The organism is Hungatella hominis, from assembly GCF_014288005.1.
In the GTDB taxonomy this organism is placed as follows: domain Bacteria; phylum Bacillota; class Clostridia; order Lachnospirales; family Lachnospiraceae; genus Hungatella; species Hungatella effluvii.
The window spans coordinates 1-115343 of sequence record NZ_JACOPB010000014.1 but is presented as its reverse complement, the minus strand read 5'-3'; the positions used below and the strand labels follow the sequence as shown (position 1 = coordinate 115343).

Below are 115343 nucleotides of genomic sequence, written 5' to 3'. Positions count from 1 at the left end.
TCTACTTTAGTCTGTTCCATAAAATTAAATCATTCCTTTCCTTTGTTCGCGATAATATGCCTGTATGAATTATCCGCCATGCGGATCAAAAATGCCTCAGCCGAGTCGCGTTCCTCTTCTGTAAATCCCTCCAGCATAACCTCCGTCAGAGAATCCACGCTGTTTCTGGTTATATCCACGACCGTTCTCGCCTTTTCGGTCGCGTAAATATGGCGGACACGCTTGTCCTCACCATCGGTTTCCGTCCGCACGTACGCCTCTTCTTCCAGCTTCTTCACCGCCCTGGTCGCAGTCGCCTTGTCGAAGCTTCCGTTGGAAGCCAGCTCCTGCAGGCTGATTCCGGGATTTTTAAAAATCTGCAATAAAAAAAACTGTTGTCCACAGCCTATTTGATAAGAGGATAATTCATTTGCAAAATAAATGTTGCTTAACCTCTGGAGAATCGAGATATACTTCCCGATTTCCCGGTGCTTGTTCAAGTCTCCCACCCCCATATTCCGCCTGGTTCTCTTTCTGCCGGACGGAGTTATTTCGCTTTCAGCGCTGCTGTATATGGTAACATAAAATAGTTGCGTATGCAACTATTTTTTTCAGCGTTGTTTCTTCATCCTTGTTTTTAAATAACTGATGTCATTCAGCCAAATAAAAAAACAGGCGGGTACTGGCTGCCTCCGCCTGTTTTCAATGATCATAGCTGATTTTTCAACTGATAACAGCTAAGCTTCCTCAGCCATCTCCACAGAAAAATAATGCATGTTCCAAACTGCCAGGGATAAGATTAAGATCATCAGGCCCGCCTGCAATGCTTATACGCAGCAGCGTACGGCTTTGCAAAGATCCGATGTCCACAGCCCCTACTTCCGATAAAGCGTCCGTTCTCTGCAACCAGCATCCCCCTTAGATAAACCTGTTCCGGGCGCCCTGTTATTTCAAAGCCTTCAAACGTCTCATAGTCAATGCCTTCCAGATTATCCTTCTGCGTTATAATTCCGTGATAATCCGGATCATATATCACGAGATCCGCATCAAATCCGGGAGCAATCTTTCCTTTATTTACAAGTCCTGCGTTTTTTGCCGGGGTGCTGGCAATCAGATCCACAAACCGCTGTTTAGATATACGCCCTTTGGCCACTCCCTGACTCCATAGCACTGAAATCCGGTTTTGAACGCCAGGGATTCCATTTGGTATTTTTGTGAAATCCTCCAGTCCCTCTTTTTTCTTTTCAAAGCCTCCGGCCAAAGCACAGTGGTCCGAGCTGACTGCATTCAGCCAGCCTCTGTCTATTCCTTCCCACAATGCCTCCTGATGCTCTTTTGTTCTAAGGGGCGGCGCACAGACGTATTTTGCGCCTTCAAAATCCGGCAGAGCAAGATAAGAGGTATCCAGCACCAGATAATGGGTACATGTTTCCCCAAACACAGACTGTCCTCCGGCATAGGCCTCCCTGACCGCTTCCATAGCTCCTTTTGTAGATACGTGAACAATAAAAAGAGGAACATCCGCCACTTGCGCCATGGCAATTGCATGACGAACCGCATCTTCTTCCGTAACCGGCGGTCTGGAGTAGGAATGGTTGACCGGTGCAAGATGCCCTTCCGCCTTTAATCGCTCCGTATAAAATGATATCATATCCGGATTTTCCGCATGAACCATCATGGTAATTCCGTGGCGTTTACTCTCATTCATCACCTTAAGGATTGAAATGTCTTCCATGAAGAAGGGAGTTCCTTTGTATGCCATAAACATCTTCACACAGGATACACCATGTTTGGGAAGCTCTTTTATCTGATCCGGCGTATCCGGCTGCATATCCATCACCATGGAATGAAAACCAAAATCCACGCAGGATATGCCGGTGGCCTTAGCCGCATGTTTTTCAACTGCTGTTCCCAGAGAATCACCTTTCTCCTGAGGAACAAAGTCAACAATGGTTGTCGTCCCTCCGACTGCTGCCGCCTCTGTTGTTTCAAACAGTCTTCCCCCGAAAGAGCCAAAATGAGTATGCTCATCCACGCCTCCCGGGAAAATGTACTTGCCGGATGCATCAATCATATCATCGGCCAATTGATCCAGGTTCTTCCCAACGGCCACTATGGTTTCCCCATCAATCAGAATGTCTCCCTTAAATTCGGATTCCGCAGTCAAAACTGTACCATTTTTTATCAGCTTCATAGCATGTCCTTATGAAATCGAACGATTTGCTCTTTTCCTGCTTCCATGGAAGACTGAATAAGATCTTCACTGTCGTCAGAATTCATACGTCGGAAAATCAGTTCCACCAGCATTGGCACATTCGTCCCTGAAATAACATTCAGCCTCTCATCCGAAACAGCGTAAGTAACTGCCGATTTAAACGGAGAACCGCCGGTAATATCCGTCATAATTACTATTTTTTCACAGTCCTTCAGATTATCCAGCTTTTCCCTGTAGTCATCCTCCAGAGCTTCCTGTGATTCTCCCTGCAGAAAATCAATATACTCATAGTTTTCCGGTTTTCCAACTACCAGCTCCAGCATGCTGGTAATACCCGACGCGAAATTTCCGTGCCCTGCAACAATGATTCCTATCATAATTTCTCCTCATCTCTGCTGTTTTCACGCAGTTTCCGAGCTGTCTTCACACCTTCCATGAACTGTCCAGCCCGTTCCGGGTCAATTGGATTTCTCATGTTTCCATTTTTTACCCATGTTCCCACACTGACGCCATCGTAATACTGCAGAATCTCGCTGATATTATCCCCAGTTGCGCCGGAACTTAAGAAAATAGGAATTTTGCTGCCCAGACGTTTTCGTACACTCTTAATAATTTCAATACTCTCTTCGCAGCTCTGTCCCCCCAAAAAGAGCCCGTCTGCAAATGCATTCATCACTGTGTCCCATGCATTGTCAACAATGCTCTTTCCCGCCAGCTGTTCATAGTGAACTTCCTGTACATCCGCGTAAACCGGAATATGGGACCCGATTCTTTTCTTAAACTGGCAGATGTCCACGCACTGTGCTTCCAGCATACCGGCATACCCGACTTCCACTCCGGTATAGGTGTGCTCCACCCGGATAAAATCTGAGCCTGCCGCAGCTGCCACTGCCAACGAAGCTACGCCATCCCAGTTGACCAGAATCCCCTGTATCATATCCGGGTATTTTCTTCTGCACTCCATTGCCAGAGCGGTCATATAAGCAACCGTCTCCGGGAGTGCCTGCTGCCGGACAGGCGCATCGTTCCGGTTCTGAATAATATATCCGTCAAAACCATTGGCCTGAATCATCTCAATTTCTTTTAATGACACAGCGACAATCTCTTCAAACGGCATTCCATCATGCCGAAAACTTCCCGGAAACGGCTCTGGCTGTATCATGGCCAGTGCCACTGGAAATTCTTTACCACACATCATACCGCTCTCACACCTCCTCTAAAAAACGCGCATATTCCATCGCCTCATGAAAGAAGGCAGAAGACGGAATAATCCCCTTCTCGGTAATTAATGACCGGATGTACTCCGGAGCAATTTCCAATAGCTTAATCCCTCTAAAATCTACCCTTTCCTTCGCCTCCGTATCCCACGCTCCTGCCAATCGGGGACCGTAGTCAAACGGCATGGGCGACAACCTGTTATATCCATAGACAGGCCGTGTATCCACCTTAATCATCGGAGTCAGTACATAAAGAGGTATCCCGATCTGACGGCACAGAATGGCCAGTATATCCGACCCTACTGTGTTAAAAACCGTACCATCAGGATAAACGGTTTCCGCCCCCATAAATGCTGCCTGACACTTTTTTAAAGCTACCAGCATCGTTGTATCAGGAATAAAATGAACCTCGTGCCCCGCTTCTACCGCGGTTTTTACGAAAGGCCTCCCCCCATCAAGCGCCCGGCTCTCCGGTATATAGATGGTACGTTTTCTTCCCAGTTCCGCAACAAAACGATCCACTGTACTGGAATAGTCAAAAATCATAATCGTATCCAAGTTTTCCGCAATATGAACACCATAAGAGATCAGTGTGTCCATATCCTTTGCGGCCTCCGCTCCGTAAGCGTTAATCCGAGTTGCAATACGCTCCCGTATCTCCCGTTCCCCTGCGTTCTCAAGGTCATCCAGGCCTTTTATATAATAGCATATCGCGTTATAAATCGCCCGGCTCTGCTGCCCTCTTGTTTCCATAAAGAAGCGGGCTATTTCTCTCACCTTATAGAGAACGCTTTTTCCATTCTCCGACTCGTCCTCAGCAGTCAAAAGCATAATTTCCCCTATCATACGAATATGATTATTAGCACCGAGGACGCGGCTGTTTACGATATCGTCAAACAGTTTGGACGACTGGTTATTCAACAGTTGTCGCACTTCTTCTTTATTCATGATACTCCCTCTTCCCTATTTATATTGTAGCCAGCTACTCAGCCGTGCCTCCTCCTGCCTTCGAAAAACAGGAAAGCAAGCGCTCTGCGTTCTTGCAGAACATGCACTCCTTCAGTTCTTCAGGAAGCTTAAGTAAATCAAAGGTATGAACCGAACATACCGTCAGTTTATCCGGATAGTGGCTTCCAAAGAGAAAACGTTCCTTCGGTATCTGACTGAAAGCCTTTCTCAAAATAGGAAATTCGTACATACAGGAGGTTTCCACCATCAGATTCTCATATTGGGGAACCAGCTCCACGCAGCCATAGCCAAAGTCCGTGGTTCCCATATGAAGAAGAACCATCGTCATATCGGGATGGCGTTTGGCATAATACGCCCATTGCGCCGGCATGGTACGGCAGCCCCAGCCCGTGAATACATTCACAGGCATGTGGTTTGCCGCCGCTATTTCGATAATCGTGTCAAGAACCGGCATAGTCTCCGGATAGTAACAGTGTTCCATGGAATCCAGCTCGATGGTTTTAAAGTATCCGGAAGCCGCAATTCGTTCCATCTCTTCAACACAGCCGCGTTCCTTCGGATTAATCACTGCAGACCCAATGATCCGATCCGGATTGGCTTTTACCAGCTCTGCCACTGCGCTGTTCTGCTCTCTCGTGGAAAATCCGGCAAGCGCGGATACCACACGTTTATCAATCTGGTTTTCCTCCATGTCCTGAAGCAATGCAGCCGTATCATATTGATTTGTATCCCGATCCCATTTTATATGGGAATGATAATCAATAATCATCTTTTACTCCTTAACTATCCTAAAATTCCAACCGCATATCCGGCAATACCTACCAGCATGGTAACCAGCATCAGAACTACCGGATTCATTTTCTTCTTGTCCATCAGCCACAGCATCAGAAGCGTATACAAAAGCGGAAGAATGCCCGGAACGATCCCATCAAGAGTGGACTGAAGGCTTACCACCGTCTCTCCGGCTTTGTAAGTCCACGGAACGTTAATCGTTACAAACTTGTACACAAAACCACCAATAACTGCGTAAGCAGCAATTCCTGCCAGTCTCGTCATCTTGTCGATCAGACCGGAACTCTGCATGGCACCGACAAATTCAACACCCTTCTCGTAACCTTTAAAAATGCCAAAGTAACGGAGAAGCTGACCTACACCTGCCATAACAAGGACAAAGAGCAGCGGCCCCACCATACTGCTGTATCCGCTGGCAATCACCATGGATACTGCCAGGCCTGCAATAATAGGGCGCAGTGTTCCATGGTAAAGGGAGTCACCGATTCCCGCCAATGGCCCCATGAGCGCTGCCTTTATGGCGTTGATGCTGACCGGATCAATATCATGCTCATTTGCGTTGCGCTCCTCCATAGCTGCCGTTACACCGATGACGAAATGGGAAAGTCTCGCCTCTGTCAGGAAAAGCTCTGTATGACGCCTGTATGCTTCTTTCTTATCTTCTTCATTCTTATATACCTTTTCAATCACCGGCATCATGGAAAACGCAAAGCCCGGCGCCTCCTGCTTTTCGTAGTTAAAGCCGCTTACGAATGCCTGGGAATAGATATACATCTTCAGCAGATCTTTTTTGTTAAGTTTTGTTAAATCGGTATTTACAGTCTGATTTCCTGCCATTATGCTACCTCCCTGTCCATTTCGCGATAATAGGCCACAGCCACACATACAACTGCAATCAGTGTGATTCCAATCGGATTAATATTCAAAAAGCTGGAGAAGAAAAATCCAATCAGGAAATAGTACCAGATATGTTTCACATTAATACACTTCAGCAGCAATGCAAGTCCGACAGCACCAATCATTCCGCCGCCTACAGCCAGACCGTCGATAATAACCTTTGGAATTGCATTGATAATTGCCTGGACCGGTCCTGCGCCTAAATAGATTGCCAGGAAAACAGGTACAGAGAACAGTACGAAATTGAATACATTCGGCAGAATAAGGCAGTTCATGGTAATCCCCGTTCTGCTCCCCCGCTCGACAGCGGCCTCAAGCCTGTGCTGAGTCCATACACAGAGCACCATATTTCTGAAGTACATGCCCATCTGCCCTAAAATTGCAAGCGGCAGCGCGGTTGCCAGTGCGACCTCGGTACTGCCTGAAATACAGGCAAATGCAGTTGCAATAATCGTGCTGAATGTCTCCTCCGGCGGAAGCGCCGTACCGACAAATACCTGCCCCAAAAACATCAGCTCAATCGTACAGCCTACCATCAGACCCATCTTCAAATCCCCCATGATCAGTCCGATAATCGGTCCTATTACAATTGGTCTGTATGTAAAGAACTGTGTACAATACTTATCAAAAAATGTCAGCCATGTAACCAGCGCTACAAGGACAGCTTTCACTAACAAACTCATACGTTTCTCCCTTCTCCTATTTGGAAATGAGTGCAAGCCCGTCTATGGACTTATCATTTGGTACCGCCCTCACATCAAGTCTTATATTTTTTTCTGCAATCGCCGTTAAATTTGCTATATCCTCAGGCTCTACGTAAATATAAGGTAAAAGGCGTTTTCTCCCCACCGTTGAACGGGCATTGCTGATATTCCCCACATTAACACTCTCAATATAAAAGCCCCGTTCAAATAAATCTAATGCCGTTTTCGGGTTCCTTACGATCAGCAGTACTTTTGTATCCGACTGATCTGTCTTTAAAAGCTCAGCCGCTTTTTCAACTGATACAATTGTCAGTTTGATTTTCGCAGGAACTGCCAGCTTCAAAAGCATCTGCTGAGTCGGGTCCTTTGCCGCCATATCGTCGGCCACAAGGATCTCTCCAGCTTTCGAGTCCGATATCCACGCTGTCACAATCTGTCCGTGAATCAGCCGGTCATCAATTCTCATGTGTGATACAACCATGATGCTGCTCCTTCCTTTTCCATAACTTCTCGGCGTTCCTGTAAAATACTAACTCCAACTCCGATTCGTTAAGCCCCAAATGATACAACTTCTCGATTTCAATATTGGTCGGTTTATATGGCCAGTCGGTTCCAAACAGAATTCGTTCCGGTCCCAGAACCTCCACTGCTTTTCTAAGTATGTCAATTTCCATATTCGCTGACGTCTCTACCCAGAAGTTATCCAGATCCCGGATTGCCTCTATACAGCTGTATCCAAACTCCCGGCCGCAGACATGGGTAAATACAAACCGCATATCCGGCCTTCGCTTCGCATGTTCGATCCAGACAAACGGTGTACACAAAGGGCTTGCGCCTCCATGAATCTGAATATGAACTCCATATTTTCCGATCTCATCAATTACAGGACCCAGACTCGGGCAGTTCTCCACTGCGTAGCCGTGCTTCCATGACATGAACTTTACTCCGTTCATCTTCATGTCTCCCAGCGTCCGGTGAATCTCTAAAAACGCATCCGGAGCCTTGGGATCAATATCCGCGTAACCTTCAACAATACCCGGATACTGGCACATGGCTTCATAAACAAGGTCGTTCTGCGGCCTCATACCGTTTCCTGATAAAGAACAGATACCCACTTTTGTGATTCCAAACTCCCCCAGCTCCTTTACCAGCTGATCCGCGTTGTTCGCGTCTCCTGATCTGGTCTTCCCCAGATGTGAATGGAAATCATACCTTTTCACCCGTATTTCCCTCCCCTCTTACATTGGTAATATGAATATAGTATTTGTAAGAATCCGACAAGTAGGAATTCTCCGAAAATTCCACCGGTCTTCCGTTCATGTCATATGTAACCCGTTCCTTGTAGACCAGAGGCTTGCTTTCCTCCAAAAACAGCTCCCTTCGAATCTCAGAAGTCGCCATCTTTGCTTCCAGGGTCTCATCCGCGCTGCCAAGTACAATTCCATGCTGTTCTAAGTACTCATACAGCGACGTCGTAGAATCAAAGTCCTCTCCCCTGAGTGCAAATCCCAGACGGCCGCTGACATACGTCTCGTTCAGAGCAATAATACGCCCATTAAGCAGCCTGAGCCGCTTTAGGAAGTAAACCTTTTCCCCAGTTTCCACCTGAAGCATCTCTGCAATCTTAACGCTCGCCTCCACTTCCTTGCAGTGCAGAATGATAGAACCCGGTTTATCCCCCTTGACCTTAGCATCACCGCTGAAGCTGTTGAATACAGACATATCACGTTCCTTTTTCTGCGGGCATACAATCGTTCCACGCCCTTTCCGCTTAATCAGATAGCCATCATGTTCCAAATCTGATATCGCTCTGCGAACTGTAATCCTGCTCACTTCAAACATCTCCTGCATTTCTTTCTCTGACGGAATGATCTCATTCTCTTTATAAAAGCCCTCTGCTATCCTTTCTTTTATATAAGAGTACAACTGCTGGTGAATCGGTACCTTAGAATCCTTATCAAGCCTGATGGATTGTTCCATATGCTCCTCCTTGTCTGTGATGTTATAATAACATGTTATAACATGTTTGTCAACATCTTTATCTATTTCGTATATTTTTTATGATATCATTTTATCATATATGGAAAATAATTACAAATGCGTTAAACTTATCATAACAGGCAACCCACCCCACTATCTTGTTATAACGTATAAATGTTTTTTTGCAAAATAAAAAGCACCGGCCATCTCAAAGAAAACGGCCGGTGCTCCTATAAAGTTTTTCTATCTATCAGCAAGAACTTCATTAATCTGATTAACCAGTGTTTCACAGTCAATTCCATGAACCATACATGCTTCTTCTAAAGACTCACCCTGAGAAGCCGGGCAGCCAAGACAGTGCATGCCAGCGCGCATTAAAATCGGTGCAATGCAATCATCCATCTGGATCAGAGCGCCAATTAACATATCTTTACTAATCTGCATCGTGTATTCCTCCTTTAAAAATGTACATACTGTTTCTATAATATAATACTTTTCTTCCGAAATAGCAAGGGATTGTCCAGCCATTTTTGTAAAAATTTTATCATGACTAGGACTTGACGTGTATACAGTATTCAACTATAATATATTCATACAAAAGTTGTATGAATTATAACTTTTGGCAGCACTCGTTCATTATTTTTACTTATAAATAAGCAATCAACGGAGGTACAACATTATGAGACCAGAGTGGAGAGATTTTAGCGGCGGCGTCTGGGAAAGAGAAATCAATGTCAGAGACTTTATACAGAAGAACTACACCCCCTATGACGGCGATGACACCTTCCTCGCAGGTCCGACCCAGGCTACAAAGGATTTGTGGGCCCAAGTTATGGATTTGACCGCAAAAGAAAGAGAAGCTGGCGGTGTGCTGGATATGGATACGAAAATTGTTTCCACCATCACCTCCCACGGCCCAGGCTACCTGGATAAAGATAAGGAGCAAATTGTAGGTTTTCAGACAGATAAGCCATTTAAGCGTTCCTTACAGCCATACGGCGGTATCCGAATGGCTGAGAAGGCATGCGCGGACAACGGCTATACCATTGATCCGGAAATCAAGGAATTTTTTACCGTTCACAGAAAGACACATAATGCAGGCGTATTCGACGCTTATACCGACGAGATGCGCGCCTGCCGTTCCAACCACATCATCACCGGCCTTCCGGATGCGTATGGCCGCGGCCGTATCATCGGTGACTACCGCCGTATCGCTTTATACGGCATCGACCGCCTGATCGAGAACAAGGAAGAGCAGAAATCTACCACACGTACCATCATGTACTCCGACGTAATCCGTGAGCGCGAGGAGCTGTCTGAGCAGCTGCGCGCACTGGGTGAGTTAAAGAAGCTGGGCGCTATCTACGGTTTCGATATCTCCAAACCGGCGGCTAATGTTAAGGAAGCGATCCAGTGGACATACCTGGGCTATTTAGCGGCTGTCAAGGAGCAGAACGGAGCGGCGATGTCCCTGGGACGTACCTCCACCTTCATCGATATCTACGCACAGAGAGATTTGGCAGAAGGCACCTTCACAGAAGAAGAGATTCAGGAATTTGTGGATCATTTTGTTATGAAGCTTCGTCTCGTAAAATTTGCCCGTACACCGGAATACAACGAACTGTTCTCCGGAGACCCGACCTGGGTGACAGAGTCCATCGGCGGTGTCGGCATCGACGGACGCCACATGGTCACAAAAATGTCCTACCGTTATTTACACACCTTACAGAACTTAGGAACCGCTCCAGAGCCGAACTTAACGGTTCTCTGGTCCACCAGACTTCCGGAAAACTTCAAGAGATTCTGTGCCAAGACCTCCATCGAATCCTCATCCATCCAGTATGAGAACGATGACCTGATGAGAGTCACACACGGTGACGATTACGCCATCGCCTGCTGTGTTTCTTCCATGCGTGTCGGCAAGGAAATGCAGTTCTTCGGCGCCCGCGCCAACTTAGCGAAGTGCCTGTTATACGCGATTAATGGCGGTATCGATGAGGTAACGAAGAAGCAGGTAGGTCCGAAGTACCGTCCGATCACTTCCGAATATCTCGATTACGATGAGGTAATGGAGGCATACAGAGACATGATGAGATGGCTGGCCCGCGTTTACGTCAACACCTTAAATATCATTCACTATATGCATGACAAATACTCCTACGAGCGCGTACAGATGGCGCTCCATGACAAGAAGGTAACCCGCTGGTTTGCAACCGGTATCGCCGGCTTATCCGTAGTGGCCGACTCCTTATCCGCCATCAAATACGCAAAGGTCAAGACCGTGCGTGATGAAAACGGCATCGTCGTGGATTATATCGTAGAAGGTGATTTTCCGAAATACGGCAACAATGACGACCGCGTTGACCAGCTGGCCAGCGAGCTTGTACACACCTTCATGAACTACGTAAAGGGCAATCACACCTACCGCGGTGGTATCCCGACCACATCGATCTTAACCATCACCTCCAACGTCGTATACGGCAAGAACACCGGCGCGACACCGGATGGCAGAAAGGCGGGCGAGGCATTTGCGCCAGGCGCCAACCCGATGCACCACCGCGACAGCCACGGAGCCGTTGCTTCTCTGGCTTCCGTTGCAAAGCTTCCATTTAAGGATGCGCAGGATGGTATTTCCAATACCTTCTCCATCGTGCCCGGCGCGCTCGGCAAGGAAGATCAGATCTTTACCGGCGATCTGGAAGTGGATTTAGACAACATTTAACTGAAAACCTGTTAAGGAAGGAAGTGCTTTTATGGCAGCCCCTGACGAAAAAAAGATTGACGATATCGTCGCCATGCTGGATGCGTTTGTATCCGGCGGCGGCGGTCATATGAACATCCGCACGGCCTCAGACGGAACGGTCAGCGCGGATACCACCACCTCAAAGACCGTCACCACCATGAATTCCTTAGACTGTGCCGCCGGCAATCTGGCCTGTAACGTGCCCACCCTGTTCGAGGGTATGGACACCGATGAGGAGGACCCGGAAAACAGTGCGACGGATTTCTCAGACAACTATTAAATACACCATTACAGGAGGAAAAACATGGCAAATACAAACATCAGTGACTCTCAGATCGACAACTTAGTATCCCTGTTAGACGGCTATGTACAGGAAGGCGGACACCACTTAAACGTCAACGTGTTCACCCGTGAAACCTTACTGGACGCTCAGAAGCATCCGGAAAACTATCCGCAGCTGACCGTGCGTGTATCCGGCTATGCGGTTAACTTCATTAAGCTTACAAAGGAACAGCAGGACGAGGTTATCTCCCGTACGTTCCACGACGCGATTTAGAACCAGAGGACACATTACGCTCCCTGTTTCAGTTCCATCAGACTGCGATATATCTTCCATCAGAAAGGCAGGCGCTCTCCGCATGATGACAGGTCAGATACATTCTATTGAAAGCTTCGGCACCGTTGACGGGCCGGGCATCCGCATGGTAGTCTTTACGAAAGGCTGTCCCATGCGCTGCCAGTACTGTCACAACCCTGACACCTGGTCGTCAGGCGGGGGCACCTCCATGACGGTCTCTGAGATCCTGGGCCAGTATGAGGCTTCCCGCCCATTCTACCGCGGAGGAGGCATCACGGTAACCGGCGGAGAACCCCTGCTTCAGATGGAATTTGTGACGGAATTATTTGAGGAGGCACGCCGGCGGGATATCCATACGTGTCTTGACACCTCCGGCGTCACCTTCCGGGACGCAGATACGGCATTCTTAGAGCAGCTGGACCGGTTACTCGCCTCCACCTGCCTCGTTATGCTCGACTTAAAGCAGATTGACGACGAAAAGCACCGTCTGCTTACAGGCCGCCCGAACCGAAATATTCTGCATTTTGCAGAGTATCTCGATCAAAAACAGATCCCCATGTGGATTCGCCACGTAGTGGTACCGGGGATCACGGACAACGAAAAAGACTTATACCATCTGGGCCGTTTTATCGGAACACTGAAATACGTGAAGGCCCTGGATGTCCTTCCTTACCACGATATGGGCAAGGTAAAATATAAGAATCTCGGCATGATTTATCCTTTGGAGGATGTGCCGCCGATGTCAAAAGAAGGCGCCGTAGCTGCAAAGAAAATCATACTTCACGGCATTAAGGATGTGCGGACTGGAGCACCAGATCTTTTCTGCTCCTAATTTTGAACAAAAACTACATCATTTTCCACTTGAATAATTTACATTTATAGTATAGAATATAGGCAAATGTATAGAATATAAGGAGGTAATTTATTATGGCATATGTTATTAGTGATGCATGCGTAAGCTGCGGAACATGTGAAGGCGAATGTCCAGTAAACGCGATTGCTGAGGGCGACGGACAGTACGTTATCGACGCTGATACCTGTATCAGCTGCGGAACTTGTGCTGGTGTATGTCCTACAGGCGCTATTTCTGAGGAATAATTAAATACATAAAGGAGCATGATCGATACCAATCCGGTATTTGGCCATGCTCCTTTTTGTTTTGCAGATTTATATTTCGATATGCAGAGAAAATCCGCCCCGTTCCGCCGTCTCCCGGAACCATCTTCCCGATTTCTTTACCGTAAGCCGGCAATTGTCCTTTCTATCCACTCTTATCATGCCATACCGGTTCTTATATGCATTCTTCCAGGACCAGCAGTCAAAGGGCGCCCATAAGTGGTATCCGAAGCAGTTACAGCCCTCCACGATGGCCTTATGAAGCCAGATTAAATGATCCCGTATGAATTCAATTCTGTAATCGTCCTCCACGACGCCATCCACTCCAATGAACTGCTCTTCGTTCTGCACGCCCATACCATTTTCCGATAAGTACCAGGGAATATTGCCGTAATTGTCGCGCAGTTGGATAGCGATTTCATAGACGGCAGGCTCATATATCTCCCATCCTCTGGAAAAATTCATCTTCTGTCCTTTATAAGTATATTCCTCAAAATACTTTTCCGGCATGAGAGGACCAGTAAACGGACTGCTCCTTCTCGTGACCCGCCTCGGATGGTAGTAATTCACTCCGAGAAAATCTACCGTATTGGCGCGGATCACCTCTAAGTCCTCCGCCCGGGCCTCCGGACAGATTCCCTCCTTCTTTAAAAGCTCCACCAGGGCGTTTGGAAACTCTCCTTTTAAAGAAGGATCCAGAAAGGATTTGTTGAACAGCAGGTCTGTAATTTCCGCACTTCTTCTGTCTTCTGCATTCTCCGGCTCTTTGCAGTAGGTAGGCGTTAGATTCAGTACAATACCGATCTGTCCCTCCCCTCCTCTCTTCCGAAACTCCTTAACCGCCATACTGCTGGCAAGCTGAAGATGGTACGATACCAGGGCCGCCCTTTTCGCATCACAGACAGCCGGATAATGATTCTTATAAAGATAGCCGCCCTCCGTTATAACAATCGGTTCGTTAAAGGTAAGCCACCGTTTCACCCTGTCTCCGAACAATTCAAAGCATTTTGCCGCGTACGCCGCAAATGCCTCCGCCGTTTCCCTGTTCTCAAAGCCGCCCTTCTCCACCCAGTACATGGGCAGATCAAAGTGATGGAGACAGAGAATCGGCTCGATCCCGCGGCTTAACAGCTCGTCAATTACCGAATTGTAAAACTCCACGCCCGCCTCATTTATGGTTCCCTCACGATCTTTTATGAGCCGGCTCCACTGAATTGAGGTGCGGTAGGAGTTCATGCCGATCTCCTTCATAAGTCCGGCATACTCTTTATATTTGTGATAGAAATCCGAAGTCACGGCTGGTCCCACACCGTCGTAAAATAACTCCGGGGCCTGTTTAAACCAGTAATCCCATTCCATCTCCGCTTTTCCGTCTCCCGGAAAGCTGCCCTCCGACTGAGGCCCGGAACAGGCCGCGCCCCATAGAAAATCTTTACTGAACTGATACTCCATTGAAACCTCCTGCAATACTGTATTATCACCTATATAAATGGCAGTACAAAGCCCCATACAGGTTCGCCTTATTCCCAAACCGGCAGGGAACAATCTCCGGCATCAGAAATCCGAACTCCGCATCCTCCGCCAGCCGTTCCATCCGCTTATAGATTTCGGGAATGACAAAGGGCGCCTCGCTGATACCGCCGCCCAGCACGATCAGCTCTGTGTCCAGCGTAAACTGGATCTGGAACAGTCCGACAGCCATGGCCTCGTAAAATTCCTCCACCAGCCGGACCGCATCGCCGTCCCCAGCTTCGGCCAGACGGAAGAGTTCCCTGCCATCGGCACTTCTTCCCGTCAGCGCCTCGTATCTTTTTGCCTGATTCACCATCGTACAGGAACTCCACGTCCGCCTCTGTTCCCCTTCCCGGTTCACCAGATAGTTGCCAAACTCGCCTGCATTATTGGACTTTCCCCGGTATACACGTCCATCCAGAACGATGGAACCGCCGATTCCGGTGCCGCACACCACAGAGACCATATTCCGCCTGCCGGCCGCCGCCCCCTTCCACAGTTCACCGAGCGCGGCGCAGTTGCCGTCATTTTCAATAGAGACCGGAAGCCCGTTTAAGCGGCGGCTGACCGCTTCGGTAAATGGGAAACCATGGATATACGGGATCGCACTGATCCCCCCTACCACGCCCGTGCGGATGTCCACGGCTCCGGGAGAACTGACAGCAATCCCCGCAATGCGTGAATCTGCCGCTTTAAGTTCCGCCTGCACCGTCTCATACACCCGCCCCATCTCCTCAAGCATTCTCTCCATGCCTTCCTTCGGCGTCGGAAAGGAACCCGTACTGTCAAATTTCCCTTCTTTATCCGAAACGGCAAATTTGACAGAAGTCCCTCCCAGATCAAAAATCAGGTAAAGATCCATTTTATTTTCGCTCCCTCAAATAATCTCCATACCACACTATGATCTCCTGAATCCTTCCAAGCTCCGATTCCCGGCTCACACTGCGGTACAGCTCCTTATAATGGTACAGCCACACCTCCAGACGCTCTGAAAGCGCCCAGGTATCCGGCATAACGTCATACTCCGCGCCGTAATCCCATTTTGTGATTACCTTTCCCAGCTCGTTAAACAGGCCGATTCCTTCAACTGCTATGACATATTTCTTCACCATTTTCCGGCTTCTCCTGTCCATGTGGGGCAGAAGTCCGTACAGCTCTCCTGTAATTTCTTCGAGACGCCGGTTCTTTTCACCGACTCCATCCATGGATTCCATGTGTTCCTGTAAATACTGCCTGTGGTCGGCGTCATATTCCGGCGCGGCGCCTGTCTTAAGCTCCTTAAACCGGACCGCCATCTCCCATGTGAAGCCATGAAGCTCCTGGGTCTTTGCCAGCATACCCACCAACCGCCCGGTGGAATCATCGTATTCCAGGATTGAAATCTGGCGGTTCATCTCTTCCCATGCAGGGGGCTGTACATTCCAGGAGCACGCGGCCCCGTAAATCATCCCCGGTATGCTGAATTCCGGATGATTGATATGCAGGAAATCTCCCCAATCCGTATTCAGCACTCCGACCGCCTCGTATTTCCGGGCGTAATCACACATGATTTTTATATTGCAGTACGCGTTCTCATACAAAGGAATCAGATGGTTCCAGCCGCATACACCCGGGCAGAGATACTGGACCGCTCCGGCCGCATCGAGCGCCCTCGTCTCATCCTCCCTCTGGTTTTTCGCGTATCCCCAGTTTAAGCAGATGGTCTCCGCTGGAAGCTCCTTTAGAAGCTCCGGCTCTCCGGCAATGACATCGCCCCAGAACATGGGCCGCTTTCCGCAGGAAATCACGCATTCACACAAATCCTTTACGTAATTAATATAGAGCCTGTGAACTCCCAGCCTCTCTTTCAGACCGCTGCTCCTTCCTTTTCCCAGATCAAAGGTCTCATCGGCACAGATATTGAATTGACCAGAAGAGAACAGGGCCGCGAATTCTCTGATCTTTCCCTTGATGAACTCCAGGCTTTCCGGCGACGACACGTTGATCGTATGGTGATGCATCCGTCCCCTCAGCGAGAACGGCATGGATTCTGAGCCTTCCAGCTCACACAGATGGCTGTAATGCTTCGAGCCCAGGATTTTGTACAGGTGCCCGAAGGTGGACAGGGAAGGGACCAGCTCGATCCCGCGGTCGAGACAGTACCGGTCCAGCTCCAGTATATCTTCTGCGGTCAGCGGCGTGTCATCTCTCCATATTTCGCTGAAATCACGAAACAGGAATGTGTGCTCAATATAGAGCTGCATCTGGTTCAGCTTATAACGCGCCATCCGGTCGGCCAGCTTTTTCAGCCAGTCAAGCTTTGGCACTCTTCCTCTTGTGACATCGTGGTAAAAGCCGCGGTTCCTAATGTCCGGCCTGTCGTGAATACTCATTGCCGGAAGTACGGCGCCCTGCTGCCCTGCCATCTGCAGGATCGTCTGCATTCCATGCCACAGCCCTTTCTCACCGCCGGTGAGAATGATCCCTTCCGGCCGGATTTCCAGAGTATAACCCTGTCCCAGTACGTCCTCCGGCCCCAGCGCCTCCTCCCGGCGCAGAATGATATCTCCGTCTCTTCCTTTTCCCCTGGTCAGAGCTGGCCGATAGCCGGTCTCTTCCTCCAATGCATCTAAAAATAGCATTGCCTGCTTTGTCAGAAGCGGTCCGCAGGACTCATCCAGCACCAGATAGCTTCCATAGCCTATCGTAAACTCTCCATCTCTTCTTTCAGCCTTTTTTGGCTGCGGTATTAAAATCATCGGTTTCTCCCCTTATTCCTGTCCCTCAAACTCTTCCCTGTACTGTTCCTTAAGAAGCGGGATCCCGTACGCTCTCCCCGTCTCCTCCAGCCGCTTTTCATACGCTTCCAGGCGGCCTCTGCAGTGCTCCGGCCCGCCTTCCCGCATCACAGTCCACATGGGATCACGGTCTGAATCTGACTGTTTCATCATCCGCTCCGTCCAGTCTAAAAGCAGCCGTGCCCCGCGGCCGCAAAGCTCCGGACGCTCTTCCGCCAGATTATGCAGCTGATGGGGATCGCAGTCCAGATCAAACACCATCTCCTCCGGCAGGAGATGGTATCCTCCGTGGATGGTGCGGATATAGATATAGTGGTCAAACCGGACGCTTCGCTGACATACGTGGGCGCACTGAGTCAGCACCGCCGCGGTTCTCCCGCACTCATTTCCGCCCAACAGCGGTTCCTTGAAGGAGACGCCGTCGTACCGGTAGTCCCCAAAAGTCTCCGTGCCTAAAAGCGCCTTCACCGTGGGGAGCAGATCCGTATTGTCATAAAAGCCCTTGATACGTCGTCCGCCTTCGGCCCCCGGCCATTTGATGATTAGCGGAATATGGCATACCGGCTCATCGGCCATGCCGTGTTCTCCATAGACCCCGAATTCTCCCAAATCCTCTCCGTGGTCCGCGGTAATGATAATGGCCAGATCGTCTCCGTAAAGCCCGTGCTCCTTAAGCCACGCCACGATCAGTCCAATATTGTCATCAGTGAACCGCACACTGTCATCATAAAGGTCAATAAAATGCTTCGCATCGCCCCTTGTCTTCAAGCTGCCGGGATGCTTCGGCCAACGGCTGAAGGTCTCATCATTCCACATATTGATTTCATTGGCGCCGTGAGGGCCGATGTGCCGCAGATGTTCCTCAAAAATTTCATCCGTAATCCAGTCGTCCGGAAGAGGCTCATCCTGAAATCTGCTCTTCACCCCCTCCGGAGTGCGGTACGGCGTATGCGGATCCCAGTAATGGACGTGAAGAAACCAGTCCTCCATCTCCCGGTTCCTTTCTAACCAATTAAGGACTGCCGGTGTGACCATGTCAGCCGACTCCCCGCCCCGGAGTCCCGGATTATAATACTCATCCAGGCCGGAGAGAAACCACCAGGCCGAGTGGCGCTCTGCAAAGCTGGAAAATGAGACTGTGTGAAGTCCGGCCCTCTTAAACTGCATGAAAAGCCCATTCTCCGACGCCAGATCCGTAAAGCTCCGCGACTCGCCCTGAAGCCGTAAATCCGCCGCCGTACCACCGTGTCCCACAATGCCGTTATGTATTCCGTAAAGCCCGGTCACCATCGACGCTCTGGAGGGAAGGCAGGGGGCATTGGGACAGTAGTACCGGTCAAAGCACACGCCTTCTTTCGCAATCCCATCTATAACAGGCGTAGTATCCCTCCCGTAGCCATAGCAGCCCATATGATCGGCCCTGAGTGTATCAATGTCAAACAGAATTACTTTCATTGCTTAAAACACCACCTTATACGTCTTAATCTCATACGGCTTAATGACAAAGGAAAAGCCATCCTCGTCAATCATAAGGCCGCCTGCCTCTTCAACAGGTTCCTCCAGCAGGTTGCATTCCGTCACTGTCACCGGTGCACAGGAAAGGTTCACTTTCGCGTTCACCCTTTTATTCCGGCTCTCGTAGAGACGCAGGATGATGCCGTCTCCATCCTCGCTCTTCTTCACGGTCTCCAGGACCACGGAATCCCCCTTTACGCCTGCAAATCCATAGGATTCCCCGGGCATTCCTCCGTTTACCGCCGAAAGCGGCTGGTTTAAATCCGCAGCTTCCTTCTGGGTATCCGCCTCCCTCCACGTTCCCTGATGAGGATACAGCGAATACGTAAATACGTGCTCCTCGTTGTCCGTGTCAGGATTCGGTTCGATGCCCGATTTGATCAGCGTCAGCTCTATACAGCCCTCACGGACAGAATGGCCGTACTTGCAGTCATTTAACAGACTGACCCCATATCCGCTCTCCGATACGTCCATCCACTTATGGCCGCAGCTCTCAAAACGGGCTCTGTCCCAGCTCGTATTGGTATGGGTCTTTCGCACCACGTTGCCGAACTGGATGTCAAACGCCGCCTCGTCCGTATGGACATCTACCGGGAAGCCAGCCTTTAACAGGTACTGGTGCTCCTTCCAGTCCACCCAGGTGTTAAAATCAATTCTGGGGCTGTGGGCATAGAATCGGATGTCCTGTATCATGCGGGAATGCATGAAGCTTCGGTTCACTGTGATCTGCAGACACAGCGGCCCCTCTGACGTAACTGCAATCGACGCCGGCTCATCCAAATCCCAGTATTTCTCCGTATAGAACACATCGATATCCCAGTTATCATAATAAATCGGCTTATCCTCGTAAATCCTCAGACGGTTCCCCGCCTCGCCCGCCTTCCATACCTGACGGTCCTCCGAAAGGTCAAGAAGACTCGTAAAGCTTCCATCCGCCGCCATATCCACTTTTGCAAACGGCGTAGTAATCACGAAGCCATCCGCGGTCTTTAAGACGGAAAACGGCGTATCCACGACGCCCCCGGCCGCCTCACCAGCCGTACCGCCGTCCGCTTCCCACACCGCGCCATACACGGAATATCCCTTGGAGGGAATCTCCCCCGTCAGTGAATACCGAAGGCCGCCGATCTCTTGGCTGGGAAGCGGCTCCCCTTTATCTGTCAATGATGTCACCCCATCCGGAAGAACCGTCAGGCTGCTGCGTGTAAATCCCAGCGTATTGAATACGGTCACGCCGTTTCCGACACCCGCCACGGCTTCCTTCCGCTCTTTGAGCAGACGGCCGCCTTCCTCCGCAAGCTGCTCATACTCACGCTTCGTCACCTCATAGACTTCCTTAATTGATGATCCCGGGAGAATATCGTGGAACTGGTTTAGCAGCACCATTTTCCACAGCCTCTCCAAATCCTCCGCCGGATAGGCCGCCCCCCTTTTCTCTGCCAGTACGGACAACAGCTCTAAGTCCATGAGAAGCAGCTCGCTCTTTCTGTTTGACCGCTTATTCCTGGCCATGGACGTATACGTTCCCCTGTGATACTCAAAGTAAAATTCTCCGGTCCACGTGTGGAGCCGCCTGCTGTCCTTCACCCGCTCGGAAAGCTCCGTAAAGTAAGTGAGGGAACTCTCCTGGCGCACCTTCGGTATGCCGCGGATTCCCTTTTCCATCCTCCTGCCCGTCTCCAGCATCTCCCTGGTTGGGCCGCCGCCTCCGTCGCCGTAGCCGAAAGCAATCAGAATGTCATTGTTCATCTCCTTATTCTGATAGCGCTGCCAGCCGCCCATAATCGCGTCCGGATGCAGAATTCCGTTATAGGTGGTAAAGAAGCGATCCACGCTCTGCCCGACTCCCAAGGTCGAGATGAGATGGGTCAAAACCTTCGTCCCGTCGATTCCTTCCCACAAAAGCGTGTCGTCCGGCACCTTGTTAAACTGGTTCCAGGAGAGCTTCGTCGTCATAAAATAGTCGATCCCACATTTCTTCATGATCTGGGGCAGGGCGCCGGAATAACCGAATACATCCGGAAGCCACAGCACCCGGCTGTCCACGCCGAATTCCTCTTGAAAGAACCGTTTGCCGTATAAAAACTGGCGCACCAGACTCTCTCCGCTGGTTAAGTTGCAGTCGGCCTCCAGCCACATGCCGCCTTCCGGCTCCCAGCGGCCTTCTGCCGCCCTTCTCTTAATCTCCTCATAAAGCTCCGGGTACCGTTCCTTCACAAATGTATAGAGGACCGGCTGGCTCGACATGAACCGGTATTCGGGATATTCGTCCATCAGCTCCAATACCGTGGCGAAGCTGCGGGCCGCCTTCTCCCGGGACTGGGCAACTGTCCACCACCACGCCACGTCGATGTGGGTATGCCCGATGCAGGTGGCAATCACCGTATCGTCGCCCGCCAGGTCCTCATACAGCGCCTTTGCGATATAGGCCCGCGCCGCCTCCACCGAGCGGTAGAAATCGTTGGAGTAGACGTCCCGTAAGTCCAGAAGGCTGATCGTGTCATTTAACACAGTCAGGATATCAATGGCCGTCTTTCCCTCCTGATCCATCCGGTCCATGGCCCATAACGGCACCTGGATATCATAATAAAGATCCTTAACCGGTTCTGACACTTCCTCCACATCCGCCATCAAACGAAATTCCGGATGAAGGGTGCCTGAATACGCCTGCAAATCAACCGTCACGGTCTCTCCCGCCATCGCCGCACGAGAAAGCAGGACCTCCCTGTGGTTCATATCGGCTCCCTGTACCACCTCTCCGTTCAGAAACACGAGAAACTGCGGATTCTTGGCGTCATCCCACTCCTCAATCTGGGTACGGATGCGAAGCCATAAGCCCTTCCCGTCATACTCTTCCGGTATTGTAAATACGGTTCGGAACCAGTAATGGCGGTCCGGACCGTACCAGTGCATCAGGCGGCCGTCAAACGGTTCCCAGCCTTCCTCCGCCAGGTCGGCCTCCTCCGGCCGTAAAAAGAAGCCTTCCTTCACCTTCCAGTCGGACAGCTGATATTTCCGGACAACCATTAATTTTTTTAGTTTATTGGCGATTACCTCCGCCCTCTCCCTTGCAAAAATCATATGTCAATTCCTTTCTGAGCCCCGTATTCTCATCTCGGACGGGGTGGTATGGTAATATTGGTTGAATTGCTGGTAAAAATAATTCATATTCGTGTAGCCCACAGAGGCCGCGATCACCGCGATCTTCTCATCACTGTTTACGATCTGCTCCCTGGCCATACAGAGCCGGTAGCACATCAGGTATTCCGAAAACTTCATTCCTGTTTCCTTGATAAATATCTGTCCCAGATACGTGGAATTCATGCGAAACTTATCGGCTATGATCTTCAGCGAAATATGGCCGCCGTACTCAGCCGCCACCATCAGGACAATCTTATGGATCAGAGGCGACATGGCCTCATATTCTATCTTCAGGATGGGATCACCGTTCTTCTGCTCCGCTTCCGGCAGCGTGCCGTGAAGCTGTTCCATGATGACCTTGCGGATACACGCTTCCAGCTCCTCTGCTCCCACCGGCTTCAGTAAGTAATCCAGCGCTCCGCAGCGAAGGGCCTCCCTCACATAGTGAAAGTCATCGTATCCGCTCATCATGATGTAATTCGAATGAATGCCAAGGCCGCTTAAGCACTCGATCAGCTCATATCCCATGTCATTGCCGATTCTGACATCTACCAGACAAATATCCGGATTCCAGTCTATGATGTGTGACATGACCTCCAGAGATGTTTTTGCAGTCCAGATCCGCCCCACGCCTAATTTCTCCCAGTCCAGAAGGCGCTTTACGCCCTCCAGTACATTGGGCTCATCATCTACAATCAGAATCGTATACATGCGGCCTACTCCTTTCCCGGCAGCGCCGGAAGGAAAATATCGATTTTCAATCCGCCTGCCGCCTGATTTTTAATATTCATCGAGAACGCTTCCCCATAGAAATAGCTGAGCCTCATATAGACGTTGCGCAGCCCGATATCCGCCCCGGGGTCGTCCCCGCCTTCCACCATATTCTTCCTGATCTCCAAAAGGCGGTCCTCCAAAATCCCCCGGCCGTTATCCGACATGGTAACCAGGATTCCCTCCTCTTTCTTAACCGCCTCCAGCATCAACAAATTAAATTCGCTCTCCTGGTCCATACCGTGGTTGAAGAAATTTTCCGCCAGAGGCTGAAGCCAGAAGGCGATGGTATCCACGTCCTTTGCCTCCTCCTCAATATCCACCCGGTACACAAAGGTATCCGCGAAGCGGAGGGACATGAGCTTTAAATACATCTCCAGGACCTCCACTTCCTTTTGCAGAGAAATCACCTCCGGACAGCGGATCAGAGTCCGGTAGAGTCTTCCCAGTCCCTCGATAGCCTCCGCCGTCTCCCTGTCCTTTAGTACCAGCGCTCTGGCCCTTATACTTTCCAGGGTATTATATAGGAAATGCGGATTAATCTGATGGCGCAGCGCCCTCATCGCCGTCTCCTGCTGCTTCAGCTTCAGCAAATACTCCTTACGGATATATCCGTCCAGTTTGACGCTCACCTCCGACAACGCGTCGGCAATCAGCGTGTATTCATTGTAGTGGCCGCCCCGCTTCATGACCATGGTTCCCACCTCTACAAAAGAACCGTGTTCCATGGTCTTGAGCATATCCATGATATGGGAGAGAAACCGGGCCTCGCTCTGCAGATTGAAAAAGGCAACCACGACAGCACCGGCTGCCAGCACAAGGACGGTCACGGCCAGCGTCGCGGCTCCCGCCCCGTTCGCCCGCCAGAGAGAGACGATGTCCACTGCCGAAATGTACTCACTGTCCCCGGATGAGTTGACGAATTCAAAATGGAAAACCGGAAGCCTTCCTTTCCATAGAAACCAGCCCTGAAACGCCTCCTTTTCGGAAGCCGTCAGAATCCACTCCCGTTCCCGTTCTCCCTTTACATTTTCATAGGATATCATCTTTCCCTTGATCAGGGCCCAGTCATACGCCTGGCTGCTTCCCTTGTAAATATCCTTCGATGAGCCGTAAAATGTCAGTGTTCCGAGACTCTTCATGACGGAATCCGGACTCCTCACTTCAAAGGATTCCAGCACCGTATCCCTGTCCGTCCTGTCGATCAGCTGCCATTCCCCTCTCAATCCATACGTTACCCTCATATTCCCGGAGAGATTATCCAGCCATATGATTTTTAATCCCTCCGGCGACCGGACCGTAACCGCGTTTACTTTCAGCTGGCTGTTGACAAACAGCTTCCGCATGTCACCGGGCAGCCAGGCGATCTGCGTGTTGGAACGCGCGCTGTTCTCCTCCCTGAGTCTCGTATAATCCTGCTCGCTGGTGCTCTCAAACAGAGTCTTTGTATCCTCCATCAGACTCGGCTTTGCATAAATGCCGTTCACATAATTTTCTAACTGTTCCGACCTGTCTCTTTTCTGCTGCTCCAGGGTCATAAAACTGGATTGTACCTCCTGCCACCGGTTATCCGCCCATATGGTTGTAAAAAAGCAGAGCGCGAAAATCAGGCAAAACAGGGATATAAAAATAATAGAACAGACCGTGCCTGTAAAACGCCTTCTGTATACACTGATTTTCAAGAATGAACCTGATGTCTTTTTCATAAGCTTTTCCCTCTGTCCGTTCGTTTTCTTTTCTGCCAATTATTAATTATACAGTCGTTTTCTTCGATTCACAAGCAGATGCCATTAGCCGCATCCGGTCTGTTCTATATTTTGTTCTGCATTTACTTATCAGTTGTAAAACTCGTTGATCTGCTTCTGTGCCTCCTGGATGATCGTATCAAACCCTGCGGCCTTTAATTCCTGGATCACGGCCGGAACCGCTGTCTCCGGGTCGGAAGCGCCGGTTAACAAGTCGTATTTGTACTTCTGCCATACGGTCAGACAGTTGGACATCTCATTCTGGATATTGGTCAGATCGAGGGAGAAACCTAAGCAGGAAGAGGAAACCGCTTCCTCGTTCTGTTTCTTTACCTGATCCCACTGATCCGGGTCCGCATCCTCCGTAATGGACATGTTGAAGAAGGTTCCCTGCGTATAGGCGGCAAGCGGCCATGTATCCGTCTGCTTCTCAATAACGCCGTCGCCCACATATTTGAAGGTTTTATCCGGCACACCATATGCCAGCATATCGCGTAATTTGGAGTCGGTATTCACGAGCTGCAGGAATTTCAGGCACTCATCCTTATATTTGGAGTTTATGGAAACGGCGTTCATGGAGCCTTGGATGGTATCGGTAGAATAGAGCGGGCCGAATACCTTAAACGCATCATACTTCTCCACACCGTTTAATACCTGCCATGTGGCAACCGCGCTGGGCCAGCCCTGTGCGGAAGAAAATGGAAGCTTCTTCTGCGGCTCGGTCAGAACATTCGCATCCGGATTGATGATGCCATCCATATACCATTGATGAAGCAGCTTTAAATTCTCCATGATATCCGGCTGGTCCAGAGTACAGATCACGGTTCTTGTCTGGTCATCTACCTTTACGCCGAGAGGCTGCAGGCCGGAGGTCAGGCCGTCATATTCGTTAAAGAATCCATTAAAGGGGCTTCCCTGTGACATCTGAAGCGGATAGAAGCCCTTGCCCTCTCCCTCCTTCATATCGCGGAACGGCTTATCTAAGTCCTGCATCGTCTTGATCTGATCCAGATCAATGTTGTACTTCTGCACGTACTGATCATCAAAATACCAGAACTGTGCCATGGAGGAATCCTTATAGGTGGGAACGGAATAAACCTTTCCTCCAATGGTCACGCCCTTCCAGAGCTGCTCCGGAATCATTTCATAAAGCTCCGGCGCCACCGACTGGAGCTTGTCGGATATATCTTCGAACGCACCCATTTTCACAAAACGGCTGTAATTCGTATTGTTTACAAACATCATGTCAAAATACTCACCCGAGTTGATGATGGTGTTCATCTTCTTCTCGTAATCGCCCCATCCGGCCACCTTCAAATCCAGCTTTACATGGATCTTCTCCTCCAGATACTCGTTAATCGCGGCAATATCCTGATCAAAATCACTGGGCGTGGTTCCCCCCACGGTCCAATATACCAGAGTCGGAATGTCGCCCCCGGCTGGATCGGCCGCAGCCGTATCCTTCGCAGACGCACCATCTTTTTCCTCCGTGTCTCCCGCGGGAGTCCCCGTCTCTTTCGTATCTGTCTTAGCCGCGCATCCGGTTATGGTGCCGACGGCCAGCAGAGCGGCCAAACCGGCCGCAGCCGCTTTTTTCCATACATCTGTTTTCTTCATAAACAATCCTCTTCTTTCCTGATTATTCTATTATCAACGGGAAACCCGACTGATAAGCAGTTATTAAAATACGGGCGTGATCACCCTTTGACGGCTCCGACCGTCAGTCCGGAGATAAAGTATTTCTGGAAAAACGGGTATGCACATGCGATTGGCAGTACAATAATGACCACAATCGCCATACGGGCCGCTTCCTTTGGCATATTTGCAACCATATCCGCCATACTCGCGCCCATGGTTGCGGCGTTCTGCGCCAGCATGTTGATATTGGTCATGATGGCATTTAAAAGTGCCTGCAGGGAGTAGAGACGCTGGTTGTCGATGTACAGCATGGACTGATACCAGTCATTCCAGTAGGCGAAGCACAGGAACAGCCCAATGGTTGCGATAACCGGCAGGGAGATTGGAAGCACAATCTGAAAGAAAATCTTAAACTGGGTGGCCCCATCCATCTTGGCCGATTCGATCAGTTCCTCCGGTATGGTTGTCTTAAAGAACGTCCTGCATATGACGACATTAAAGGAAGATACCGACAGAGGCAGAATCAGCGCCCACAGAGTATTCTTTAAATGCAGGAACTGGGAGACAATAAAGTATGTAGAGACCAGACCTCCGTTAAATACCATGGGAATGAAGACCAGCATGGTGAGAAATCCGTTCAGCTTGTAGTCCGGCCTGGATAACACGTATCCCATCAAGGTGGTGAGAAGCGTTCCCAGGGCGGTTCCCACGATAGTAACAAACAGGGATACTCCCAACGCCCTGATGATCAGGGCACCCTGCTTCAGCAGATAGCCATAGCCATCCAGCGAAATGATCTTAGGAATCAGCCGGTAGCCGTAATCGGTGATAGACTGCTCCGCGGAGAAGGAGATTGAGACCACCAGCACCGCCGGTATTACACAAATCAGGGCCAGAATCAGAAACATGATATTTAACAAAATATTAGCCCTCGTGGATATCCTGTTGAAGCTCTGCACGTCTGCCGCTTCCTTATTTTTTTTGGACATATTCTTCCTCCTGTCTAATGAATGAGTGATAGTAGTTTTTCAGACACGTATTAGATCATGGCGCTCTCCCGGTCAACCTTGCGCACTACGGCATTGGCCAGAAGAATGGTGATGCATCCGGCAACGGACTGGACGAATGCGGCCGCCGAGGCCATTCCCGTGGTCGATGACATGAGCTGTTTGTATACAAAGACATCCAGTGTATACGTTACATTGTACAGGGAATTGGAGTCTCTGGGCACCTGATAGAACAGGCCGAAATCCGAATAAAAGATACGGCCCACCGCCATGATGAACATCATGATAATGACAGTCCGCATGAGCGGAAGCGTCACCCATTTCATCTGCTGCCATACGCTGGCCCCGTCAATACAGGCGGCCTCGTAATACGTCTTGTCAATTCCGGTAATGGTAGCCAGATACACGACCATACTGTAGCCCAGATTTTTCCAGAGATACATAAATATTAAAAAGCCCGGCCACAGCTTGGGAACCATGTACCATTGTTTGGGATCCTGGCCGAGGCCTTCCATCAGATTGTTTAACATCCCTTTGTCAAAGCTTAAGAAGGCCCATACCAGAGCGGTTACCACCACCCATGACAAGAAATACGGCAGAAACATGGCCGTCTGAAATACCTTCGCCATGCGCTGGTTGTGAATCTGCCCGATTAAAAGCGCCATGGTTACAGGAACCACAATGTTTAAGATAATGAAGGTGATATTATAGAGAATGGTGTTTCTGAGTATCATCCAGATATCGCCGGACGAAAACAGGAACTTGAAGTTGTCCAGTCCGCACCACGCGCTGGTAAGAATGCTGTGTAGAAATCCCCCGTTGATGGTATACTTTTTAAACGCAATAATAATACCAAACATGGGCAAAAACGAGAAGAGCAGGTACCAGACCGCGGTTGGAAATGCCAGTATGGTCAATTCCGTGTCATCCCTGTTCCACTTCCGCTTTTTCCCCGGCTTCTTTTTCAAATCTGCCATAAAATATGCCTCCTTTTTCTTTTTCATTGTTCTTTTTCATATCTAAAAAATATTATAATCTATGCATTTTTACTTTTCTATCTATGATTTCTTATATAGTATCCTGTAAATGTTAGGTATATCCGAAATTTTATTGTTTTGTTTTTGTGCATTATGCACAATCGTTTTCCTTCTAATTCCTCTCTGTCACAGTTTTTTATCTCACTTTTTTGCAGGTATATCTAACGTTTATGAGATAGACAACCTTCTCCGTATTTTTTATACTGAACTCAGAAATGAAACCGACGCGGTACCCAAAGAGAGAGGAAGAACCCATTATGAATGTACAGCAAGAAATACAGCAAAAAATGAAAGACAATATTCTGCTGATCACCACGGACCAGCAGCGTTTTGATACCATCAACGCCTGGGGAAACCAGAGTATCTTCACACCGCACTTAAATTATATGGCAGCCATGGGGACCAGTTTTACCGGCTGTTACGCCTCATGCCCGATCTGTGTCCCCTCCAGAACCACCATCATGACGGGCATCGAGGGATACGAAAGCGGCGTTGTATCCAACGCGGACCACAGAGCATTTATGGAAGCGCGGACAGCAAAGCGGCTGACGCTTCCCGCCATGCTTACGGACGCCGGTTATCAGACATGTGCAAAAGGAAAGATGCATTTTGAGCCGGCCAGGGCCTGCTACGGCTTCGAGCATATGACCCTGCCGCTGGACTACATGCGCGCCTGTGACAAAAGAGGCGACCGGGTAAGGCCCAAGGTCCACGGCATAGGTGAATGCCTCATGGAGCCTGTGATTTCCACGGTGGAGGTCAGGGACAGCATGACCTCCTGGATCGGGGATGAAGCCATTGATTTTATCGAGACCAGAGATCCCCTGCGCCCGTTCTTTCTGTGGACCAGCTTCACAAAGCCGCATCCACCGTTCGATCCCTGCCGTGATTTCTGGGAACTGTACCAGCAGATTTCCATGCCGGAACCGGTATACGGAGACTGGTCCCACTCCCTCGAAGGCACTCCCCAGGGCTTTCTGGCCGGTTCCTATGAAAATACGGATATGCATCTCTTCGGTCCCGAACAGATTGCGGCCAGCCGCAGGGCATACTATGCCTGCATCACCCAGGTGGATTACCAGCTTGGCCGGCTGTTCGGTGCGTTGAGAGAACACGGTCTCTTTGAAAATACCTGGATTCTCTTTACCTCCGACCACGGAGAGATGCTGGGCGACCATTACATGTCCCAGAAGAACCTCTTTTTTGAGGGCTCCGCCCATGTGCCGTTCATCCTTGTTCCTCCAGCCGGGCGCGGCATCCCCCATAACAACCAGGTGGCTGGCGTCATCACGCTGGCCGATGTATTTCCTACCATACTGGCTATGGCCGGACTCACACCTCCGGAGGATGGAAGCGGAGAAAACCTGCTGCCATTTCTCAGTGGAAGGGGACAGAAAGAAAAGAGATTCTATGGAGACAGCCTTCATACGAATTTCTGTGTGATGGAAGACCGGAATAAGCTGATCTATACGAGAATTGGCAGCAGTATGCTGCTGTTTGATTTAGAAAAGGATCCCATGGAACGCCATAATCTGGCGGACGATCCCAAATACAGGGAAGTCAGAGAGCGGTTGTGGAGCTTATTAATCAGCCACGTAAAGAAAACCGCTCCCCAGGTATTAAAACCGGGAAGCGGCACAGACAATTCCGATACTTTTATATCCATTCCCGCCCCCCGTTTTCCCGGAGACATGCCCGGACGGTGGCTGGGATTCCATTACCATGATTATACGGTAGATACGTTTCATTGAACAGGTACTGAGCAGGAGCGGTGACACCAGTTTTCCATTGCAACCGGAAATAAAATCACATATAATGTAAAGAAGATTAAAAATGCAATGAATGAAACGAGGTATGATTCATGAAAAAACCATTGATTGGTCTTACGCCCTCCCACAACACAGACAACAACGACATACAGATGCGCCCCACCTACATAAAGGCTCTGACGGCCGCCGGCGCCATTCCTGTCGTACTTCCGCTGACTTCGTCTGAGGACGACTTAAGGCAGCTTGTGGACACGCTGGATGGCTTTCTCTTCACCGGAGGCCCCGACGTCCACCCCTTCCTGTTCGGAGAAGAAACTTTAGACCGCTGCGGCAGTGTTTCCGCCGAGAGGGATCAGATGGAACTGGCTCTCCTCCCCCTGGTGATGGAGACCGGCAAGCCTGTTCTCGGCATCTGCCGCGGGATACAGCTTTTAAACATCGGCCTGGGCGGCACCATCTGGCAGGATATTCCCAGCCAGGTAAAGAGTGATTTTCCGTTGGCCCACACCCAGCCCTTCGCCTACACGCTCCCCTCCCACACCGTGACCTTGCAGCCCGACAGCCGTCTGGCCAGGATCGCGGAAGCGGAGACACTGTCCGTCAACAGCATGCATCACCAGGCAGTCAGGGATGTTGCCCCCAGCCTCGTCGCCTCGGCCCGTTCCTCCGACCAACTGGTGGAGGCAGTGGAGATGCCGGATTACCCGTTCTTCATCGGCGTCCAGTGGCATCCGGAGTATCTATGGGAGAAAAATGAAGCCGCCGCCAGACTCTTTTCCGAGTTTATCAAGGCGGCGGCTGGTACTGCATTGCGTAATTAACCGTGCTGCAGTACCGGAACTTAGCGCTTCTTCCCAGCGGCTGCGATCAGCACCACGCTGAGCAGGATACACAGGCATCCCGCGATCTTTCTCGCGGTGAACAGTTCGCCGAGGACCAGCACTCCAAGGATCACGCTGGTGATCGGCTCCAGTGTGGACAGTATGGCTGCCGTAGAAGCGCCTGTATACCGGATTCCCAGCTGGAATAAGCTGATCGCTCCCACGGAGGCACAGATGGAGACCAGGAATGCAAACAGCCACGCCTGGCCGGTTAAGTGAAGCGCCAGCTGGCCTGTCACGCCTCCGTAGATTCCCGATAAGGCGGCGCCGAACAGGCATAAGTAGAACGACAGCTTAAAATAGTGCATGTTCTTGATCCCCGACTTGTCCATAACTACCATATGAATGCTGTAAAACAGTCCTGAAAGCAGCGCCAGAAAGATTCCGGTGCCGCTTCCCGTGGCCGCAGAAAAATTTTCCAGAAACAACACGGTGCCGGCCGCTCCGCAGAGCAGAGCCAGCACCTTTTTTATCGTGATCCCCTCCCGGAAGATGAGGACGCAGCCCGCGGTAACCAGTACGGGATAGATAAAATGAAGCGTGGTGGCCATTCCCACCGGTATGTATGAGTATGACATATAGAGCGTCACCGTCGTTGCGAATGCCCCGAAGACGCCGCAGACAGCCACCGGCATTCTCCAGGCAGGTTCCACTTTAAGCGGGATGCCCTTTATTTTTAAGATCAGGAACAGGATCGGCAGGGACAGCAGACAGCGCAGAAACGTCATCGTGATCCCGTTGGCCCCGCCGTCATAAGAAATCCTGGCCAGAATGGGCGTAAATCCGAATATAACGGCAGAGGCTGCCGTAAATATAATTCCTTTATATACCTGGTTCTTCATCATAGTTTTTTTCCTTTCCGGTGCAGAGCCGTCTGACCGCAACCATTCAGACGGCAGGATAAACTTGTAAACTTACAGAATTTTTAAAAGCTGCTTTCGTCAATAACTTTAGCTGAGATTTCGGGGTTTTCGTTCTGCCGAAATCTCTCTCAACCTCATGAGGAACCACAATTCTTAGTAATTCTGTAAGTTTTCTAGAAGCAGAGCTTCAGACATTCTTCCGTAATGTCGCCGCAGAACACCTCATAGCTCTGTGTCTTTAAAAAATGTTCCACTTTTTCCGGCGATGAGGCCCAGTTGGAGACAATACGGCAGAGCAGCGACAAATTCTTGTCTCCGTCCCGCTTCGTCTTGATCATCACCAGCACTTTTATAATATCCTGTTCCCACAGAATAGGCGTTTTTAAGATGCAGACGTAACAGCCCGCGTTCTTTAAGATTCTCCCCAGATCCTGGATATGGGCGATCCCGTTGCCCACCTCGTTGGCCCGGAAAGCATTCTTCCAGTCCAGCTCCGTGGCGATCAGGCCGCGCCCGGCCAGACAACGGTACAGGTTCTCCATGACCTCATCCCGGTTCCGCCCCTCCAGTCCGAACATGCCGAATTCCGGTTTTAAATACTGCTCGATCTGTACCTGCTCCAGCTTATATTCCGCGATCGCACTGCAGACCTCGCTGGTGGAATCGCCGTCCTGTATCTCATAATACGGCAGATTCCCCGGCAGCCGGTAGTCGCTCACATAGATCAGATACTGAAGCTGGTTCAAATAGCCGTTATTGTGGTATTTATCTATCCATATCAACTCATAGCCGTCCTTCGGGAGGCTTTCCGAAAGCTCGTTATAATAGATCAGCGCCTCCGAGAGCCCTAAGTCTCCGCAGAAGCCGATCTTAAACTTCTTCCGCTTCTCATGGGTGCTGATAATCATGTTAAACGCCGGCACCAGATACGCGAACTCATTATTGTCCATCTGCACTCCAAACAGCTTTTCTATGATACCGCTGGCAGAGTGAGCCACCTTGGTGGCAAACAGATAGCGGCGCAGATTCTCAAACAGAAGTGGATTTCTGACGATCAGATGCGTTCTGAGCCTTAAGACCATGGGCTCAATGCTGGTATATAAAAAATCCAGGAACACAGGATCATCGGTAAAATCCAGTTCAAAATTGTCCTTCACCTCCCGCAGAATTTCCGCCACGCACTGCTTTAATGTGGCGTGTTCCTCGGAGCCTACAGGACCGCTGTCCGGCATTTTCTTACTCAGGATATGGAGAGCAAAATACTCCCGCTCTTTCTCAGAAATCGATATGGAATAGAGTTCTTCCAGCTGGTCCGCGACCTCCCCTGCCGCGTACCGCTCCCTCACATAATTCATCGTCATGGTACCGCAAGACAGCTCCCCGATGCCGCATCCGGCCCTCATGCGCAGCACACTGACATACATATGACTGGCCAGATCCACGGCCAGAAACGGTGACAGCCTGATCTTATTGGCCCGGCACGCCTCCCAGACGATCCGGACCAGTGTCTCTCTCTGGGCATCCCAGTCATACTTTCCGCCATCCGCCCGCCGCTGAACCATAACCTGAAGCTTGTCATCGTACCGGAAGAAATATTCCGCAATACAGAGGCGTTTATCCAGTTCATCACCGGCGACACCGATTCCCCGCCGCAGATTCACGTCGATCTCCAGACGGAACTTGGCAAGAAGGGTGCGGGCGCGGTTCAAGTCCTGGGTAAGGGTCGAACGGCTGATGTAAAACGTGTCCATCAGCTCCTCCGCCTTATAGTACGGCTTTCCGATCAGCAGCTTGTTGATGATATAGATGACTCTCTGAAAATTATACCGGAACACTTCGCCCTTATTTTTCCGCAGATTGGCCCGGAGCGCCTTCGACAGCCCATCCATGTCGGAGCAGTCTCCCACCAGCAGGCGGTAGCCGTAGGACCGTTTCGATTCGATCTCCACGCCGTACTCCTTTAAGAAGCTCTGAAGCTCCTTTAAGTCGTACTTTACCGTGCGCACAGAAACCCCGGCTGCTTCTGCGAGAGCAGCCGAGGTTACGTACGTTTTCCTGCCTAACATCGTTTTTATTATGATGACATATCTGGTTCTTGCCTCAACCATGAGCTTCTGACCTTTCCGGGTTCGCCAGGATTAAAGGATGTGAAGAAGAGAACCTATCACACCTACTGCGATTGTAATCAATAAGATTGTAGTTGATTTGCAGCCTTTTTTCAAGAGGCCAAACATCGCCAGGGTGTAAAGCAACGGAAGCAGCAATGGAAAAATCTGATCTAAGTATCCCTGAAGCTCAAACGCCGTCTCCCCGATGGTAAAGGTAAGCGGGGTTTTCATCGCAACCATGGAGGCACTCATGGCGCCGATTACCATAAGGCCAACGATTGACGCGCCCTTGGAAATCATCTTTAAGATGCCTGCGCTCTTCGAGTTGCTCATTAAGCCTGCGCCGAACTGATAGCCCAGCACTGTGCCGTAGTAGCGGATCAGGAGATGCGGAACGTTGAAAATGATTAAGAACAGAACCGCACCCAGAACGCTTCCCTGCTGTGCCAGAGATAAACCGATACCTGCGGCGATGATTCTCAGTGTGCCCCAGAAGAAGGAATCGCCGATTCCGGCTAACGGGCCCATGAGTCCTACCTTTACGTTATTGATGATATCCTTGTCAAAGTCCTTGTTCTCACTGGCTTCCTTCTCCATGGCTGCTGTAACGCCGCTGATTACGGATACCATATGAGGTGTGGTATTAAAGATCGCCATGTGGCGCTTTAAGGCTTCCGCCTGTCCCTCTTTTGTCTTATAGAAACGTTTAATCGCCGGCCACATACCCACGGAGAAGCCCAGGGCCTGCTGCCTTTCGTAGTTGTAGGAGGCCTCCAGCAGGAATGAATTCCAGAACAGGCCATTTACCATTTTTTTGTCTTCGGCAGACATTTTTTGCTTACTCATCGAACAAATCCTCCTCTTCCTCTGAACTTACGGCTGCAGCCGCTGCTGTCCCATTTCCAGACGCGCCCTTTTCATAGCAGATCACAAAGGCCAGCACGACGCCCATGATGGTAACCGCCATAATCGGCAGATTCAAATAGGATATCAGAATGAAACCAAATACGAAGTAAATTGCATTGCGTTTCTCCATCATCGGAAGAAGGAGAAGTGCGAAACCGACTGCCGGAAGGAGTCCGCCCGCTACGGAGAGACCATTTAAGATTACCTGCGGAATATTGTTTACAAACGCCTCAACCGCCGGTGAACCGAAGAGCAGAGCCACAAAACCTACTGCGAAATACATGAAACACTGAAGCAGAAGACCGCCGATGTTTAATGCGTACAACTTTTTGATGTCTCCCGCCTCCGCTAACTTCATGGCAAGATCCATAAACCAGCTTCGGATAATGAACACGATAACCTTTAATGACTGGGCCAGAATCGCGATAGGAAGTGCCAGAGCCAGAGCAATATCGGCTCCCTGTCCGGACTGGATCGCAAACGCCGTTCCAAGTCCCGCGCCGACTAATACATCCGGCGGAACCGCGGCTCCGATCTGAATAGCGCCCATAAATACCAGTTCCAGAGTGGCTCCGACCATGACACCGGTCTGTAAGTCTCCCAGCAGTGCACCGATCACCGGTGAGATCACGATCGGCCGGATCACCATAGGTGTACCGCCTAATTTTTCCAGGAACCACAATACTGCCATTGCGAGTCCAACTAAAATTGCTGCCTGCATAATTTCATTTCCCCCTTTTTAAAATTTCTTACGTAAGTCCGCATACTTTGCCATTGCCGTGGACGGTACTTCCTGAACCTCGATGGTATATCCCGCAGAAGCTATCTCATCTAAGTTCCTTAAGTCCTCCTCATCCACATAAACGGCCTTGGAAAACAGTTTCTTACCGTCCGCCATCTGAATTCCGCCTAAGTTGACGACTGGCTTCTCCTCCAGCTTCTTTAAAAGGCCGTTGGCATCGGCCGGACTACCGCAGATTGCAAATACTTTCATGTCCTTCAGTTTCGGGTTATTGATCAGCTTCGCCGCTTCCTCCACGCTTCTGGTGGCCAGCTTCACACCTTCCGGGCAGCACATCTTGATAACGCCCTTCCGAAACTCGTCTGCCGCGGCCGCGTCGCTGGCGATTACAATGGCGTTATAGCTGAGCGCCGATTTCCAGCTGTAGGCTACCTGGCCGTGCAGAAGTCTGTCATCAATTCTTAATTTTACTATCATATCGGATATCCCCCTTCTATTTAGAAATCAAAGTCATCTGATGAATCAGCGGCTTCTTCCATCTCCACAACCATAAGCTGTTCTCTGGCCAGCGCCACTGTATTCTTCAGCTGATCCGCCGTAATGGGGCTGTCCCCGTCCAGCAGAGTTACAAGTTCCAATACCAGCGGCAGATTCGCCCCAGTGACAATCAGGCTGTTCTTCAGCCGTTTTCCCATAATTTTCTGGTTCACGCTACCAAAAAATGCATCAGTGATTACCAGAACCTGATCTCCCTCTCCGAGAGATTCCGCATAGTCGTCTATCTGTTTTTCCAGAGGTGTTTCCGTGACAAATGCGTTAATACAGGTGATGTCTTCCCGCTTCCCCATAATCAGGGACAGCGCGCTTTCCAGGCCATCCGCAAATCTTGCGTGAGCCGCGATGAGCATTCGTTTCATTTCTTTTCCTCCTCGTTATGAGCACTTAGCGAGATCTTTCACGAGCTTAGTGCAGTGGCGCGTTATGAGCACTTAGTGAGGTCTTTCCCGCTTAGTGCAGTGACTTATAAAGTTTTTGTGATATACTGGCTGACTACCGCGTTGACGCCTCTGTGTAAGTCTCTTCCGCGGTCATCCGCCATCCGGTAAGCAAGCACCTGGAACACGGTCACGTACTCCAGACCGAAGAACCAGCGGCTGGCCGGGCTGATGGTTAAGTCCCGTTCTTCCAGCGGTTCCTCTCCTACCAGGGCGCAGAAACCGATCTGCTCCTTGATGAAACGGGCGATTGCCTTCGCCTTCTCGTCATCCTCTCCCCGGTGATGTAAGATAAGGAAGAGAGTCGCGTCATCAAAAGAGTTCTGAGGGCCATGGATAAACTCTTCCAGCTCGAAGCTTCTTGTCATCATGGGAACCATCTCCATAACCTTAATATCCCCTTCGTTGACGATTGGATACAGGTCTCCGGTTCCGGCCAGCATCATTTTATTTCTTCTTAACAGTGAGAATTTATTGGCCTGATACCACGTTTCCGTCGCCGCTTCCACAGCCGGCAGATTCTGGATCATCGCATCAAAGTCCTTTAAATATCCTGCTTCTGCTTCCGCCGTCACCTCTCCATTATAGACGCCTGCCGCAAGTCCCAGCAACCAGCAGACGGCGGCTGAGGTGGAAAATCCGATGGTGCGGTACATGTATTCCTCCTGTCCGCATCCCATATCCAGGTGGAAACCGGCCATCCTTGCGATGGACGCTTTTGCATCCGCGGTGATCGCCATACACGGCCTGTCCGCATTTTTAATCTTCTCCAGGGCCTGGTAAACAAGCTTTGTCTCCCCTCCCTGGGAAATTACCACATATACCGTCGAATCCGTATCTCCTGCCTCCCGGCTCAGTTCCGTATCGGCTTCATAATTTACAAATAAATTCGGATACTTGAAATCCGTCTCTATTCCGCACTGATTTTTTATAAACAGCTTCGCTGTGTGGGCACTGTTGTAAGAGGACCCGCTGGCGATAAACACGAGGCGGTGAACCTTTTTGATCCCGCTCTCAGACAGATAATCCGCAATATTTTTCGCGCGTTCCGGATAACTGTCCCTGATTCCCTTCAGACATTTTGGAATCCTTTCAATACAATCTAATACAGTTGTCATATCCTGCACCTCCCTGACAAGTCACAGTATAGTCCTTTGCAAAAAAGTTTTCAAATTGTATTTTTGCACTATATAAAGTGCAAAAACAGGCATACTTCCGAAGTACTGTTCTTTTTTCAGCCAAACTCCCTTCGCATAGTGTGCGCAAAAGCGGCCTGACCATTCGAGTCACGCCGCTTTCATACATGTATTACCATTATTCTGTTTTTCATCTCAGTATCTTCCTTATCGTAAGCTTTATCATTTTGTTGTTTACTTGTTTTATCTGTGAATCCTACACTGCCGCGTTAAAGCTTCTTTCCATTTCTTCCAAACTTCTTTTTCCGGTTGAAAAACGGAATCTTTGAAGCCGCAGCCTCGGCACGCCCTTTGTTATCTTTCTGATACGACCTGAGAATCTCGTCCAGCTGTTTGAACCGCTCTTCTTCCTTTTCATCCTTCACCCGCATTAAATATTCCAGTTCTTTTACAACCTTGTCATTTACGATACTGCTGACGTCCTGGCTCAGCTGTTCATTGTTGACCTCCAGGGCCCGTCCAATGATGTGATTCATGATTTCCTGGAATTGCTCCATCTTCTCCTGAGCAATGATTACCTGCGCTGTGCTATGTACTTCAGCAAGTCCCGTCTCTCCGTCTCCGCTGTCTGTGACTACCGCGCTCTCTTTTAACGCCCGTGTCACTGATTCCTCCAGAAGCTCGTCCGGTATCACCGGATCTTTTCCGTCTTCCATGATTTTATCAAGCGCTGTCTTGATGGCTTTTAACTGGTATCCTTTTTCCTTCAGTTCCTTGATCTGCTGGAATAAACGGATGTGTGCTTCGGTGTAATACCGGTGTCCCATTTCATTTCTTGGAATCGCAAGCTCAAGCTCGTCCTCCCAGTAGCGAAGTACGTGGGACTCTACATCCACCTTTTTAGATGCGTCCGATATTAAGTAATGTATCTCAGCCATAGCTATATCCTCTCCTTTGGTTCGTATAGTTTCATAACTTACTATTTATATCTTATGCGGCGGTGAGAGGGATTATGATATATTATGAAAAATATTTTTGAAGATCTTCATAATCTTTCTTCGTGGCTTCGACCACTTCAGACATCAGTCGATAGCCAAAACGGAGTTGACGGGCTGGACGGGGCGGAACGCCCGTCGGCGCGTGGTTAATAGTTGGGAGGAGGGGAGTCCGCAGGAGCCAGGCATACGAATCAGGAAGGTTCTCCAACTATGCTGGCATAGATACAGACTTGGCAGAACCTTCCTGATTCGTATGCCTGGGGGGCGTTCGCCCCATAGAAAAAGAGGTATGGGCTGCGCGGAAAACAAGCTCAAATTGCGAGTTTGTTTTCCGCGCAGCCCATACCTCTTTTTCTATCCTGCTCATTGCTTGGCCATGTTTGCGAATTTCGTAAACTCTGGTCTCCACACTAAATTAACCGTTCCAATGGGACCATTTCTCTGCTTCGCAATAATAACTTCTGCAATATTCGGCATATCCGTATCTTTATTATAATAATCATCTCGATAAAGAAACATAACCACATCCGCATCCTGCTCGATTGCTCCTGACTCTCGTAAGTCCGACAGCATCGGACGGTGATCCTGCCTCGTCTCACACGCTCGGCTTAACTGCGATAAGGCGATTACCGGCGCGCTTAATTCTCGCGCCAGCGCTTTTAAGGATCTTGAAATCTCTGATATCTCCTGCTGACGGTTGTCTCCGCCGCCTTTTCCACTTCCACTCATCAACTGCAGGTAGTCAATAATCACCACGCTTAATCCATATTCCAGCTTCATCTTTCGGCATCTGGAACGCAGTTCCATGATAGAAATACCCGGCGTATCATCTATGATCAGTTTGGAATTGCCGATGACACCGATTCCTTCTACTACCGCATCCCAGTCGGAGTCGGACAGCGTTCCGGTTCGAAGCTTCTGGGAATCTACGTTGGATTCCATCGCTAACATACGGTTTACCAGCTGCTCCTTTGACATCTCCAGACTGAATACCATACACGGCAGACCTTTTTTTACCGCAATATGATCAACCAGGTTTAGTACGAACGCCGTTTTTCCCATGGAAGGACGGGCCGCAATCAGAATAAAGTCGGAGGGCTGCAGGCCCGATGTCTTGTAATCCAAATCGATAAAGCCTGTCGGGATTCCCGTTACGGTTCCCTGGTTTTTGGAGGCTTCCTCGATTTTTTCGAGAACGTTCATCGCAACCTGACGGATGGGGACGAAATCACCGGAATTACGGCTCTGCAATAAGTCGAATACCGTTTTCTCCGTCGTCGCCAGGATTGTCTCCAGCGGCTCTTTTCCTGCGTAACACGTGTTGGCAATGTCTTCGTTGACCTTGATCAGTCTCCGCAGGACCGCTTTCTCACGTACAATGTTCGCATACGATTTGACGTTGGCCGATGTTGGCACCGTCGTGATGATGTCCCGCACGAAGTCGAGACTGCTTACCTCGGGCGGGACATCCTTTTCCTTTAACCGGTTCTGAAGCGTGATTAAGTCTACCGGCCTGTTTTCATTGAAAAGCTCTACCATGGCCTCAAACATGACTCCATACTGGTGCTGGTAGAAATCATCGGCCGTTATGATCTCGGAAGCCGCTATAATCGCTTCCCTGTCCATCAGCATGGAGCCGATTACCGACTGCTCCGCCTCCACACTGTGAGGAAGTACCCGCTTGATCAGGGCGTCATCCATGTCTTAAGCCTCCTAGCTCTCTACTACTTTAACAGCAAGCTTCCCGGTCACTTCCTTGTGCAGCTTGATCGGAACCTCATGTACTCCAAATGTCTTAAGCGGCTCCGGAAGAACCAGTTTCTTCTTGTCAATGTCTAAGGAAAGCTGGCTCGCGATAGCTGATGCGATCTCCTTTGAAGATACGGAACCAAACGCCTTTCCGCCTTCTCCCGCCTTGATGGAAACGGTGATGGAAGACTTCCCAAGCTTTTCTGCAAGCTCCCTTGCCGCTGCCAGCTGCTCTGCTGCCAGTCTGGCCTCATTGGCCTTCTGAAGCTTTAAATCATTTAAGTTCTTCGGAGTTGCTTCGATTCCCAGCTTTTTTGGGAGAATAAAGTTTCTCGCGTATCCGTCATTGACCTTGACAATCTGGCCCTTTTTTCCAAGTGTTTTTACATCCTCTAATAATACTACTTCCATTATGATATATCTCCCTTCTCTAACATGTCTCTGATGACTTCCTTGACACGGTTTCTCGCATCCTCAAGACTCATGTCCTTCAGCTGCGCTCCCGCGATGGTCCGGTGGCCTCCGCCGCCCAGCTTCTCCATCATGACCTGGACATTCACCTCGTCGATGGAACGGGCGCTTAAGTAAATCGTATTGTTGTAGAACGTCATAACGATAGACGCCTTCATTCCGGCTATGTCAAGCAGCTCGTTCGCCGCCTGGGCGCCCACTACCGTCGGGCTTTCAATGCCCTCGGACGGGCATGTGCTGATCGCAAAACAGCCCTCAAATATCTCCGCCTCCCTGACCGCCTCCGCCTTGGCCTTATAATCGTCAAGATCGTCGCGGAACAGTTTGCGGACACGCACAACATCGGCGCCGTTTCTCCGCAGGAACGCGGCGGCCTCGAAGGTGCGGACACCTGTCTGGTTCGTAAAATTGTTGGTATCGATCACGATACCGGCATACATCGCGTCGGCCTCGGCCGATTTGATACGGATTCCGTCGGCGATATACTGCAGAACTTCCGCAACCATCTCACACGCGGAAGACGCGTACGGCTCTACGTAAGAAAGCACCGCATTGTCGATGATCTCACTGCTCTGACGGTGATGATCCAGAACCACAATGGTCTTGACCAGCTTAAGAAGCTCCGGTGCATCGGTGATGCTGGGGCGGTTTACATCCACCACCACGAGGATGGTGTTATTGTCCACTAAGTCGGCAGCCCTGGCGCCGGTCATGAAAATATCGTCCGGATAATCGCTGTTGCCGGTAAAACGGTCCATCATCGGCTTCACCGAGGAAGTCACTTCGTTGATAATAATGTTGGCCTTCTTGTTCATGGCCGTGGCAATCCGGTAGATGCCGACTGCCGCGCCGAAGGAGTCCACGTCCGTCAGACGGTGCCCCATGATCAGAAGGCGGTCCTTCGTCTCCATCAGCTCACGGAGGGCGTGGGCCTTTACACGGGCTTTCACACGGGTGGTCTTCTCCACCTGCTGCGCCTTGCCGCCGAAGTACTGAATCCGCTCCCCATCCTTTACCACAGCCTGGTCGCCTCCGCGTCCCAGAGCCATATCGATGGCGATACGGGCGTAGTCGTAGCTCTGGCTGTAACTCTCCCCGTTCATACCGAGGCCGATACTTAAGGTTACCGCCATCTCATTGCCGATGTTGACCGTCTTCACATCCTCCAGGATAGAAAAACGGTTATCCTTCAGCTCCTGAATATAGCACTGTTTGATCGCAATGAAATACTTATCCTTTTCCAGCTTCTTCACGATGCCGTTCATGGCGGTGATGTACTTGGTGATCTTCCGGTCGATCAGTGCGGTTAAAAGAGAGCGGCGCACCTCTTCCACACTCTCCAGCGCCTCCTCGTAGTTGTCGAGATAGATGAGGCCGGCCACCATCTTCTGGTCGTTGACCATCTGCTTATAAGTAAGAATCTCCGTCTCATCGAATAAATAGACCGCGATCAGCACCTGACCCGCATCCTCTGTACCGATGGCATCCGCTATGTCCTCGATGGAATCCTTCATGTAAACGGCCTTCAGCTGAACCTGATACTTACGGTCACCGCACGTGCAGTGGAGCACCACAGAGCCCTCCTCTAAATCCAGGACCTCCTTTGTGATCTCCGGAAAAATCGATGATAAGTATTTCCTCGTATTTTTAAATGGCTTTTCCTCGCCCAACACTTCTGCCAAAGCAGTATTCCCCCAGAGCACCCGGCCGCTCTCATCCGCAATTCCGTACGGAAGCTCCAGGTCGGTAAGCAGCTGTTTCTGCATCCAGGAATATTCCGCAGAAAATTCCACCAGGCCGTTTAGCAGTCGTTTCTTTCTGTAGGTGTAGATCCACAGAGCGATTCCGATATACAGCAGCGTAAACACAGCCATAATAATCCCGGCCGTCACGCTGACCGCTCCGATTATCGCATTCATGATAATCAGCATCGCCGATAGATATAACGGCCACTGCATATAAGCCCTCAGCTGCCCCTTTACTTTTATTTTTTCTTTCATATTTGTCTCCTTAGAATATAGGTTCCGCAGGCAGAGCGGGGCGCGCCTCCATGCGGAACATTTTCACATTATAGGACGTATTGTCCCGTAACATGAAAAAAGGGTTCTTTTTTCGCTATTTTAATATTATAACATAGCCTCTCTGGTTCGTCTATGATAATGGGGCAAAAAATCAGGGACTGCCCCCGCCGGAGTTCCCGCTTATGAATAAGTAAGAACCCGGTGTGCCAGTCCCATTCTGCCTGCTTTTTCCTGTTAAAACCGTCAGTATCTACTCAGAATTGCGGCGACCTCCTCCGGCTTTACATGACCGTAGGAATCGCTGTCCACCATCAGGTTCGGAGCGGTTTTGCACTCCTTTAGACATTCCTTCATCATGATCTTAAATGCACCGGACTCCCTCGCCTCCACCGCCTTCAGCACCGCCTCAAAAACTTCAGCGGAACCCTTACTGCCGCAGCGCGCTCCCGTACAGACCGTGATGCAGTGTCCATAAGGCGCCTTCTTAAAGCTGGGATACAGTTTGATCAGCTGTAAGAGAAGCGTCTGCTTCACGCCCAGTGCATCTGCCATCGCGCTGGTCTTCTCCGAAGGAATATATCCGTACAGTTCCTGTACCTCCCGAAGCATCTCCACGATATTATCCTGGCTCTTCGCATCCTTCTGGCCGCCGTAGTAGTCCACGATTTCCTGCCACTGGCGTTCCTTCTGCTCTTCTTCCTCCATCTGCATTCTGAATTCGTTTCTGTCCATGTCATTCACCAGCCCTTTCCCTCCTGTCCGGCATTACGCTCCCATCATACCAGATTTCGTTCTATATTTCTATCCTTTCCTATTTCTGCCTGACTATTCCTGTCACACAGGGTAACAGTCAGCTTACGCTGAGGGAATTTAGAAAATGAAAGGGCTGTGAAAATATGGAATTAAATCAACTCCATTTTTTCACAGCCACTTTCTGTCTTGTCTCTATTCTACCAGTTTCCCATTTTCATCCACCAGATATCCGTCCGGTGTCCTGGTATTCCGGTACATTTTTCCTCTGGTTCCGTCAGGTTCTTCATTAAAGTAGTAGTAAACTCCGTCAATGAGATACCATCCGGTCACCATCCGTCCTAAGGTGTTGTCGGAAACCGGATTTAAATAATAGGTATCCCCGTTTCCGTCCGTATACCATCCGGTCATCATGTATCCGTTTTCGTCAAACCGGAACCAGTCAAAGGCAGACTGCCCGGCCATGATATTGGCATAGGGATTAAATGCGGCAGCCCAGACATTTGCATAGCTTCCGTTGGCTCCGTAAAGATTCCAGCCTCCAGCCACCTTCTGCCAGGTTCCTTCTGTCACGTATTCCGGAACACGAATTCCTTCTATCAGCTTCGTAGCGCCTCTGTAATTCACCGGCAGGCTGCTTTTCGATTCCCCGGTTCCGCTGGAGCCGGAGCTTCCTCCGTTATTTTCCGGTTTCTCCGGCTCTGCGGGCTGATCCGGTTCTTTATCCAGAACCTTGACGGTCCAGCCTACGGTAGTAGTCCTCTGATTGCCGGATTCGATGGTATTGGTCACCCTGCACTGATACTCATACGTTCCGGGAATCTCGGTGGAGGGCAGATAGCTGTTGCCCGCAGCTCCCTCTATGGCATTCCACTGACCGTCTCCATTCTTCACATACCACTGGTAGCTTAACGTTCCTCCGTCCGTCACCCATGCGGTGACGCCCATTTTAGCTGCCTTTTCACCCTTTGCATACTCCCTTTTGCCGGCGTCAGAGCTGACAGTTGGATACTGTGCCCCTCCTTCCTCCCTGCCCAGCACCTGAACGCATGCAATCTTACTCATAACCTCTGCTGTCTGCTTTCCTGTTGCCTCGGGCTTGAAATTGATAATCTTACAGAAATAGTACGTAATCCCCGGCTTATCCATATGGGGAATGATCGTTTTTTCATTGTTATACATCGGGAGCCAAGAGGCGCCTGTCATGCTCTTTACATCGTTTTTAAACCACTGATATTCCACCTTTCCGCCGTCTTCCGATTTTGCATCAACCGTAAGAGTGATAAAGTTTCCGCTTCCCATTTCGCAGGTCTGCATCTCCTCATCCAAATCCTTTAAGAGGATCGGCGGTTTCGCATCGGTTACTGGCCCTGAAACCTCAATGAACCAGGTTGCATCGATGGTACTGTGATCGCCGGACAAAATGGTATTGGTCACGGCGCATTTATAACGAAACAGTCCGTTGTCTTTTGTGGAAGGCTTATAGCTCTTCTCGACAGCTCCTTCTATGAGCTTCCACTGACCGTCTGCCATCTCATACCACTGATAGCTTAATGTTCCTCCGTCCGTCACCCATGCATCCACTATCATGGCCTTCGGCTCTTCTCCCTTTGTATACTTTACCTCATTCGCATTGGAGCCGAGACTGGGGCGCTGTGCCTTTGCTTCTTCAACTACAATGGTAACTACCTGCGTGGACACAGAGACTTCTTTCTCCTGTGTGGCCTTCTCGTTGGTATTGGTCACAACACACCAGTAATAGGCAGTTCCCGGTTCCTCGCTGGACGGCAGATAGTTGGAGCTTTTCGCACCGTCAATGGCTTCTGCTCCGCTCTGATCCGCCTTAAGGCTCCTGTACCACTGGTAGCTGATTTTCCCTCCATCCTTCGGATTCATTACGCCGATATATAACTCATCAGCCTTTTGATTCTGCTGGTATGTAACGGTTTTGGCTTCCAGATCCAAAGTAATCACCGGCTCATCGGCCTTTTCCGGCGGCGGATTTACCACGATCGTGGCAGTCTTACTGTTTATTTTGACCTCCTTCATGACACCGCTGAAAAATTTCTGGCTTGTCACCTGGCAGCGGTAGTATACAGTTCCTACTTCGTTTGTAGGGACAGGAAAGATATTCTGGGTTTTTCCGCTTAACATCTCCCAGTTTTCTTTATCCGTACTCTGATACCACTGGCAGGTGAGCGTGCTGAAATTTTCACTCATGGCGTCGACCCGCAGCGACAGAGAATCCAGCTGGATACATTCCCTCGGCTTCTCGTCCAGATCAACGATAAAGTAAGGCTTATCCACCGCCATAGTATGGACATTTACCATAGTGCTGACAGCCTGGGCCGTCTTATTCACCGTGGCCTTCTCGTTGGTATTGGTGATGACGCACCAGTGGAAAATCTGGCCTGCCTTCTCCGTGGATGGCGTATAGGCAGGTTCCGTGGCTCCTTCAATCGGGGTGCCTGTGTCGTAATTGGCATTTATATTGCTATACCACTGATAGGATAAGGTGCCTCCGTCCTGGGACTCGGCCTTTATCCTTAATTCCTCGGCCTCATCTCCCACCCAATAATCGCTTTTTCCGGTGGTATCCAGGGTAATCTTCGGCTCCTCGGCATTCTCCACGGGTGCTTTTGGCTCCTCAATGATCACAATGACTCCGTAGGTTGCTTTGCTGGCCGTTTTCTTTCCTGTAGCCTGTAGATTTTCATTGGTAACCTCACAATCGTATAAGTGGATTCCTATCTCGCTGGAAGAAGGCGTGCAGGATGGCTTGTTACTGTCCGGTATAAATTCAACAGAGTTGTTTCCCCTGTCGCCGGTTTCATCACAGACCGTCCTCCTCCACCGATAGTTGATGGTTCCCCCGTCTGTTGGCTCTGCCACTTCAATGGTTAAGGGTTCTGCAGTCTGATTGAGTTCATATCTGACAACGCTTTTCTTTTCTAAATTCTTTATAATAACCGGCGCCTCGGCATCCCAAAGCGGCTCGATCGTCCCGCCTTCTCCCTCCGGAAGAAGCGGCGCATCTGTGTCTGTTCCGTCAAAGGCGATGAGGGACGGAAGCTCAGCTCCCACGGTAAGCTCTGTTTCCCCAGGCTGATTCCAGACATTCTTCGAAGCTGCTAAAAGCCGGAAAAACGTCATTAAGGAATCGTTGCCTGAAGCGGCGGAAAGAGTCTGGCCGTTGGCCGCCTTTTGAAGGTCTGACCAGCCCTCCTCTTTGAGCATTGCCTCCTCGCCCTCTTTTCCCAAAACCATATCCTGGCGGGCAGAGCAGTCTGTTATCATACCGGAGCTTCCCACATACCCGGCCAACCGGCCAAAGCTTTGCGCATTCTCCCCCAAAGCCGTAATTTTCACATTCAGCGCACAGCATTTTTCTATGTAGGCCCTGTAGGAAGCCACATAGCCTGCGATACCGCCGACGCCCGGGTTTTGATAACCAAAACCGCCATTCGCCGGCCCCGTAACCGTGCCTGTGGCGTAGCAGCGCTGTACAGCTCCCTCCTGCATCTGGCCCACCACGCCGCCGGCATGGCCGATTGCCATTGCTGATTCACTGGGCCATATCGACACGTCGCCGGTGGTATAGCAGTCCATAATCCACCCGTTGTCCTTTGCCGTTCCCACCAGACCGCCGGCGCTGACATTGACAGCGCCATCGTCCAAATCCTGATCAACGGTAATCTCGCAGGCAGAGTAGCACTGCTTCACATAGGAAGAGCCCTCTAAGACTCCCACCAGACTGCCTACATTACAGCCAGCGTCGCGATAAGACTTGGAATAGGCAGCAGTAACCGTAACGGTTCCCTCCACGCCCAACTGTTGTATTGTACTGCCTCCTGCCACATGGCGGAACAGGCCCACTGCATCCTGCCCCTGCATGGAATCCGGATCGGCCGTAATGGCCAGCCCCCGGATCACATGGCCGTTTCCGTTAAAGCTTCCTTTAAAATAGCTTTTCACGCTCTCACTCGAGTTTTCTGCTCCGGTTCCGATCATGATATTCCCGGCATTGTCAAGATCTTCTAACAGCTCATACTTTGTCTCCCTGCTGGCCTGATTGGTATCCGGATCATTGACTAACTCCGTCAGTCTCTCAAGCTCCTCCAGGCTGCTGATGGTGTAGGTTTTTCCTGCTTCCAATTCAGTCACGGTGTCGTCCAGGGGGATTTCCGCCTGTCTTTTAGACGCCGCAGACGGGGTGGCCGCATTGCTGTCCGTCGCCTTCCGGCCAGCGAACTCTGCACTTAGTCCCTGATCCTTAGAAAGCTGGGCGTCCTCCCACGCGAAGCTTGGCGCTCCCGACATGGAAAAGACCATGGAAAGCGTGAGAAATACAGATAAAATCCGCTTTCCGTTCTTCATTTTTCTCATTTCATTTCCTCCTTATTTTATTTCTGCGGGCAGCAAGCCAGGCAGACACGCCGGCGCACCCATTTGGCGACTGCCAAAGGAGTCAAATCCCACATTTCTCTACCGTGAATTATAGCACGAACCATGACGGCGTTTTGGACACCGTGCTAAAAATCACGTTTTCGGAGATAAAAATCACCTGTCTGTTTCGGCTCCAAAAGAGGAGAAGCATACGCTCTTTATGGCCGTTCTCCTGCATATTTGGGGAAATGAAAAGGCTGTGAAAAAATGGAATGAAATCAACTCCATTTTTTCACAGCCCTTTAAACGTTTATATCCCGTAAAACCATGATCAGCCCTTCACCGTCAGACTTCCGTCAGTACCATCTGCACAGCCGGATAATCGCCCATAATCATCGGGATGGATATCCCGGCATTCATCAGCGCGCTGCCGCTGTAGATACGGCCATCTTCCTCCAGACGATACCGTTTCTCCGGGTCTAGGCCGCGGAGCTTAAACCAGAGATCGGGGGCATTAGCCCTCACATGAGTGATCACCAGATTAAGCAGCGTCCTCGTCTTATCGCCGGATACAAACTGCCACGCAGTGAAACCGGAATCTCCCTGCGGGCTGGCGAGACGGTAGTAATCCCCGTTGTGAATGAGGTCATAATACTTTTTATAGTCTTCCACCTGCGCCTTCACTGCTTCTTTTTCATCCTCTGTCAGGAGATTTAAATCCATCTCATAACCGAAGCTGCCGGCCATGGCCACCACGCCGCGCGTCGCAAGCGGTGTCCTTCGTCCCGTCTGATGGTTCGGTATGGCCGATACGTGGGAGCCGACGGCCGAAATCGGATAGAAGAACGAAGTTCCGTACTGAATCTCCAGCCGCTCGATGCCATCCGTATCGTCGCTGCACCAGATCTGCGGCGAGTAATACAGGATAGCCGGATCGAAACGGCCGCCTCCGCCGCTGCATCCCTCGAAAAGGATATTGGGAAATGACGACGTAAAGCGCTCCATCAGGTCATAGATGCCAAGCACGTAGCGGTGGTAAACCTCGCCCTGGCGTTCTTTGGGGAGAACGGCACTGCAGACATCGCAGATACTGCGGTTCATATCCCATTTTACATACTCGACATTGGCGCTCTTTAGGACCGCAGCAATCGAATCGAATACGTAGTCCCTGACCTCGCTCCTGGACATGTCAAGCACCAGCTGATTCCTGCTTCTGCACGGTTTTCTGCCCGGTATCGTCAAAGCCCAGTCCGGATGCTCCCGGTACAGGCGGCTGTCCTCATTTACCATTTCCGGCTCGATCCAGATGCCGAATTTCATGCCCAGACCGTTGATGCCTGTAACCAGATCCGTCAGTCCGCCCTTCAGCTTATCCGTATTGACGAACCAGTCTCCCAGGCCCGCGTTGTCGCTGTCCCGGCTGCCAAACCAGCCGTCATCCAGCACCAGCATCTCGATGCCCAGCTCCGATGCCTGTCTGGCAATGGAGAGAATCTTCTCTTCATTAAAATCAAAGTAGGTGGCCTCCCAGTTGTTGATAAGGACCGGCCTCCTGGCAAACCTATATTTTCCCCGGCACAGATTGTGGCGGATAATGGAATGGAAATTGGCAGACATACGGCCCAGGCCGCTTCCGCTGTAGGTCATCATGAGCTGAGGCGTGTCGAAGGCCTCTCCCGGCTCCAGCCGGTACTCAAAGAATTCCGGATTTATTCCGCATACGGCCCGCACGGAATCCATCTGGTCCATCTCGATCTCCATGGAAAAGTTGCCGCTGTAAATCAGGGACAGGCCGTAACAGCCCCCGTGTTCCTCCGTCGCGTCAGGCGAGCACAGAATCACACCGGGATTGTGCTGATGGCTGGAGGTGCCTCTCCGGCTTCCCACCTCCATCGTCCCATGCATCAGCGGAAGGCGCTCCAGCCTTCGCTCCATGGCGTGCCGCCCGTGGAAATGAATCGCTTCCCAGGAGCCGTTCGGCAGTTCCAGACAGGCAGACATCATCTTCTCCAGCCTGACCGCCTCCTTTCCTCCATTGGTGATTCTGGCGGAGCGGGCGATCACATCGCGGTCCGCAAACACGACATAGTACAGCTCCAGTTTCAGGGAAGACGCCGCGTCCTCCAGGAATATCACCAGCGTTTCCGCCGTTTCATCCTCATCGAACAGGCACGGCAGCCCCGGAATCTTATGGGCCCCCTCCCGGATCTCCCAGGAGACATAGCGGAAGTCGGCAGCCCGCGTTCCGTCCGCCTGACACACGCCCACACAGTTGTTCCGGTAATCCCCCACTCCATAGGAGGGAAATTCCTGAGGCAGCGTATCCAGGGAAAATGTTCTGTCCTCCCCCGCCTCGTAAGGATTTCCGGAAAATCCCACGTCTTTTCTGTGCAGCAGGTAATCCATGGTACAGTCCTCTACCCTTGCGCCATAGTAGAGATGAAGCAGAATCCCGTAATCGCCTGCCTTCATCTGATAAGTCGTCCGTTTCGTCTGAAGCGTAAATACCTGTTCCGCCTGATTCATAATGATAGCCATAACCTGATCTCCTTATAATTTTATATAAAAGTATTTTTCTGACACTCTTTGAGATGCGGCTGAAACAGCCTCAAGTAAAACCACGCGTTGCCGTAAGCTGTCAGTGAAAATCCGCACATGAGCCAGATCAGAAGGTAGACGGGAAAAAGCTTCGCATCCACCATGGTAAAATACATCGGCAGGCATGTGAGGGCAGCCGTGGCAATCAGGTATCCCGGCTTGTGAAAGGCGAAATAGAATGCATGGCCGGCCAGCTTACCCAGGGTGTTGGAAAATGCGGCAATGACCGGAAATATGTAAAGCAGCAGCACTCCCGTGATCAGCCCGATACCGATAAAGCCATAGGAAAGGAGAAGGGCTTCCACTGCGGCCAAAACCGCCCAGATGGCCGTCGCCTGCATGAAGTTCTGCCTAAAGCTGTGAAAAAATGCCTTCCAGACCGTGACATCTTTATCCTTATGGAGTTTCAGCGCCGTGTAATACATGGCCGTGGTCGAGGCCCCGATCGTCACAATGGGGAGACTCGTCACAAGCCAGAGGATATTCAACGCGATCATATTTCCCAGGAATCCGAATATCTGCCCGAAAATACTGTCTTCACTCAATACATTCATCGTTTCACACATCCCTTTCTCTCTGCCGTTATCCTATAGTTTTCTATCCTACAGCTTTCCGCCGGAAGTTGCAATACCTTCAATAAACTGTTTCTGGAATATTAAGTAGATCACAATCATCGGCACACAGGCCAGCAGAGAAGCCGCCATCAGCTGCGGATAATTGTTCGTATACTGCCCCTGCATCTTCGCCAGCGCGGCGGACAGCGGCATCACCGTCTTGTTGCAGATCATGGGCCACATCAGATCCTTGTAGGCAAACACCGCGGTAAAGATACCGAGGGCCACCATGCCGGAGCGGGTCAGAGGCGCCATGATGTATAAAAATGTCTGACCGATATTGCAGCCGTCCAGACGTGCCGCCTCTTCCAGATCCTTCGGAAGTCCCAGATACGCCTGCCTCAGCAGAAATGTTCCGAACGCGGTCACAAGCCCCGGGAAAATCAGGGCAAACACGGTGTCCAAAAGGCCCATCTTACTCACCATTAAATACTGCGGAATGATGAAAATCTGTCCGGGCACCATCATCTGAAACAGGACCAGGGAAAACATGAAATTCTTTCCCTTAAAATTCAGCCGTGCAAACGCATAGGCCGCCATGGTCGCCGTGAGTACCGCGGCCGCGACTCGGCCCACGATCAGCAGGATGGTATTGATATACAGCTGAAGGAAATTCATATTATCGATAACCGTCTTAAAATTATCCGTCTGCCATACGGCCGGGAAGATGACGAACGGATTGACAGAAGTTGCCTCTGTTGATGTCTTAAATGCGGTGAGCGCCATCCAGATAAACGGCACGAGCATCGTAATGCTTACCAGGATCAAAACAACGTGAATGGATATGGCTGCCGCCTTTTTCTTTTTTTCCATGTTTCGTCTCCCCCTCTCTAATTATAATAAACCCATTTTTTCTGCGCCTTCATCTGGAATACCGTGATGATCATGATGATGGCCAGAAGTACAACGACAATGGTGGAACCAAGGCCCTTGTTATTCTGTACGAAAGAATACTGATAGAATAAGTAGACCAGGGACTGGGTCTTGGAGAGCGCCGGATTGTTTCTGTCCATAACCATAAAGATTAAGTCAAATACCTGAAGCGCGCCGATCACTCTGGTCACTGTCACGAAGAAAATAGTCGGTGACAGAAGCGGAACGGTGATATGGAAAAACTGGTAGATCCCGCTTGCACCGTCGATATTGGACGCCTCATAGTAATCCTTCGGGATCTCCTGAAGCCCCGATAAGAACAGGACCATGTTGTAGCCGATGATGGACCACACGCCGATGACGCCGATGGAATAGACTGCGATATTCGGGTTGGAGATCCAGTTAATATTTGTTCCGAACATATTGTTTAAAAGCCCGAACTCCGAGTTAAAGAGCCATCTCCACACCATGGCAATCGCCGCGGGGGCCGCAACCATGGGGAGGAAGAAGATCGTACGGTAAGCGGCCCGCCCCTTCATCTTCCGGTTCAGCAGCACGGCCAGAACCAGCGCGATGATGATGGAAAACGGCACTTCCACGATGGCGTATTTGAATGTATTAAGCAGCGACTGCCATACCTCCGGGTCTGTTAAGACCCTTTGGTAATTGGCCAGGCCGATGAAGATGTTGCCCTTTCCGAAGTCGCCGGTCTTGAAGAAGCTCTCATAGATCGTCTTGATAATCGGATAGATATTCAGTACAATCAGTCCGACCATGGTCGGCAGGATAAACGCCCAGCCCCATAAAAACTCGTTCTTTTCCCGGCTGGTGATCTTTCTTTTTATTTTCAATTCTGTTTCCTTTGCCACAGAAATCCCTCCTTCTCGTACCAGAGCGTGTTTGAAAATTCATATCCGAATTCTTCAAACACGCTCCAGGCCTTACTCGTCTGCCAGCATCTGATCCATTTTTTCTGAAATTGTCCCGCATACGGCAGCCATATCCTGATTACCGGACCATGCCTCTTTTAACTCGGTCGTCATCATGTTCCACCATACAAGAGTGCTTCTGGAATGCGGACGAAATACGATATCACCGTTCATCATATCCAGATAAGGCTGTAAATTGAACTTATCCGTGTTATTTACCCATTCATCGGATACGCCTTCATAGGCCGCCATGGTAACCCCCAGCTGCGCCTGCTTTAACTGCATATCCTTCGTTCCAAGGAACTCAATCAGCTTCCATGCCGCCTCCGGATTCTTTGTGTTGGCGCTGGCCGCCCATCCTAAACCATTATATAAAGAAACACGTTTTCCTGTCTCAGCATCCTTTGGAAGAACCGCTACGTCGCAGTGCTCTGCTATGTATTCGTTGTCCTTAAATGCAGCTACCATCCAGGAACCCTGGGACAACATTGCAATCTTGCCGGAACCGAGAAGTACATCGGTGCCCGTCTCAGACATAACCGCTGCCGGAGGCATTGCGTCTTTTACCAGCTTATCCACGTATTCCATAGCTTTAATGGTGTTTGGATCATCAAAACCAGACTTCTTCATATCATCAGAAATGACATTTCCGCCCATGGAGTAGATCACGTTCATCCAGCCATCCTGCTCATTGGAAGGATTCATGGCGATTCCGTACTGGCTTCCGTCATCCTTAGTCAGCTTCACCGCCGCATCGTATAAATCATCCCAGGTCCAGGTATCATCCGGATAGGCGATTCCGGCCTCATCGAACATATCCTTGTTATACCATAAGGCGATGGTGTCGATATCCTTCGGTATCGCGTAGGTCTTTCCGTCGTACTGGTACATTTCCTTAATGTCGGACGGGAATTTATCCATCTCCAGCTTTTCGCTGGATGCTACTTTATCGGTGAGATCCAGAAGAATGTCGTTGGACATATATTTAGTGGCCTCATTGGAATGCATCCAGAATACGTCAGGCATGTCGCCGCCTGAGGCTCCCGCCTCTAAAAGTGTCCAGTAGCTGTCCCATGTGATTACCTGTAAATCGGTCTCGACTCCGGTCTCCTTCGTGAAATCGGCGAGGATCTGATCCAGTCCCGGCTTCTGTCCGTTATCCCAAATTGCTACATTTAATTTTCCGCCTGCGTCCGCAGCCGGTGTATTTCCCGCTTCTTTGCTGCCGCCTGATGAAGAATTTCCGCCGCCGCATGCCGTTAAAGATACCGCCATCGTCACCGCCATGGTAAGTGCTATACCTTTTTTCCACAATTTGATCACTTTTATTTCCTCCTTGCAATCCTGATTCATTCTGAGTTTTCGTTATTATTACCATCTGATCTTCTTCATCGGCCAATGAATTTTTCTTTTATTTGTGCACATTTTGTAGTTATGTCTTCGTTTCTGTGACTATATATTAGCACATTGCCACTCTCACCGTAAATGGAAATACCCTGATACAAATATACCAAAATGCTTTCTTGTGCGAAATATCTTGAAGTCACCACGCATTTTGGTATATAATATTTATAATTAATCCCCAGAAATAGATAGAGCGGAGGTGCTTTTTTGTCTAATTTTTCATTTGCCCTGTTTACCGATAAGAATTTCGTCGACTGCACCCTGTTTCAATACGGATGGGAGAAATGCGATCCACACCACTCCTTCGGGCCGGCGGCGCGCAACCATTATCTGTTTCACTATATCATTTCCGGAAAGGGGCTCTTCGTCTCTACCGACAGCAGCAAAAAGGATACGGAATACCATCTTCACGCCGGTCAGGGCTTCTTAATCTCGCCCGGCCAGACCAATACGTACATTGCCGATTCCCTGGACCCGTGGGAATACGCGTGGGTGGAATTCGACGGCTTAAAGGCGCCGGAGATCATCGCCCTGTCGGGCCTGTCCTTCGATCTGCCGGTTTACAACAGCAACAATCCGGCCATGGAACAGGTCTTAAAAGACGAGATGATCTATATTGCCGGCCATACGACCGAATCTTCCTTTCATTTGATCGGCCACCTTTATCTGGCTCTCGACGCGCTGATCAAGTCCTCCAACCGCCGTATGACGGCTGTGGGCGGCCAGCTGAAGGATTTTTATGCCCGGGAGGCGGTCTCCTTTGTGGAACACAACTACCAGAACGATATCACGGTGGAGGACATTGCCGCCTTCTGCAACTTAAACCGCAGCTATTTCGGCAAGATCTTTAAGGATGTCCTCTCTGTTACGCCGCAGGAATTCCTGATCCGTTTCCGGATGGCAAAGGCCTGCGAGTACATGGAGACGACCAATCTTCCCATTGGAGAGATCAGCGCACGGGTCGGTTACCCCAGCCAGCTGCATTTTTCCAGGGCCTTTAAAAAAACGTATGGCCAACCTCCACGGGAATGGAGATTGGCCAATCAGCATAAGTAAATTCACAGTAACAGTTCATGTTCTATTTTATTTCAGGATTTCCCCGGTTTGGGCTCCCCCCTCTTCCCCTACCAGATTATACGCCTCCTGCTTATAATGGTAGGAATCCTTCATCAGCCCCCTGTCGCGGAATGTGCGGAAGGACCGTGATATCAGAAAAATGGTTTCCACGGACTCCGCCAGCTCCTCCTGGGCCTCCTGAATGGGAATATAGAGGTCCGGCAGCTCTCTGTGGTTCCCGATCTGAATCAAAAAGATTCTCTCAACGCCCAGCGCCTGAAAGGCCCGGAATAAGGTCAGCGTCTTCTCTTTATATTCTTCCTTTGTCATCCCATTGTCCGCATCCGTGCAGCCCTGGCACCAGACCATCCCAATCGAATGAACAGCGATCTTCTGAGATTCCACAAAGCTTACGCACGCCAGAAAACGCGCCGCTGCGTCCTTAAAATACGGAGTACCCGGCTGCCATTCCCGTATGCTGGAACCTCCCTTGGAACATGACACTGCAATAACCGGCCGTCCCGTCTTTCGATAACACGCATTTACAAACGCCGCAGCCATGGAGCCGGTCTTCATGCCTGGCTCCCAGACTCCTCCCTCACGGTTCTCATTTACTCCAAATGGTTCCACAAGCGGCACCAGTCTGTCCGGCTCCGTCACCGCCCGGTATTCCCAGGCCGCCCCGGGCAGCACCTTCGGAGCCAGCTGATCGTCGCCGCGTCCGGCCATATTGCTCTGTCCCATAAATAACAGAATATCTGCTTCCATCATAAGTCCTCTCCTGTTCCAATTGTCTACAGAACCTTCCGGGCCTCTCTCTCGCACCGGTAACGGTTTAACATATCCACAATCTGCACTCTCGTATACGGCTTAATGATAAAGCCGAACGCACGAATCTTCCACGCTTCCAGCGAGAACCCCGGTATTCCGGATAAGAGCACTACCTCCGGCGGATCCGGAAGCTGATATATCTTGGATGCCAGCGTGATCCCGCTGATATCCGGCATCACCACGTCAGAAAATACGATATCCACCGGATTCTCCTTCACATATTGAATTGCCGCAATCGCTTCGCCGAAGCTGCCGCATAGCTCGACGTCCTCCATCTCCCTTAATATTCTGGTAATTTTTTCCAGAAGTTCCTCTGAATTGTCTACTGCAATTGCCCTGATGCTCATAACCCCTCCTGATTTTCATCTAAAAAGAAGCCCCGGAATATCGCTATTCCAACAGCCTCCGGTAATCGAAATCATTTCCTTTGTTAAGAAATACGATACCATAAAAATGAAAAGAAGTCTATCTTTATGATAAATTATCCTTCCAGTACCAATAATAAGAGGAAATTATAATTTATAAATGATAAAATAGAAAAACAACCAGGAGGACGGAGATCACTTAAAATGGAATGGAACGAAAAATTACAAAGAATCATCGATTATGTGGAAGACCATCTGCAGCGGCGGGAAGAACCCATTGATGAAAACGTGGTATCGGACATTGCGGGCTGCTCCTTTGGTTTCTTTCAGAAGGTCTTTTCCTATATGAATGGAATCAGTTTTTCCGAGTACATCCGCTCCAGAAAACTGACGTTGGCCGGCTATGACTTAAAAAGCACGGATTTAAAGGTGGTTGATATCAGCTATAAGTACGGCTATGCCTCGCCGACCTCCTTTACGAAAGCCTTCCAGCAGTTTCACGGCATAACGCCCAAAGAAGCAAGGGATGGCCGTTCGGAATTAAAAATAGCGCCGAAGATGCAGATATCAAACAGACAGCAGTATTCGTGGCATATCGATCAGAAAGAGTCTTTCCGGCTTATAGGTATAAGCAAAACATTTTCCTGTAAAAACGGAGAGCACTACCTCCAGATCCCCAAATTCTGGAGCGAATGCCATGTGCGGGGCGATACGGCGAAACTGATTTCGCTGGACCGCGGTAATCCGAAAGGAATCTTCGGTCTGTTTACTGATTTTTGTGAACAGCACGAGGAGACAGTCTATTCCATCATGGTAATATCCGATCAGGAAGCGCCTCCGGGATTTGACGAGATCGTCATTCCCCCAGCCGCATGGGCCGTCTTCGACTGCCACGGTAACATACCGCAGTCCATACACCATGGCTGGAAGTATCTTAACGAGGAGTGGCTTATAAAGTACCCCTTTAAACATGCGGCCTGCCCCGAGTTAGAATGGTACAGTGAAGGAGATCAGACCAGCGATACGTATAAGGCCCAGATATGGATACCCATTATAGAAGAACGATGAAAATGCAAAAAGGAGCAGCGTTATGAGCGAAAAATATACATTTGATGATTTTTTATCCACTGTCGATGGAGATAACCGGGAGTTTGTAAGGGAACTGCATGAGGAGCTGACGAAACTCGGCTGCAAAACAGAGATAAAGCAGGCAAAAAGCGGCTATGTCGTCTCCTGCCTTCAGAATAAAAAGACGATCCTCAACTACGTATTCCGCAGAAAGGGACTGATGGTCCGCATCTATCCAAACCATCTGGCGGACTACATGGAGGTGTTCGATACCATCTCCGATGAGCTGGCAAAGGCCATCCGGGACACGCCTGTGTGCAAACGCCTGTTGGACCCATCCGCATGCAACTCCAAATGCGCCATGGGCTACGACTTTGTCTTTAGAGGCCAGCGGCAGCAAAAATGCCGCAGCAGTGCATTCTTCTTTTTACTTAGCAGCGATAACAGGGCTTTCGTAAAAGCGCTGTTGTTGAACGAAGCTAATGCATCTGTACAAGTATGACTCACACCAGCTTAAAAATACGTAATTTCTAACCGGAAAGGAATAACAATTATGAGAAATATGGAACCGCCGTTTCGAATCGAGAAAAAAGACAGTTTCCGCGTTGTCGGCCCTGCCATGCGCACAACAAATCAAAAAGGGCAGGGAAGGAAAATGATTCCCGCACACTGGGCGGACTTCAAAGCGAAAGGGCTTGAGAAGGACTTATTATCACGGGCGAATCGGGAACCTTACGGTCTGTTCGGCATTAATATCTATAACACCGATGAAGCCGATCCGCAGATATTCGATTATCTTATAGCGGTATCCAGCGATACGGAGGCGGGGGATGCATTTTCGTCTTATGAAGTACCGGCCAGGACCTGGGCCATCTTCCCCTGTACCCTTGAAACGATCGGAAAGACGGAAGCGCAGGCCATCACAAAATGGCTGCCGAAATTTAAATATAGACCGTTAAATAAAGGCTACATAACCGGCCGGATGAAATCAAATGCACCGGATCTCGAGTATTATGGGGAGAATGGCCTTGTGGAGGTCTGGATTGCGGTGGAGAAAAAATAAAGAGTCCGGCAAGCCGGACTCTTTCATCGTAATGCGGCATCCACATCCGCAGCTTATCTATGCAACGACTTCTCCCGCAGACTTCTTTGTATCTGCGGTCTCTGTATTTTCTGAAGTCACATCTTTTCCGATCAGCTTCTTAATCCCCTCAAAGGCTACAATCACACCCAGAATCAGAAGAAGTACTGCAAATACCAGCTGCAGGGCATTGCCAAAGACAAACTGGCCGGAAAGTGCAGTCACCAGCTCCGTGATCTTTAAAGCCAGAGCCGTAAATGTGACGCCGAGCATGATCACCATCGGCCCCCAGAGCATGGCGCCCTGGCGTTTCGTCTTCTTTAAAAATACGGCGCAGGCAATCAGGGCCAGTGCGGAAAGCAGCTGGTTCGCCGAACCGAACAGCGGCCAGATGCTGGCGTAACCGGCACGGGAAAGCGCATAGCAGAGCACCAGTGTCAGGATGGTGGCAAAATACTTATTGGTCAGAACCTTGTTAAGCGGTGACTGATTCTCCGGTGCGATGCTGTCATCCGTGAAGAATTCCTGGAACGCGATACGTCCCACACGCGCTACGGAATCGAGACTCGTCAGCGCAAACGCCGAAATCGCCAAAGTGATTAACGTATAGCAGACGGACTCAGGAAGCCCCAGGCTTGTCAAAAAGATGGAAATAGCCTGTGCAAACAGCTGCGGCGGCGTTCCTGCCGGAAGTCCTTCCTGTGTGGCGACGAATCCGGCCGCAATCAGCGCCGTAATGGCGAGAAGGCTTTCCAAAAGCATGGCTCCAAAGGATACCGGAAGCATGTTTTTTTCATTTTTAATCTGCTTGGAAGCCGTTCCTGAGGCAACCAGAGAATGAAAACCCGATACAGCGCCGCAGGCAATGGTGACGAACAGCGCCGGGAATAAGTAGGAGACGCTCCCGTTGGCCGCGGTCAGCTTGAAGGCTGTAAAGGAAGGCAGATTCATAGACGGATTGTATACACAGATGCCGAGCACCGATCCCACGATCATGGCGATCAGCAGATAGCTGTTTAAGTAGTCACGAGGCTGTAAAAGCGCCCATACCGGTGTCACACAGGCAATGATCACGTAGATAAATACGAAAATCAGCCATGCGCTCTGCGGCACATAGATGGGGAATGCCAGCCCCAGGCCTACGGCCAGTACGAGAAGCGCGATTGCAAACAGTGTGTTAAGCATCTTGGGGAATCTCGTATATTTCAAATAAAAGCCCAGTCCCACGGCAAATGCGATGAAGAGCAGCGAGGTCGTCGCAACCGCGCCGTTGGCAGTCACCGTGGCTTTGTTGGCGTCAAAACCATTGAAGGTACCCGCCACGATATCGGCAAATGCCGCTACCACCAGAATGGAGAACAGCCAGGTAAACAGCAGAAACAGCCGTTTTCCAAGTTTTCCGATATAGAGTTCGATGATATAGCCGATGGAACGGCCCTTATTTTTCACGGAGGCATACATGGAGGCAAAATCCTGTACTGCGCCGAAGAACACGCCGCCCAGCAGAATCCAGAGCATAACAGGAAGCCATCCGAACATCGCCGCCTGAATCGGTCCGTTGATCGGCCCCGCGCCGGCAATTGATGCAAACTGGTGGCCAAATACCACGTTGGTATCGGCCGGAACGTAATCCACACCGTCCTCCATCTCATAGGCGGGCGTTTTGGAATCCGGATTGATGCCCCATTTCTTTGCAAGATACCTCCCGTAGATCAGGTACGCGCCGCCCAGCACTACGACGGCAAGAATCATCATTGTTAAGCCATTCATACTCTGTCTCTCCTTTTTCTTCAACCAGACCAATTCCTCCTGTGTCTGGCCAGAAGTTCCGGAGTAAAAAAGAAACGCCCCTTCCGCTGTTCGCTTATTACCGCCTGTCGGGCGGCAGTCATGCGGCGCGTAAGCCCCGTCTTTATCCGCAGCGCTTCTTCCAGTCGGGAAGGCGCCTGGGGACAAATTTTCACTTTTTCATTCCAAACCTCTGATGAAATGGAGTTTATCACTTTACAGTATAGAAATCAATAATAAGTTTATACTTTTTTTATATTTTATTTACATATCTTTTATAACTTACAGTTATATAAATTCAGGGCATTGACTACCGTTACCATACCACGGAGAGATCGCTCCTTGTTTTTATCTGCACAGTCTCATGCTCTCTTAAATACTGAAGGGCCATCTGCGGCACCTCGGAGCCGATCCGTTTCACCACCCGGCATTTGCGGTAGAAATCATAGCCGCCCGTCCCGCTGGCACGGTAATCGCTCATACAGAGCGTAAGCTTCCGTCCGCCAATGGGGGCCCCGTCATACAGAAGCTTCGTCACACGGTCTCCCACCGGTCTGCGCAGATCGAACTCACAGGAAATCCCGGCGAAGAAGTCGTAATTGTAGTGCTCGACCTTAGGCTTTAAAAATACGTCCGAAACCCGCACTTCTCCGTTTTCCACGGTGAAATATTCCGCACACCGTTCCAGTGCCTTCTTCATCACCGTTTCGTCCACTTCCAGAACCACCAGTGTGTTGGCAAACGGGTACACAGACACGATATCCCGTGTCGTCACACGTTTCTCCAGACCCATCGGTGTGTTCCCCAGCCCCACACAGGAGATATCCGCTCCCGAATATTCCAGCTGGAGCTGGTTAAAGAAATCGGCTACCCTGGAACCCTGAAGCGCCATCGCAAGCTTGGACTGCCGGGGAATATCCTCCTCCAGGCTGCCCGCCTTCTCGTCAAGCCACTGCTGAACCCTCTGCTCCAGCGGAAGCAGGGACCGGTACGGTTCCTCATCATGAATCTCTCCCGCCGGATTGATCGAGGCCGAGACGGACACTTCTCCAGCCTCACAGGCGATTTCCAGCTTTGCATAGCAGACCGCATTTGCCGGAAGCTGCAGCGTTGTGGTCCCGTTTATCTTCCTGGCAGGCACCATCATGTGCTGATGAGCGGTCAGCAGCACGTCGAAATCCAGCTCCCGAAGGATCCGGCATCCCACATTTTCCCCGCTCTCACTCAGCAGGTCTCCGGTTTCCAGATCACATTCATAGCCGCCGTGATAGATGCACACCGTCACATCCGAGATCGCCTTTAAGCGCTCCAGTTCCCGTTCTGCCGCTGAAAAGGCGTCGGTCACTTTCAAATCCCTCATATGCCCCGGCTGTTCCCACACATTGACAAAATCGGTTACCACGCCGGTTACTCCCATCCGCAGACCATTTTCCATGGTAAACACCTGGCTGGATATCACTCCCAGGCGGCCTTTCCGGTCCCGGACATTGGCACAGATGCAGCGCGCGTTTAAGGCATTTAAATGATGCTCCAGATACTCATATCCGAAGTTAAAATCATGATTTCCAAGAGTCACCGCGTCGTAACCGCCGGCGTTAAAGACATCCGCAATGGCATGTTCCGCCTCCAGGCCTTCCTTCCTGCCCGCGGACAGGTAAATGGCCATGGGGGACCCCTGTAGCGTGTCGCCCCCGTCCAGGACCAGCGTATTCCCGTCCTTCTGATAATTGGCAATGCAGTTTAACAGTCCGGCCGGCTTCTCGCTCCGTTCCGTGTATGCAGAAGGGAAAAGATATCCGTGGACATCTGATGTATAATAAATTTTTGCTGTCTTTCTCATGTTTATCCCCTCGTCAGTTTTACCCTGATTCTCGTGGAAATGTATTCCACAATCAGAACCAGCACAATCAGTCCCACCAGAATGGCTCCCGCCTCGTTCCAGCGATAGGAATTCATGGCGAAGATCAGTGGTGCGCCGATACCGCCCGCGCCTACCAGACCCAGCACAGTGGCATCTCTTAAGTTAATATCAAAACGGTAAATGACCGTCGATGCAAAATTCGGAATCAGCTGAGGCAGAATTCCATACCTGATCTTCTGCATCGTATTGCAGCCGCAGGCGTCCAGCGACTCCAGAATTCTGATGTCCAGATCCTCGATTGCCTCAATATACATCTTGGACACCATACCGATGGAACACACGGACATGGTCAAAAGTCCCGTAAATGCCCCAGGCCCGCTGACACGGATAAACATCAGTCCATAGACAAACGCCGGCACGGTACGGATTGCCATGATGGCCATCCGGCTCAGCCAGGCGATGGGCGCCGGCATCAGATTCGATGCGGACAGAAACGAAAACGGGATCGCCAGTACCGCGCCCACCAGTGTACCCAAAAATGCGATGCAGACGGTCTCCAGAAGAAGGTAGGGCACGCCCTGCATGGTAAAGTTAAAGAGCAGCTTTGGATCGGGATGAAAGATTCCCTTTAAAATGTTTAAGGCGATCTGCCCGCCGTTTGCTCCGCCTCCCGTGAATTCCACCGCGGAACCGGACCATACGATCAGGGCCACCACGATCACCGATACCACAATCTGGTATACCGTGCTGCGCGGACGATCTTTATATGCTTGTTCAATCTGTTTGTTCATTTTCCGCTCTCCCCTCTATACCAGTTTTTTCCGGCAGTAACGGCTCACCGATTCGATGATGAATACCGTAAGAAACAACATCACCAGGATCATGCCGACGCTGGAATACTCTCTCCAGCCCAGCTTTTCATTCAGGATCAGTCCCAGGCCGCCCGCGCCCACGTAACCGAGGATCGCGGCGTACCGGACATTTCCCTCAAAACAGAACAGGCCGTTGGAGATGTAGGATGGGAGCACCTGCGGAATAATTGCGCTGACAAATGCACGGACCCGCGTAGCCCCGATAGCTTCCACCGCCTCGAAGGCGCCCATATCCACCGTCTCGATCTCCTCATACAGGATTTTCCCCATATAGGCGAATGTGAAGATGGCAATCGCCGTGGTTCCTGCCAGAGTGCCCAGTCCGAATACATAGGTAGCGATCAGAGCGGTTACCAGCGTAGGAAGCGTTCTAACAATACTCAGGAACAGCCTCATGACACTGATCACCAGCCTGCTCTTAATCACATTGGTGGAAGCCGCCATGGCAAACGGTACCACCAGCACCGCGCCGGCCACCGTGCCTAAAAGTGACATTTTGATGGTATCAAAAAGCGGTTTCCAGATCTGTGACATATAGGAGACCCTCGGCGGGATCATCATGCCCAGTATGACGAAAAACTGATTTCCCCTCTCGGCCAGAACCCTCAAGTCAAATCCGGTTATCTTCACGGAGATGGCCGTCATAATCAGCAGGATAACCGCAACGAGAGGCAGACGCGAAGCCGGTTTTTCAATTGTCTTACCATTGGAAATCGTCATTTTCTTCGGCGGAAAGACCTTGTCGTATAAACTCATCCGGCCACCTCCTGCTCCAGCTTCCCTTCGTAGATATTGTTCAGGATCTCTTCATTGACATCGGATACGGGGCCGTCATAGACGATCTGGCCCGCACGGATGCCGACCACGCGGCTGGCGTACGTGAGTGCCAGTTCCACGTGGTGAATGTTAAGAAGAATGGTGATATTCATCTCCTTGTTGATCCTCTGGAAGTCCTCCATAACCTGCTTGGCCGTTACCGGGTCTAAGGATGCCACCGGCTCATCCGCCAGGATGATCTGCGGATTCTGCGCCAGGGTTCTCGCCAGGGCCACTCTCTGCTGCTGCCCGCCGGATAGCTGGTCCGCGCGCACAAACGCCTTGTCCAGAATCCCCACCTTATCCAGAGCCTCCAGGGCCGCCAGCCTGTCCTCCTTCGGATAGATCCCGAAGAGCGCCCGGATAAAGGACAGATCCGGCACCTTTGCCATCAGCACATTATTGATGACCTTTGTCCGGGTCACTAAGTTAAACGACTGGAAGATCATGCCGATCTTTCTGCGGAAACGGCGGAGTTCCTTACCTTTCAGCTGCATCACATCGGTTCCGTCCACAGTAAGCTTCCCCTCGGTGATGTCGTGCATCCGGTTAATGGTCCGCAGAAGCGTGGATTTCCCGGCGCCGGAAAGGCCAATGATCGCCACAAATTCTCCCTGCTCGATCTTTAAATTGACATCCTTCAGTGCGTTAAAACCATTGGGGTACGTCTTTCCTACTTTATCAAATTCAATCATGCTCCTACCTCGACTTTAGTATTTTCTCATGGAAACCCAAAAGGAGGCGCCGTAAACCATATTTCTTTACGGTGCCTCCTTAATAATCGTGCTTATCGCTTATTTGGCATTTAATTCCTGAATCATCTTCTGTGCTGCGCGCTCATTATCGTAATCGGAAGACTGTGCAGGCTCATATCCCATATGGCTGTAAATGGCGATTACCTTCTTGCCCTCTTCTGTCTTTCCAATGTTGATAAAGGCATTCTGAATGGCTGTCTTAAAGGCGTCATCCATAATCTTGGAAGTCTTGCTTACGCTGACTGTATCATTATAGATTGGAGGAGTTACACCGATCACATTCGTCTCTTCCCAGATCGATCCGCTTCTTCCATACTCGGAATTCCACTTTTCTTCATAGTCTCTGCGGGCATCTGCGTATGTACAGAGGACATCCACCTGTCCGGAAGCCAGTCTTGCAAATGCGCTGCCGTAAGAATCGGACTGAACCGCATGTCCAAGATCCAGAATGTTCTTCTCAAAGTTCTCCTGAAGCCATAAAGACGGATAGATGTATCCGGCCGGTGATGAGGAAGACATCACGCTCCAGTTTGCGCTGCTTAAATCATCAAAGGTCAGCGCTTCTCCGCTGTTAACCTTCTTTGCCAGCTCCTGCCCTTTTTCAGATGGTCCTGCGATCATCAGCGCACGGTAGGAAGTAACCTGCTGGTCTGTCGGCTCCGTCGCCTTACCGTCATTCCAGTCCTTGGCGCTGTCGGAATTCTTGCTCAGTCCGTCACGGGTTGCTGTCAGGATTACATCGGCACCATCGTCGTAAAGCACATAGGTACCGCCTGGAATCAATCCAATGTCCGCCGTTCCAGCGGAGAGTGCCTCGCCTACCGCCTCATAGCTGGTACCTACTGTGATAACCACCTCGCCGATATCATACCCTTCCTTAGCGAGTTCTGCCTTTAACATATCCTTTAATGGTTCTGTTGCCGTTACAATCTCTTCCGGTTCTCTGGAAGGAACGAAGTATACGTTCAGTTTGTCAATCTTCTTGTTTTCCGCAGCGGCCGTCTGTTCTTCAGTCGCTTTCTCCGATGCTCCGGAAGCGGTCGTCTCCACAGCAGCCTTCGTGTCCGCTGCGGTATCCTTCTGTCCGCCGGATCCTGAACATCCGCTGACCATTGCTGCACACAGTGCAATTGCCATCATTACAGAAACTGATTTTTTCATAACGCTCTCCTTTACCTGATCCATCTTCTCTGGGGTTACCGTTATGCGCTGTCGCCAACCTCTAGCTTGGTGGGAAGATAAATTGTCATGTTGTCGCTGCGTCCGCCCTGGATCTGTTCCAGGAGAAGTTTGATCGCTGTCTGCCAGACAATCTCCGGAAACATACGAACCTTGGTGTACGTCGGCCACTGGGATTCCAGTGTCTCGATATCCTTGTAGATCACCACGGCCACATCCTTGGGTACCCGGAGCCCCGCATCAAAAAATGCCTCCAGCACCCCTTCGGCCACCTCGTCGCTGCCTAAAAGCACAGCTTCCGGCAAATGCCCCGACGCTGCCGCCTGTCTTGCAAGCTCGTATCCGCCATCCCGGCTGAACTCCCCGATAAAGAAGTGATTCTCATCGTAACAGCCCCGCTCCCGGAAGGTCTCTCTCAAGCCCTCCAGTCTCCGGTAACCGATGCGCAAATCTCCCTCTTCATAAAGTCCGCCTATGTATCCGACACTCCGGTACTGCTTTCTGTCCAGAAGATAGTAAAGCATCTCCCGAATTCCCTTTGTAAAGTCCATGACGATACAGTCGTATTCGTAGTCTTTGGGATCCGAATTAATAAACACGATGGCAAAGCTCTGCATCCGCAGACTCTCCATCTCCGACTCGGAGAAGACACCAAAGGCGATGATTCCGTCGTAATGTGACGGTGCCGCCTTGTCCATACGTACAAACTTCACGTCGGTCTTTTCCGCCATGGTCTTTGCAATGCAGTCCAGAGAAGAAATCCGGATATTCGGCCTGTCCTTCCTGATGATGTGCCAATCCGCAACTCCTATGACAATTTCCTTTTCTTTCTGCGCATGCCGCATTCTGGGTGGGACATAGTTTAATTCGTGGGCAATTTTAAATATCTTCTTTCTTACTTCAGGACTTACCACAATGGTGTCATCCTGATTCAGCACACGTGATACCGTCGTACTCGAGACGCTCGCCAGCTGAGAAATTTCTTTAATTGTAGCCATGTTTTATATCCTCACCTTTCAATTTTATTATAGTTCCATTATCTTCCAGAGTCAATGAAAATAGTAAATATTTACTGAAATTTTACTAAGAAATAAAGCGTCCTTTACAATTCGAAAAGGGAGACCGTTTACCGGCCTCCCCTCACTGTACGTGGCAGTCTCACAGTTAGTCTAAAAACTGATCGCCATATCCATAATGTTCCACCACATAGTCAATATCCTTATCGCCTCTGCCGCTTAAGCACACCAGGATCGAACCCTGTCTCATCTCCTTCGCCCTGCGCATCGCGTATGCCACGGCGTGGGAGCTCTCAATCGCGGGGATGATTCCCTCATAGCGGGACAGTTTGAAGAAAGCTTTCATGGCCTGCTCGTCGCTGACTGTCTCGTATTTCACACGGCCCAGGTCATGTAAAAATGCGTGCTCCGGTCCTACCGACGGGTAGTCCAGACCACTGGCAATGGAATATACCGGCGCCGGTTCTCCGTTCTCATCCTTCAGCATGATGCTCTCAAAGCCATGCATGATGCCCTTTTCTCCAAATTTCATGGAAGCCGCGTGGTCGCCTAACTTCTCGCCTCTGCCTAAAGGCTCCACGCCGGTGATGTCCACAGGATCATCCAGGAACGGAATGAACATACCGATGGAGTTGCTTCCGCCGCCGACACAGGCGCACACCTCGTCCGGGAACATCCCTGTCATCTCATAAAACTGGTCTCTCGCCTCGTATCCCACGACTGACTGGAAATCACGCACCATCAACGGGAATGGATGCGGGCCCAGCGCGGAACCGATACAGTAGATCGAGTCCTTATAATTCTTCGCATACGATTCGAAAGCGGAATCAACTGCTTCCTTTAAGGTCTTGAGACCGTGTGTCACAGGCACCACCTTGGCGCCCAGAATCTTCATTCTCGTCACATTGGGAGCCTGCTTCGCAATGTCGACTTCCCCCATATGAATCTCGCACTCCAGGCCAAAGAAAGCCGCAGCCGTGGCTAAAGCCACGCCGTGCTGGCCAGCTCCTGTCTCCGCGATCAGACGCTTCTTTCCCATGAACTTCGCCAGAAGTCCCTCGCCCATGCAATGGTTTAACTTATGAGCCCCTGTGTGGTTTAAGTCCTCTCTCTTTAAATAGATCTGGCAGTTGCCGATGCTTTTGGAGAGACCTTCGCAGTGGTAGACCGGCGTCGGCCTGCCCTGGAACTCCTTCCTGATTCTCCGCAGTTCGTTGATAAACTGGGAGGAGTGGCAGATCGTCTGGTATGCGTCTGCAATCTCCTCAAAAGCCGGGATCAGTTCATCCGTTAAATAAGCGCCTCCATAAGGGCCAAAACGCCCGTCTTTGTCCGGGTAGTTCTTCAAATATGTCCTGTAATCCATATCCTTCTCCTTTATAACTGTTTTTGTTAGCCGCTAAGTGTTTACAGTATAGCATAAATAGGGGGCGCTTGAAAGACTTGCGGCGTTACTATTCCATTATTTCTTCTTATCCAAATTTAATTTTGCAAACGCATCCGCAAACGCTGAGTTGATCGGCGCCTCCGCCTCCTTCTTCTGCTGGTTTAAATATTTGGCCACGTCCTTTTTCGATACGCCTGCGCCCTCCTTGGCCCGGCGGTCCTTGAAGGATGACAGTTTTTCCTTATAACCACATTTGCATACAAAGATCTGACTGTCTCCTTTTCCGCGCAGCTCCATCTTCTTATGGCAGACCGGGCAGCGTGCGTTGCTGGTTCTGGCTACGGTTTCCCTGTGGCCGCACTCCCTGTCCTGACACACCAGCATCTCGCTGTTCTTCCCTTTTACGAGAAGCATCCGTTTGCCGCAGACAGGGCATTTTGTATTTGTCACATTATCGTGGCGGAACTGGCCCTCTCCGCTTTTAATCTGGGAGATCAATTCATTGGAATAGGAGCGGATATCCTTCATAAAGGCGGCACGCTTCAGCTTTCCATCCGCAATTTTCGACAGCCGCATCTCCCAGTCAGCAGTCAGTTCCGGTTTTCTCAAATCCTCCGGAACCAGGGTGAGAAGCTGTTTCGCCTTAGAGGTCAGGCAGATGTCCTTCCCCCGTTTCTCCAGCAAGAAGCTGGAAAACAGTTTCTCAATAATATCTGCTCTGGTGGCGACGGTACCCAGACCGCCTGTCTCTCCCAGCGTCTTCGCCATAGCTTTATCCTTCGATTCCATATAGGCGGTGGGATTTTCCATAGCAGAAAGCAGTGTCGCCTCGTTAAATGGAGCCGGCGGCTTCGTCTTTCCTTCCGTCATTGTGACGGAAAGCTTCGGAATCCTGTCCCCTCTCTTTACATCCGGAAGTTTCTGCGCGCGTATCTCCTGCCGCTCCGAATCCTCCCCGTCATCCTCGTCGTCATCCTGCCCCTCATAGACCTCCCGCCATCCGGCGCTCTTTACAATCCTGCCCTTTGCGGCAAAATTTTCACCGGCCAGTTCTACCGTAAGCTCCGTCTGCTCGTACTCGAAAGGCGGATAGAGAACGGCGATGAATCTTCGCACCACGAGGTCATAGATTTTGCGTTCCTCCACAGTCATATGGTCCAGCTGTACGAACTGCTCCGTCGGTATGATGGCATGGTGGTCCGATACCTTCTTATCATCCACAAAAGACGGCTTAGCCACAATCTTCTGATTCATCAGGCGCCCGGCCAGTTTCCGGTACGGGCCCACGCCGCAGGCCTCCAGGCGCTCCTTGATTGACGGTACGATATCCGAGCTCAAGTATCTGGAATCCGTTCTGGGATACGTCAGGACCTTGTGATTTTCGTAAAGCCGCTGCATGATATTGAGCGTTTCCTTGGCCGAATAATTGAACTTCCGGTTTGCCTCCCGCTGAAGCTCTGTCAGATCATAGAGCTGCGGTGCATACGTCTTCTTCGGAATACGCTTTACCTCGGTTACAAGCCCCTGGCCGCTGCCAGCCTCGATCTTCTTCATAATTCCTTCCACCCGTTCCTTATCAAAGGAGCGGAAGCTCTTTGACTTTTCGTCGCGCCACGTCAGTATGAGCGGTGGTGTCTGGCTCTTTGCCGCGATTCCGTAATAGGGCTTCGGCACAAAATTCTTAATCTCCTCCTCCCGGCTGGCGATAATTGCAAGGGTCGGAGTCTGAACACGGCCGCAGGACAGCTGCGCATTGTACTTGCAGGTCAGAGCTCTGGTAGCATTGATTCCCACCAGCCAGTCTGCTTCCGCCCGGCACATGGCGGCATCATAGAGATTGTCGTATTCATGGCCGTTTTTCAGCTTCGCAAATCCGTCCCTAATGGCCTTGTCCGTGACAGACGAAATCCAGAGTCGCTTGATCGGCTTCCGGCATCCGGTTTTCTCCAGGATCAGCCTGGCCACCAGTTCCCCCTCCCGGCCTGCATCTGTGGCGATAATGATCTCGCCCACATCCTTCCTCTGAAGCTGCGCCTTGACCGCACTGAACTGTTTTCCCGTCTGTTTGATCACTTCCAGCTTAAACTGCTCCGGCATCATGGGAAGGTCTTCCATCTTCCACGTCTTATACTTCGGGTCGTAATCTTCCGGGTCCGCCAGCGTCACCAGATGCCCCAGCCCCCAGGTTACAATATATTGATCGCCCTCCAGCGCGCCGTTTTGATTCCTTCCGCAGCGAAGGACCCTGGCAATATCACGCGCCACCGACGGTTTTTCTGCTATTACTAAAGATTTCATTTTGTTTATTTCCTTCCTGACCCCGTTTACTGCCGGTTGTCCACTTTTTGCATGCTGTTTAATATCTCTGTGATGGATTCACTTCTGCCATCGCTGTAAAGAGCAATCAGAAACATGAGGTGAGATCCGATCTCCCTGCAATAGATATCCTCGTTAACATCGGCCGACAAGGATAGCTTTATATAGGAGTATCCGCCCAGCATTACACTCTCCGTTATGGTGGAAGGAGTCCCGCCGGCCATGATCTGCCGGCTCATCTCCTCTAAACAGGTTTTCGGAGTGTAGCCGTAATAATCAGAAGATGGGGACTCGGTATCCTCATAACATATCATCAAATGGGCCAGGCTTTTCCCCTGCTCCATACTGAAATTGCTTCTGGAATCCACAACAAAATCTAAATAATTCTGACTTCTGTCCCAATCCCGAATGGACCATTCAGCGTGGCCTCCCGGAAAGGTGATTTGATAATCAGCCCATTCGTTTGTAAATATACTTCCGCTTTCGTTTAAATATGCAGCTGGAGAAAGGGCAGATTCCTCTACACCGGGTTCTTTTGTCTGACTGCATGCACCGGAAGCATCAAAATCATAACTGGTTCCATGGAATACCTTCCGGGTATTTCGCAGCATATGCCCATCCGGTTCCAGATAATACCATAGGCATTGATCCCACAGCCAGCCGGTATCCATATAGCCATCCCGATTTAAATAGTACCATTCTCCCTGCACCTCAACCCATGAATTGATCGTCGGCTCACCATTGTCCTGCAGATATTGAACTCCCTGTTCTGTCCTGTTCCAGTCTCCATTCGCCAGCACAGCGCTTGCTTCACTTGCTGTCAGAGCCCCGGTAAACAGCGTACATAGAAGAATTCGCTTCCACTTCATGCATTTACCTCCTAAAAGAATTCCGCTTTATTCCTGTGCCATCTGGAGTCTCAACGTCTCACTGTGCCGGACAGCCAGTTCTCGTACCAGTATAACATAAATTCCAGACAATTTCAGCCCTTTAAAAATGATGGAAAAACAGCTTGTCCCAGGCCGCCTGTCCATGTTATACTACTATCACAAAACCGATGATAGCCTTTATAAGAAGCTATCGCCACAGGAATCCGGTTTCTGTCCGCATTCCTTTCTGCCCAATTCATATGGCATTCTACGTCCGTTCGGACTTAAGAATCCCCATTTACCAAAAATCAATGTAAATAACACCAAAAAATAAGCAGGGATATTGTCTGTTTTTGAAAAAAACATTATAATGGAGATAGGTTCTTATATAGCTGGAAACGGAGGCTATATGAGCAATACGAATGATGCAGGCGGCTCCAAAGATATACCGGACAACTTTCCGGCGGAAGATCTTGTCTTAAAGAGCGCCATGCAGTTTTTCGGAGATGAACTGCTGTCATACTTAAAAATCACTGCGGAACCGGTAACAGTCGGGCAAACGGAATTTGTCCATCTGGAAGCGAAGCAGCTATATGAAGACTTTAACTTCATTAAGCCTGACCAAAGCTGGATTCATCTGGAGTTTGAGAGCGACAGTATCAAGGAGGAGGATCTGCGCCGCTTTCGCAGTTATGAAGCAGTCACCGCGTATATCTGTCACGTCGATATCACGACTTACGTGATCTGTTCATCAACCGTAAAGGAAATCTTGTCAGAATTAAAGACCGGACACAACACCTACCGGATCATCCCGATTCGTCTGAAAGACAAAGACGCGGATGAATTACTTGCCAGGCTGTTTGAAAAGCAGAAAAGCTGGAACATTCTGATCTTGTCCCCCTGCTGCTCACCACATTGATGTCTGGTACCACGAATCAAAAAGACCGGATTATTCTGGCAAATCAGCTGATCACTAAATCCGGCGCTATATCAGAGACAGATTTAAAAAAGATGCAGGCAGTCCTGTATACACTTGCAAACAAGTTTCTGTCAAAAGACGATTTAAACCAGGTAAAGGAGGTGCTATTCATGACACCATTAGGTCAAATGCTGGTGAAAGATGGATTTGAAAAGGGCATAGAAAGAGGGATCGAAAGAGGCGCCGGCGCTCTGATTTCCATTTGTCGGGAAACAGGATTTTCCTATGATGATACCCGTAAAAAGCTGATTGAAAAGCTGGAACTGGACTCCCCCGCCGCAGTCAGATATATGGAAGAATTCTGGAGCCGGACCTCTGTCTGATTCCTTAAAAGGCCGCCTTGATATCACGACTGCATAAAATAATCTCACCGAAAAAACAGCGGCAGAAAGAGCCACTAAGGCTCTCTCTGCCGCCAAAAGTCATACGCTTTTGCATAGATCCGGACACTTCTCTGACCTATATCCGATACTTCTCATACTCCAACTCACAGGGATTTCCCTTGCAGAACAGGATCTCGCCCTTTGTCAGATTAATAATCATGGAGAATTTTATCGCTGGCCTATACGCCGGGAGTCGCCCAGCCCTGCGTGGAGATCCACCGTAATCCTGAGGAGAGTTATGAACTCACCGGCCGCGGAAACTTAGTAGCCGTCGTCACAGACGGAACCGCGGTACTTGGCCTCGGTGATATCGGCCCAGAAGCCGCCATGCCTGTCATGGAGGGTAAATGCATCCTGTTCCGGGAATTTGCCGGAGTCAATGCATTTCCCATCTGTCTGGCTGCAAAGGACGTGGATGAGATCATCCGGACCGTGGAATGCATGGCCCCCACCTTTGGCGGCATCAATCTGGAGGACATTTCCGCCCCCAGGTGTTTCGAAATTGAACGAAGACTGAAAGAGCGGCTTTCCATCCCTGTCTTCCACGACGATCAGCATGGGACGGCCATCGTCGTGCTGGCAGGTCTCATCAACGCATTAAAGCTGACCGGAAAGAAGAAAGAGACTGCTCGGGTCGTGATCAGCGGCGCCGGGTCTGCCGGAATCTCCATCTGCCGCCTCCTCATGTCTCACGGCTTCCGTGACATCGTGATGACGGACAAATGCGGGGCGCTGGCCCCCGGAGAGTCCTTTATGAATCCGGCCCAGCAGGAGATGGCCGCTGTCACCAATCCGCGCCAGGAACGCGGTCCGCTGGAGACAATTATCAAAGACAAAGATATCTTCGTCGGAGTATCGGCCCCCGGGATTGCAACATCGGCCATGATCTCCACCATGGCACCGGATTCTATCGTATTTGCCATGGCTAACCCGGTTCCCGAAATTATGCCGGACGAGGCGAAAGCCGGCGGCGCCCGTGTTGTTGCCACCGGACGCTCCGATTTCCCGAATCAGATCAACAACCTTTTAGCCTTCCCGGGAATCTTCCGCGGAGCGCTGGACGTCAGGGCTTCCGATATCAACGAGGATATGAAAATGGCTGCCGCAGCGGCTATCGCCGGTCTGGTAACCGATGAAGAGCTGTCTCGTGACTGTATTATTCCAAATCCACTGGATAAAAGAGTCAGCGCTGCCGTCGCCAGAGCCGTAGGAGAAGCGGCGGTCCGCAGCGAAGTCGCACGCAAAGTGAGGAACTGATTGTATGAAACTGGAAATAGGCTTCGGCACCACCCCACAGATTGTGGAGCTGCCTGATAAAAACGTAGACGGAATTCTCTATCCCAATGAAGTAACCGTCGCCACCACCGGGGCGGAGGAAGTGAATCGTTCACTCTCCCATCCGATCGGAACACGTTCCCTGGAGGAGATTGTAAAAGGAAAGGAAAGAATTGTCATTGTAACAAGCGATATCACACGCCCCATGCCCTCTCACGTCGTTCTCCCGCAGCTGTTGGAACGCGTGTATGCGGCCGGGGTTAAACCGGAATCGATAACCATCGTATTTGCCCTCGGCAGCCACCGGACACAGACAGAGGAAGAAAAGCTCCATCTCGTCGGGGAATCCGTCTACCGCCAGGTGCGCTGTGTCGATTCCTCGGAATTTGATTTCGTTCACATGGGCACCACTCCCGGCGGCACTCCCGTAGACATCTGCCGTCCTGTGGCAGAGGCGGACTGCCGTATCTGTCTGGGCAACATCGAATACCACTATTTCGCCGGATATTCCGGCGGAGCAAAGGCTATCATGCCGGGAGTCTCCACAAGGGCGGCGATCCAGGCCAACCACTCCCGCATGGTCAGACCCGATGCGTGCGCCGGCAAGCTGGAAGGCAATTCCCTCCGGAAGGACTTGGAGGACGCTCTTGTCTGCTGTCCGGTTGACTTTATTGTCAATGTGGTTCTGGATGAGACCAAGCAGATCGTCTACTCCGTCTGCGGAGATATCATCACGGCCCACAGGGCTGGCTGCCGTTTTCTGGACCGTTTTTACCGGAAAGAGATCAGCCGCAAGGCGGACATCGTCCTGGTATCCCAGGGAGGCGCTCCAAAGGATCTGAATCTCTATCAGACCCAGAAAGCCCTGGAAAATGGTAAATACGCGGTTAAAGAGAACGGAATCATCGTCCTGGTCGGCTCCTGCCGGGAGGGTATGGGCGAACGGGTCTTTGAGGAATGGATGCTCCGCGCGGACCGGCCTTCCGACTTAATTAAGCGCATCGAGACCGATTTCCAGCTGGGCGGGCATAAGGCCGCGGCGATCGCCATGGTTCTGGAACATGCGAAGGTATTTCTCGTCTCTCACATGGAGAAAGAATTTGTCAGAAATATATTTATGACACCGTTCTCGTCCGTTCAGGAGGCTGTCGATCAGGCCTTTGAGGAATTAGGGGCGGAGGCTTCCGTACTCGTTATGCCGTTTGGAGGATCTACGCTTCCGGTGGTTGGGGATACGTAAGTATTTACTGCTGGCCACCTTTGCCGTAACAATTATATAAATGCACAAAAACGCATAACTATGATGTTTATGCGTTTTTGTGTTCAGAGCCGAATGCCCTCTACAAATAGTTCTTTATATCGCACTGCTCAACCACCCGCTTTCCCAGCAGTGTGATTGCCTGCACCGGACACTGGTTGATACAGCGGTAACACATCGTACACCGTTTTCCCGGCACAGCCGTTTTATCCTTTACCTGAATATTTTCCATAGGGCACAGGCTGGCACACATTCCGCAGCCAATACACCGACCTGCGTCTATCTTCATCTTATCAGTATATTCCTTTGTCTTATAAAAGAAATACAGCCTCTGCCCAAACAATCCGGCCAGATGCCAGAGAACCCCAAGGCCTTCCCGGGGCGGTTCCCCGCATTTCAAAGCGGCAGCGGCCTTCTTTATTTTGCTGCCGGCATTCACTACCAGCTCCCTGTTTTTCTCCAATGGCCTTTTTAAAGCTCTCTCATCGCCAATGCTGTCAGGCATCTTCACATGCACACCACCTGTAATAACGGCGCCGTATCTCTTCAGCAGACTGGCCATAATTCCTGCTCCATCCCCGCTGAACAGCCCCATAGTGGCAATGATAAAGACTTTTTTGCCCTTCCAGATCTCATGATTGGAAATCACGTAATCCTTTAAAATCTTAGGTATGCTGCTGAATTGTACCGGGTAGCCCAGAACAATCTCGTCCTGATGCCCTATTTCCAGCGCCGCATTTTCATTCTCGATGGAAAATGCCTCAGCCTGCGGTTCATATTCCTCCAAAAATTTCTCCACACAGTATCTCGAGTTACCCGTTCCGCTAAAATAGATCCCAACCATCCTTTTTCTCCTGATCCCGATCGTTCAACCGTTTCTGTACGTTTCCAGCATATCACAAATCCACTCCCCTATCCAGAAGGGATTAAAAAGCGTAGTGCCGGGCGGCTCTAGCACCTGACCACAATATAGTTTGATTTTCCACTCGAATCCGCAATATCTGATAACATAAAATCTTTCATACATGCTACAATTTGACCGTGATAAAAAAGTGCCTAAACAACGGGCCGGCGTTTACGGTTCACTCGTCAGTCCGTTGGTATAAGTCACCGTATTCATTGTTTTTCGATACTTCAAGGGAGACATGGTCATATACGTTTTGAACACCTTCTCAAAATACGTGATACTCTCGTATCCAAGCTTACGGGCAATCTGCTGCACGCTCAAATCCGTCTCCTCCAGCAGCCTCTTCGCCTCCCTGATGCGGTGAATATTCAAATACTCACTAATGCCGTAACCCGTAATTTCCTTAAAGGTGCGGCTCAAATAATATTTGCTGATATAAAACTGGTCGGCCAGCAGATCCAGCGTTATCGTTTCATCAAAGTGCTCCGAGATATAGTCGGCCACCGCGTAGATATTCTGGTATTTGGAAGGCGCGCTCACATCCGTATGTTCAATGGCCGGAGTATGATTTTCACGCATAAAACGAATAAAGTACTGGATAATTTCCGTCTCGATCATGGCCCTGTAATTTCGTTTTCTGCTGTCAAATTCATCCTGAAGCCTGGTATAGAGGTCGATAAACTCCCTCTGCTGCCTTTCGTTCAGCGGAAATACCCCATAGTGCTGGTGAAAAAACTTAACCAGGTTCAGATTCGGGAACAGCCGGTCAAATTCCTTCATTTTATCCCGCTCCACATAGAGGATAATGCGGTCATGGCCGATTTCCTGTTCGCTGTTCGCCGTGGTCATATGAATCGAGTTTTCATCCACCAGAATCAGCGATCCGCCTTTTACCAGATAAGAACGGTTGTCAAAGAAGAAACGCCGTTCCCCTTCCAGCAGATAGAAGATCTCATACTGGTTGTGGAAATGCTTTCCATGCATATTAAAATGACCCTTGCGTATCATTCGTTCCAGTTCGATGCCATCGGTCCTGGCGTAATAGATGACGGCTTCCATGCCTCGTCCCTCCTGTCTGCAGCATTTGGAACCATTATATAATAAAACCCGTTAATTTTCTATAAGAAAGGAGTCTCCTACTCATGCAGGAACTGAAAAAAGAAGAAATCACCCGAAAACTTGACCTGGTCGTAAATAAGCTCTTAACGCTCGGCGGCCCTGAAAATGAAACAGAACTGGAGAACGGGGGCGAAAGCATCGGCTTCTTCCGCCGTGATTTCGGAATCAGCGAATGGGACTGGCCGCAGGGCGTCGGCCTATACGGTCTCTACAAGATCATGATGGTTGAAAAAAAGGATGAATACCGCAAGTTCTTATGCAGCTGGTTTAAAAGCAACATGGCCGAGGGCCTTCCGTCCCGCAACATCAACACCACCACTCCGCTGCTGACGCTGGTACAGCTAAACGAAATCTGCCCCGATCCGGAATTTGAGTCTCTCTGCTTAAGCTGGGCCGACTGGCTGATGCGCTGCCTCCCCCGCACGGAGGAAGGCGGCTTCCAGCACGTGACCAGCGCCAACGGCGACCGCCTGGGCGTCCGTTTAAATGAAAATGAAATGTGGATCGACACCCTGTTCATGACCGTTCTCTTCTTAAACCGAATGGGCCAGAAATACAACCGCCAGGACTGGATCAGTGAGTCCATCCACCAGGTACTCTTACATATTAAATACTTATACGACAAGAAAACCGGTCTTTTCTACCACGGCTGGACGTTCAATACGCGCGATAATTTCGGAGGCGTCTTCTGGTGCCGCGGCAACAGCTGGTTTACCGCAGGGATTCTGGAGTATCTGGAGATGTTTAAGGGCAGCCTGGATGCGGGCGTCCGGGAATTCATTGTAAACACTTATAAGAGCCAGGTCCGTACGTTAAAAAAGCTGCAGAGTCAGTCAGGATTATGGCATACCGTACTCGATGATCCGGCCAGCTACGAGGAGGTCTCCGGCTCCGCCGCCATCACTGCGGGGATCTTAAAGGGAATCAAGCTCGGTATCCTCGATGATTCCTATCTGGACTGTGCCTGGAAGGGCGTCCGGGCCGTCATGAATAATATCGATGAGGAAGGCACCGTACTGAACGTGTCAGGCGGCACCGGGATGGGGGCTGACAGGGAACATTACAAAAAGATATTGATTGCGCCGATGGCTTATGGACAATCACTTACGATTTTGGCTTTGATTCAGGCGTTAGACAATTTAAAATGATATTTTCACATTCCCCATCGCCCTCTTATACTCACTCGGCGTGCATCCGCAGCAGGAACGGAAGACCTGGCTGAAGTAGTGAGGATTTTCACCGAAGCCGGTGGCTTCGCACAGCTCGTAGACCTTGATGTCGGGCCTTTCTGCGATCAGTTTTTTAGCGCGGTCCATACGTAAGTCCATGACGTACCGTGTAAATGCAATTCCGGTTTCTTTCTTGAAGAGCTTGCCGAAATAGTCCGGGTGGATGAAGAGAACCGTTCCGGCTACTGCGGCGATGGAGAGTCCCTCGTCGCTTATATGATCGTGTACATACAACATGGCCTTTTGCACGGTACTGCTGAAGCTGGCCTGGTTCTTCTCTGACCTGTCAGTCTCCCACTGCGTTAAAAGCTGGCGAAGCATGGCCGCCAGACCGTTAAAGTCGGTGCGGGCACTCGTCATTAAGAGCCTGACAATTCCGGTTTCCCGAACGTGTTCATTCGTGTATTTGGCCAGAAGAAGATAGAGTCTGGCACAGTAGGTCCTTGTTTCTTCCGGAGACTTGTTTAAGCGCCTCAGGTCGTATATCACATCTTCCATCTCTGTCAGAGCCAGCTCCGCATTTCCGTCCTTTACGGCTTCTTCCAGCGCGTTAAAGCAGGGCTCCCCTTCTGCGGATTTCGTTTCTTCTTCGGATAAGATACAGAACTTGTCGTAGTAGAAACGGTATGAGGAAATTCTGGTCAGGAGGCTGTAGCGGTCTGCGAGACAATCCCCGGAGGTAACCGGAATCCAGGATACAGAAAACGGGTATTCGTTTTTATCACTCCATTCCCGGATTCCCGACAGGAGACGGCCAAAATCCATTGTTTCCTGATTTACCGCAAATACAACGTGGCCCATAAACAGCGTGACGACTGCCCTGCTGTCCCGGCGGGGTCCCAGGACGATCTGTTTTATGTTTTCCAGGAGTATATTGAGACCTCCCAGATTTTCTTCCTCCCTCTCGCAGGGAATACACTCCGCCAGGATATAACCGGAGCCCAGAAGCCGGTCAAGACGGCCGTTGTCCGGCCCCCCCAGCAAGCCATTTTCCAGCTGCTGGGCATTGGCATCCCGGATCGTCTGTTTTACAGTCCCGCGCAGCATCTCATCCTGCTGCCGGGCTTCCTTTTTTTCTTCTATCTCATGAAAAATCCTGGTGATTGTATCACTTAAATCCAACTGGGAAATGGGCTTTAACAGATAATCAGAAACACCGTAATGGATAGCCTCCTTCGCATAGGCGAAAGAATCATAGCCGGACAGAACCACTGTCGGTATGTCCGGGTACACTTTTCTCATCTGAGAGATAAATTCCAGGCCGTCCATTTCCGGCATGCGGATGTCTGTAATGATCAGGTCAAACCGGTACTGCTCCATTAATTCCAGAGCCTGCAGGCCCGTCATGGCGGGCACAGGCTCAATATCCAGAGAAAGCCAGATCGGCAGTCTCATAATTCCATTTACTATGATGCGTTCATCGTCTACAATCAGTGCCCGGTATTTCAACTGCTTTCACCTCCTGGCTGGCATATACACAGCGTAATCCATGTTCCCCGCCCTTTTTTTGAATAAATCCTTAACCCGCTGCCGGTTCCTCCCAGCATCTGAATCCGATCCTCTATATTTAACAGGCCGATTCCCGTATTGTCAGGCACCCGCCGCTCTCTGATCTGTGCCAGTATCTGTTCCGGAATCCCCGGCCCGTTATCCCAAATGCAGAGAATCAGGCGGTTTCCCTTCCTTCTGGCCCTGATTTCGATCAGACACGGCTTCATGGTAACCTCAGCCGCGTATTTCACCGAATTTTCCAGAATCGGCTGAAGAGAGAGTTTGGGAATCTTCATATCCATACACTCTTCCGGAATGGTGAACGCCACTTCCAGCCGTTCCTCCAGCCGTATTTTCTGAATCGTTACATAGCACGATAAAAGTGTCAGTTCTTCCCTCAGCGGTATCAGGTACTGCTGCTGTTTCGTCGCTTCACGGAAGAGAGTCGCCAGAGACTGAACCATACTGGATATCTCAGGCCGCCCGCTGTCCATGGCCAGCCAGTTAATGGCATCCAGCGTATTATAAAGGAAATGGGGATTAATCTGCGCCTGAAGGACCTTGATCTGGTACTCCTTCTCCTTGATTGTCCTTAAGTAATTGTCTTCCACCAGCCGTCCGATCTCTCCCGTCATAAGGTTGAAGTTAGCCGCCAGTTCCTCGAATTCCATTATATCCGTATCCAAAAGGTCTCTGTCAATCTGTACCGAAAAATCCCCTTCCTCCACCGCTTTCATTTTCCTGCTCAAAAATGCGATAGGAGCCGTTATGTGATGAACCACACGGGCCGTCGCCAAAAATGACGCAATTAATATGAATAAAATAGCCGCTGTAAAGAATATCATCAGCGTGTTCGTCGATGTCATCATCTCTTTGTATCTCTCATACCCCAGATACGTAATCCCGGGAAATTCAGACTCCCCCTCGGTCCTGAAATACCGTCCGGAGCCTCCATTTTTTTCTTTTCTCACAGAATCCAGCAGCTCCGGACTGTCAAAGATTCGCTTGTCTCCCGCGTAAATGGGATTTTCATGGTAAAAAATTACGATATTGCCCTTCGCAAGGCTTCCCTGCCTGCTCTCCGCCATCATCTTATCCAGATTCACACGGATCAGTATCATGCCCAGCGGGCGGTGTCCCCCAAACGGGGTGTCATAGAGTTCCCGGCCATAGAGCAATTCCTGGCCATTCCCCCGTTCCAGCCACACCGGCTCCGTTCTGGAAGAGCGTTCCTCCATGAGAAGCCTGATTTTCTCCTGCTCCTCCTCTGTCAGGTTGTAGTCCAGGCTTCCCGTCGCGTACTGGCGTTCCTCTAAGTCTGTTACAATAATGGAGACTGCGTCATTTGCCACCAGCGATCCGGTAATCAGGCGGTAATACAAATCATCTACCAGTGCGTAGCGGTCCTCCCTCTCCTGGTTTACCGCCCGCAGCGCCTCCTTCACCGTCTTGTCATTCATGATGTTAAAAGCGATGTTTTCGACAAAATGAAGGGTGTTTTCTATATTCGAAAAGGAGGCTTCAAATACATTAGAAGTCTCCGTCTCCATATCCTGGCGGTAGATGCGCTGTGACAGAATCACGCCGGCCCCCGCGATCAGAAAAAATATAATAATATCAATCCACACGAGCTGCATCATCTTATGATGCAGCCCTCTTTCCTTCTCCTTTATGACTTCCTCCCTCTGACACGGCATCCCATCTGCGCAATCATAACCGAGTGAACCGCCGATGATCCGTCAAATAAATCTTTTTTCTCTTCCGGTATCTCTCCCCCGCTTACCACATGAAGAAACAGCTCCAGCTCCTCCCTCAGAGAGACCAGAATATACTCCGGAGGCCGTTCCTCCGGGGATCCGTAGGAGATACCGCCGTCGGTTCGGGCAAACAGCTCACAGATCGCCCTCGCGCTCTTCTCATCCTCAAACAGCGGAAACTGCGTTTCCCCCGCATCGCTGATCACACGGACTTCGGCGCGCTTAAAATCGATCACCGCTCCCGCTTTCGTACCGTTAATACGGATAAAATGGTTTCCCACCCGGAACCCCGAGCCATACTGAAGCGTTGCGAATGCATTTCCGTTAAAGCTGGCGGTCAGCAGGAGCACATCGTCCTCATCTCCGAACTCCGCCCCGCGGTGCCCCAAATTTCCTCCCACCGCGTACATCTCCGTAGGCACTCCCATGATCCACTGCATAATATCAATCTCGTGAATATGATGGAATAGATGGCCTCCGGATTTATCCTGCATCTTCTTCCAGCTCACTTCCGCCTTTTTCCGCTCCCATCCGGTACGTTCGATATGCATGGTGAGTATATCACCGAAAAAGCCATCCTGAATCATCGCCTTAACTCTGGCAATTCCCTGATAAAAATGCATGATGTGGCCCACCATCAGCGTAACCTCCGCCTTCCGGCACGCTTCCACCATCTCTGCGGCATCCTCTGCGTTCAGTGCAAACGGCTTCTCACAGAAAATGTGTTTTCCCGCACCGGCCGCCGCCAGTACATGCTGATGATGCAGATAGTTCGGCGTGGCAATGATCACGGCGTCGATATCCGCATTTTCCATGATCTCATCGACAGAGGAAGCCCGCGGGCAGCCCAGCTCCCGGCTTAACCGCTCCGAACTCTTTCCGGGACTGTAAACCGCTGCCAGATGGACGTCCTCCCTCTCCTTTATGGCTCTGGCAAATTCCGCCCCGAAATAGCCGCAGCCCAAAACACCTATTCGTATCATCTATTTTATCTCTCCTTAATTTATAATACTACTTCCCGCCCGGTCGTGAGGCTCTCACCTGCGGCCTCCAGAAAACGGACCACCTCTGTCATCTCCTGCCTCGTAACGGGACTCTGTCCGGTATCGAACATCCGGATAATCTGTTCCACCAGACACTCATAATACCCTCTCTTGTCCTGGGATACATCGATAAACACACTGCCGGATTCATGGAATATGGTTCCTCCGAAGTTGCCGTTTCCACATCGGTTTCCCCGGATATTTCCGATTCTCCCATCCTTCCAGACTCCGGTGATGATATCATGCTCACTGGTATGGATGACGGAAACCTTGCTGCATCCCGTCCCCATAGTCCTGTAAAGCATGTCCGCCATGTGGACCCCATACCAGAAATACCCCGGCTGCGTAGCGGTAAACGGCATGGGGCCGAAGAAATCGGCTCCAATCACAGAATGCCGTTCACACTGCTTCAGTGCGGCTGTAAGTCCGTCTGCAAAGCGGAGAGAGGAAGTGGATAATACCGGTACTCCATACTGTTCCGCCAGCTTGAACATCTCTCTGCAGTCTGCCGTATTTAACGCAAACGGTTTATCGACATAGATTGGCTTCCCAAAGCAGACCATCTCCTGAAACTGCGGGAGCCGCTTTCTTGCGTCGACCTGTTCCAGAAAGACCGCGTCTGAATTTTTCATCACCTCTGCGATGGATGAATATAATTTTACTCCCCAATTGTCGGCAACTTCCCTGGTAAAATTCCCCATCCGATCCCGGCTCATATCAAAATCCTGTGATACAGGGCCCGGATACGCTGCGGTCACTGGATGACCTCCAATATGAAACGGCTCCCTCTCCCCATTCAGGATTCTTGAAAACTGAACCGCATGGGAAGAATCCAGCCCTATGATTCCCAGTTTCATACTATCTCGCCTCCAGTCTGACCGGCAGCCCCACGGCCATGGACTCTCTGGCCCCGTCCAGTACCTTTACACAGTTTAAGGCTGCGCTTCCGTCCAGCAGGGTCTCACAGCCGGGAGCTGTGTTTCCGGTTCTGACCGCCTCATCAAAACACATCAGTTCCTTATAAAATATAGAGCGCATCCAGGAAGAGGTCTTCATTCCCGGCTTACCAAATCCCCTTCCCGCGTCCGTTCTGTTTTTTCGATACCCACTCCTGCGTTCCTCATCCTCCGCCTCATTTTCCTGCATGGGATACAGTGTCTCTCCCCGGTCATTTTCCAGGCGGACAAAGGAATTTTTAAAATCCATCAGAATTCCACCCGTCTTTCCCTGAAGCTTTACAAAGTGATCTCCCAGGCGGAATGCGGAACCGATCGTCAGGGATGCAAAACCGCCTCCCTGAAGCTCCATATTCAGAAATATGGCATCCTCCTCATCGCCGCAGCCTTCTCCATGATGGACCAGATTCTTCCCTTTTGCATATACCGAAGCCGGAAGACCGCCCAACTGGCAGATTAAATCCACCTCATGCATGTGGTGGTACAGATGACCTCCGGAGATTTCCTTCATCTGTTTCCAGCCTATGGTTTTCTGAGGGCCCGCCCAGTCCGTATGAACGGCCTCAATCATAAGCAGCTCTCCGATCTCTCCCGCGGCCAGCAGCGCCTTTGCCGTCTGGACGCCCCTGATAAAATTGGTAGTATGCGCGGCAAAAAAATGTACCCCCGCCTTCTCCGCCGCATCAAGCATCTCTTTCGTATCTTTTAAACTCAATGCCACAGGTTTTTCACAGAACACATGCTTTCCGGCCTCTGCCGCAAGGATGGCAGGAGTCACATGGCTGTTATTGGGAGTCGTGATGATTACGGCCTCCACTTCCCTGTTGCTGCACAATTCCTCGATTGTCGGGGCCGCATAAGCCCCCGTGTCCCGCACAAACGCCTTCGAGCGCTCATAATCCAGATCAAAGGCCGCTGCCAGCCGCGCCCCCGGCAGTCCCGCAAGATTATCCGCGTGGATTCCACCCGCATATCCGCATCCGATGATTCCATATCCAGCCATTTTCTTCTCCTCTCTCCAGCCTTTATTTGTCTGCCCCCGCGGTAAGCCCCCCTACAATGCTCTTCTGTATAATCGAGAAAAATACAATCGACGGAATGACGACCAAAACTGACGCCGCCATCATGTCTCCCCACTGAAGCGTCTCCATACCACCCTTCAGGGAGTAAAGGCCCACGGAAACGGTCTGCTTATCCCCACTGCTTATAATCAGAAGGGAGTATAAGAATTCATTCCACGCGTTGATAAATGCAAATATAGCCGTAGCCACCAGCCCGGGCGCCACCAGCGGAAGCGCGATGTGGAGAAACACCCCCGGCCTTCGGAGTCCGTCTATCAGGGCCGCCTCCTCGATATCCTTTGGCACCGTCCGAAAGTAGCTGACCAGCAGGTAGGTGCAGAAGGGGACGGTAAATGACATATAAGCCATTAATAATCCCGGCAGCGTATTGGCAAGCCCCAGATTCGACACCAGGATAAAGTAAGGGATTGCCAGCAAAATTGGTGGAAACATATAGGTCATCACAATCACTCTCGTCAGAATCTTCTGTCTCCTGCCTCCAAACCGCGTAATTGCATAGGCGGCCAGAGAGGAGATCGTCATGCCCAGCACCGTGGACAGCGACGAGTAGAGAAGACTGTTCCTCACGTATATCAGAAAGTCCGTCTTATGAAGCAGATCCTTAAACCAATACAGCGAAAACCGTTCCGGCAGAAGGGCCGCCGTGTTGCTGACAATCTCAAACTGTCCCTTAAAAGAGGCAAATATCACGATAACGAGCGGTCCCCCCGCCAGCAGTACCGCGGCGGTAAGAATTACATAGGACAGTATGGTCCATCCGTTTTTATGCAGTCTCGCTCTCATCACGCCACCTCCTCTTCCCAGTGGTCCAATATCTTAAAATAGATCAGACAGGCCGCCGTCAAAAACAGCAGCAGCAGAATGGTCACAGCCGAAGACCTCCCCAGGGAATACAGGGTCCACCCCATGCGGTAAGCAAAGATCGGCACCGTTTCCGTGGATGTTCCCGGACCGCCTCCCGTCAGGAGGAATATCAGGTCAAAGCTGTTAAAAATCCAGATTGTTCTTAAAATAATGAGCAGTCCCACTACGACTCTCACAAACGGCAGCGTAATAAAACGAAATCTCTGAAACGGGCTGGCGCCGTCAATCTGGGCCGCTTCGTATAAATCCCTGGAAATCGTCTGCAGGCTCGCCAGAATATTAATGGCAAACAGGGGGACTCCAAACCACACATTGATCAGGCTCACTGTCAGCATGGCGATCTTCGGGTTGGCCAGAAACTGAATCGGCTGTGCGATCAAATTCCAATGCAGCAGCTTGGCATTGACAATCCCGTATAGATCATTCAAGAGATAGGACCATGTAAAGGTAACGATAATCATGGGAAATGCCCACGGGATCAGCACCAGCGTCCGGAACATCCCTTTGAGCCGGTTGATTTTATGAAGTGACAGAGCCACTATAAATCCGAAAAACAGCTGCAGAGACAGTGAAATCACGGTGTATACAAGGGTATTCCACAGCGCGTGGTAAAACTCCGGATTCTGCAGAACCGACACGTAATTGTTAAACCCGACGAACTTAACCGCTTTTCCCAGCAGGCTCTTATTGGTAAAACTGTAATACACACTGATACATATCGGATATGCCAGCAGCAGTATGGTCACGAGAAATGCCGGAGTAATGAAAACCCCGCACATGTGGCGGTCCACAAAATCCGCTATCCGGTCCCCGACACTCTTTCCGGCGTTTTGCCGATCCCGGTATTGCCTCATAAAATTCCTCCTGTAATGCTATTATTCCATCAATATCTCAATCGCCGCGTTCAGCTTGTCATTCGCTTTCTTCGCAGCTTCTTCCGCTGGAGTCCCGTTCAGTACGATATCCTGCAGACATTCCTCAATAATACCCTGGCTGGTCAGCGCCGAGGCCGCAGGCGTAAGGCCATAGTCCATACCGATAAAGGTTCCCTTCTCAATCCCTTCCTGGATGTACTCGATCTCTGTCTTGAATTTCTGGATAGTCTCATCATCATAGAATTCTGCTGAGTTCGCAGCTTCCGCCGTCGCCGGCAGCTGTCCGCCTGGAATCAGATGCAGGAAATCAATATAGCGTTCCTTTTCAAAATGGAACTTGATGAAGTCATATACCGTTTCCGGGTACTTCGTCTGATTCCATCCCATCAGACCAATGACAAATGTGGTAGCTCCAAGATTTTCCCCATCCGGTCCCGTAAACGGAACCGCTGCTATCTTATCCAGAAGCTCCGGTGAATTCTGTTTGACTCCATTGATATGGAAGCCCGATCCAAATGCAAACGTCGATTTTCCCTGGAAGAATACGTCATTCTGCTCGGAGAGCCCATAGTTTACGGAGCCTTCCGGAGAGCCTGCCTTATAGAGGTCCGCCATCAGCTGAATTGCCTTTACCACCTTCGGATCGGTTAAATTCCCCTTATTATCTTCTGTAATTAACGGAGCTCCCTCCGCCTTTGCAAAGCAGCTGAGAAGCTGTGCGCACATCTGGTCATTTTTAGACATGGCAATGGTAAATCCATATCTGTTCGGGGGATCCGCCACCGCGGTCACCGTGCTTAACAGCTCGTCCCAGTTTTTCGGCACAGGCAGATTTTTTTCCTCCAATACGTCCTTGCGGTACCACATGACATAGGAATGAAGGTAATAGGGAATCCCCAGAACCGTGTCCCCATCCGTAAAGTTCTCCAGAGGTTTTCCAAGGAAATAGTCCTCTCCCAGCGCATCGATCAGAGGATTCATGGGCAGCACCGCCCCTGCCTGATTAATTGCAAATAAGTTGTCCGGATTTACGCTGCTGACATCCGGAAGCGCTCCGGCCGCCAGCCCCGCCGTCCATTTCTGAGTAAATACATTCCATGGATACACCTCTACATTGATGGTCACATTTGGATGTTCCTTCATGTACTCGGCTACCATCTCGTCGATATAGTCTTTGCGTGCTCCCTCTGTAAATGTATGCCAGTATGTAATCGTCTTTTTCGTTCCATCATCGGTAATGGCTGCCATGGGGTCTGCGGTCTCACTCTCCTGTACCTCCTGCCCCTTGCCTGCGTCCGCACGTTCCGCCGCTGTATTTCCTGCTGCCTTACCTTCCGCCGCTGTACTTTCCGCCACACTTTCCGCCGCCGGAGCCCCGGTCGCTTTCTGCCCGTTTCCGCTGCTGCACCCCGTCATTACTGTTGTGGCCGCAAGTGCTGCCGCCACAATCAGAGCTAATCTTTTTTTCATAATCGCCTTTATCCTTTCTTTTCATTTGGGAAGCTTCCTCATCTGTTTCTATTTTAACAGACGCTCTTTATCAAGTTAATTCAAAAATCAGACATAAATGGTAAAATATCCGAAATAAAAAAGCGGAACCTCCGGTATCTCTCCGGAAATTCCACTCTTCTCGCCTGGCCCACAGCTTCCTCAATTATCCATTGGCGAAAGCACAGATAAAAAGCCCTGAATTGTCTTGTCATACAGGCAGAACTGGTTCCTGCCATTTTTCTTTGCTGAATAGAGCGCCTGATCGGCGCAGTGGAACAGCACTTCGTAATCTACTCCATTCTCCGGACAACGCGCCACTCCCATGCTGACAGATATCTGGAAGCCCTGGAAGGAATCCGTCAGGGAACGGAAGATGCGCTCAATCTGCGGCATCACATTGTCACGGTATTCCACGAAAATCAGGAATTCATCGCCTCCGACTCTGGCTGCGACATCATCCCTTCGGATATTCTGCCGCATCTTCTGGGAAATGTACTTTAACACCTCGTCCCCGAAGATATGACCGTGCTGGTCATTGGCAAACTTAAAGTAATCCACATCAATCAGGATCATGGCATACTCTTTGCTCTCGCGCTGGACTATCATATTCTCAATCATTTCCTTGGCCGCCTTGTGATTATAGAGGCCGGTAAGAGAATCCTGGGAGGCCAGGCGCTTTAAATTAGTGAGTTCCATCTGTTCCTCGTGGATATCGATGAATTTACCGATCGTCCCGGAATATAAGGTATCCTCGTCGGAATCCCAGATCGTGCGCGCCACTACCTTGAACCACCTCGGTTTTCCCTCGATGACAACCTGATAGCTCCCACTGAACACCGGCTCTCCCGGGGTGGTCGCACGAAGCTGTTTCTTTAAGTCTGCAAAATCACTTCTATTAAATACCCTTGCAAGTTCTTCATTATGCTCCGGATGGGCGATCAGCTCCGGAATCCCCAGATACTTCGCTCCCCACTCAGATACTTCCAGAAGGTCCGAATGGATATTGTATTCAAACTGAACCTCCTGCGACATGGAGGCGAAGAAACGGTACTTAATACGCTCCTGCTCCAGAAGCATCAGCGTCCGGTTCGACGCACGCAGTTCATTATGGGACTTCAGCTCGTACGCAATTCCCTCCATCTCAATATCTGACATCCCGTCCAGGGAGTGTAAATCAAGCTCCTTCAGAATGCGGTCCCCCACCTCCACGAGACATTCCAGTAAGAGCGGGTTAAATGCCCCGCACTCCCCGTTTAAGATCATCTCCATTGCCTTTTCGTGGCTGTAGGCCGACTTGTATACACGTTCGCTGGTGAGCGCATCATAGACGTCTGCCACTGAGACAACCTGGGCCGCGATGGGGATTTCATCCCCCTTAAGCCCGTCCGGATACCCATTTCCGTCATACCGCTCGTGGTGCCAGCGGCAGATATCATGAGCCACCTGAATCAGCTTTTCCGTCTGACGGTTCGGCGCATTTTTCAGGATCTGCGCTCCTACAGCAGAATGGGTCTTTATGACCTCGAATTCCTCCGGTGTCAGACGGCCGGGTTTATTCAGAATCTCCTCAGGGATGGAGATCTTTCCGATATCATGCAAAGCCGACGCATTGACGATCAGAGCGATATCCGACAGCGACAGGTGGATCTCATCGGTCTTCTCCAGCAGCTTCTTTAAGAGCATCTCCGTGATCACACGGATATGCAGCACATGGAGCCCGCTCTCTCCGTTACGGAACTCGACGATGTTGCTCAGAATCTCGACCATCAGGAAATTATTCTTCTCCTTATCGATGATCTGCTCCGTCACCATACCTTCCAGAATCTTCTGCTTCGTATAGAGCATGAGCATGTTGCTCACACGGCGCAGCACCGTCTTCTCATCAAATGGGCGGCTGATATAATCGGCCGCTCCCAGGTCATAAGCGTGTTCAATATAACTGGAGGACGTCTCCGCCGAAATCGTAATGACCGGAATGCTCTGAATCCAGCCATTTCTGTTCATAATCGCCAGAACCTCGAATCCATCCATCTCCGGCATCACGATGTCCAGAAGAATCAGCGAAAGATCGGCGTGGTACTGGTTCAGCAGGGAAACTGCCTCCACGCCGTTGGACGCTTCCATAATATCATACTCGACAGACAGTATGTCCGCCAAAAGGGAGCGGTTGATCTCCGCATCGTCCACTATTAAAATTTTATTCTTCATTTATCTTTTTTCCTCGCGTATCTGGCGCAATTAATCGTTCTTCAGCATTTGAATCGCCTGAACCGTCTGACTGTAATCGTCTTTCACCCGTTCAAAAAGAGGTCCCGCCTCTTCGCTCCAGCCGCCGGCCCGCAGAGACTCGGTCAGCGCGCTGCTGGACTCGGCAAGCCTGGTGATCGACAGATTCAGGCAGATCCCCTTCAACGTATGGGCCGCTCGGAAAGCCACCTCATAATCACTCTCCTCCACTGCCTTAACCAGTCCGGCAAAGCTTTCATCACTGGAAAACTTCAGCAAAAAACGGGCGACCCTTTCTTCATTCGCCAGACGGCGAAGAACTTCCTCATAATCGGCGCCCATCGCCTCGTAACATTCCCTTACCGTCATCGAAATATCCTCCTGATCCTGTAACCTTAAGTCTTTCTATCTGTTATGATAAAACGCTTCTCATCATTTGTCAATGAAGGAACCTTCATTCCTCATTTATTTACTGATTTCACAGATAACATCGGATAAAACCAAAAAGCTCCCGGGAAGTATCCGCTTCCCGGGAGTCCATGTTCCTATCTCTTAATCAGGGCGCCAGACGCCGTCTTCTCCGATCCGGTATCCGACCGTTACCACAGTGTCTTTAGCCATACTGCCGTCGCTGTTTAAATAATACCAGTTTCCATTCCACTGAACCCATTGGTCTGCGGCCATCACTCCCCCGCTTTGCAGGAAGTACCACAATCCCCGGTCCAGTACCCAGACATCAGCCGCCATGGCGCCATCTGCTCCCAAATAATACCAGTGGTTCTGATCGAGTACCCAGCCGACTGTCATGTATCCCAGATCGTCGAAATAATACCATTTTTCATTGATACGGGCCCAATCCGATTTCACAAAATCGCCGTCCAGTGTCTCAAACCACCAGCCATTCTCATTCTGTTTCCAGCTTCCCTTTACCGTATCCGGCAGAACCGACTTGACTGCCGGACTTCCGCTGCCATTATTACCGCCTCCGATGTCATTACCGCCATCGTCATTGCCTCCATTACCGTCGTCATTGCCGCCGTTGTCATCATCTCCGGAGCCATCGTCCTCCGCCTTTACTGTAACGGTAAATTTTGCGGTCTTTCCTTTATAGGATATTGTAATCGTTTTAATTCCAGCCGTCGCTGAGTCGAATCCAGCCAGTTCATACTCCGTGACAGCAGCCTTCGTTCCGTCCTCGTAGACAGCGGTTACCACCAACCCGGAAGCATCAAACGCCTCATGAATCCGGTACTCTGTTTTTTTCGGCTGAGCCGTAATTTCAATTCCGGTTAAATCGGCCTCTTTGGGATTGGCAATTACAAATGTACTGAAGCTTCTCACGAAAAAGTGCAGGAAGCCGCCGCTGATCTCCGGATCAATCACTTCAATACTGCCATCATCCAATACGTGATAGATGATGAGATCAGCCTTATCGATCCCCTCCGGGATCTTTAAGGTCATATAAAGCGGGATATCCGGCTGAAGCTCTTCTCCATTCACCAGAAGCTTGATTTCCATTGCCGCCGCTGCTTTGGTCTCCGGGATGTCTTCCGGAAGCCTCGTTCCCGTAATCCGGGAAACGATCGTAAGATTCCCCTGGCCAAGCGGAGCATTCAGGAGCGCTCCGGCCACCTCCGCACCTTCCGTCAGCTTCGAATCTCCCTCGGCTCGTATCGCGATACCGGGATATGCATTTTTAAGCAGTGCCTCGAGTTCTCCCATACGGACGGCCATCTCTTTTGTCAGAACCGTATGTTCCGCTCCCATCACATCAAGGAACACTTCCTTAGCCGCATCGGCGGCCGCGGCCTTTTCCTCTTCCGTCGCATAGGCCACATTCTCTTTGTTTAATATCTCCCTGGCCCCAGCCACGGACTGCTCCAGCACGGCGTTCTTTAATATATCTTCACGGTTTGTTACCGTAACCGTCACACCGGTTGTAAACGTCCTGTCTTCCCCGTCTTTATCCGTTCCCTCATGACTGACCGATATCTTTCTGGTTCCGGTTTTGGTCAGCTCATCTGCATCATAATCGTAATCTGTAATGGTTTCTTTATAATAGACGGCGTTGCTCCCGCTGGCCTTCATGGTCCGTTTTACTTCCATACCCTCCGGATCAAAGACACTCCCCGTCTCATAGACCGTCTTCTTCGGCTGCTTTGTCACCGTAATTCCCGTCTCGTAATAGTCCAGTTCCTCATCATAGACGGTTACCGCCACGCGGTCCTCCAGATACCGTTCCTCTCCCTCGCTGTCGGTCCAGGTATAGCGTATCGCCACCTTCGTGTCACCCGGCTCTGTAAAATCACCGATGGCGTCGTATTCCCCATCATCCAGAATTCTGACCTCCGCCGGTGCCGCATTGCTCGCCGTGGCTTTCATGAGAAGGCGCACTTCCATGCCATCCGGCTGGAACGCTTCTCCGGTTCCATATACAGTCTGTTCCGGCGGTTTTACCACCTTAATGCTCTGAGGTTCCATGGTATCCCGGTCGTAAACGTTAATATCAAAGGCGGCTTCCAGCGTCATACCGTCTTCCGTCACATAAGTAACCGTTACCGGAACGGTTCCCGTCTCCGACGTATCCGGCATACTTACCGCAAACTCGGCCGCGTCAAGCACGCGCACCCGCTCTCCTTCACAATAGGCTCCGACCGTCAGTCCTTCGAAATCAGGTTCTTCCCCTCTCTCATAGACAGTTTTTACAGGCGGTGTATCGATCCTGATTCCGTCAATCACACAATCTCTCGTAACAGTGACAGTATAATCCGCAAAGCTGGTACCGTCCGCCGATGCGACTCCAATCTCTATGACATTAACACCTGGCTTTAACGGAATCACCGGATCCGTCACGTACTGGTTATTAACCTTGATTGTCACCTCATTGCTCGCCTGAACCGTCTCATACTGCAGTGTCACACGGCGCACGTCTGACGGCACTTCTCCTTCGTATTCCATTGTATTAAAATCAAATTCAGGAGTTAAAGTGACGCCCTCCATGGCAAGACTCGTTAAATAGGCCAGTCCGGATGCATCCTTTTTCACCAGATTCAGCTGATAGCTCTCCTCTGTCTCCCCATCCTCGGCCAGAACGGTTATGCGGAACGAATCACCAGATCCGGATACCGGCACGGTAACCGCGTCCTTTGTAGCATCCTGATCTCCAACCATAATCTTTCTGGCGAAAATGCTGCTGGCTGCCGGCTGTACCTTCACCTCACTGCTGCCGGAAGGGATTTCCAGCTCATAGATATTGCCGCCCTTCCACTCCGCCTCTTTTCCATCCACACGGATTCCTGAGATGCCCGCGTCATCGTAATCCATGGCAGGCCCGGTACAAACCTTAAAATAGTCGATTAGTAAGTCTCCAACGTTTGATCCGCTGGAGAAAAACTCAAAACGGTCAATATTTTTTCCCTGTGTCCGCAGCGGCTGGTCGGCCAGCTTTGGGACATTCATGTCATTTACATAAAAATCAAAGGTGTTGGTATCCAGGTTAATGACATTCCTGATAATATCCCATTCGTTCTTTGTATACCCCTGAACATTTACTGTGTTCGAAGAGCCCTTCTTATTATGGGTGATAATATTTCCTTTCGAAAGCGCAAAGGTACCGATTGCATTGGAACTGCCCGTTGGATCTCCCGTTTTGAAATCTGCTTTGTTAAAGGAATACATACCAAACTGATTGGCAGATGCAGACTCCGTTGTCCGCTTCACTCTTGCCTCCACCGTAATGATTCCGCTTAGATCATACTCCTTCTTTGTATAAGCATAGAGGCTGTAGGTGCCGGTTTTCGCCATCTCCAGATATTTGTTTCCATTCCCCTCTGCCTTAATCTGCAAAGATGCCTTAGACGCATCTACAGCGGAGATATCGGAAACCTTCCATATATTGTTTCCGCTGCTGCTGTTTGTAAATGCTCCCGCATCATACTGATCGAATAAGTCTGCAATGAGATACGTCGTTTTTCCGATCTCCTTGGAAAGAATCAGATTCACTTCCGTTGCGGCGGCTGGCATTACCTTTACCTCTTCAGCGGCAGCCGTTGTGTAGCCCTCTTTCGAAGCCGTTACCACATATCCGGTTCCGATCTTCACATCCGTCATCTCGTAGCAGCCGTCGTTTCCAGTTTTAGCAGTAAATACCAGATCTCCCAGCGATGCGGTCACGGTAACGCCCTGCAGAGGCCCGGATGAGTTTGATACGCACCCTTTTACACTGCCCGCGTCAGACAGGCTCTCCCCCAGCTTCAGCTGGACTCTCGTCACCGCCTTCTCCTCCACCGTGATATTCGGTGTCTCTCCATCCAGATAAATCTCTTTGGATATCACCGCCGTATACGATCCCGGCTTCACCCCCGTTATGGCGAAGAATCCCTGCTCATCTGTCAATGCGGCGTAATCCGTATCCATTAACTTTACGGCGGCTCCCTTCATGATATTTCCGTAGGGGTCTTCCACATATCCGTTTAGGATTCCGCTGCCCGCTTCCCCCTGATACTCGAAGATTCCCATATCCGGTTCCCCGTTAAAAAGGGGAGCTCCGGCAAAGTCACTCCCCGGGTTCGCCGAAATAGACAGAAGCGGGTCATCCTCTATCTGGGTTCCTGCATTCAGAAGAGGCGATTCCGGTTTCAGACGCAGCTTGAGAAGCTCCGCCGCCCCATCATCTTCGTCTCCTGTCAGACCGCCTTCAAACATCGGATCACCGCATACCGCGCGGGTCTCCTGCTCCGGCGCCTGTACTCCCTTTCCATAATAGCAGTTGCTGTCATAAGAGGTAGAAGGCCCCTCGCCGATTCCAACGCTGGTTGTAGTCTTAGCAGTATTGTAGAATATATTATTGTTGATATAGTGCATATTGCCCGATTTATTTAAATAAACACCATTGCCCCCTGATGACTCAATAAACGGCAGATTAGACTTCTCAATTGTATTATAAAGGATGTTATTGTAGACATAATTGACACCCTTGTCCCCATGTGGATTGATATACCGTTTCTGTGCATCCTTAATTACATTGTAGCGGACCACGGAGGTTCCAAAGATAAAACCGCAGAGAAGGATCCCGTCTCCCGTGTCATGGATGTAGTTGTACTGAATCAGGATATTGGTGGACGCCTTATCGGGATCTATGGCATTGGAATCCGCACCCCCGGCTTTTACCCTGGTCTTGTAGACTTCATTCCTCTGTACGGTTACACCATCCGCGTAGTACATCTCTATGCCGCACGTCCCGGCTTCCTTGGATATATTTCCCTCCACAACGGCGCCCTGCACGCTGGTCAGATAGATGGTGTTGCAGGCATAGTCGGAATTTTCCTGGCTTAAATAGTTGTCGCGTATGGTAACGTCCGTATGCGGCTTCCAGTTTTCACAGTAATAATTATTTGCGGCATTGCCCTTCCCCTCTTCTCTTGACGCCCAGTGTTCTCCGCCGGTATCGGCGCCCTTCCACTGCTTGACAATAATGCCGCCGAAGGAATTGTTATTCACTACATTCCGCTCAACCGTAATATCGTGAAAAACCGTCGGCTGGTCTGTGGCCGGTTCCATCACCTCAAACAGGATTCCGCCCGTTCGCTTCGACTTATCCCATCCCTGTTTTCCCAGAATTCCCGGCTTTCCATTGTTGTCGCCGCTGATCCAGGCACATACGCCGGTCACATCATGAACGTATAAATCGTGCAAATAGTAATTGTATAAGTCGCCTCCGTCCTGACCGGCAATGCGGATTCCCCTGACATCCTTTAACTTATTCCCATTCTGGTCGTTCATGGCGCCGGTGAATCCGGCTGCCGTATTGGTAATCTCCAGATCTGAAATCTCCCAGTACTGCTGATTATAGAGCGATACCACTTCGGGAACCGCCGCATTTCCGGCCAGCTTCGGTTTCTCCCCAGCCCCATAGGCGCCGATAACGATCGGATTTCCAGCCTCACCGGACCCCTTCGGGAAAAGAGTTTCCTCTTCCCATACGCTTCCGGCCTTCAGCAATATCCGGTCTCCCGGCTGAAAGGTTCTGTTATTCACCATTTCAAGGCTCTTCCACGGCTTGTCTTCCGAGGTTCCCTCATTTTCATCATTTCCGGCCTTAGAATCGAGATAATAGGAAATACCTGTCCCCGCTTCTTCTCCATAGTCCCTGGATACAAGAGCCCTTCCTCCTGTAACCAGGCGTTCACCATAAGCCTTCATCTCCCTGTTTCCCGCCAGATCCACGACCTCACTGCCATCGTATGCGGCCATCTTACCTGCCGCCGCTGCCGGAACCGGGAACAGCGTACTGAATGCCACGGCTCCCGATACTATACATGCTGTCATTCTGGTCTTCCATCGTGATAAGCTGTACAATTTGTTATCCCCCTTTTATTTTATTTATCCCTTAATCCCATCCATGGCAATCCCATCCACCAGATACCTCTGGAAAATAATAAAGAACACCACGATTGGAATCAGTGAAACCACTGACATTGCAAACAAACCGCCATAGTTATTGTAAGAGTTCGGGTCTAAATACATATTGAGCGCAAGCGGAATCGTATATTTCGTTGATGAGCTCATGAAGATCAGCGGCTGGAAGAAATCCTGCCAGATCCAGTAAAATGCAAAAATAGAAGAAGTGATAATGGCCGGCCGCACAATCGGAATCAGCACCCTGACCAGAGTCTGAATCTTGCCGCATCCATCAATTTCCGCCGCCTCATCCAGCTCTTTCGGAATCCCCTGGAAGAACTGAACCATCAGGAAGATAAAAAACGCTCCTCCGAAGCACCACGGCAGGATCAGGGCCACCCGCGTATCGATTAAATGGATTTTCTTCAAAATAATATACTGCGGAACCACCATAACCTGTGCCGGTATCATCATGGTCATCATCACACATCCAAACCAGAAATTGGAGAACCGGAATTTCAGTCTGGAAAATGTATAGGCTGCCAGCAGTGAGGAGAGCACGCATGTGATGGTCCCCACAACCGTTACCACCATGGAGTTCATGAAAAACGTGCTGAAAGCCACGCCGCCGATTCCCGCAAATCCGCTGGCATAGTTCTTTGCCGCATCCCAGACTTCAGGGAGCAGGGAATAGGTATTGGTAAACATTGTTTCGTTGCTCTTAAAGGAGCTGGCCAGCAGCCACAGGAGTGGGTAGATCATAAAGAATCCCAGTATACACGCCCCGGCGTGAAAAATCACTGAACTCAACTGTCTTTTTCTCTTCATTCCCATGATTTATTCCCTCCCGGCTTCATAATAAACCCAGCTTTTCTGAGTCTTAAACAGGATTACGGTAAATACGGAGACAATCGCCACCAGCACCCACGCCAGCGCACAGCTGTATCCCATATCAAAATACGTAAACGCACGGCGGTACAGGTACAGGACGTACGATAAGGTGCTGTCCAACGGTCCGCCATCCGTGATGACGTAGCTCTCGGTAAACACACGGAAACCATTAATAATCTGAAGAATCAGATTGAAGAAAATGGTCGGCGTCAGCATCGGAATCGTAATCTTCCAGAAGGTCACGAAGCCGTTCGCGCCGTCCACCTTTGCCGATTCATAGAGCGAGCCCGGAATCTGCTTCAGCGCGGATAAAAAGATCAGCATGGAAGAACCAAACTGCCAGACCCCCATAAGAATAATAACGTACAGCGCCGTCTTCGGATTACCTATGAGGGACGTCTTCTGCGCGATGCCAAAGACACCCAGCAGCGTCATGATAACGCCCTTGTTTCCGAAAATCTGTTTCCATACCACCGACACTGCGATGCTGCCGCCGATGATGGATGGAATATAGTAAAGCGTCCGGTAGAGTCCCAGTCCCTTGTGCTTCTTGTTTAACAGCATTGCCACAAACAGCGCAAACGCCAGACGCAGAGGCACTAAGAGCAGCACGTATAAAAAGGTCACTTTTAACGCCTTATAAAAGGTCTTATCCTGTGTAAACGCCCGCACATAATTGGCGGCCCCGATAAACTGCGGATCGTTCAGAAGATTGAAATCCGTAAAAGAATAGTAGATGGAGATACACATGGGAATCAGCCACATCCCGATGAAGCCCAACAGCCAGGGGGCAAGCAGCAGATACGCCACTTTATTGTCTTTATATCTTTTCTTTATCAAAATAGTCACCTCAGTCTTTTAAAAAGGGACTGTCACAATGTCTTGTGCAATCCCTTTGTCTTCATTTCCTGAAACGTGTCTGAAAATGTTTTCTTCCACGCCTTAGTTATTTCTCACCAGTATGGCATTTGCCTCCTCACGGAAGGTCTTAGCAGCCTCTTCTGCTGAAACCTGGCCGTAGAATGCGCTGTAAGCCGCGTTCTTAAAAGCTTCGTTGATCTCGGACATACCGATCGGGTCCGGAGCAGGCGTCTCGCCGCAGATATCGGCAGTGATATCTAAATAGTTGAACATTTCTTCCTGCTGCGGAGATAATTTGCCGGTGGATTTCATGTGTTCTCTGACCGCGGATGATGCCGGAGTTCCTCTTTCCCCCATCATGATATCGTTGGCTTCCTCAGAGTTTACAAACCAGTTGATGAACTCAGCCGCCTCTTTTTTATGCGCTGATGTCTCGGAAATGGTCAGGAACATACCTGGTTTATTCCAGAGGCCTTTATATTCGGTGTTATCAGATAATGGCAGAGAAGTAATCTTCAGCTTATCGTTTACGGATGCCACCTTATTGGCATAGTTGTTCCACTCGATCATGGTAGCGCCTTCGCCCGTCACCACAGGGCCTGCCTCCTGTCCCAGCGTCTGGATTGCCGCATACTCATCCGGATTCGGAACTGCGCCTGCTGCCATCAGCTCCGACCACATATTCAAATAGTCGATACAAACCTGGTCATCGTCATAACCGAGGGATTTCTGATCATCACTGAATAGAGAAGCGCCATGCTGTCTCACCCAGTAATTAAACAGGTTGGTATCATCCACAGGGCCAGTCGCAGAACCCAGCTTTCCTGTCTTATCTTTCACGGTCTTGCATAAGTCAATAAAATCACTCCAGGTCCAATCCATGGAAGGAACCGCCACACCGGCCTCCTCCAGCACTAAAGGATTATACCCCATTGCGAGAAGAGAGCTGGAATACACGAGTCCGACTGTCTTTCCGCCGATCTCACCGGACTTCATCAGGTTTTCATCGATACTGGAGGTATCGATGGTGCCGTCTTCTATATATGGTGTCAGATCCGCGATGGAACTGTTCTTTGCATAGGTACTGATATAGAGATAGTCCATCTGAACGATATCCGGCATGGCTCCTGCTGCCGCCTGAGTCGCCAGCTTGTCAAAGTATCCATCCCAGCCGGAGGGAACCGCTTCAAATTTTACATTCGGGTGAAGCTCCGTATACTTATCCAGAAGCTGCTGTGTCAGTTCGTGTCTTGTCTGCCCGCCCCACCAGGTAAACTTAAGTGTTACATCTTCACCATCGGAGGAAGCTGCTGCGGTCGTGCCGCCAGTGGATGTGCCTCCAGTGGCTGCAGCCTGCGTCGTATCAGCCGCGCTGCCTTTCGTCTTATCCGGGCTTTTGCATCCCGTTGCCGACAGTACCATCATTCCAGCAAGCCCCAGCGCCAGTAAACGTTTCATTTTTCTCATAACCATTTCTCCTTGATCTGTATTTTTAACTCTCAAAGTTTCGGTGCGCACCTTGTTTATGCTGTTATTCTACATGATTTGAAACAAATAAAAAATGGAAAAAGCCGTCATCCCAATTGAAAAAAGCCGACTTTCTTCCATGCGGAAAAGCCGGTTTTTTTCAAATTACGCCTGTTTTTGTATATAATCCTTGTACTCAGAAGGGGACATTCCCACTAATTTTCGGAAGGTCTTGGAAAAATACTGGCCATCCGCCGGGTATCCCACTTCTTCCGCGATCTGAGAAAGCTTGATCTCCGGAAAATACCAGATCAGCCGTTTCGCCAGTTCAATTCTGACATTTAAGATATAAGAAGAATACTTCTGTTTCATACACTTGGAAAAGACACGACCGAAATAATCCTGATTCATGTACAGGACTTCCTTCGTCAGCCACTGGATGCTCAGTTCCTGGCTGCTGATGTTCTGATAGATTCCCAGCAGAATATCGCGCATACGCCGCTCTTCCTTATCTCCGCCCGGATGAAGCCCCTGCTTCTCACTGATATAGTCGGCCAGAAGCTTCAAAAGCTCCCTGTCGTCTTCCCCCTTCAGCCACCGTTCATTGTCCTCATCCTCATAGAGCATGTCAAGCACATACCGGATTGCCGCTTCCTTTCTCCCGGCCAGATCGCCTCTGAGCCGCATCTTTACGAATCCCAGATACAGCTCAAACAGGATGGCATCATAGGATTTCGCAGCCCTCAAAGCCCGGTAATTAATCAGCATCAATTCCTCCCGGTTGATATCCTTATAAAATCCATGCCACAAAGCGTCCGTGTCCGCGTCGATCTTTCCCATCTTTAAGAGTCCTGAGACCTCCTCATAGAGGCCCTGTATCTGATCCCAGCTTCCGCGGCCGGAAACCGCTGTCTGAAGCGGGCTGGAATCAAACTTCTCATACTCCTTTTTCACCTTCACAATGACAGGCTGAATCTCATCAAATACACGCCCTTCCAGCAGAAGCAGCACATCGTTGCGGATAGACGTCACCAGAAGCACGTAACTGCTTCCCAGCAGCTCCGTAATAATGTTCGTCACCACAAACTGTTCCAGATAGTCAAACCATTTTTCCTTATGAAACGCCAGAAGAAAGACCTCTCTCCGGAAGTTCCCGCAGTCCCCCAGATACGCCTCGAAGTCCTTATGGATATCTTCCCGGTTCAGCAGCACATTGCGGAACATCTGCTCCCTGGCTCTCGGAGCCAGCCGCTTGACCTGGGTCCGCATATCATCCTCTTTTCTCTTCTTCTCTTCCCGGACCTTAAGCTCCTCCGTTACCTTGCCGATCACTTCCACAATCTTCGCCTCATCGCAGGGCTTCAGTATATAGTGGCGCACGCCCAGCTCCATGGCTCTGCTGGTATACTCATACTCTCCGTAGCCGGAAAGCACAATGAATACAATATCCGGAAAATCCTCCCTCGTCTTCCGGATCAGTTCAATTCCATTCATGACAGGCATCTTAATGTCCGTAATCACGATATCCGGCATCTGGTTCTGGATCTCCTCATATCCCTCGACACCGTTCCATGCGGTTCCCGCCAGACTTATCCCGTACTTTTCCCACTGGATAAAATCTGCCATTCCCTCTCTCTCCACATCCTCATCGTCCACGATCAGAAGCTTATACACATCTATTTCCCTCCATATTTCGGAATTTCAATCCTCACAACGGTTCCCTTTCCGGGCTGGCTGGTTATCTCAAATACTGCGTCAGAAAAGATCAGGTTCAGCCGTTCCCTGATATTTTTAAGTCCGATCCCATTTCCCTTGGGCACCATGGTGAAATTCCTGACGGCCTCCAGTTCTTCCTCCGTCATACCCGGCCCGTCATCCTCCACCTCCAGGGTCATGGTCTGCGCCTCTACATTTTCCTTTACCCGCACCAGAATCCTGCATTTATTTAAGGAATTGTCCACGCCATGGTTGATCGAATTCTCCACCAGCGGCTGCAGAATCATACGCGGCACGTGGTACGTCTCCAAATCCCCCTCTGCCTCCACGAGAAACTCGGCCCTTCTCCGGTACCGGACCTTCTGAATATCAATATAATGCCTTGCCAGCTCCAGCTCCTCCAAAACCGTAGCCAGCTGTTCCTTCTTAAATGCCGCACGCAGCAAATCTCCCAGCGAGATCAGCATCTCAGATGCCTCCTCATTCTTCCCCGACCGTATCATCCAGTTAATGGAATTCAAAGTATTATAGAGAAAATGAGGATTTATCTGCGCCTGAAGCGCCCGGTACTGCGTATCCTTCAGCAATATCTGCTTCTCATAGTTTTCATGAATCAGGACCATGATCTTATCCAGCATAATCCGGAACTCCTGGGTCAGGATTCCCGCCTCGTCGCCTCGCTTCTCTCCCTCCAGATACTCCTTCGCCTTCTGAAACTCACCCGCTTCCACTATCTGAATCGAATCCGTCAGTCTGTTAAGCGGTCTGGTAATGGCCGTGGAAAGCCGTTTCAGGATCAGCATCGCCGCCACAAACAGCACGAGAAATCCGCCGATCAGACAGTATCGGACCATGGTGTTCATAAAATAAATCGAGCTGTACGGAAACATGTTCACATACGTCCATCCCGTCTCCGCCGATGTAAGCTGACAGAGAAAATACTTTCTCCCCTCCAGATTTATGATCTCATAATCGCTCTCCGGCAGCACCTGCCTGATCTTCTCATACAGACCGTCCTCGCTCTGATAGATCAGGCCGGAGTCGCTGGTCACGCACAGGCTGGAAACATCGGTTTTCAGCTGATTTAAATGCTTCTCGATCAGCACCCGGATATCCGATACAAAGATCAGGCTTCCCAGATAGTCGAGACTGGCATCGATGTGCTTGCGTATATCCCTGCCGGAGACGAGATAGGGAAATTCCTCCGTAGGATTCTCATAAACATAGGCTCCTTTTGCCTTGTCAAACTTCTCCAGCAGGCTGTCGTAAATTCCCACCGGCAGTTCCACATACCGTTTCCCCACCTCATATCTGGTCAGGAATTTATCCGTATAGATAAATTCCGACACCAGCTCCGCAGACAGCGCCTCTGTGGTCAGCCGGCTTCGCATCTTCGACATCTGAAATGAGTATTCCGCCTTGTTCTTCGCACTTTTTATGATCGACAGCTGATTTTGAATCTCGTAGTCCATTGCCAGATCGAAGGACAGCTCCTCCACCTTTTTCAGCTCTCCGTCCACCCGCTCCGTGAAGAAATTCAGTTCCTCCAGCGACTTCTGGTAAAGCTGGCCGTCATAGATACTCAAGGTAACCTGCATGGCAAGCAGCGTGATACCGCACAGAATTCCGAATATGGCCGCATAGACCACCATCATCTTTCTGGCAAGGCTTGTATTCCTAAACCGTTCCACCCACTGATCCCAACGCTTTCTCATCACTTTCCCGCTCCTTCATCGCCTGGTAAAGTTCCTGATCCGTCATATGGTTCTCCATGTTGGTGATGAGAACCACCCGTTTATCTTCCTCCGAATAGGTAACCTCCCTCTGCCACTCATAGAAATGAGGGCCGTCCCCTAAATTCCTGATATATCCCATCAGCCGTCTCAGGCAGTACGCAGTCTCCTTGACATCGCAGAGACAGTCATTTTCGTAAAAGCCCTTCCATTTTCCGTGTTCCCGCGCTCTCATGGACCAGTCCGCCGCCTCATACCAGTCCGCTGCCCTGCCAAACAGATAAAACGCCCGCAGATACTGTTTACCGGCATACGCCTCATAACCGTCACAGAAGGACACAGCGCCTCTCAGACAGTACGTATGTAGTTTCACCTGCAGGAGAAGGGAATCCTCCAGAAGCGGCCCCGCCTGCTCTGCCATCCGGCTGCATGCTTCCAGAAGCGGTTCAAATGCATTTCTCCCATTTACAACCGTTTTCCGGTACTGTTCCATCTGTTCTTCCAGACTCTCTCCCGGGGCAAACCAGTTAAGCTCCGGCTCCGGTCTCTGCCCCCCATCCGCCATAATGCGGCAGACAAAATCCCTAGTCACGTAATTATAAAACTGGTCGCCCGCCCGCTCGTCCTCCTCTTTCCCATACCGAACCGTACACTTAAAATACGCTTCAAAGAGATCCGGGAGAGCCGCCAAAAGGTCCTTCCCGTCAATCCGCTGTCCATAGGCGTAGTAAGACTCCATATAACGCCTCCTGTGTTCCGCTGCGGTGAGCGAATTTCCTCTCCACAGATTCCCAATAAAGTCCAGAGGATACACGTGGGGCTTTACATTAGAACAGTTGACAACCCACAGGCTCTTTATTCCACAATCATACGCTATTTTCAATTCTTTTTCCACAAATTCCATAGAATTTGGCAGCATGGTAATATGATTCGCCGCCTGCAGATCATAAAAAGAGACGTGATAATACGTTCCATGGTTCCCATCCCTTAAATCTGCGGGAGGCAGCGCCGGCACTCTGGGATTGTGGTTGCCCTGTCTTCTCGATACCATTTTCCCGTAACCATTATCAGCCCAGATGGTAATCACATCCTCCGGCAGAATCAGGAATCCCTGCTGATACAGTTCCATCGTCTCCCCATAGAGATTCGTGCAGAATACAGGATTCTTCACATACTTCTTTACCAGCTCGTACTGGCGCACCATCAGGCTGCTGATTAGGTCTCCCCGCTTCTTCGGGGTATCATACTGGGGATCATCGTCCCAGAAAGGCCGGTCTCCCTGCCCCCGGAATCCGATATTCCAGATAACGCGGTAATCCTTCTGCCTCCGGATTCCGTCCTCCCACAGGCTGTAAAAAAGCTCCGGATATTCCGCAAAGGAAGGCGTCTTATCCGGATAGACCCGTGCAAACATCTCGGCTCCCAGCGGTTCCGCGTGATGATGAGTGATCCAGAGCCCCATATCGGCCGCCAGTCCCACATAAATCTTGGAATTCGCATCAGTACCCGGTATCACTAAATTTCCTCCGAGACGCAAAAGCGCCTCAAATGCCATCTCCCACGGATACTCCCTGCTCACTCCGCCATCCCAGCGGCTGATCAGTACCTCGTCGTTCAGAAACCAGCCTCTGTATCTCACCGGATATGGAGACGACGCAATTGTTCCCACCGGGATCTCCACATACTCCCGCTTTTCGAATTTCTGATCATTCCAGAACCAGAACGGCAGAATCCCCATGTACGCCTCGCTCAAATGCAGCAGTGCATACACAAATCCCAGTTCATCCCCCGCGCAGATTACCATCCGTTTTTCCTCAACCAGTATCCTGTACTGTTCCGGATCCATGGATTCCTCGCAGAGCCTGATCCCGCCCCCATAAGCAGAATCCCCGTCAATCACCATATCCAGATCTCGGTAAAACCGCTCCACCGCTCGTCTCACCGCACCTCTGTCCTTCATCGTTCCAAGATCCGCCGTAACGCTTTTATCCAATAAAAATGTTCCCATCATATCCTCCTTTACCGTGAAAAATTCTATCGTATCTCCACTCCATTATAGGAAAATATACAATGGGCGTAAATGGAAAAAAACCGTAAACACACTTGGAAATTTCCGACTTTTCTGAAAAACAAAAAATGAGACCCCATAATTTCTTACGGAATCTCATTCGCAAAATCCTTATAAAATAAGGGTTTATTCCATTGTATAAGGCATAAGAGCGATGTGTCTTGCTCTCTTAATTGCAACGGTAAGTGCTCTCTGATGCTTTGCACAGTTACCTGTAATACGTCTCGGAAGAATTTTTCCTCTTTCAGAGACATATCTTTTTAATTTATTTACATCTTTATAATCGATGGTGCCGTTCTTCTCACCACAGAATACACATACTTTTTTTCTTCTGCGCATGCCGCCTCTTCTGAACTTGGCGCCATCAGCTTTATCATTCTTATTATATGCCATTGGTACTACCTCCTGTTAGATTTTGTTGTTTCTATCCCTGCAAGTTTAGTTGAATGGAAGTCCTTCGTCTTCGACTCCATCCGGGATATTCATAAATCCATCACCGATTGCGGAAGACGGTGCCGGTCTGGATGTTGGCTGATAGCCGCCGCCATCACCGGAAGCCGCGCCCTTGCTGTCGGCGAATTCCTGATCGTCTACAATGATATCGGTCGTGTAAACTTTGATACCGTCCTTATTCGTGTAACTGCCAGTCTGGATCCTTCCGGAAATCAACACTCTCATGCCCTGGCGGAAATACTTCTCGGCAAACTCACCTGCTCTGTCAAATGCGACACAGTTGATGAAATCTGCGGTCTGCTCGTTGCCGTCCTGGTTTCTGCGGCCTCTTCTGTCAACAGCAAGAGTATATCTTGCGATGGCCATGGCGCGCTCGCCCTGGGAATATCTTACTTCTGGATCACGGGTCAATCTACCCATCAGGATTACTCTGTTCATACGATCACACTTTCTTTATCTATTATGCCTCTTGTCTTACGCATAAATATCTGATAACTGGTTCCATAATACGAATGCGTGATTCTAACTCATTCGGTGTTGTGGAATCGCCATCAAACTGGATGAAGTAGTAGAATCCCTCTTTCATCTTCTGAATTTCGTAAGCTAATCTCTTCTTACCCCATTCGTCGATGTTAGTTACAGTACCGCCAAAACGAGTGATATAATTTGTAATCTTCTCGATGGCTGCTGCTCTCTCCTCATCTTCGAGCTTTACGTTAAGAACAACGGCTAACTCATACTTGTTCATGCTTGTTTACCTCCTTGTGGTCTCTGGCCCCTGCTTTCAGTTTCAGGAGCAAGGAATTTAATGTGTCACGGATTAATATTTTAGCAGAAATTGGCGGAAAAAGCAAGTACTTTTTCCTGTTTTCCTACGATTTTACGACATTTCCGGGGCTTCTTACCGCTTTTCCGCCCCATCCGCTCCTTTCAGCCCTCTGACGTTCTTCTCCACCAGCTTTCTGGGAACCATAATCATGTGGCCGCAGCCCATACATTTCAAACGAAAGTCCGCGCCGACCCGCAAAATTTCCCATTCACAGCTGCCGCAGGGATGCTGTTTCTTCAGTTTTACAATGTCTCCGACTTCAAAATTCATCTCGTTCTCCCGTTATCAGTGTCCTTATTTTAAGATCTCGTCAATCGCCTTTAACTCATCTGCCGAAAACTCCAGATGATCGAGACACTGAACGCTGTTTTCCAGCTGTCTCACACTGCTGGCCCCGATCAGTACAGAAGTCACAGCCTTCTCCCGAAGCACCCATGCCAGCGCCATCTGAGCCAGCGATTGATTCCTGTTCACCGCGATCTCATTCAGCCTGCGGATCTGATCCAGCTTCTCCTCGGATAAATAGCGGTCATTAATCGTAGTCCCCACTCTGGAAGCTCTTGACCCCTGCGGGATACCATTTAAATACTTATCGGTCAATGCGCCCTGCGCCAGAGGACTGTAGCAGATACAGCCCACGCCGTGCTCCCACATAGCTTTAAACAATCCGTCTTCCGGAGTTCTCTCGAACATGTTGTAACGCGGCTGCTCGATGAGACAGTGTACGCCCATATCCTTCAACAGAAGGACCGCTTTCTCCGCCTCCTGCTTCGAATAGTTGGACAGGCCCACGTAAAGCGCCTTGCCCTGTCTTACGATATCCGCCAGCGTTCCCATCGTCTCCTCCAGCGGTGTCTCCGGATCCGGTCTGTGGTGATAGAAAATATCCACATACTCCAGCCCCATCCGCTTTAAGCTCTGATCGAGACTGGCCATTAAATACTTCCTGGATCCCCAGTTTCCGTACGGTCCCGGCCACATATCGTATCCGGCCTTCGTGGAAATGATCATCTCATCCCGGTAGGTTCCAAGGCCGTGTCTCAAAATCTCCCCAAAATTCTCTTCCGCCTTTCCAGGCGCCGGAAATCCGTAGTTATTCGCCAAATCAAAATGTGTCACACCCAAATCAAACGCCCTACAGAGAATAGCTTCCTGATCCTCAATGGGCTTTTCCAGACCGAAATTCTGCCATAACCCGAGTGATACCCTTGGAAGTTTTACACCGCTTCTTCCACAGCGCTTATAGTCCATCTTCTCATATCTGTCTTCTGCTGCCTGATACATAGTTTTACGCTCCTTTATTCTGTCATTTTTTCTCTGCCTGTACAGCGCGTTCACATGCCCGCCGCGTCTCCCAGCACCTCACCCAGCTGCCCGCTGATCACCAGATCAGCACGGCTGTCCATGGGGGTAACCGTCTTATTAATCAGAACCATCCGGTTTCCTCTATAATAATCGATCAGTCCCGCGGCTGGATAAACCGTAAGCGATGTGCCTCCAACGATCAGCATGTCCGCCCTGGTGATATATGCCACCGACCGGCTAAGCACCTCCTGATCCAGACTCTCCTCATAGAGCACCACGTCCGGTTTAATTGTCCCACCGCAGCTGCACCGCGGAATTCCATCCGGTTCATCCATATTTAAAATGTCTTCCAGGCTGTAAAACTTCCCGCACCGGGTACAGTAATTCCTGTGTACCGATCCGTGAAGCTCGAGGACTTCCTTACTGCCCGCCGCCTGATGAAGACCGTCAATATTCTGAGTGATAACAGCCTTTAACTTTCCTTCCGCCTCCAGCTTTGCCAAAGCCAGGTGTGCCCGGTTCGGTTCTGCTTTCGGAAACAGCATTCTGTTTTTATAAAACCGGTAAAATTCCTGGGGATTCTGCCTGTAAAAGCTGTGGCTGATAATCGTCTCCGGCGGAAACTGATACTGCTGGTGATACAGCCCGTCCACACCCCTGAAATCCGGAATCCCGCTCTCCGTCGAAATACCGGCTCCGCCAAAAAATACGATTCGGCTGCTCTCCGAAATCCACTGCTTCAGCTGTTCCTGTGCTTCCATCTCTCCCGTTCTCCCTCCTGTCCTTTCAATCAGGCCGCCACTGCACTCTGCCATGCAATGCCGGTCCGGTACTGGAACTCAGACGGGGTGCCGCAGACTGGATTCTTCCAAATCCGCCTGCGGCACCCCGGATCGCTTCAGAGTATGTTTGAAAATACCTCATTTCAATCCACGCCCGCCACTGCCGTTAAGCTTCTTTTAAAGCTTCGAATATCCGTAACCGTTTACAAGGGCATCCAGCCTGATTCCCTTCTTGCAGTATGGGCATTCCCGGAAATCATACGTCTGATAATCAGGGATATCACGCTCCCGGAATACAGAGTTCACAGGCATCCCATCCAGTTCCCCGATCGCACTGAAGATCGCCGATATTCCCTGGAGCTTCCCTCCATAATACTGGATACACTCGACTCCCTTGTTGATCGTCTTTCCCGTTGTCACGGAAGCCATCAGAAGAATCACATTCTTACCGGTTATCATGGGCTGAATATTGTCACGGAAAATCATCTGGCTGTTACTGTTGTACTCCGGAGTCACAACGTAAATTGTCTGATGCGCATTCCTAGACATAACGCCTGCCTTTGTCAGTTCCTCCGCCAGATAGGCGCCTACCACATCCATGCCATCCAGGCATACGATGGTATCCACAAACGTATTATACAGGTAAAGTCCCACTAAATCACGGGCGACCTCCTGTGCCTCACTAACACGTGTCTTCAGCGTTGTCATATCAATGTAGTAGTTGATATGGGAATGGTTGGTTGCGAAATGTCCCGGCACAACCTTGAGCGGTACGTTACATCCTGGAGCCTGAAGCTTAATATATCTGTTTTCCATAGAAACCTCCCCTGCTGCTGTTTTCTTTATTATACTACAGAAACAGGACTGGTTACAAGGAAAATCTATTAGTTTTGCACAACGCGGTACTATACCACCTCATCGAAATAAACACCGTTTAACGGCCTGATTCTTTCCGCCATACTCCGGCGGTTTTCCGGCATCTGCGGCATTTTGTATCCGAAGAGCCAGGCTGTCATCTCCGCAATTCCCAGCGACAGATGCGGCTTTACAAGAGTCCCCTCCGTCATCCGAGTCACCCTGGAGCCATTCTTATCCAGCTTCCAGCGGAAAATGCCGTCGTTCTGGCGTATCTGCCCGTCCGAGACCTCGATCATAAGTTCCATCTCACTGACTTCTGAGTCCTCTTTTAACCGGATCACAGAGACAAACTGCTCCAGATTGATGATTCGTCCCATCATAAGAGGCTTTGGCGGGGCGATCTCCTTCACATAGTCCGGATGCACCAGAAGCTCCCTCTGTTCCATCTCTCCGCCTCCATAATAGGCGGAAATACCGGCCAGCCGCTCCCTCTCGTCCCTCGTTCTCAAGAGTACCAGATCGCCGTCGGCGCTTCTCACCTCCCGGCACAGAGCCCGGTAATACTCCTCATCACGCATCGTATAGACCTCATAATGCTTTTCGAGGCATTTGCCCGCAAATCTGGCCGCCTCCTCGCATTCCTCCGTCCGCTGTTCTATGAGGGCCCGTCCGCTCAGACGCATCATGCCCTTTTCGCTCAAAGTAAGCTGCGGCTGATCAAAGATATAGGTAAACTCAAACGGCAGATAAATAGCCGGATCCACCGGATGCAGAAAGCAAAATCCCATCTTTTCCATATACATATCGGCAAATATCCTGGACAGCAGGCGGCTCATATACCCCTGGTGACGCCATGCCGCCGCGGTAGCCACCCCGGCGATATAGTCGATCCTCCAAATACGGTCCTTAACCACCACATCAAACGGATTCCGGTGGAGCATGGCCACGATCTCATTGTCCTCCTCCGCCACGAGAATCTTGTTCCGGCGAGTCTTCTCCGCATAGTAAAAATCCACAAACGACTGGGAATCTTCCACAAAGATCTCTTCCCACAGCTCCCGGCTCCTGCTTTTCTCTTCCTGTCTTAAATAATGTATCATCCTTTAAAGTCCTTCTGTTCTATGCTGTATTTTCTGGCAAAGTCAATGGGATTATAGGACATCTTCGCTCTGCGCAGGCCTTCCATTCCCACGTCGTCCTCCCGGTTGACAAGCATCATTTCCTCCGGAAATGCCCTGACCAGAAACTCTCTGTTAATAAACTGGTAAAGTCCATTGATCTCCGGATTGGCCTTCTCAATGTGAATTACCGCCATTTTTTCAAATTCATTATAGCTTCCTATCGTAAATGCTTCCAGCTTACCATCGATATAGACACCGGCCATCCGGACGCATAACTGGGAACAGTTCTTCAAGATATCGTGAATTCCGTTTACCTCATAATCCAACTGGGTACCGAACTCCGCGGCCTCCACCTTGTTTTCCCACCATCTGTCCAGGAACTCCCACACATCGTCCCGGTCAGAACAGCATAAAGTCCGGTACTCATACCGCCCTTCATACTCTCTCAAAAATGCATTCAGATGATTCTTTTTCTTATGCAGCTTCTTGCCGGCCAATGACCGCATAGCTGCAGCATCATACAAATAATCCTTTAAATCTTCCTGCTCCTTCACCTCAAACTTCTCAGGATCCAGTTTTAAATAGTTCACACCGTCCTCATCCGCCAGATAAATCCGAAATGGCTTTTTTAACACGGTATTAAAATATTCCACCATCTCATAAAAGTAATGGGACAGCTCCTCTTCCTTGCACATCGGCATGGCGCTGAAAGTAATGCCATCCTTTTCCATCAAAAACTGTACTGCTTTCTCATCGCTGATCGCGCATTGGATATGGTAAAAATCCCTCCAGATAAAACTGTCCAGAAACACACTGTCACACGTCTTATTGGGCCGCAATGCGAAAAACGGCGTCACTCTCTCGATATCCTTTGCCTCTACCGGCTTAAACTGTAGGTTCATAATAATTCCCTTCTGCATTAATATTGTCTTTTGTCTTATAATCTGATTTAACTCTTCTTAACAAAATCCGTATTGCACTTCGGACAGTGAATGCTGATTCTCCCTTTTCCTCTGGGAATGCGAATCTTCTGTCCACAGCTGGGACATTTATAGATATGGTATTCCTTCTTTTCCCGGATTCTAAACTTAAATTTGCGAAACTTTTCCGTTACAGAATAGCGAAGTCCTTCAAACACCTGCTCTTCCTTATACCTTTTCCCGATATTCCTCGAAAACATCCGGAAATAGCAGAGAATCAGGCACGCAAACGCCAGAATATCCACCCATGGTTTCCTTATAAAAATTCCAAGCAGCAGAAAGAAAAGTGAAACACCGATTAAAAACTGTCCAAGGCGATCCGCCCCATAGCGGCCCACCATAAATCCTGCAAACTTTTCCCTCCATTTATTCATCATATATTTAAACGCCTCTTTTCCTCATAATGACTTAACTATAATGAAGTCCCTGCAAAAAGTCAATCTCGTCAATTGATGTTTCACAATCTTTTTAGATTTTCCTGGACATCATGCTATTGTATACCCATTTTTCCCCCTCTGTTTCGTCTGATAAAGCGCCGCATCCGCTTTCTGATACAGCGTATCAAAATCATTTCCATCAATAGGGGCAATAGAAACTCCAATACTTGCGGACATCTCCCAGCTCTTCCCGCCTTCTGTGCATGTAACCCTCAGTGCATTCGACAACTCCTTCGCCTTATCCTCAACCCATTCAGAGTCAGGCGCCGGAATAAACGCTGCAAATTCATCTCCGCCCACTCTCCCCAGCACATCATTTACCCGGAAATGCGTTCTGATGATAGAAGTAAACTCTCTGATGCAGTAATCTCCAAATGCGTGCCCGCACGAATCATTGGCCTGCTTAAAATTATCAACATCAAACAGAAAGAAGGCATAGACCTCAGCCGCCGGTTTGGACAACAGGGCGGTAATTTCCCTTTCCGTTTCCATCTTAGTTAAGAAACCAGTCATCTCATCAAAAGAGGCCCTAATTTCCTTTTCCTTCTCTGCATTAATATTTTTCCGGTACGTAAACATATGGATACATTCATCTTCCTGAGAAAAGAAGATATAAGCATCGATCCGCATCCAAAAATACCGGCTCCCATCCTGAGTAATCTTAAAATCATATCTTAAATGATTATTCCCCATTTCATACTGCCGGATAACATTTTCCGGAGTAAATGTGGAGACGTATCCCTCCCGGTACTCCTCCTTAATCTGTTTTTCCGCAATCACTTTTAGTCCCTGGTCATAAGGCAGATCCCCCGCACCCAGACTGCCGAAATACTGTTCTGTCAATTTATTCGCATATCTGTTTCTCGTTATATTCAGTTCGTAGATATTATCATACAGCTGCTCTGTAGCCCTCTTAAACGCATCCTGCCGTTCTTCCATCAGCTGAGTAATCTGCCTGTTGAAATTGCGGAGCACCGTTGTTATTACTACCAGGACAGTAATAATAATCGCTATAATAATAACCCCTGTCTGGTACAGCCGATCCTTTATTTCACTCACGATAGCGCCGTTATTCTGTTCCACTACCAGATGCCATGACAGTTCCGGAATATACCTTGAAACCACATAGCTCCTTCCCTGGCCGCCCACCGCAGTATCCGACCATAGTTCCAGATTGGCAGAATCCTCCTTCCAGCCCAGCACCTGACTGCGGATACTCTCCTGCTCAAACGTCTGAAACCAGTCGATCCTGCTGTATCCCGTATGTTCAGAAGATATCTCAATCACACCGTTCTCATCGATCAGACATGCATTCAAATGATATTTTTCTTCATAGCTCTTCAAAAACTCTTTTAAATAACTCACCCGCATACCGACTCCCACCACACCCAGGAAATCACGATCAGGCCCATAGATCTTACAGTTTACAAACACCGTTATTGCATTGTCCGCTCCGTTTACCTCATCATTATCCACGTTCATGGAGTACTCAAGATCATCTTTCAGCATATCAAAATACCATACGTTCTCCGGATCTCCTTCCGTGAGTATTCTGTCAATCCCATTGAAATTATAATAGCGGTTCGTCAGGGCCGATACCAGAAAGACTGAATCAAAGTCATACTTCTCCCGATAAGTCTCCAAATAGTTCTTGATCGTCCATGCATACTGTTCGTCCTCTAAATGAGCTTCCTCGCCCTCCAAATGGGCCGCCAGAAGGCTGTCATGGGCCATGGTAAGGGAAATATTAACAGGCCTTGTAAACAGGGCTGTAAGCTGATAATAAATGCCCTCCGTCGTCAGAGAAGCCACCTGTTCGATGTTATTAAGCGAAGCCTCATAATTTGCCTGATAACTAAAAAACGCCGTCACCAGAAAACCACATACCAGGATCACACTGACCAGCAAATTTGTCTTTAAAAGCTCCCGATTCTTTTCCAAAATGAGCCTCCTTTACTTTTTTAATCCTGTATTGTTTTATTTTTGATATTTGTCTTATTTTTAATACTTGTCTTATTTTTAATACTTACTTTTGACACTTTAAATCTGATTTTTAGTATATCACATAATGCGCCGTCTAAATAGTTACCACTCCTGCCTCTTACAGAAATGGTTCTGTTCTTACTTAATTCAATTCAGATTCGTCATCTGCAGACACAAAAAAATCCTGGAAAGTAAATTCCAGGATTCTTTGAGAGGCGACAACCAGATTTGAACTGGTGATCAGGGTGTTGCAGACCCACGCCTTACCACTTGGCTATGTCGCCGTAGATATTGTAAAAAGTTGAAGTTCTGATGAATTTCAACTTAAGTGACCCCAACGAGATTCGAACTCGTGTTACCGCCGTGAAAGGGCGATGTCTTAACCGCTTGACCATGGGGCCTAAGCTTTGCATTTCGTTCTCCTCATTTACCGTTTGAGTATCACGAACTCCCCGAGTAGGACTTGAACCTACGACAGCGCGGTTAACAGCCGCGTGCTCTACCGACTGAGCTATCGAGGATTATTATACCATGAGGTATCCTCTATTTCAAGGCATATACCCTCAAAACCACACATTGTACATATCTTTCATCCGTTCTTACTTCCTCTGCCATTTCTGACAACCTAAACCAACTTGGTTAAGCCCTCGACCTATTAGTGACAGTCAGCTGCACATGTTGCCATGCTTCCACCTCTGCCCTATCTACCTCGTCGTCTTCAAGGGGTCTTACTCTTGCGA

The 115343-nt window shown here is 50.1% G+C and carries 98 protein-coding genes, 3 tRNA genes, 1 rRNA gene and 1 pseudogene (1 of these 103 running past the window's edge); 16 read left to right on the top strand and 87 right to left on the bottom strand.

Annotation, left to right across the window (positions count from 1 at the left end):
* From H8S75_RS23750 to H8S75_RS23690, 13 genes are all read right to left on the bottom strand, one after another.
* Window positions 1–20: the 5' portion of an MATE family efflux transporter gene (locus H8S75_RS23750; protein WP_187023658.1), read on the bottom strand. The gene continues 1375 nt to the left of window position 1, outside the view; the window shows 20 of its 1395 coding nt (coding positions 1–20); the start codon lies at window positions 18–20; its stop codon lies off the left edge, out of view.
* A gap of 9 nt (window positions 21–29) precedes the next feature.
* The gene (locus tag H8S75_RS23745) at window positions 30–494 is read right to left on the bottom strand and encodes a MarR family winged helix-turn-helix transcriptional regulator (protein ID WP_055657850.1); all 465 of its coding nucleotides are present in this window, start codon (window positions 492–494) and stop codon (window positions 30–32) included.
* Between the two features lie 293 nt (window positions 495–787).
* Entirely contained in the window at window positions 788–2173 is a 1386-nt protein-coding gene (hydA, locus tag H8S75_RS23740; protein WP_187023657.1) for a dihydropyrimidinase, read from the bottom strand.
* Window positions 2170–2571, bottom strand: a complete 402-nt coding sequence (gene agaF, locus H8S75_RS23735; RefSeq protein WP_187023656.1) for a PTS galactosamine/N-acetylgalactosamine transporter subunit IIA — start codon at window positions 2569–2571, stop codon at window positions 2170–2172. Before agaF ends, hydA begins: the two co-directional genes overlap by 4 nt.
* Window positions 2568–3392: a BtpA/SgcQ family protein gene (locus H8S75_RS23730; protein WP_187023655.1), complete on the bottom strand. Its 825-nt coding sequence runs from the start codon at window positions 3390–3392 to the stop codon at window positions 2568–2570. The genes agaF and H8S75_RS23730 overlap by 4 nt, the downstream gene beginning before the upstream one ends.
* Before the next feature lie 7 nt (window positions 3393–3399).
* Window positions 3400–4359: an IF-2B domain-containing protein gene (locus tag H8S75_RS23725; RefSeq protein ID WP_187023654.1), complete on the bottom strand. Its 960-nt coding sequence runs from the start codon at window positions 4357–4359 to the stop codon at window positions 3400–3402.
* Window positions 4360–4393: 34 nt separating this feature from the next.
* On the bottom strand, window positions 4394–5149 hold the full coding sequence (locus H8S75_RS23720) for an amidohydrolase family protein (protein WP_187023653.1): 756 nt from the start codon (window positions 5147–5149) through the stop codon (window positions 4394–4396).
* 14 nt (window positions 5150–5163) lie between these two features.
* A complete protein-coding gene (locus tag H8S75_RS23715) occupies window positions 5164–6009 on the bottom strand; it encodes a PTS system mannose/fructose/sorbose family transporter subunit IID (protein WP_055657860.1) in 846 nt (281 codons plus the stop codon).
* The gene (locus H8S75_RS23710; RefSeq protein WP_187023652.1) at window positions 6009–6752 is read right to left on the bottom strand and encodes a PTS mannose/fructose/sorbose/N-acetylgalactosamine transporter subunit IIC; all 744 of its coding nucleotides are present in this window, start codon (window positions 6750–6752) and stop codon (window positions 6009–6011) included. The genes H8S75_RS23715 and H8S75_RS23710 overlap by 1 nt, the downstream gene beginning before the upstream one ends.
* Window positions 6753–6768: 16 nt before the next feature.
* Complete coding sequence (locus tag H8S75_RS23705; RefSeq protein ID WP_002601980.1) at window positions 6769–7254, bottom strand: PTS sugar transporter subunit IIB; 486 nt, start codon at window positions 7252–7254, stop codon at window positions 6769–6771.
* Entirely contained in the window at window positions 7229–7993 is a 765-nt protein-coding gene (locus tag H8S75_RS23700; protein ID WP_187023651.1) for an amidohydrolase family protein, read from the bottom strand. Before H8S75_RS23700 ends, H8S75_RS23705 begins: the two co-directional genes overlap by 26 nt.
* The gene (locus H8S75_RS23695; protein ID WP_187023650.1) at window positions 7980–8753 is read right to left on the bottom strand and encodes a GntR family transcriptional regulator; all 774 of its coding nucleotides are present in this window, start codon (window positions 8751–8753) and stop codon (window positions 7980–7982) included. Before H8S75_RS23695 ends, H8S75_RS23700 begins: the two co-directional genes overlap by 14 nt.
* A gap of 243 nt (window positions 8754–8996) precedes the next feature.
* Window positions 8997–9197: a DUF1858 domain-containing protein gene (locus H8S75_RS23690; protein WP_002601983.1), complete on the bottom strand. Its 201-nt coding sequence runs from the start codon at window positions 9195–9197 to the stop codon at window positions 8997–8999.
* Between the two features lie 235 nt (window positions 9198–9432).
* On the opposite strand from H8S75_RS23690, the gene pflB reads away from it, so the two are divergent.
* From pflB to fdxA, 5 genes are all read left to right on the top strand, one after another.
* On the top strand, window positions 9433–11475 hold the full coding sequence (gene pflB, locus H8S75_RS23685; protein WP_187023649.1) for a formate C-acetyltransferase: 2043 nt from the start codon (window positions 9433–9435) through the stop codon (window positions 11473–11475).
* A 31-nt stretch (window positions 11476–11506) separates the two neighbouring features.
* Complete coding sequence (locus tag H8S75_RS23680) at window positions 11507–11776, top strand: hypothetical protein (protein ID WP_002601985.1); 270 nt, start codon at window positions 11507–11509, stop codon at window positions 11774–11776.
* Between the two features lie 24 nt (window positions 11777–11800).
* Window positions 11801–12052, top strand: a complete 252-nt coding sequence (gene grcA3 / locus H8S75_RS23675) for an autonomous glycyl radical cofactor GrcA3 (protein ID WP_002601986.1) — start codon at window positions 11801–11803, stop codon at window positions 12050–12052.
* Window positions 12053–12137: 85 nt separating this feature from the next.
* Window positions 12138–12905 (top strand): pyruvate formate-lyase-activating protein, encoded by a 768-nt coding sequence (pflA, locus tag H8S75_RS23670; RefSeq protein ID WP_187023713.1) that lies wholly within the window; start codon window positions 12138–12140, stop codon window positions 12903–12905.
* 95 nt (window positions 12906–13000) lie between these two features.
* Complete coding sequence (gene fdxA, locus H8S75_RS23665; RefSeq protein WP_002601988.1) at window positions 13001–13171, top strand: 4Fe-4S ferredoxin; 171 nt, start codon at window positions 13001–13003, stop codon at window positions 13169–13171.
* A 69-nt stretch (window positions 13172–13240) separates the two neighbouring features.
* On the opposite strand, the gene H8S75_RS23660 is transcribed toward fdxA, so the two are convergent.
* From H8S75_RS23660 to H8S75_RS23615, 10 genes are all read right to left on the bottom strand, one after another.
* A complete protein-coding gene (locus H8S75_RS23660; protein WP_187023648.1) occupies window positions 13241–14641 on the bottom strand; it encodes a glycoside hydrolase family 1 protein in 1401 nt (466 codons plus the stop codon).
* 25 nt (window positions 14642–14666) lie between these two features.
* Entirely contained in the window at window positions 14667–15563 is an 897-nt protein-coding gene (locus H8S75_RS23655) for an ROK family protein (protein WP_187023647.1), read from the bottom strand.
* A gap of 1 nt (window position 15564) precedes the next feature.
* Window positions 15565–17439, bottom strand: a complete 1875-nt coding sequence (locus H8S75_RS23650; RefSeq protein WP_187023646.1) for a beta-N-acetylhexosaminidase — start codon at window positions 17437–17439, stop codon at window positions 15565–15567.
* 12 nt (window positions 17440–17451) lie between these two features.
* Complete coding sequence (locus H8S75_RS23645; RefSeq protein WP_187023645.1) at window positions 17452–18933, bottom strand: sulfatase; 1482 nt, start codon at window positions 18931–18933, stop codon at window positions 17452–17454.
* 3 nt (window positions 18934–18936) lie between these two features.
* Window positions 18937–22074, bottom strand: coding sequence for an alpha-mannosidase (locus H8S75_RS23640; RefSeq protein ID WP_187023644.1), 3138 nt, complete (start codon window positions 22072–22074; stop codon window positions 18937–18939).
* A 3-nt stretch (window positions 22075–22077) separates the two neighbouring features.
* Entirely contained in the window at window positions 22078–22845 is a 768-nt protein-coding gene (locus H8S75_RS23635; RefSeq protein ID WP_187023643.1) for a response regulator transcription factor, read from the bottom strand.
* 5 nt (window positions 22846–22850) lie between these two features.
* Window positions 22851–24611: a sensor histidine kinase gene (locus H8S75_RS23630; protein ID WP_187023642.1), complete on the bottom strand. Its 1761-nt coding sequence runs from the start codon at window positions 24609–24611 to the stop codon at window positions 22851–22853.
* Window positions 24612–24740: 129 nt separating this feature from the next.
* Window positions 24741–26267 carry an ABC transporter substrate-binding protein gene (locus H8S75_RS23625; protein ID WP_187023641.1) on the bottom strand — a complete coding sequence of 509 codons (1527 nt, stop codon included), beginning with the start codon at window positions 26265–26267 and terminating at the stop codon, window positions 24741–24743.
* 80 nt (window positions 26268–26347) lie between these two features.
* Window positions 26348–27277 (bottom strand): carbohydrate ABC transporter permease, encoded by a 930-nt coding sequence (locus tag H8S75_RS23620; RefSeq protein WP_187023640.1) that lies wholly within the window; start codon window positions 27275–27277, stop codon window positions 26348–26350.
* A gap of 50 nt (window positions 27278–27327) precedes the next feature.
* Entirely contained in the window at window positions 27328–28272 is a 945-nt protein-coding gene (locus tag H8S75_RS23615) for an ABC transporter permease (protein ID WP_110323174.1), read from the bottom strand.
* Window positions 28273–28589: 317 nt separating this feature from the next.
* On the opposite strand from H8S75_RS23615, the gene H8S75_RS23610 reads away from it, so the two are divergent.
* Window positions 28590–30083: a sulfatase-like hydrolase/transferase gene (locus H8S75_RS23610; RefSeq protein ID WP_187023639.1), complete on the top strand. Its 1494-nt coding sequence runs from the start codon at window positions 28590–28592 to the stop codon at window positions 30081–30083.
* A gap of 110 nt (window positions 30084–30193) precedes the next feature.
* On the top strand, window positions 30194–30922 hold the full coding sequence (locus tag H8S75_RS23605; RefSeq protein WP_187023638.1) for a gamma-glutamyl-gamma-aminobutyrate hydrolase family protein: 729 nt from the start codon (window positions 30194–30196) through the stop codon (window positions 30920–30922).
* A 20-nt stretch (window positions 30923–30942) separates the two neighbouring features.
* Here the strand turns inward: H8S75_RS23605 and H8S75_RS23600 are convergent, their stop codons facing one another.
* From H8S75_RS23600 to H8S75_RS23515, 18 genes are all read right to left on the bottom strand, one after another.
* A complete protein-coding gene (locus tag H8S75_RS23600; protein ID WP_187023637.1) occupies window positions 30943–31827 on the bottom strand; it encodes a DMT family transporter in 885 nt (294 codons plus the stop codon).
* Between the two features lie 191 nt (window positions 31828–32018).
* Window positions 32019–33953: a BglG family transcription antiterminator gene (locus H8S75_RS23595; RefSeq protein ID WP_187023636.1), complete on the bottom strand. Its 1935-nt coding sequence runs from the start codon at window positions 33951–33953 to the stop codon at window positions 32019–32021.
* 30 nt (window positions 33954–33983) lie between these two features.
* Window positions 33984–34799 carry a PTS system mannose/fructose/sorbose family transporter subunit IID gene (locus tag H8S75_RS23590; protein WP_187023635.1) on the bottom strand — a complete coding sequence of 272 codons (816 nt, stop codon included), beginning with the start codon at window positions 34797–34799 and terminating at the stop codon, window positions 33984–33986.
* The gene (locus H8S75_RS23585; protein WP_187023634.1) at window positions 34792–35580 is read right to left on the bottom strand and encodes a PTS mannose/fructose/sorbose/N-acetylgalactosamine transporter subunit IIC; all 789 of its coding nucleotides are present in this window, start codon (window positions 35578–35580) and stop codon (window positions 34792–34794) included. Before H8S75_RS23585 ends, H8S75_RS23590 begins: the two co-directional genes overlap by 8 nt.
* Window positions 35581–35598: 18 nt before the next feature.
* Complete coding sequence (locus H8S75_RS23580) at window positions 35599–36078, bottom strand: PTS sugar transporter subunit IIB (protein WP_002602005.1); 480 nt, start codon at window positions 36076–36078, stop codon at window positions 35599–35601.
* A gap of 20 nt (window positions 36079–36098) precedes the next feature.
* The gene (locus H8S75_RS23575) at window positions 36099–36518 is read right to left on the bottom strand and encodes a PTS sugar transporter subunit IIA (protein WP_117633281.1); all 420 of its coding nucleotides are present in this window, start codon (window positions 36516–36518) and stop codon (window positions 36099–36101) included.
* Between the two features lie 104 nt (window positions 36519–36622).
* A complete protein-coding gene (locus H8S75_RS23570) occupies window positions 36623–37714 on the bottom strand; it encodes an SIS domain-containing protein (RefSeq protein ID WP_187023633.1) in 1092 nt (363 codons plus the stop codon).
* A gap of 287 nt (window positions 37715–38001) precedes the next feature.
* Entirely contained in the window at window positions 38002–38670 is a 669-nt protein-coding gene (locus H8S75_RS23565) for a helix-turn-helix domain-containing protein (protein WP_187023632.1), read from the bottom strand.
* 423 nt (window positions 38671–39093) lie between these two features.
* Complete coding sequence (dnaB, locus tag H8S75_RS23560) at window positions 39094–40431, bottom strand: replicative DNA helicase (protein WP_002602027.1); 1338 nt, start codon at window positions 40429–40431, stop codon at window positions 39094–39096.
* 12 nt (window positions 40432–40443) lie between these two features.
* On the bottom strand, window positions 40444–40890 hold the full coding sequence (gene rplI, locus H8S75_RS23555) for a 50S ribosomal protein L9 (protein ID WP_025531337.1): 447 nt from the start codon (window positions 40888–40890) through the stop codon (window positions 40444–40446).
* Entirely contained in the window at window positions 40890–42950 is a 2061-nt protein-coding gene (locus H8S75_RS23550) for a DHH family phosphoesterase (protein WP_187023631.1), read from the bottom strand. Before H8S75_RS23550 ends, rplI begins: the two co-directional genes overlap by 1 nt.
* Window positions 42951–43214: 264 nt before the next feature.
* The gene (locus tag H8S75_RS23545; RefSeq protein WP_243270433.1) at window positions 43215–43703 is read right to left on the bottom strand and encodes an NADH-quinone oxidoreductase subunit NuoE family protein; all 489 of its coding nucleotides are present in this window, start codon (window positions 43701–43703) and stop codon (window positions 43215–43217) included.
* Between the two features lie 213 nt (window positions 43704–43916).
* Window positions 43917–48107, bottom strand: coding sequence for an N-acetylmuramoyl-L-alanine amidase family protein (locus tag H8S75_RS32825; RefSeq protein ID WP_243270426.1), 4191 nt, complete (start codon window positions 48105–48107; stop codon window positions 43917–43919).
* A 345-nt stretch (window positions 48108–48452) separates the two neighbouring features.
* Window positions 48453–50645 carry an alpha-galactosidase gene (locus H8S75_RS23535; protein WP_187023629.1) on the bottom strand — a complete coding sequence of 731 codons (2193 nt, stop codon included), beginning with the start codon at window positions 50643–50645 and terminating at the stop codon, window positions 48453–48455.
* A 20-nt stretch (window positions 50646–50665) separates the two neighbouring features.
* Entirely contained in the window at window positions 50666–51259 is a 594-nt protein-coding gene (locus H8S75_RS23530; RefSeq protein ID WP_243270425.1) for a YesL family protein, read from the bottom strand.
* Between the two features lie 48 nt (window positions 51260–51307).
* Window positions 51308–52132, bottom strand: a complete 825-nt coding sequence (locus tag H8S75_RS23525) for a carbohydrate ABC transporter permease (protein ID WP_002602034.1) — start codon at window positions 52130–52132, stop codon at window positions 51308–51310.
* Window positions 52133–52149: 17 nt separating this feature from the next.
* Complete coding sequence (locus tag H8S75_RS23520) at window positions 52150–53061, bottom strand: carbohydrate ABC transporter permease (protein WP_187023627.1); 912 nt, start codon at window positions 53059–53061, stop codon at window positions 52150–52152.
* 72 nt (window positions 53062–53133) lie between these two features.
* The gene (locus H8S75_RS23515) at window positions 53134–54474 is read right to left on the bottom strand and encodes an ABC transporter substrate-binding protein (protein ID WP_187023626.1); all 1341 of its coding nucleotides are present in this window, start codon (window positions 54472–54474) and stop codon (window positions 53134–53136) included.
* A 258-nt stretch (window positions 54475–54732) separates the two neighbouring features.
* Here H8S75_RS23515 and H8S75_RS23510 point away from each other — a divergent pair, with 258 nt between their 5' ends.
* Window positions 54733–55581 carry an AraC family transcriptional regulator gene (locus H8S75_RS23510; protein ID WP_002602037.1) on the top strand — a complete coding sequence of 283 codons (849 nt, stop codon included), beginning with the start codon at window positions 54733–54735 and terminating at the stop codon, window positions 55579–55581.
* Window positions 55582–55608: 27 nt separating this feature from the next.
* Here the strand turns inward: H8S75_RS23510 and H8S75_RS23505 are convergent, their stop codons facing one another.
* Window positions 55609–56352, bottom strand: a complete 744-nt coding sequence (locus H8S75_RS23505; protein WP_187023625.1) for a sialate O-acetylesterase — start codon at window positions 56350–56352, stop codon at window positions 55609–55611.
* A gap of 23 nt (window positions 56353–56375) precedes the next feature.
* Window positions 56376–56759, bottom strand: a complete 384-nt coding sequence (locus tag H8S75_RS23500; RefSeq protein WP_187023624.1) for a LytR/AlgR family response regulator transcription factor — start codon at window positions 56757–56759, stop codon at window positions 56376–56378.
* A gap of 222 nt (window positions 56760–56981) precedes the next feature.
* Between H8S75_RS23500 and H8S75_RS23495 the strand changes: the two genes are divergently transcribed.
* Genes H8S75_RS23495 through H8S75_RS23485 form a run of 3 tightly spaced genes read left to right on the top strand, consistent with a single transcriptional unit; the run spans window position 56982 to window position 58908 of the window.
* Entirely contained in the window at window positions 56982–57845 is an 864-nt protein-coding gene (locus H8S75_RS23495) for an AraC family transcriptional regulator (protein ID WP_187023623.1), read from the top strand.
* 22 nt (window positions 57846–57867) lie between these two features.
* Window positions 57868–58347: a hypothetical protein gene (locus H8S75_RS23490; RefSeq protein WP_187023622.1), complete on the top strand. Its 480-nt coding sequence runs from the start codon at window positions 57868–57870 to the stop codon at window positions 58345–58347.
* 51 nt (window positions 58348–58398) lie between these two features.
* Window positions 58399–58908, top strand: coding sequence for a GyrI-like domain-containing protein (locus H8S75_RS23485; protein WP_243270423.1), 510 nt, complete (start codon window positions 58399–58401; stop codon window positions 58906–58908).
* Between the two features lie 57 nt (window positions 58909–58965).
* Here H8S75_RS23485 and H8S75_RS23480 read toward each other — a convergent pair whose 3' ends face one another.
* The 10 genes from H8S75_RS23480 to H8S75_RS23435 form a co-directional block, all read right to left on the bottom strand.
* Window positions 58966–60696: a carbon starvation CstA family protein gene (locus tag H8S75_RS23480; RefSeq protein ID WP_187023621.1), complete on the bottom strand. Its 1731-nt coding sequence runs from the start codon at window positions 60694–60696 to the stop codon at window positions 58966–58968.
* 334 nt (window positions 60697–61030) lie between these two features.
* Window positions 61031–62554: a bifunctional metallophosphatase/5'-nucleotidase gene (locus H8S75_RS23475; protein ID WP_187023620.1), complete on the bottom strand. Its 1524-nt coding sequence runs from the start codon at window positions 62552–62554 to the stop codon at window positions 61031–61033.
* A gap of 2 nt (window positions 62555–62556) precedes the next feature.
* Window positions 62557–63366, bottom strand: coding sequence for a phosphonate ABC transporter, permease protein PhnE (gene phnE, locus H8S75_RS23470; RefSeq protein WP_002602045.1), 810 nt, complete (start codon window positions 63364–63366; stop codon window positions 62557–62559).
* Window positions 63367–63381: 15 nt separating this feature from the next.
* A complete protein-coding gene (phnE, locus tag H8S75_RS23465; RefSeq protein ID WP_187023619.1) occupies window positions 63382–64203 on the bottom strand; it encodes a phosphonate ABC transporter, permease protein PhnE in 822 nt (273 codons plus the stop codon).
* On the bottom strand, window positions 64200–64958 hold the full coding sequence (phnC, locus tag H8S75_RS23460; protein ID WP_187023618.1) for a phosphonate ABC transporter ATP-binding protein: 759 nt from the start codon (window positions 64956–64958) through the stop codon (window positions 64200–64202). Before phnC ends, phnE (H8S75_RS23465) begins: the two co-directional genes overlap by 4 nt.
* Window positions 64959–65057: 99 nt before the next feature.
* A complete protein-coding gene (locus H8S75_RS23455; protein WP_187023617.1) occupies window positions 65058–66179 on the bottom strand; it encodes a phosphate/phosphite/phosphonate ABC transporter substrate-binding protein in 1122 nt (373 codons plus the stop codon).
* 41 nt (window positions 66180–66220) lie between these two features.
* Window positions 66221–67195, bottom strand: a complete 975-nt coding sequence (locus H8S75_RS23450; protein ID WP_117622574.1) for a LacI family DNA-binding transcriptional regulator — start codon at window positions 67193–67195, stop codon at window positions 66221–66223.
* Between the two features lie 166 nt (window positions 67196–67361).
* The gene (trpB, locus tag H8S75_RS23445) at window positions 67362–68579 is read right to left on the bottom strand and encodes a tryptophan synthase subunit beta (RefSeq protein WP_187023616.1); all 1218 of its coding nucleotides are present in this window, start codon (window positions 68577–68579) and stop codon (window positions 67362–67364) included.
* Between the two features lie 96 nt (window positions 68580–68675).
* Window positions 68676–70898 (bottom strand): DNA topoisomerase III, encoded by a 2223-nt coding sequence (locus H8S75_RS23440; protein ID WP_187023615.1) that lies wholly within the window; start codon window positions 70896–70898, stop codon window positions 68676–68678.
* A gap of 26 nt (window positions 70899–70924) precedes the next feature.
* On the bottom strand, window positions 70925–71785 hold the full coding sequence (locus H8S75_RS23435; protein WP_187023614.1) for a hypothetical protein: 861 nt from the start codon (window positions 71783–71785) through the stop codon (window positions 70925–70927).
* Between the two features lie 409 nt (window positions 71786–72194).
* Here H8S75_RS23435 and H8S75_RS32820 point away from each other — a divergent pair, with 409 nt between their 5' ends.
* From H8S75_RS32820 to larAH6, 4 genes and pseudogenes are all read left to right on the top strand, one after another.
* Entirely contained in the window at window positions 72195–72704 is a 510-nt protein-coding gene (locus H8S75_RS32820; protein ID WP_243270422.1) for a hypothetical protein, read from the top strand.
* A gap of 170 nt (window positions 72705–72874) precedes the next feature.
* Window positions 72875–73087, top strand: coding sequence for a hypothetical protein (locus tag H8S75_RS32815; RefSeq protein WP_243270421.1), 213 nt, complete (start codon window positions 72875–72877; stop codon window positions 73085–73087).
* 228 nt (window positions 73088–73315) lie between these two features.
* Window positions 73316–74404, top strand: a pseudogene (locus H8S75_RS23425) (NAD(P)-dependent malic enzyme); the annotation flags it as partial.
* 4 nt (window positions 74405–74408) lie between these two features.
* Window positions 74409–75662, top strand: a complete 1254-nt coding sequence (gene larAH6 / locus H8S75_RS23420; RefSeq protein WP_187023613.1) for a nickel-dependent malate racemase, LarAH6 family — start codon at window positions 74409–74411, stop codon at window positions 75660–75662.
* A 100-nt stretch (window positions 75663–75762) separates the two neighbouring features.
* Here larAH6 and H8S75_RS23415 read toward each other — a convergent pair whose 3' ends face one another.
* Together H8S75_RS23415 and H8S75_RS23410 are read right to left on the bottom strand one after the other, a co-directional pair.
* Window positions 75763–76524, bottom strand: coding sequence for an EFR1 family ferrodoxin (locus H8S75_RS23415; RefSeq protein ID WP_187023612.1), 762 nt, complete (start codon window positions 76522–76524; stop codon window positions 75763–75765).
* Between the two features lie 231 nt (window positions 76525–76755).
* Window positions 76756–77646 (bottom strand): helix-turn-helix transcriptional regulator, encoded by an 891-nt coding sequence (locus H8S75_RS23410; protein WP_187023611.1) that lies wholly within the window; start codon window positions 77644–77646, stop codon window positions 76756–76758.
* An 83-nt stretch (window positions 77647–77729) separates the two neighbouring features.
* On the opposite strand from H8S75_RS23410, the gene H8S75_RS23405 reads away from it, so the two are divergent.
* Complete coding sequence (locus H8S75_RS23405) at window positions 77730–78854, top strand: glycoside hydrolase family 88/105 protein (protein ID WP_187023610.1); 1125 nt, start codon at window positions 77730–77732, stop codon at window positions 78852–78854.
* Here H8S75_RS23405 and H8S75_RS23400 read toward each other — a convergent pair.
* From H8S75_RS23400 to H8S75_RS23245, 32 genes are all read right to left on the bottom strand, one after another.
* The gene (locus tag H8S75_RS23400) at window positions 78846–80384 is read right to left on the bottom strand and encodes a response regulator transcription factor (RefSeq protein WP_187023609.1); all 1539 of its coding nucleotides are present in this window, start codon (window positions 80382–80384) and stop codon (window positions 78846–78848) included. The two genes, H8S75_RS23405 and H8S75_RS23400, sit on opposite strands and share 9 nt — an antisense overlap.
* On the bottom strand, window positions 80381–82066 hold the full coding sequence (locus H8S75_RS23395; protein ID WP_187023608.1) for a sensor histidine kinase: 1686 nt from the start codon (window positions 82064–82066) through the stop codon (window positions 80381–80383). The genes H8S75_RS23400 and H8S75_RS23395 overlap by 4 nt, the downstream gene beginning before the upstream one ends.
* Window positions 82067–82095: 29 nt before the next feature.
* Complete coding sequence (locus tag H8S75_RS23390) at window positions 82096–83166, bottom strand: Gfo/Idh/MocA family protein (RefSeq protein ID WP_187023607.1); 1071 nt, start codon at window positions 83164–83166, stop codon at window positions 82096–82098.
* Between the two features lie 20 nt (window positions 83167–83186).
* Window positions 83187–84083, bottom strand: coding sequence for a Gfo/Idh/MocA family protein (locus H8S75_RS23385; RefSeq protein ID WP_187023606.1), 897 nt, complete (start codon window positions 84081–84083; stop codon window positions 83187–83189).
* A gap of 1 nt (window position 84084) precedes the next feature.
* Window positions 84085–85185 carry a Gfo/Idh/MocA family protein gene (locus H8S75_RS23380; RefSeq protein ID WP_187023605.1) on the bottom strand — a complete coding sequence of 367 codons (1101 nt, stop codon included), beginning with the start codon at window positions 85183–85185 and terminating at the stop codon, window positions 84085–84087.
* Window positions 85186–85207: 22 nt separating this feature from the next.
* Window positions 85208–86047 (bottom strand): carbohydrate ABC transporter permease, encoded by an 840-nt coding sequence (locus H8S75_RS23375; protein WP_187023604.1) that lies wholly within the window; start codon window positions 86045–86047, stop codon window positions 85208–85210.
* Window positions 86047–86982 carry a carbohydrate ABC transporter permease gene (locus H8S75_RS23370; RefSeq protein ID WP_187023603.1) on the bottom strand — a complete coding sequence of 312 codons (936 nt, stop codon included), beginning with the start codon at window positions 86980–86982 and terminating at the stop codon, window positions 86047–86049. Before H8S75_RS23370 ends, H8S75_RS23375 begins: the two co-directional genes overlap by 1 nt.
* A gap of 21 nt (window positions 86983–87003) precedes the next feature.
* Window positions 87004–88473 carry an ABC transporter substrate-binding protein gene (locus H8S75_RS23365; protein WP_187023602.1) on the bottom strand — a complete coding sequence of 490 codons (1470 nt, stop codon included), beginning with the start codon at window positions 88471–88473 and terminating at the stop codon, window positions 87004–87006.
* 180 nt (window positions 88474–88653) lie between these two features.
* Complete coding sequence (locus H8S75_RS23360; RefSeq protein WP_187023601.1) at window positions 88654–90702, bottom strand: GGDEF/HDGYP domain-containing response regulator; 2049 nt, start codon at window positions 90700–90702, stop codon at window positions 88654–88656.
* Window positions 90703–90732: 30 nt separating this feature from the next.
* Window positions 90733–91089 (bottom strand): Hpt domain-containing protein, encoded by a 357-nt coding sequence (locus H8S75_RS23355; RefSeq protein ID WP_187023600.1) that lies wholly within the window; start codon window positions 91087–91089, stop codon window positions 90733–90735.
* Window positions 91090–91272: 183 nt separating this feature from the next.
* The gene (locus tag H8S75_RS23350) at window positions 91273–97047 is read right to left on the bottom strand and encodes a bacterial Ig-like domain-containing protein (RefSeq protein WP_187023599.1); all 5775 of its coding nucleotides are present in this window, start codon (window positions 97045–97047) and stop codon (window positions 91273–91275) included.
* A gap of 54 nt (window positions 97048–97101) precedes the next feature.
* A complete protein-coding gene (locus tag H8S75_RS23345; protein ID WP_117633221.1) occupies window positions 97102–97953 on the bottom strand; it encodes a carbohydrate ABC transporter permease in 852 nt (283 codons plus the stop codon).
* 3 nt (window positions 97954–97956) lie between these two features.
* Entirely contained in the window at window positions 97957–98850 is an 894-nt protein-coding gene (locus H8S75_RS23340; RefSeq protein ID WP_207729203.1) for a carbohydrate ABC transporter permease, read from the bottom strand.
* Between the two features lie 102 nt (window positions 98851–98952).
* Window positions 98953–100338 carry an ABC transporter substrate-binding protein gene (locus H8S75_RS23335; protein ID WP_243270420.1) on the bottom strand — a complete coding sequence of 462 codons (1386 nt, stop codon included), beginning with the start codon at window positions 100336–100338 and terminating at the stop codon, window positions 98953–98955.
* A gap of 165 nt (window positions 100339–100503) precedes the next feature.
* On the bottom strand, window positions 100504–102012 hold the full coding sequence (locus H8S75_RS23330) for a response regulator transcription factor (RefSeq protein ID WP_187023596.1): 1509 nt from the start codon (window positions 102010–102012) through the stop codon (window positions 100504–100506).
* A gap of 2 nt (window positions 102013–102014) precedes the next feature.
* A complete protein-coding gene (locus H8S75_RS23325) occupies window positions 102015–103769 on the bottom strand; it encodes a sensor histidine kinase (RefSeq protein WP_187023595.1) in 1755 nt (584 codons plus the stop codon).
* Complete coding sequence (locus H8S75_RS23320; RefSeq protein WP_187023711.1) at window positions 103732–105795, bottom strand: glycosyl hydrolase 115 family protein; 2064 nt, start codon at window positions 105793–105795, stop codon at window positions 103732–103734. Before H8S75_RS23320 ends, H8S75_RS23325 begins: the two co-directional genes overlap by 38 nt.
* A 186-nt stretch (window positions 105796–105981) precedes the next feature.
* Complete coding sequence (gene rpsR, locus H8S75_RS23315) at window positions 105982–106248, bottom strand: 30S ribosomal protein S18 (RefSeq protein ID WP_002602079.1); 267 nt, start codon at window positions 106246–106248, stop codon at window positions 105982–105984.
* Between the two features lie 45 nt (window positions 106249–106293).
* A complete protein-coding gene (locus tag H8S75_RS23310; RefSeq protein ID WP_025532065.1) occupies window positions 106294–106746 on the bottom strand; it encodes a single-stranded DNA-binding protein in 453 nt (150 codons plus the stop codon).
* Between the two features lie 22 nt (window positions 106747–106768).
* Entirely contained in the window at window positions 106769–107056 is a 288-nt protein-coding gene (rpsF, locus tag H8S75_RS23305) for a 30S ribosomal protein S6 (RefSeq protein WP_002602081.1), read from the bottom strand.
* 153 nt (window positions 107057–107209) lie between these two features.
* The gene (locus H8S75_RS23300) at window positions 107210–107407 is read right to left on the bottom strand and encodes a DUF951 domain-containing protein (RefSeq protein ID WP_187023594.1); all 198 of its coding nucleotides are present in this window, start codon (window positions 107405–107407) and stop codon (window positions 107210–107212) included.
* A 24-nt stretch (window positions 107408–107431) separates the two neighbouring features.
* Entirely contained in the window at window positions 107432–108421 is a 990-nt protein-coding gene (locus H8S75_RS23295; RefSeq protein WP_187023593.1) for an aldo/keto reductase, read from the bottom strand.
* 50 nt (window positions 108422–108471) lie between these two features.
* Window positions 108472–109203, bottom strand: a complete 732-nt coding sequence (locus tag H8S75_RS23290) for an NAD-dependent protein deacylase (protein WP_187023710.1) — start codon at window positions 109201–109203, stop codon at window positions 108472–108474.
* Between the two features lie 198 nt (window positions 109204–109401).
* Entirely contained in the window at window positions 109402–110040 is a 639-nt protein-coding gene (locus H8S75_RS23285) for a type I phosphoribosyltransferase (protein ID WP_187023592.1), read from the bottom strand.
* A gap of 89 nt (window positions 110041–110129) precedes the next feature.
* Complete coding sequence (locus H8S75_RS23280; protein WP_187023591.1) at window positions 110130–111182, bottom strand: GNAT family N-acetyltransferase; 1053 nt, start codon at window positions 111180–111182, stop codon at window positions 110130–110132.
* On the bottom strand, window positions 111179–112105 hold the full coding sequence (locus H8S75_RS23275) for a DUF2156 domain-containing protein (protein WP_110323158.1): 927 nt from the start codon (window positions 112103–112105) through the stop codon (window positions 111179–111181). Before H8S75_RS23275 ends, H8S75_RS23280 begins: the two co-directional genes overlap by 4 nt.
* A 47-nt stretch (window positions 112106–112152) precedes the next feature.
* A complete protein-coding gene (locus H8S75_RS23270) occupies window positions 112153–112560 on the bottom strand; it encodes a hypothetical protein (RefSeq protein WP_349768973.1) in 408 nt (135 codons plus the stop codon).
* A gap of 108 nt (window positions 112561–112668) precedes the next feature.
* A complete protein-coding gene (locus H8S75_RS23265) occupies window positions 112669–114561 on the bottom strand; it encodes a sensor domain-containing diguanylate cyclase (RefSeq protein ID WP_187023590.1) in 1893 nt (630 codons plus the stop codon).
* 255 nt (window positions 114562–114816) lie between these two features.
* A tRNA-Cys gene (locus H8S75_RS23260) sits at window positions 114817–114887 on the bottom strand.
* 45 nt (window positions 114888–114932) lie between these two features.
* A tRNA-Glu gene (locus tag H8S75_RS23255) sits at window positions 114933–115004 on the bottom strand.
* A gap of 47 nt (window positions 115005–115051) precedes the next feature.
* Window positions 115052–115124: transfer RNA gene (locus tag H8S75_RS23250), tRNA-Asn, on the bottom strand.
* Window positions 115125–115238: 114 nt separating this feature from the next.
* Window positions 115239–115343, bottom strand: a 23S ribosomal RNA gene (locus H8S75_RS23245); the annotation flags it as partial.

Excerpts from the sequence above, each read along its gene's own strand:
- H8S75_RS23660 (WP_187023648.1), bottom strand. The coding sequence starts at position 14,641 with ATGGAGTATCAGTTCAGTAAAGATTTTCTATGGGGCGCGGCCTGTTCC.
- phnE (WP_187023619.1), bottom strand. The coding sequence starts at position 64,203 with ATGAGTTTATACGACAAGGTCTTTCCGCCGAAGAAAATGACGATTTCC.
- H8S75_RS23710 (WP_187023652.1), bottom strand. The coding sequence starts at position 6,752 with ATGAGTTTGTTAGTGAAAGCTGTCCTTGTAGCGCTGGTTACATGGCTG.
- grcA3 (WP_002601986.1), top strand. The coding sequence starts at position 11,801 with ATGGCAAATACAAACATCAGTGACTCTCAGATCGACAACTTAGTATCC.
- H8S75_RS23705 (WP_002601980.1), bottom strand. The coding sequence starts at position 7,254 with ATGGTTGTATCACACATGAGAATTGATGACCGGCTGATTCACGGACAG.
- H8S75_RS23295 (WP_187023593.1), bottom strand. The coding sequence starts at position 108,421 with ATGTATCAGGCAGCAGAAGACAGATATGAGAAGATGGACTATAAGCGC.
- H8S75_RS23455 (WP_187023617.1), bottom strand. The coding sequence starts at position 66,179 with ATGAAAAAATCAGTTTCTGTAATGATGGCAATTGCACTGTGTGCAGCA.
- H8S75_RS23625 (WP_187023641.1), bottom strand. The coding sequence starts at position 26,267 with ATGAAGAAAACAGATGTATGGAAAAAAGCGGCTGCGGCCGGTTTGGCC.
- H8S75_RS23300 (WP_187023594.1), bottom strand. The coding sequence starts at position 107,407 with ATGAATTTTGAAGTCGGAGACATTGTAAAACTGAAGAAACAGCATCCC.
- dnaB (WP_002602027.1), bottom strand. The coding sequence starts at position 40,431 with ATGGATGACGCCCTGATCAAGCGGGTACTTCCTCACAGTGTGGAGGCG.
- H8S75_RS23415 (WP_187023612.1), bottom strand. The coding sequence starts at position 76,524 with ATGGTTGGGATCTATTTTAGCGGAACGGGTAACTCGAGATACTGTGTG.
- fdxA (WP_002601988.1), top strand. The coding sequence starts at position 13,001 with ATGGCATATGTTATTAGTGATGCATGCGTAAGCTGCGGAACATGTGAA.
- H8S75_RS23285 (WP_187023592.1), bottom strand. The coding sequence starts at position 110,040 with ATGGAAAACAGATATATTAAGCTTCAGGCTCCAGGATGTAACGTACCG.
- rpsF (WP_002602081.1), bottom strand. The coding sequence starts at position 107,056 with ATGAACAAGTATGAGTTAGCCGTTGTTCTTAACGTAAAGCTCGAAGAT.
- H8S75_RS23505 (WP_187023625.1), bottom strand. The coding sequence starts at position 56,352 with ATGATGGAAGCAGATATTCTGTTATTTATGGGACAGAGCAATATGGCC.
- H8S75_RS23580 (WP_002602005.1), bottom strand. The coding sequence starts at position 36,078 with ATGATAGTAAAATTAAGAATTGATGACAGACTTCTGCACGGCCAGGTA.
- H8S75_RS23630 (WP_187023642.1), bottom strand. The coding sequence starts at position 24,611 with ATGAAAAAGACATCAGGTTCATTCTTGAAAATCAGTGTATACAGAAGG.
- H8S75_RS23615 (WP_110323174.1), bottom strand. The coding sequence starts at position 28,272 with ATGGCAGATTTGAAAAAGAAGCCGGGGAAAAAGCGGAAGTGGAACAGG.
- H8S75_RS23275 (WP_110323158.1), bottom strand. The coding sequence starts at position 112,105 with ATGAACCTACAGTTTAAGCCGGTAGAGGCAAAGGATATCGAGAGAGTG.
- phnE (WP_002602045.1), bottom strand. The coding sequence starts at position 63,366 with ATGAACAAACAGATTGAACAAGCATATAAAGATCGTCCGCGCAGCACG.
- H8S75_RS23365 (WP_187023602.1), bottom strand. The coding sequence starts at position 88,473 with ATGAAAAAAAGATTAGCTCTGATTGTGGCGGCAGCACTTGCGGCCACA.
- H8S75_RS23590 (WP_187023635.1), bottom strand. The coding sequence starts at position 34,799 with ATGAGTAAGCAAAAAATGTCTGCCGAAGACAAAAAAATGGTAAATGGC.
- H8S75_RS23490 (WP_187023622.1), top strand. The coding sequence starts at position 57,868 with ATGAGCGAAAAATATACATTTGATGATTTTTTATCCACTGTCGATGGA.
- H8S75_RS23395 (WP_187023608.1), bottom strand. The coding sequence starts at position 82,066 with ATGATGCAGCTCGTGTGGATTGATATTATTATATTTTTTCTGATCGCG.
- H8S75_RS23545 (WP_243270433.1), bottom strand. The coding sequence starts at position 43,703 with ATGGACAGAAACGAATTCAGAATGCAGATGGAGGAAGAAGAGCAGAAG.
- H8S75_RS23535 (WP_187023629.1), bottom strand. The coding sequence starts at position 50,645 with ATGGCTATCATTATGAATCAGGCGGAACAGGTATTTACGCTTCAGACG.
- H8S75_RS23585 (WP_187023634.1), bottom strand. The coding sequence starts at position 35,580 with ATGCAGGCAGCAATTTTAGTTGGACTCGCAATGGCAGTATTGTGGTTC.
- H8S75_RS23610 (WP_187023639.1), top strand. The coding sequence starts at position 28,590 with ATGAATGTACAGCAAGAAATACAGCAAAAAATGAAAGACAATATTCTG.
- H8S75_RS23595 (WP_187023636.1), bottom strand. The coding sequence starts at position 33,953 with ATGGTTGAGGCAAGAACCAGATATGTCATCATAATAAAAACGATGTTA.
- H8S75_RS23730 (WP_187023655.1), bottom strand. The coding sequence starts at position 3,392 with ATGATGTGTGGTAAAGAATTTCCAGTGGCACTGGCCATGATACAGCCA.
- H8S75_RS23550 (WP_187023631.1), bottom strand. The coding sequence starts at position 42,950 with ATGAAAGAAAAAATAAAAGTAAAGGGGCAGCTGAGGGCTTATATGCAG.
- H8S75_RS23605 (WP_187023638.1), top strand. The coding sequence starts at position 30,194 with ATGAAAAAACCATTGATTGGTCTTACGCCCTCCCACAACACAGACAAC.
- H8S75_RS23325 (WP_187023595.1), bottom strand. The coding sequence starts at position 103,769 with ATGAGAAAGCGTTGGGATCAGTGGGTGGAACGGTTTAGGAATACAAGC.
- H8S75_RS23680 (WP_002601985.1), top strand. The coding sequence starts at position 11,507 with ATGGCAGCCCCTGACGAAAAAAAGATTGACGATATCGTCGCCATGCTG.
- H8S75_RS23355 (WP_187023600.1), bottom strand. The coding sequence starts at position 91,089 with ATGACGGTAAGGGAATGTTACGAGGCGATGGGCGCCGATTATGAGGAA.
- H8S75_RS23435 (WP_187023614.1), bottom strand. The coding sequence starts at position 71,785 with ATGAAGTGGAAGCGAATTCTTCTATGTACGCTGTTTACCGGGGCTCTG.
- H8S75_RS32820 (WP_243270422.1), top strand. The coding sequence starts at position 72,195 with ATGAGCAATACGAATGATGCAGGCGGCTCCAAAGATATACCGGACAAC.
- H8S75_RS23715 (WP_055657860.1), bottom strand. The coding sequence starts at position 6,009 with ATGGCAGGAAATCAGACTGTAAATACCGATTTAACAAAACTTAACAAA.
- hydA (WP_187023657.1), bottom strand. The coding sequence starts at position 2,173 with ATGAAGCTGATAAAAAATGGTACAGTTTTGACTGCGGAATCCGAATTT.
- H8S75_RS23450 (WP_117622574.1), bottom strand. The coding sequence starts at position 67,195 with ATGGCTACAATTAAAGAAATTTCTCAGCTGGCGAGCGTCTCGAGTACG.
- H8S75_RS23280 (WP_187023591.1), bottom strand. The coding sequence starts at position 111,182 with ATGATACATTATTTAAGACAGGAAGAGAAAAGCAGGAGCCGGGAGCTG.
- rpsR (WP_002602079.1), bottom strand. The coding sequence starts at position 106,248 with ATGGCATATAATAAGAATGATAAAGCTGATGGCGCCAAGTTCAGAAGA.
- H8S75_RS23350 (WP_187023599.1), bottom strand. The coding sequence starts at position 97,047 with ATGACAGCATGTATAGTATCGGGAGCCGTGGCATTCAGTACGCTGTTC.
- H8S75_RS23720 (WP_187023653.1), bottom strand. The coding sequence starts at position 5,149 with ATGATTATTGATTATCATTCCCATATAAAATGGGATCGGGATACAAAT.
- H8S75_RS23495 (WP_187023623.1), top strand. The coding sequence starts at position 56,982 with ATGGAATGGAACGAAAAATTACAAAGAATCATCGATTATGTGGAAGAC.
- H8S75_RS23575 (WP_117633281.1), bottom strand. The coding sequence starts at position 36,518 with ATGAAACGAATGCTCATCGCGGCTCACGCAAGATTTGCGGATGGCCTG.
- H8S75_RS23370 (WP_187023603.1), bottom strand. The coding sequence starts at position 86,982 with ATGAGGCAATACCGGGATCGGCAAAACGCCGGAAAGAGTGTCGGGGAC.
- H8S75_RS23695 (WP_187023650.1), bottom strand. The coding sequence starts at position 8,753 with ATGGAACAATCCATCAGGCTTGATAAGGATTCTAAGGTACCGATTCAC.
- H8S75_RS23725 (WP_187023654.1), bottom strand. The coding sequence starts at position 4,359 with ATGAATAAAGAAGAAGTGCGACAACTGTTGAATAACCAGTCGTCCAAA.
- H8S75_RS23345 (WP_117633221.1), bottom strand. The coding sequence starts at position 97,953 with ATGGGAATGAAGAGAAAAAGACAGTTGAGTTCAGTGATTTTTCACGCC.
- phnC (WP_187023618.1), bottom strand. The coding sequence starts at position 64,958 with ATGATTGAATTTGATAAAGTAGGAAAGACGTACCCCAATGGTTTTAAC.
- agaF (WP_187023656.1), bottom strand. The coding sequence starts at position 2,571 with ATGATAGGAATCATTGTTGCAGGGCACGGAAATTTCGCGTCGGGTATT.
- H8S75_RS23745 (WP_055657850.1), bottom strand. The coding sequence starts at position 494 with ATGGGGGTGGGAGACTTGAACAAGCACCGGGAAATCGGGAAGTATATC.
- H8S75_RS23385 (WP_187023606.1), bottom strand. The coding sequence starts at position 84,083 with ATGAAACTGGGAATCATAGGGCTGGATTCTTCCCATGCGGTTCAGTTT.
- trpB (WP_187023616.1), bottom strand. The coding sequence starts at position 68,579 with ATGGATTACAGGACATATTTGAAGAACTACCCGGACAAAGACGGGCGT.
- pflB (WP_187023649.1), top strand. The coding sequence starts at position 9,433 with ATGAGACCAGAGTGGAGAGATTTTAGCGGCGGCGTCTGGGAAAGAGAA.
- larAH6 (WP_187023613.1), top strand. The coding sequence starts at position 74,409 with ATGAAACTGGAAATAGGCTTCGGCACCACCCCACAGATTGTGGAGCTG.
- H8S75_RS23515 (WP_187023626.1), bottom strand. The coding sequence starts at position 54,474 with ATGAATCAGGATTGCAAGGAGGAAATAAAAGTGATCAAATTGTGGAAA.
- H8S75_RS23635 (WP_187023643.1), bottom strand. The coding sequence starts at position 22,845 with ATGTATACGATTCTGATTGTAGATGATGAGCCCAATGTACTGGAGGGC.
- H8S75_RS23565 (WP_187023632.1), bottom strand. The coding sequence starts at position 38,670 with ATGGCTGAGATACATTACTTAATATCGGACGCATCTAAAAAGGTGGAT.
- H8S75_RS23270 (WP_349768973.1), bottom strand. The coding sequence starts at position 112,560 with ATGATGAATAAATGGAGGGAAAAGTTTGCAGGATTTATGGTGGGCCGC.
- H8S75_RS23650 (WP_187023646.1), bottom strand. The coding sequence starts at position 17,439 with ATGATTTTAATACCGCAGCCAAAAAAGGCTGAAAGAAGAGATGGAGAG.
- H8S75_RS23390 (WP_187023607.1), bottom strand. The coding sequence starts at position 83,166 with ATGATACGAATAGGTGTTTTGGGCTGCGGCTATTTCGGGGCGGAATTT.
- H8S75_RS23475 (WP_187023620.1), bottom strand. The coding sequence starts at position 62,554 with ATGAGAAAGACAGCAAAAATTTATTATACATCAGATGTCCACGGATAT.
- H8S75_RS23375 (WP_187023604.1), bottom strand. The coding sequence starts at position 86,047 with ATGAGAGCGAGACTGCATAAAAACGGATGGACCATACTGTCCTATGTA.
- H8S75_RS23320 (WP_187023711.1), bottom strand. The coding sequence starts at position 105,795 with ATGGGAACATTTTTATTGGATAAAAGCGTTACGGCGGATCTTGGAACG.
- rplI (WP_025531337.1), bottom strand. The coding sequence starts at position 40,890 with ATGGAAGTAGTATTATTAGAGGATGTAAAAACACTTGGAAAAAAGGGC.
- H8S75_RS23530 (WP_243270425.1), bottom strand. The coding sequence starts at position 51,259 with ATGAATGTATTGAGTGAAGACAGTATTTTCGGGCAGATATTCGGATTC.
- H8S75_RS23410 (WP_187023611.1), bottom strand. The coding sequence starts at position 77,646 with ATGGAAGCCGTCATCTATTACGCCAGGACCGATGGCATCGAACTGGAA.
- H8S75_RS23640 (WP_187023644.1), bottom strand. The coding sequence starts at position 22,074 with ATGATTTTTGCAAGGGAGAGGGCGGAGGTAATCGCCAATAAACTAAAA.
- H8S75_RS23620 (WP_187023640.1), bottom strand. The coding sequence starts at position 27,277 with ATGTCCAAAAAAAATAAGGAAGCGGCAGACGTGCAGAGCTTCAACAGG.
- H8S75_RS23440 (WP_187023615.1), bottom strand. The coding sequence starts at position 70,898 with ATGAAATCTTTAGTAATAGCAGAAAAACCGTCGGTGGCGCGTGATATT.
- H8S75_RS23655 (WP_187023647.1), bottom strand. The coding sequence starts at position 15,563 with ATGGATCTTTACCTGATTTTTGATCTGGGAGGGACTTCTGTCAAATTT.
- H8S75_RS23690 (WP_002601983.1), bottom strand. The coding sequence starts at position 9,197 with ATGCAGATTAGTAAAGATATGTTAATTGGCGCTCTGATCCAGATGGAT.
- H8S75_RS23405 (WP_187023610.1), top strand. The coding sequence starts at position 77,730 with ATGCAGGAACTGAAAAAAGAAGAAATCACCCGAAAACTTGACCTGGTC.
- H8S75_RS23570 (WP_187023633.1), bottom strand. The coding sequence starts at position 37,714 with ATGACAACTGTATTAGATTGTATTGAAAGGATTCCAAAATGTCTGAAG.
- pflA (WP_187023713.1), top strand. The coding sequence starts at position 12,138 with ATGACAGGTCAGATACATTCTATTGAAAGCTTCGGCACCGTTGACGGG.
- H8S75_RS23645 (WP_187023645.1), bottom strand. The coding sequence starts at position 18,933 with ATGAAAGTAATTCTGTTTGACATTGATACACTCAGGGCCGATCATATG.
- H8S75_RS23525 (WP_002602034.1), bottom strand. The coding sequence starts at position 52,132 with ATGGAAAAAAAGAAAAAGGCGGCAGCCATATCCATTCACGTTGTTTTG.
- H8S75_RS23485 (WP_243270423.1), top strand. The coding sequence starts at position 58,399 with ATGAGAAATATGGAACCGCCGTTTCGAATCGAGAAAAAAGACAGTTTC.
- H8S75_RS23360 (WP_187023601.1), bottom strand. The coding sequence starts at position 90,702 with ATGAAGAATAAAATTTTAATAGTGGACGATGCGGAGATCAACCGCTCC.
- H8S75_RS23335 (WP_243270420.1), bottom strand. The coding sequence starts at position 100,338 with ATGAGAAAAATGAAACGTTTACTGGCGCTGGGGCTTGCTGGAATGATG.
- H8S75_RS23290 (WP_187023710.1), bottom strand. The coding sequence starts at position 109,203 with ATGGAAGCACAGGAACAGCTGAAGCAGTGGATTTCGGAGAGCAGCCGA.
- H8S75_RS23380 (WP_187023605.1), bottom strand. The coding sequence starts at position 85,185 with ATGGCTGGATATGGAATCATCGGATGCGGATATGCGGGTGGAATCCAC.
- H8S75_RS23600 (WP_187023637.1), bottom strand. The coding sequence starts at position 31,827 with ATGATGAAGAACCAGGTATATAAAGGAATTATATTTACGGCAGCCTCT.
- H8S75_RS23310 (WP_025532065.1), bottom strand. The coding sequence starts at position 106,746 with ATGAACAGAGTAATCCTGATGGGTAGATTGACCCGTGATCCAGAAGTA.
- H8S75_RS23500 (WP_187023624.1), bottom strand. The coding sequence starts at position 56,759 with ATGAGCATCAGGGCAATTGCAGTAGACAATTCAGAGGAACTTCTGGAA.
- H8S75_RS32825 (WP_243270426.1), bottom strand. The coding sequence starts at position 48,107 with ATGAGAAAAATGAAGAACGGAAAGCGGATTTTATCTGTATTTCTCACG.
- H8S75_RS23480 (WP_187023621.1), bottom strand. The coding sequence starts at position 60,696 with ATGAATGGCTTAACAATGATGATTCTTGCCGTCGTAGTGCTGGGCGGC.
- H8S75_RS32815 (WP_243270421.1), top strand. The coding sequence starts at position 72,875 with ATGACACCATTAGGTCAAATGCTGGTGAAAGATGGATTTGAAAAGGGC.